The sequence below is a fragment of the Pseudoduganella namucuonensis genome (assembly GCF_900116645.1).
GTDB classification, from domain to species: Bacteria; Pseudomonadota; Gammaproteobacteria; order Burkholderiales; family Burkholderiaceae_D; genus Rugamonas; species Rugamonas namucuonensis.
Genome location: NZ_FPBO01000004.1, coordinates 56,109 through 169,124 on the forward strand (window position 1 = coordinate 56,109; position 113,016 = coordinate 169,124).

At 68.7% G+C, this 113,016-nt stretch carries 100 protein-coding genes and 2 tRNA genes (2 of these 102 running past the window's edge); 42 read left to right on the forward strand and 60 right to left on the reverse strand.

All coding sequences use genetic code 11. The annotated features are described in order from the left end of the window. The 4 genes from BM436_RS05805 to BM436_RS05820 form a co-directional block, all read left to right on the forward strand. On the forward strand, window positions 1-990 hold the end of the coding sequence (locus BM436_RS05805; protein ID WP_093554478.1) for an FtsW/RodA/SpoVE family cell cycle protein. The gene continues 1,482 nt to the left of window position 1, outside the view; the window shows 990 of its 2,472 coding nt (coding positions 1,483-2,472); the start codon falls outside the window, past its left edge; the stop codon is at window positions 988-990. Between the two features lie 13 nt (window positions 991-1,003). Next, window positions 1,004-2,713 carry a hypothetical protein gene (locus BM436_RS05810; protein WP_093554480.1) on the forward strand — a complete coding sequence of 570 codons (1,710 nt, stop codon included), beginning with the start codon at window positions 1,004-1,006 and terminating at the stop codon, window positions 2,711-2,713. 5 nt (window positions 2,714-2,718) lie between these two features. Then, complete coding sequence (locus BM436_RS05815) at window positions 2,719-3,288, forward strand: SH3 domain-containing protein (protein WP_093554482.1); 570 nt, start codon at window positions 2,719-2,721, stop codon at window positions 3,286-3,288. Window positions 3,289-3,508: 220 nt separating this feature from the next. Further along, entirely contained in the window at window positions 3,509-5,008 is a 1,500-nt protein-coding gene (locus BM436_RS05820) for an FHA domain-containing protein (protein ID WP_093554484.1), read from the forward strand. Window positions 5,009-5,022: 14 nt separating this feature from the next. Here BM436_RS05820 and BM436_RS05825 read toward each other — a convergent pair whose 3' ends face one another. Together BM436_RS05825 and BM436_RS05830 are read right to left on the reverse strand one after the other, a co-directional pair. Continuing rightward, a complete protein-coding gene (locus tag BM436_RS05825; RefSeq protein WP_093554486.1) occupies window positions 5,023-5,901 on the reverse strand; it encodes a pirin family protein in 879 nt (292 codons plus the stop codon). A gap of 5 nt (window positions 5,902-5,906) precedes the next feature. Beyond that, on the reverse strand, window positions 5,907-6,305 hold the full coding sequence (locus BM436_RS05830) for an OsmC family protein (RefSeq protein ID WP_093554488.1): 399 nt from the start codon (window positions 6,303-6,305) through the stop codon (window positions 5,907-5,909). A gap of 188 nt (window positions 6,306-6,493) precedes the next feature. Here BM436_RS05830 and BM436_RS05835 point away from each other — a divergent pair, with 188 nt between their 5' ends. The 3 genes from BM436_RS05835 to BM436_RS05845 are packed head-to-tail and all read left to right on the forward strand — an operon-like array spanning window position 6,494 to window position 9,434. Beyond that, a complete protein-coding gene (locus BM436_RS05835) occupies window positions 6,494-8,758 on the forward strand; it encodes a carboxypeptidase-like regulatory domain-containing protein (protein ID WP_143132988.1) in 2,265 nt (754 codons plus the stop codon). A gap of 12 nt (window positions 8,759-8,770) precedes the next feature. After that, on the forward strand, window positions 8,771-9,070 hold the full coding sequence (locus tag BM436_RS05840; RefSeq protein WP_093554492.1) for a hypothetical protein: 300 nt from the start codon (window positions 8,771-8,773) through the stop codon (window positions 9,068-9,070). A gap of 1 nt (window position 9,071) precedes the next feature. Beyond that, on the forward strand, window positions 9,072-9,434 hold the full coding sequence (locus BM436_RS05845; protein ID WP_093554494.1) for a hypothetical protein: 363 nt from the start codon (window positions 9,072-9,074) through the stop codon (window positions 9,432-9,434). A 10-nt stretch (window positions 9,435-9,444) separates the two neighbouring features. On the opposite strand, the gene BM436_RS05850 is transcribed toward BM436_RS05845, so the two are convergent. The 7 genes from BM436_RS05850 to BM436_RS05880 form a co-directional block, all read right to left on the reverse strand. Further along, the gene (locus BM436_RS05850) at window positions 9,445-11,808 is read right to left on the reverse strand and encodes an SUMF1/EgtB/PvdO family nonheme iron enzyme (protein WP_093554496.1); all 2,364 of its coding nucleotides are present in this window, start codon (window positions 11,806-11,808) and stop codon (window positions 9,445-9,447) included. A 2-nt stretch (window positions 11,809-11,810) separates the two neighbouring features. Continuing rightward, complete coding sequence (locus BM436_RS05855) at window positions 11,811-14,048, reverse strand: SPFH domain-containing protein (protein WP_229489189.1); 2,238 nt, start codon at window positions 14,046-14,048, stop codon at window positions 11,811-11,813. A 76-nt stretch (window positions 14,049-14,124) separates the two neighbouring features. Further along, the gene (locus BM436_RS05860) at window positions 14,125-15,204 is read right to left on the reverse strand and encodes a hypothetical protein (protein ID WP_093554498.1); all 1,080 of its coding nucleotides are present in this window, start codon (window positions 15,202-15,204) and stop codon (window positions 14,125-14,127) included. Further along, window positions 15,201-16,718 (reverse strand): hypothetical protein, encoded by a 1,518-nt coding sequence (locus BM436_RS05865; protein WP_143132989.1) that lies wholly within the window; start codon window positions 16,716-16,718, stop codon window positions 15,201-15,203. The genes BM436_RS05860 and BM436_RS05865 overlap by 4 nt, the downstream gene beginning before the upstream one ends. Before the next feature lie 2 nt (window positions 16,719-16,720). Beyond that, window positions 16,721-17,302, reverse strand: coding sequence for a hypothetical protein (locus BM436_RS05870; RefSeq protein WP_093554502.1), 582 nt, complete (start codon window positions 17,300-17,302; stop codon window positions 16,721-16,723). Between the two features lie 11 nt (window positions 17,303-17,313). Next, on the reverse strand, window positions 17,314-18,765 hold the full coding sequence (locus tag BM436_RS05875) for a hypothetical protein (RefSeq protein ID WP_371859624.1): 1,452 nt from the start codon (window positions 18,763-18,765) through the stop codon (window positions 17,314-17,316). 121 nt (window positions 18,766-18,886) lie between these two features. After that, a complete protein-coding gene (locus BM436_RS05880) occupies window positions 18,887-22,132 on the reverse strand; it encodes a penicillin-binding transpeptidase domain-containing protein (protein WP_093554506.1) in 3,246 nt (1,081 codons plus the stop codon). Between the two features lie 202 nt (window positions 22,133-22,334). On the opposite strand from BM436_RS05880, the gene BM436_RS05885 reads away from it, so the two are divergent. From BM436_RS05885 to BM436_RS05895, 3 genes are all read left to right on the forward strand, one after another. Beyond that, window positions 22,335-22,607 carry a hypothetical protein gene (locus BM436_RS05885; RefSeq protein WP_093554508.1) on the forward strand — a complete coding sequence of 91 codons (273 nt, stop codon included), beginning with the start codon at window positions 22,335-22,337 and terminating at the stop codon, window positions 22,605-22,607. A gap of 194 nt (window positions 22,608-22,801) precedes the next feature. Continuing rightward, window positions 22,802-23,356, forward strand: a complete 555-nt coding sequence (locus tag BM436_RS05890) for a YXWGXW repeat-containing protein (RefSeq protein ID WP_093554510.1) — start codon at window positions 22,802-22,804, stop codon at window positions 23,354-23,356. 85 nt (window positions 23,357-23,441) lie between these two features. After that, window positions 23,442-24,161 (forward strand): reverse transcriptase-like protein, encoded by a 720-nt coding sequence (locus BM436_RS05895; protein ID WP_093554512.1) that lies wholly within the window; start codon window positions 23,442-23,444, stop codon window positions 24,159-24,161. Here BM436_RS05895 and BM436_RS05900 read toward each other — a convergent pair. Continuing rightward, window positions 24,158-24,652 carry a chemotaxis protein CheW gene (locus BM436_RS05900; protein WP_093554514.1) on the reverse strand — a complete coding sequence of 165 codons (495 nt, stop codon included), beginning with the start codon at window positions 24,650-24,652 and terminating at the stop codon, window positions 24,158-24,160. The two genes, BM436_RS05895 and BM436_RS05900, sit on opposite strands and share 4 nt — an antisense overlap. A 130-nt stretch (window positions 24,653-24,782) precedes the next feature. Here BM436_RS05900 and BM436_RS05905 point away from each other — a divergent pair, with 130 nt between their 5' ends. Genes BM436_RS05905 through BM436_RS05915 form a run of 3 tightly spaced genes read left to right on the forward strand, consistent with a single transcriptional unit; the run spans window position 24,783 to window position 27,530 of the window. After that, window positions 24,783-25,442, forward strand: coding sequence for an HD domain-containing protein (locus tag BM436_RS05905; protein WP_093554516.1), 660 nt, complete (start codon window positions 24,783-24,785; stop codon window positions 25,440-25,442). A gap of 25 nt (window positions 25,443-25,467) precedes the next feature. Further along, entirely contained in the window at window positions 25,468-26,724 is a 1,257-nt protein-coding gene (locus BM436_RS05910; protein ID WP_093554518.1) for an MFS transporter, read from the forward strand. Then, window positions 26,721-27,530: a substrate-binding periplasmic protein gene (locus BM436_RS05915; protein WP_229489192.1), complete on the forward strand. Its 810-nt coding sequence runs from the start codon at window positions 26,721-26,723 to the stop codon at window positions 27,528-27,530. Before BM436_RS05910 ends, BM436_RS05915 begins: the two co-directional genes overlap by 4 nt. 26 nt (window positions 27,531-27,556) lie before the next feature. On the opposite strand, the gene BM436_RS05920 is transcribed toward BM436_RS05915, so the two are convergent. Continuing rightward, window positions 27,557-29,491 (reverse strand): CocE/NonD family hydrolase, encoded by a 1,935-nt coding sequence (locus tag BM436_RS05920; protein ID WP_093554520.1) that lies wholly within the window; start codon window positions 29,489-29,491, stop codon window positions 27,557-27,559. 145 nt (window positions 29,492-29,636) lie between these two features. On the opposite strand from BM436_RS05920, the gene BM436_RS05925 reads away from it, so the two are divergent. The 3 genes from BM436_RS05925 (at window position 29,637) to BM436_RS37735 (ending at window position 32,045) form a co-directional block, all read left to right on the forward strand. Beyond that, on the forward strand, window positions 29,637-30,128 hold the full coding sequence (locus BM436_RS05925; protein ID WP_093554522.1) for a YXWGXW repeat-containing protein: 492 nt from the start codon (window positions 29,637-29,639) through the stop codon (window positions 30,126-30,128). 216 nt (window positions 30,129-30,344) lie between these two features. Further along, window positions 30,345-31,367 carry a tryptophan--tRNA ligase gene (gene trpS / locus BM436_RS05930; protein WP_177306977.1) on the forward strand — a complete coding sequence of 341 codons (1,023 nt, stop codon included), beginning with the start codon at window positions 30,345-30,347 and terminating at the stop codon, window positions 31,365-31,367. A gap of 33 nt (window positions 31,368-31,400) precedes the next feature. Further along, complete coding sequence (locus tag BM436_RS37735) at window positions 31,401-32,045, forward strand: DUF1294 domain-containing protein (protein WP_143132990.1); 645 nt, start codon at window positions 31,401-31,403, stop codon at window positions 32,043-32,045. 16 nt (window positions 32,046-32,061) lie between these two features. On the opposite strand, the gene BM436_RS05940 is transcribed toward BM436_RS37735, so the two are convergent. Next, on the reverse strand, window positions 32,062-33,405 hold the full coding sequence (locus BM436_RS05940) for an erythromycin esterase family protein (RefSeq protein WP_093554526.1): 1,344 nt from the start codon (window positions 33,403-33,405) through the stop codon (window positions 32,062-32,064). Window positions 33,406-33,536: 131 nt separating this feature from the next. Between BM436_RS05940 and BM436_RS05945 the strand changes: the two genes are divergently transcribed. Beyond that, window positions 33,537-34,490, forward strand: a complete 954-nt coding sequence (locus BM436_RS05945) for a DMT family transporter (RefSeq protein WP_093554528.1) — start codon at window positions 33,537-33,539, stop codon at window positions 34,488-34,490. Here the strand turns inward: BM436_RS05945 and BM436_RS05950 are convergent. The 3 genes from BM436_RS05950 to BM436_RS05960 all read right to left on the reverse strand — a co-directional run bounded on the left by BM436_RS05950 (window position 34,477) and on the right by BM436_RS05960 (window position 36,393). Beyond that, the gene (locus BM436_RS05950; protein ID WP_093554530.1) at window positions 34,477-35,121 is read right to left on the reverse strand and encodes an FMN-binding negative transcriptional regulator; all 645 of its coding nucleotides are present in this window, start codon (window positions 35,119-35,121) and stop codon (window positions 34,477-34,479) included. The genes BM436_RS05945 and BM436_RS05950 overlap by 14 nt on opposite strands. Window positions 35,122-35,214: 93 nt before the next feature. Further along, window positions 35,215-35,829 carry an LON peptidase substrate-binding domain-containing protein gene (locus tag BM436_RS05955; RefSeq protein ID WP_093554532.1) on the reverse strand — a complete coding sequence of 205 codons (615 nt, stop codon included), beginning with the start codon at window positions 35,827-35,829 and terminating at the stop codon, window positions 35,215-35,217. A 270-nt stretch (window positions 35,830-36,099) separates the two neighbouring features. After that, a complete protein-coding gene (locus BM436_RS05960) occupies window positions 36,100-36,393 on the reverse strand; it encodes an H-NS histone family protein (RefSeq protein WP_093554534.1) in 294 nt (97 codons plus the stop codon). A 280-nt stretch (window positions 36,394-36,673) separates the two neighbouring features. On the opposite strand from BM436_RS05960, the gene BM436_RS05965 reads away from it, so the two are divergent. Together BM436_RS05965 and BM436_RS05970 are read left to right on the forward strand one after the other, a co-directional pair. Continuing rightward, on the forward strand, window positions 36,674-37,522 hold the full coding sequence (locus BM436_RS05965) for an aldo/keto reductase (RefSeq protein ID WP_093554536.1): 849 nt from the start codon (window positions 36,674-36,676) through the stop codon (window positions 37,520-37,522). Between the two features lie 134 nt (window positions 37,523-37,656). Beyond that, window positions 37,657-38,361, forward strand: a complete 705-nt coding sequence (locus BM436_RS05970; protein ID WP_093554538.1) for a DUF899 family protein — start codon at window positions 37,657-37,659, stop codon at window positions 38,359-38,361. A gap of 4 nt (window positions 38,362-38,365) precedes the next feature. Here the strand turns inward: BM436_RS05970 and BM436_RS05975 are convergent, their stop codons facing one another. Genes BM436_RS05975 through BM436_RS05985 form a run of 3 tightly spaced genes read right to left on the reverse strand, consistent with a single transcriptional unit; the run spans window position 38,366 to window position 41,975 of the window. Beyond that, window positions 38,366-39,289: a LysR family transcriptional regulator gene (locus BM436_RS05975; RefSeq protein WP_093554540.1), complete on the reverse strand. Its 924-nt coding sequence runs from the start codon at window positions 39,287-39,289 to the stop codon at window positions 38,366-38,368. 5 nt (window positions 39,290-39,294) lie between these two features. Further along, window positions 39,295-41,613: a GAF domain-containing protein gene (locus tag BM436_RS05980; protein WP_177306984.1), complete on the reverse strand. Its 2,319-nt coding sequence runs from the start codon at window positions 41,611-41,613 to the stop codon at window positions 39,295-39,297. After that, window positions 41,610-41,975, reverse strand: coding sequence for a hypothetical protein (locus tag BM436_RS05985; protein WP_229489196.1), 366 nt, complete (start codon window positions 41,973-41,975; stop codon window positions 41,610-41,612). The genes BM436_RS05980 and BM436_RS05985 overlap by 4 nt, the downstream gene beginning before the upstream one ends. Before the next feature lie 210 nt (window positions 41,976-42,185). On the opposite strand from BM436_RS05985, the gene asd reads away from it, so the two are divergent. Beyond that, complete coding sequence (gene asd / locus BM436_RS05990; protein ID WP_093554773.1) at window positions 42,186-43,031, forward strand: archaetidylserine decarboxylase; 846 nt, start codon at window positions 42,186-42,188, stop codon at window positions 43,029-43,031. 170 nt (window positions 43,032-43,201) lie between these two features. Here asd and BM436_RS05995 read toward each other — a convergent pair whose 3' ends face one another. Then, window positions 43,202-43,618: a GNAT family N-acetyltransferase gene (locus BM436_RS05995; protein WP_177306986.1), complete on the reverse strand. Its 417-nt coding sequence runs from the start codon at window positions 43,616-43,618 to the stop codon at window positions 43,202-43,204. Window positions 43,619-43,641: 23 nt separating this feature from the next. Further along, entirely contained in the window at window positions 43,642-44,553 is a 912-nt protein-coding gene (locus BM436_RS06000) for a LysR family transcriptional regulator (RefSeq protein WP_093554546.1), read from the reverse strand. Window positions 44,554-44,677: 124 nt separating this feature from the next. Between BM436_RS06000 and BM436_RS06005 the strand changes: the two genes are divergently transcribed. The 5 genes from BM436_RS06005 (at window position 44,678) to BM436_RS06025 (ending at window position 48,743) form a co-directional block, all read left to right on the forward strand. After that, window positions 44,678-45,277: an FMN-dependent NADH-azoreductase gene (locus BM436_RS06005; protein ID WP_093554548.1), complete on the forward strand. Its 600-nt coding sequence runs from the start codon at window positions 44,678-44,680 to the stop codon at window positions 45,275-45,277. Between the two features lie 51 nt (window positions 45,278-45,328). Further along, window positions 45,329-46,216, forward strand: a complete 888-nt coding sequence (locus BM436_RS06010; protein WP_093554550.1) for a pirin family protein — start codon at window positions 45,329-45,331, stop codon at window positions 46,214-46,216. 86 nt (window positions 46,217-46,302) lie between these two features. After that, on the forward strand, window positions 46,303-46,770 hold the full coding sequence (locus tag BM436_RS06015; RefSeq protein ID WP_093554552.1) for a hypothetical protein: 468 nt from the start codon (window positions 46,303-46,305) through the stop codon (window positions 46,768-46,770). A 149-nt stretch (window positions 46,771-46,919) separates the two neighbouring features. Continuing rightward, the gene (locus BM436_RS06020; RefSeq protein ID WP_093554554.1) at window positions 46,920-47,879 is read left to right on the forward strand and encodes a M14 family metallopeptidase; all 960 of its coding nucleotides are present in this window, start codon (window positions 46,920-46,922) and stop codon (window positions 47,877-47,879) included. Window positions 47,880-47,978: 99 nt separating this feature from the next. Continuing rightward, window positions 47,979-48,743, forward strand: coding sequence for a substrate-binding periplasmic protein (locus BM436_RS06025; protein WP_093554556.1), 765 nt, complete (start codon window positions 47,979-47,981; stop codon window positions 48,741-48,743). A 16-nt stretch (window positions 48,744-48,759) separates the two neighbouring features. Here BM436_RS06025 and sugE read toward each other — a convergent pair whose 3' ends face one another. Next, entirely contained in the window at window positions 48,760-49,080 is a 321-nt protein-coding gene (gene sugE / locus BM436_RS06030) for a quaternary ammonium compound efflux SMR transporter SugE (protein WP_093554558.1), read from the reverse strand. A 120-nt stretch (window positions 49,081-49,200) separates the two neighbouring features. On the opposite strand from sugE, the gene BM436_RS06035 reads away from it, so the two are divergent. From BM436_RS06035 to BM436_RS06045, 3 genes are all read left to right on the forward strand, one after another. Then, a complete protein-coding gene (locus tag BM436_RS06035; protein ID WP_093554560.1) occupies window positions 49,201-49,560 on the forward strand; it encodes a DUF1304 domain-containing protein in 360 nt (119 codons plus the stop codon). 108 nt (window positions 49,561-49,668) lie between these two features. After that, window positions 49,669-49,971, forward strand: coding sequence for an ArsR/SmtB family transcription factor (locus tag BM436_RS06040; RefSeq protein WP_093554562.1), 303 nt, complete (start codon window positions 49,669-49,671; stop codon window positions 49,969-49,971). 24 nt (window positions 49,972-49,995) lie between these two features. Then, window positions 49,996-51,051: an alkene reductase gene (locus tag BM436_RS06045; protein ID WP_093554564.1), complete on the forward strand. Its 1,056-nt coding sequence runs from the start codon at window positions 49,996-49,998 to the stop codon at window positions 51,049-51,051. 85 nt (window positions 51,052-51,136) lie between these two features. Here BM436_RS06045 and BM436_RS06050 read toward each other — a convergent pair whose 3' ends face one another. Continuing rightward, the gene (locus tag BM436_RS06050; protein WP_093554566.1) at window positions 51,137-52,087 is read right to left on the reverse strand and encodes an MBL fold metallo-hydrolase; all 951 of its coding nucleotides are present in this window, start codon (window positions 52,085-52,087) and stop codon (window positions 51,137-51,139) included. Window positions 52,088-52,300: 213 nt separating this feature from the next. On the opposite strand from BM436_RS06050, the gene BM436_RS06055 reads away from it, so the two are divergent. Continuing rightward, window positions 52,301-52,909 carry a 1-acyl-sn-glycerol-3-phosphate acyltransferase gene (locus BM436_RS06055; RefSeq protein WP_093554568.1) on the forward strand — a complete coding sequence of 203 codons (609 nt, stop codon included), beginning with the start codon at window positions 52,301-52,303 and terminating at the stop codon, window positions 52,907-52,909. A 2-nt stretch (window positions 52,910-52,911) separates the two neighbouring features. Here the strand turns inward: BM436_RS06055 and BM436_RS06060 are convergent, their stop codons facing one another. Genes BM436_RS06060 through BM436_RS06095 form a run of 8 tightly spaced genes read right to left on the reverse strand, consistent with a single transcriptional unit; the run spans window position 52,912 to window position 58,604 of the window. Beyond that, window positions 52,912-53,502: a HupE/UreJ family protein gene (locus BM436_RS06060; RefSeq protein WP_093554570.1), complete on the reverse strand. Its 591-nt coding sequence runs from the start codon at window positions 53,500-53,502 to the stop codon at window positions 52,912-52,914. Beyond that, window positions 53,499-54,134, reverse strand: a complete 636-nt coding sequence (gene ureG / locus BM436_RS06065) for an urease accessory protein UreG (protein ID WP_093554572.1) — start codon at window positions 54,132-54,134, stop codon at window positions 53,499-53,501. Before ureG ends, BM436_RS06060 begins: the two co-directional genes overlap by 4 nt. A gap of 13 nt (window positions 54,135-54,147) precedes the next feature. Further along, window positions 54,148-54,828: an urease accessory protein UreF gene (locus BM436_RS06070; protein WP_093554774.1), complete on the reverse strand. Its 681-nt coding sequence runs from the start codon at window positions 54,826-54,828 to the stop codon at window positions 54,148-54,150. Further along, a complete protein-coding gene (gene ureE / locus BM436_RS06075) occupies window positions 54,828-55,346 on the reverse strand; it encodes an urease accessory protein UreE (RefSeq protein ID WP_093554574.1) in 519 nt (172 codons plus the stop codon). Before ureE ends, BM436_RS06070 begins: the two co-directional genes overlap by 1 nt. An 11-nt stretch (window positions 55,347-55,357) precedes the next feature. Next, entirely contained in the window at window positions 55,358-57,058 is a 1,701-nt protein-coding gene (ureC, locus tag BM436_RS06080) for an urease subunit alpha (protein ID WP_093554576.1), read from the reverse strand. 1 nt (window position 57,059) lies between these two features. Then, complete coding sequence (locus BM436_RS06085) at window positions 57,060-57,386, reverse strand: urease subunit beta (protein WP_093554578.1); 327 nt, start codon at window positions 57,384-57,386, stop codon at window positions 57,060-57,062. 34 nt (window positions 57,387-57,420) lie between these two features. Continuing rightward, window positions 57,421-57,723, reverse strand: a complete 303-nt coding sequence (locus tag BM436_RS06090) for an urease subunit gamma (RefSeq protein WP_093554580.1) — start codon at window positions 57,721-57,723, stop codon at window positions 57,421-57,423. A 26-nt stretch (window positions 57,724-57,749) separates the two neighbouring features. Continuing rightward, a complete protein-coding gene (locus BM436_RS06095) occupies window positions 57,750-58,604 on the reverse strand; it encodes an urease accessory protein UreD (RefSeq protein WP_093554582.1) in 855 nt (284 codons plus the stop codon). 188 nt (window positions 58,605-58,792) lie between these two features. On the opposite strand from BM436_RS06095, the gene BM436_RS06100 reads away from it, so the two are divergent. Further along, entirely contained in the window at window positions 58,793-60,103 is a 1,311-nt protein-coding gene (locus tag BM436_RS06100; protein WP_093554584.1) for a cation:proton antiporter, read from the forward strand. Window positions 60,104-60,111: 8 nt separating this feature from the next. On the opposite strand, the gene BM436_RS38445 is transcribed toward BM436_RS06100, so the two are convergent. The 5 genes from BM436_RS38445 to BM436_RS06125 all read right to left on the reverse strand — a co-directional run bounded on the left by BM436_RS38445 (window position 60,112) and on the right by BM436_RS06125 (window position 64,948). After that, window positions 60,112-61,482, reverse strand: a complete 1,371-nt coding sequence (locus BM436_RS38445) for a hypothetical protein (RefSeq protein WP_093554586.1) — start codon at window positions 61,480-61,482, stop codon at window positions 60,112-60,114. Continuing rightward, window positions 61,482-61,904, reverse strand: coding sequence for an ExbD/TolR family protein (locus BM436_RS06110; RefSeq protein WP_093554588.1), 423 nt, complete (start codon window positions 61,902-61,904; stop codon window positions 61,482-61,484). Before BM436_RS06110 ends, BM436_RS38445 begins: the two co-directional genes overlap by 1 nt. Further along, a complete protein-coding gene (locus tag BM436_RS06115; protein WP_093554590.1) occupies window positions 61,894-62,622 on the reverse strand; it encodes a MotA/TolQ/ExbB proton channel family protein in 729 nt (242 codons plus the stop codon). The genes BM436_RS06110 and BM436_RS06115 overlap by 11 nt, the downstream gene beginning before the upstream one ends. Window positions 62,623-62,727: 105 nt before the next feature. After that, window positions 62,728-62,958: a hypothetical protein gene (locus tag BM436_RS36950; RefSeq protein ID WP_093554592.1), complete on the reverse strand. Its 231-nt coding sequence runs from the start codon at window positions 62,956-62,958 to the stop codon at window positions 62,728-62,730. Between the two features lie 208 nt (window positions 62,959-63,166). Beyond that, a complete protein-coding gene (locus BM436_RS06125; RefSeq protein WP_093554594.1) occupies window positions 63,167-64,948 on the reverse strand; it encodes a DUF885 domain-containing protein in 1,782 nt (593 codons plus the stop codon). Between the two features lie 161 nt (window positions 64,949-65,109). Between BM436_RS06125 and BM436_RS06130 the strand changes: the two genes are divergently transcribed. Continuing rightward, window positions 65,110-66,156, forward strand: a complete 1,047-nt coding sequence (locus tag BM436_RS06130) for an RNA-guided endonuclease InsQ/TnpB family protein (protein WP_093554596.1) — start codon at window positions 65,110-65,112, stop codon at window positions 66,154-66,156. Between the two features lie 27 nt (window positions 66,157-66,183). On the opposite strand, the gene BM436_RS06135 is transcribed toward BM436_RS06130, so the two are convergent. From BM436_RS06135 to BM436_RS06180, 9 genes are all read right to left on the reverse strand, one after another. After that, window positions 66,184-68,394, reverse strand: coding sequence for a GGDEF/EAL domain-containing response regulator (locus tag BM436_RS06135; RefSeq protein WP_093554598.1), 2,211 nt, complete (start codon window positions 68,392-68,394; stop codon window positions 66,184-66,186). Window positions 68,395-68,476: 82 nt separating this feature from the next. Beyond that, a complete protein-coding gene (locus BM436_RS06140) occupies window positions 68,477-70,711 on the reverse strand; it encodes a sensor histidine kinase (RefSeq protein WP_229489201.1) in 2,235 nt (744 codons plus the stop codon). Beyond that, the gene (locus tag BM436_RS38450) at window positions 70,708-73,968 is read right to left on the reverse strand and encodes a response regulator (RefSeq protein ID WP_143132991.1); all 3,261 of its coding nucleotides are present in this window, start codon (window positions 73,966-73,968) and stop codon (window positions 70,708-70,710) included. Before BM436_RS38450 ends, BM436_RS06140 begins: the two co-directional genes overlap by 4 nt. Window positions 73,969-74,085: 117 nt before the next feature. Beyond that, window positions 74,086-74,709 (reverse strand): response regulator transcription factor, encoded by a 624-nt coding sequence (locus BM436_RS06155; RefSeq protein ID WP_093554604.1) that lies wholly within the window; start codon window positions 74,707-74,709, stop codon window positions 74,086-74,088. Continuing rightward, window positions 74,706-75,896, reverse strand: coding sequence for a sensor histidine kinase (locus BM436_RS06160; RefSeq protein WP_093554606.1), 1,191 nt, complete (start codon window positions 75,894-75,896; stop codon window positions 74,706-74,708). The genes BM436_RS06155 and BM436_RS06160 overlap by 4 nt, the downstream gene beginning before the upstream one ends. Before the next feature lie 121 nt (window positions 75,897-76,017). Beyond that, complete coding sequence (locus tag BM436_RS38455; protein ID WP_093554608.1) at window positions 76,018-76,551, reverse strand: sugar O-acetyltransferase; 534 nt, start codon at window positions 76,549-76,551, stop codon at window positions 76,018-76,020. A gap of 11 nt (window positions 76,552-76,562) precedes the next feature. Next, window positions 76,563-78,212, reverse strand: a complete 1,650-nt coding sequence (locus tag BM436_RS06170) for a SulP family inorganic anion transporter (protein ID WP_093554610.1) — start codon at window positions 78,210-78,212, stop codon at window positions 76,563-76,565. 253 nt (window positions 78,213-78,465) lie between these two features. Further along, the gene (locus tag BM436_RS06175; protein WP_093554612.1) at window positions 78,466-79,035 is read right to left on the reverse strand and encodes a TetR/AcrR family transcriptional regulator; all 570 of its coding nucleotides are present in this window, start codon (window positions 79,033-79,035) and stop codon (window positions 78,466-78,468) included. A gap of 154 nt (window positions 79,036-79,189) precedes the next feature. Continuing rightward, the gene (locus tag BM436_RS06180; RefSeq protein WP_093554614.1) at window positions 79,190-80,674 is read right to left on the reverse strand and encodes a GGDEF domain-containing protein; all 1,485 of its coding nucleotides are present in this window, start codon (window positions 80,672-80,674) and stop codon (window positions 79,190-79,192) included. 198 nt (window positions 80,675-80,872) lie between these two features. Between BM436_RS06180 and BM436_RS06185 the strand changes: the two genes are divergently transcribed. Together BM436_RS06185 and ku are read left to right on the forward strand one after the other, a co-directional pair. Next, entirely contained in the window at window positions 80,873-81,856 is a 984-nt protein-coding gene (locus tag BM436_RS06185) for an SDR family oxidoreductase (RefSeq protein ID WP_093554616.1), read from the forward strand. A gap of 19 nt (window positions 81,857-81,875) precedes the next feature. After that, window positions 81,876-82,853, forward strand: coding sequence for a non-homologous end joining protein Ku (gene ku, locus BM436_RS06190; RefSeq protein ID WP_093554618.1), 978 nt, complete (start codon window positions 81,876-81,878; stop codon window positions 82,851-82,853). A 115-nt stretch (window positions 82,854-82,968) separates the two neighbouring features. On the opposite strand, the gene ligD is transcribed toward ku, so the two are convergent. From ligD to BM436_RS06230, 8 genes are all read right to left on the reverse strand, one after another. Next, window positions 82,969-85,695, reverse strand: coding sequence for a DNA ligase D (ligD, locus tag BM436_RS06195; RefSeq protein WP_093554620.1), 2,727 nt, complete (start codon window positions 85,693-85,695; stop codon window positions 82,969-82,971). Window positions 85,696-85,752: 57 nt separating this feature from the next. Continuing rightward, complete coding sequence (locus BM436_RS06200) at window positions 85,753-86,229, reverse strand: cache domain-containing protein (RefSeq protein WP_093554622.1); 477 nt, start codon at window positions 86,227-86,229, stop codon at window positions 85,753-85,755. Between the two features lie 126 nt (window positions 86,230-86,355). Next, a complete protein-coding gene (gene bla / locus BM436_RS06205; protein WP_093554624.1) occupies window positions 86,356-87,219 on the reverse strand; it encodes a subclass B3 metallo-beta-lactamase in 864 nt (287 codons plus the stop codon). Between the two features lie 210 nt (window positions 87,220-87,429). Then, entirely contained in the window at window positions 87,430-88,899 is a 1,470-nt protein-coding gene (locus tag BM436_RS06210; protein WP_093554626.1) for an efflux transporter outer membrane subunit, read from the reverse strand. Next, window positions 88,899-92,084, reverse strand: coding sequence for an efflux RND transporter permease subunit (locus BM436_RS06215; RefSeq protein ID WP_093554628.1), 3,186 nt, complete (start codon window positions 92,082-92,084; stop codon window positions 88,899-88,901). The genes BM436_RS06210 and BM436_RS06215 overlap by 1 nt, the downstream gene beginning before the upstream one ends. Window positions 92,085-92,088: 4 nt before the next feature. Continuing rightward, a complete protein-coding gene (locus BM436_RS06220) occupies window positions 92,089-93,330 on the reverse strand; it encodes an efflux RND transporter periplasmic adaptor subunit (protein ID WP_093554776.1) in 1,242 nt (413 codons plus the stop codon). A 144-nt stretch (window positions 93,331-93,474) separates the two neighbouring features. Then, window positions 93,475-94,353 carry an alpha/beta hydrolase gene (locus tag BM436_RS06225; protein ID WP_093554630.1) on the reverse strand — a complete coding sequence of 293 codons (879 nt, stop codon included), beginning with the start codon at window positions 94,351-94,353 and terminating at the stop codon, window positions 93,475-93,477. Continuing rightward, window positions 94,350-94,586 carry a hypothetical protein gene (locus BM436_RS06230; protein WP_093554632.1) on the reverse strand — a complete coding sequence of 79 codons (237 nt, stop codon included), beginning with the start codon at window positions 94,584-94,586 and terminating at the stop codon, window positions 94,350-94,352. Before BM436_RS06230 ends, BM436_RS06225 begins: the two co-directional genes overlap by 4 nt. Before the next feature lie 133 nt (window positions 94,587-94,719). On the opposite strand from BM436_RS06230, the gene BM436_RS06235 reads away from it, so the two are divergent. The 3 genes from BM436_RS06235 to BM436_RS06250 all read left to right on the forward strand — a co-directional run bounded on the left by BM436_RS06235 (window position 94,720) and on the right by BM436_RS06250 (window position 97,887). Continuing rightward, window positions 94,720-95,652, forward strand: coding sequence for a LysR family transcriptional regulator (locus BM436_RS06235; protein WP_093554634.1), 933 nt, complete (start codon window positions 94,720-94,722; stop codon window positions 95,650-95,652). A 3-nt stretch (window positions 95,653-95,655) separates the two neighbouring features. Then, window positions 95,656-96,606: a D-2-hydroxyacid dehydrogenase gene (locus BM436_RS06240; RefSeq protein WP_093554635.1), complete on the forward strand. Its 951-nt coding sequence runs from the start codon at window positions 95,656-95,658 to the stop codon at window positions 96,604-96,606. 96 nt (window positions 96,607-96,702) lie between these two features. Then, on the forward strand, window positions 96,703-97,887 hold the full coding sequence (locus tag BM436_RS06250) for a hypothetical protein (protein ID WP_177306988.1): 1,185 nt from the start codon (window positions 96,703-96,705) through the stop codon (window positions 97,885-97,887). Here BM436_RS06250 and BM436_RS06255 read toward each other — a convergent pair. From BM436_RS06255 to BM436_RS36955, 4 genes are all read right to left on the reverse strand, one after another. Next, the gene (locus tag BM436_RS06255) at window positions 97,884-99,044 is read right to left on the reverse strand and encodes an alpha-hydroxy acid oxidase (RefSeq protein WP_093554638.1); all 1,161 of its coding nucleotides are present in this window, start codon (window positions 99,042-99,044) and stop codon (window positions 97,884-97,886) included. The genes BM436_RS06250 and BM436_RS06255 overlap by 4 nt on opposite strands. 77 nt (window positions 99,045-99,121) lie before the next feature. Then, a tRNA-Arg gene (locus BM436_RS06260) sits at window positions 99,122-99,198 on the reverse strand. Window positions 99,199-99,232: 34 nt separating this feature from the next. Further along, window positions 99,233-99,309, reverse strand: a tRNA-Arg gene (locus BM436_RS06265). Between the two features lie 353 nt (window positions 99,310-99,662). Continuing rightward, window positions 99,663-100,649 carry an alpha/beta hydrolase gene (locus BM436_RS36955; RefSeq protein ID WP_177306989.1) on the reverse strand — a complete coding sequence of 329 codons (987 nt, stop codon included), beginning with the start codon at window positions 100,647-100,649 and terminating at the stop codon, window positions 99,663-99,665. A gap of 120 nt (window positions 100,650-100,769) precedes the next feature. Between BM436_RS36955 and BM436_RS06275 the strand changes: the two genes are divergently transcribed. The 4 genes from BM436_RS06275 to BM436_RS06295 all read left to right on the forward strand — a co-directional run bounded on the left by BM436_RS06275 (window position 100,770) and on the right by BM436_RS06295 (window position 107,010). Continuing rightward, window positions 100,770-101,624: a helix-turn-helix domain-containing protein gene (locus BM436_RS06275; protein ID WP_093554640.1), complete on the forward strand. Its 855-nt coding sequence runs from the start codon at window positions 100,770-100,772 to the stop codon at window positions 101,622-101,624. 367 nt (window positions 101,625-101,991) lie between these two features. Then, window positions 101,992-102,840: a response regulator gene (locus tag BM436_RS06285; RefSeq protein ID WP_093554642.1), complete on the forward strand. Its 849-nt coding sequence runs from the start codon at window positions 101,992-101,994 to the stop codon at window positions 102,838-102,840. A 120-nt stretch (window positions 102,841-102,960) separates the two neighbouring features. Then, complete coding sequence (locus tag BM436_RS06290; RefSeq protein WP_229489387.1) at window positions 102,961-105,801, forward strand: ATP-binding protein; 2,841 nt, start codon at window positions 102,961-102,963, stop codon at window positions 105,799-105,801. A 201-nt stretch (window positions 105,802-106,002) separates the two neighbouring features. Further along, window positions 106,003-107,010, forward strand: a complete 1,008-nt coding sequence (locus BM436_RS06295; protein ID WP_093554643.1) for a diguanylate cyclase domain-containing protein — start codon at window positions 106,003-106,005, stop codon at window positions 107,008-107,010. A gap of 94 nt (window positions 107,011-107,104) precedes the next feature. Here the strand turns inward: BM436_RS06295 and BM436_RS06300 are convergent, their stop codons facing one another. Then, complete coding sequence (locus tag BM436_RS06300; protein ID WP_093554778.1) at window positions 107,105-107,530, reverse strand: hypothetical protein; 426 nt, start codon at window positions 107,528-107,530, stop codon at window positions 107,105-107,107. A gap of 202 nt (window positions 107,531-107,732) precedes the next feature. Between BM436_RS06300 and BM436_RS06305 the strand changes: the two genes are divergently transcribed. Both BM436_RS06305 and BM436_RS06310 read left to right on the forward strand, forming a co-directional pair. Then, window positions 107,733-109,352 carry a response regulator gene (locus tag BM436_RS06305; protein ID WP_093554644.1) on the forward strand — a complete coding sequence of 540 codons (1,620 nt, stop codon included), beginning with the start codon at window positions 107,733-107,735 and terminating at the stop codon, window positions 109,350-109,352. 84 nt (window positions 109,353-109,436) lie between these two features. Then, a complete protein-coding gene (locus BM436_RS06310; protein WP_093554645.1) occupies window positions 109,437-110,156 on the forward strand; it encodes a sensor histidine kinase in 720 nt (239 codons plus the stop codon). A 7-nt stretch (window positions 110,157-110,163) separates the two neighbouring features. On the opposite strand, the gene BM436_RS06315 is transcribed toward BM436_RS06310, so the two are convergent. The 3 genes from BM436_RS06315 to BM436_RS06325 form a co-directional block, all read right to left on the reverse strand. Further along, window positions 110,164-111,468: an NAD(P)/FAD-dependent oxidoreductase gene (locus tag BM436_RS06315; RefSeq protein ID WP_093554646.1), complete on the reverse strand. Its 1,305-nt coding sequence runs from the start codon at window positions 111,466-111,468 to the stop codon at window positions 110,164-110,166. Window positions 111,469-111,504: 36 nt separating this feature from the next. After that, window positions 111,505-111,978, reverse strand: coding sequence for a hypothetical protein (locus BM436_RS06320; protein WP_093554647.1), 474 nt, complete (start codon window positions 111,976-111,978; stop codon window positions 111,505-111,507). 112 nt (window positions 111,979-112,090) lie between these two features. Next, on the reverse strand, window positions 112,091-113,016 hold the 3' portion of the coding sequence (locus BM436_RS06325; protein ID WP_093554648.1) for a hypothetical protein. The gene runs 619 nt beyond the window's last position; 926 of the gene's 1,545 nt are visible here — the last part of the coding sequence; the start codon falls outside the window, past its right edge; the stop codon is at window positions 112,091-112,093.

Sequence of the window (113,016 nt, forward strand, 5' to 3'; positions counted from 1 at the left end):
ACGGTGGAATGGCTGCTGGCCTCCCTCGCCGCCGTCGCGCTGGCGGCCCTGGCCGCGCAGGTGCTGTGGGGCGACGAAACCGGCGTGTTCGACCTTCAGCCGGTGGAACTGGCCAAGCTCGCGTTGACCGCGTTGACCGCCCACTGCCTGGCCCTGCGCCTGGGCTGGCGTTCGCCCAACGATGGCGACAGGGCGGGCGGCGCGCGCTGGCTGCGCCTGATCGGCCCCGCCCTGCTGTTCCTCGCGCTGCTCGGCCTGGCGCTGGTGCAGGTGGACGACTACTCGCCGCTGATCCTGCTGCTGATATGGAGCGCCGCCATGGCCTGCGCCTACGCGCTGGCCACCCGCAAGCACGCGATGACGGCTTGCCTGGCGGCGCTGGCCTTGGGCGCGGGGGCGGCGGTGACGGCGCTGGGCGGCGCCAGCGCAGACACGCTGGCCGGCCTGTCCTCGGGCTTCTACGCCGACCGCTTCCAGGTGTGGCTGGCGCCGTCCGAACACCCGCACACCGGCCAGCAAATGCTGCTGGCGGCGCGCGCCATCGCCGAGGGCGGCTGGTGGGGCGCCGACCACATGCTGGGACTGCGCTCGCTCGGCCAGCCGGCCGGCGCCGCCATCGGCATCCCGGCCGTGCAGGACGACTTCGCGCCATCGTTCTTCATCAACCGCCACGGCCTGCTGGGCGCCTTGCTGCTATGGGCGGCGCAAGCCACGCTGCTGGCGGGCCTGGCGCGCATGGCCGCCGCCTCCCGCGCCGCGGCCGGGGAGGCGCGCGACTACCGGCTGGCCTGGCTGGCCCGCTTCCGCTGCTTCGCGCTGTGCGGCGGCGCGGCCTTCGTGTTCGGCCACCTGCTGCTGTCGTGGGGCACCAACCTCGCCATCTTCCCCGTCATGGGCCAGCCCATGAGTTTTCTGTCCGCCGGCGGCAGCCACCTGCTGTTTTTCCTCTGCCCCCTGCTAGCTTTCAGTACGGTCAGTGCGCAATCTTGAGAGGAGTTCCAACATGCCGATCTATGTCCAACACCAAGTCCTGGGCCGGATTCCCGACGTTTTCAACGCCGAATCGATCTGGCAGGCGCCCGGGCTGGCGCTGTTCTCGCGCCGCCCGCTGCTGCGCGACCTGCTGGAGCGCAGCCCGCGCGAACATCGCGGCCGCGCCGCCACGCGCTGCTTCTCCCACGTGACGCTGATGCTGCCGCAGGAGGAGGTCGACGACGACTACCACCTGACCCGCGGCGCCCGCGCCCGGGAACTGGCGCAGACGCTGGCCGCACTGCACCAGAAGGATTTCGGCGACCTGCTGGGCAACGACCAGGTGCGCTACGACGTGCTGGGCAAGGAGGAACTGGCGCCCGGCGAGGTGGAGGTGCGCTTCGGCCACGCCGTCTACCTGCCCGCACCGGATGAAAAAGCGCTGTTCAATGTGTGCGTGTCGCGCGACGGCGCGGTGTGGAAACCTGTTTGCCCGATCTACCCGAACCAGCGCCTGGCGCTGATCGGCGGCGACGACGGCATGGCGAGCTACGTCGCCAGCGGCTGGCCTTTCGGCGCGGACGGCGCGGTCCTGCTGCTCAACGACGGGCCCGACGCGCAGCCCGTCGTCCACATGCGCCCGAAGGACGCCTTCGATTGCGGCTTCGACGCCAACGCTGGCTGTTATGTCATCAAGTCGCGGCGCGGCGGCGTGGACGCGCAGGGCGCGCCCGCGCGCATGATGTTGAAGATCACCCGTTGCAGCTCGGCCCCGGCGTCGAGCGCGCGGATGGCCACGCACACGCCCGGCGGACGCGACACGGGGGGCATGGGCATCCCGCTGGCGCCGCAACGCGCCGGCGTGGCGCCTTCCGCCGCGCCGGCGGTGTGGCAAGTCCGCCCACGCGACAGCGCGGGGACCGACGACGCGACCGCGGTGCCGCAAGCGGCCAGCCGCGCCCCCGCCACGCGCGGCGGCGAAACGGACGCCACCTACGTTCCGCTGGCGCGCCAGCGCGTCAGCCTGGTGGCGCTCGCCCTGCCCCGCCTGAGCCGCTACCGCGACACCGGCGCCTCGGTGCTGGAGATCCCGTTCAGCCGCACGCTGGCCATTCAGTCCGATCCCGACGCCGCCGGCCACGCGATCAGCTTCGCCGTCAATGCCGCCGATGAACTGAGCGTGCGCACGGAGGCTGGCGAGCAGCGCGTGACCGCGCCGGCCAGCTTCACACCGGTGGACGCGCGCGCCATCCGCGTGCTGCCCGCGCCGCGGCAGATGACGGAACGCTATTGCGCGCTGCTGGCTCTGCCGCTGCCGGTGGCCGCGCCGGCGGGCGGCGCGCGCCAGAGCTTCGGCCGCCGTTCGGCCGCGCTGGCGGCCCTGCGCCTGCTCGATTCGCCGCGATTCCTGCGCTGCGGCGGCTCCGGCGTCCATGGCGGCCTCACTGGCGACGTCAATGGCGGCGTCGATGGCTGCATCAATGGCGGCGTCGATGCCGGCCATGCGAACAAGCCGGCCAGCGCCGACCGCATCGGCCTGTCGCGCGAGGCGTTCAGCTACGAGGCCTCGCCGGAAGGCTTCCGCATCGCGCGCCTCGCACCCACGCAGGCGCTGTACCACCTGGACGATCAGCTGCGCTTCGTGGCCAGCGTCGCCGAGGCCAGCGTGGAGACGCCCTACCTGCTGCCACCCGGCCATCATCTCGTCGCCGGCCACTACGTGCTGCGCTTCGACGTCTGAACGCCATGCACACCGACAGCCTGTACACGGCCGCCGCCTACCTTGCCGGACTGGCCATGACGCTGGCGCTCGCGTCCTGGCTCACGCCGCGCGCCTGGTGGCGCAGGCCGACCGCGCGCGGCCTGGCCATCCTGGCGGGCGGCACATGGGGCGCCGGCAGCCTGCTGCTCGCGCTGGCGCGGCCCACGCCGCCAACGTCGCCAGCGCCGCCGCCGGAGCCGACCGCGCCGTTCGTCGTCGCGCCGATGCCAACGCAGCCCAGGACGCAGCTCCAAGCGCAGCCCAATGCGCGCCCCCACCCTCAAGTTGGCGCCGGAAGCGCCGTTAATAGCGCAGGCAAGGCAGCTAGCGTGGCGATAGTTTCCGAGTTCCGCGTTCACCGCGCCCTGAATCTGCGCGCCGAACCCGGCGTCCACGCGCCTCGGCTCGGCGTGGTGCCGGCGGGCGCCACCGTCACCGCGACCGGCGCGACCGACGGCGACTGGTGGCAGATCCGCACTCAGGCCGGCGGCGCCGAACGCACCGGCTGGGCCAGCAGCCTTTGGCTGCGGCGCGCCGCCGAGGCGCAACATTGATGGAAAGGCAGCGCCGCGTCTGGACGACATGACAAGCATCTGTTGCGCCGATGCAGCGGCCTCGTCGCGCCCGCCCCGGCGGGCCCGCCGGCGCCTCGAATATTGGCGATGGCGGTTGCCACGGATGGCCAAAAGCGCGTAAGCTCTGGGCTATGTCGTCGGTCGAACAGCCATGAAAAAATGCGGTAACACGGAACATCCACATTGCACGTTCTGGGTCATGCCAGGGGAAGACACTTGCTCGGGCGGCCATCCGCAAGCCGCCCCCGCCCCCTCCAGCTATGAGTTGCTCAGTTCCTTGCGCAGCGCCCGTGCCGCCCAGGCGGTCACGGCGCCTTTGCACGTGCCCGCCTCGGCCGTCGCCATCGCCCCGGCGACCGGCTATCCCGGCGCCGCTCCCAAGACCCCGGCGGCCCGCCCGCAACTGCGCATCAGCGGCTTCGACCCGCGCGCCGCGGGCGGACGCCAGACCCTCAAGATGGAACTGCGCGGCATGCCAGACGACTGCGCGCCGCAACTGTCCATCGCGCTCGAATCCGAACTGATCCCGAACGGCGCCTCGCGCCAGCGCTTCGTGCGCGCCGCCGACGGCAGCTGGCGGCCCGTGTTCGTCGAGTTCTCGTCGCGCGACAAGGAGCACGGCCAGTACCAGATCGGCGCCTCGGTGCTCAGTGAACACGCCGGCGTCGCCACGCGCCGCTGGGAATGCATTTTCGTCATCCTGGTGCCGCGCCTGGACGCCACGCTGACCGAGATCCACCGCATCTTCCTCAGCACGCACAAGAACGTGCGCGTGATGGCCGACGACGCCTCCATCGCCCGTATCAACGCGCAGGGCGGCGACCGCCTCGACATCGACGTCACCGCGCGCAACGCCGGCATCGCCCACGTGAACCTGGACGCGCCGCAGGGCAAGATCGACATGGGCTTCTCCACCATCGCGTGGGACGAGGACCTGATCGAAATCGCCATGCCGCGCATGGCCCCGGCCCATCCCCACCCGTCCACCGCGGCCAGCTTCGTCAACGCCGCGCCGGAAGCGGGCGCGCAGCGCCAGATCCGCCTGTTCGCGATGGACGAATGCGTGCTGGGCCGCTTCGAGCTGGTGGACCCGGAGGCCGACGTGCTACTGACCCACTACGGCGAAAACGGCCAGGACACCGGCGGCCTCACGCGGCGCCTGTCCGGCCGCCACGCCGTGATACGCCGCGCCGCGCAGGGCGGTTTTGAAATAGAGGACGTGTCGCGCTACGGCGTGCTGCTGGACGGCGTCTGGCCGGGCAAGCACAAGCCGGTGCGGCTGCGCCTGGGCATGCGCGTGGAACTGAGCGCCAGCATCAAGGGCGTGGTGGTGATGGCGGTGTCGGCCATCATGCCGCACGGCGTGATCCTGCATCGCGTGGACCAGGGCGCGCACGCCGAATGCTTCTTCCTGCTGGCGCCGGACAGCCATCCCGGCTATCCGATGCCGGCCTTCGCCGCCTCGCCGCAGGCGGCCGTGCTGCCGCTGATCGTGCATCACAACGGCGGATTCTGGCACCTGGACCAGTTGACCGGCAAGGAAACCGCGCTGGCGCCGTCGACCACGCTCGATAAACTGAGCCGCGTCCCGCGCCACACGCGCTTCTCGGGCGATCCCTACCCGGAAAGCTGGATCATCCGCACCGGCGCCAACGACATCCACAGCACCGTCGCCGCGTCCGACCTGTTCACCGCGTAGGGCGGCCCCCCCGCTCAGGCGCCGGGCTTCTTCGGCAGCGGAATGCGTTCCGTCTCGCCCGGCACCTGGTCGAAGCGCAGCGCTTCCCAATCGTCGGCCGCCTGAAGCACGCGCTCCTTGCTCGACGAGACGAAATTCCACAGCAGGTAGCGGTGCCCGTCCAGCGCCTCGCCGCCCACCACCACGAACTGCGCGGAAGACCTGGCCAGCACGCGCTGGGAGGTGCGCGTGTCCAGCAGCGCCATGGTGTGCGGCGCCATCGGCGCGCCGTCGATCTCGATCTCGCCGGTGATCGGGTAGATCGCCGCCTCCGCCGGCAGGCCGGCCAGGCCGATCTCCTGGCCCTCGCGCAGCGCCACGTCCAGGTACAGGGTCTGGCTGTAGGTCTTGACCGGCGAGGTCTTGCCGAAGGCGGTGCCGAGCAGCACCCGCACCGACGCGCCATTCACCTGGAACGACGGGATGTCCGCCGCCGGCGTGTGCTCGAAGCACGGCTCGTCCTCCTCGTGCTCCTTCGGCAGCGCGAGCCACAGCTGCAGGCCGTGCGTGCGGTGCGGCTGGTCCACCAAGTCCTTGGGCGTGCGCTCGGAATGGACGATGCCCTTCCCGGCCGTCATCAGGTTGATGGCGCCCGGCTCGATGCGCTGGAAGGTGCCCAGGCTGTCGCGGTGGTCCATCGCGCCCTCGAACAGATAGGTCACCGTGGCCAGCCCGATGTGCGGATGCGGGCGCACGTCGTGGTCCGCGCCCGGCGCCACGTCGATGGGACCGAAGTGGTCGAAGAAGATGAAGGGCCCGACCGCCTGCTTCACCGCCGACGGCAGATAGCGCCGCACGACGAAGCCGCCGCCCAGGTCCTTCTCGTGGCCTTTGAGTACGTTGGAGATGGTCATGGCGCTTATCCCAGCACGGTGGAGATTTCGGTGGTGACGGCCGTCATCAGCTTGTGGATCGGGCATTTCTGCGCCGCCGACAGCAGTTCGGCGCGCTGCGCCTCGGACAGGTCGCCGCTCAGGTGCAGCGTGGCGGCCAGGCGGTACACGCCCTTGCGCTCTTCGCTGTCGTCGCGTTCCGTGGTCACCTCCACATCCTCCAGCGGATAGCCCTTGCGCTTGGCGTACCACACCACGGTGAGCGCCTTGCAGGCGCTGACGGCGGCGTCGTACAGGTCGTGCGGCGAGGGGCCGGCGTCGTCGCCGCCCTCCTCCAGCGAGCCGTCCACGGAGATGAGGTGCTTGCGCACGTGCGCGATGTGGCGCATGGCCAGCGACTGGTCGCGTTTCACTTTGATAGTCATGACATTCCTTCAAGCTTGAGTCTTGGGACCACAATTTACACCGTTTGCCCTTGAAACGCCTACCCCATTTGGAGAACCCATTTCCGGAAATCACTCAATGACCTGGCGCAAACGCCGGCCCCTTACGGCTGGTATTGCGCCCCCCGCTGCTTAAAGTCAAAGCATGCATGCCAACAGGAGGGCGGATCATGAGCGAGATTAGCGGTGCTATCGATTTGAGCGGCGTCCCGGAAGACCAGTTCGATCCAGAGCTGGAATTGCGCGTGGCGGTGGTGCGCGAGAACAAGGTGCTGGGCGCCACCGTCGTGAAGGCGGGATCGGTCCGCGAGAAGCTGCCGTTCTCCGTCCAGTTCGATCCGCCCGTGCAGCCCGGCGGCCGCCTGCCGTGCCCGGTGCGCCTGATCGTCGGCCCCAACGTCAACGACCTCGAACTGATCAGCCTGGAAACGCTGTCCATGGAGGTGGAGCTGGCGCTCAAGGACGACGAGCAGGCCCGCGTCGACATCGGCGCCCTGGTGGTCGCGCCCGAGCTGTACTTCTGCTGGCTGTTCTGCTGCCGCACCTACACGATACGGGGCCGCGTGGTGTGCCGCCAGTGGCACTACGATCCGCAGACCGGCCGCTACAGCTTCTGCGACGCGCCCGTTCCCGGCGCCACGGTGGAGGCCTACGACGTGGACCGCTGGATCATCTGGTACCGGCGCGACCTGATACAGAGCGCCGTCACCGACATCGCCGGCAACTTCGTGATCCGCTTCCGCTGGTGCTGCCTGCGCTGGTGGCCCTGGCTGCTGCGCAGCTGGGCGGTGGACGCCGAACTGTATTCGCGCGTGCAGGCGCTGCTGGCCTCGGCCGGCATCCTGATGCCGCCCACGGCGCCGGGCGACGAGCCCGATCCCATGTTCCTGCAGCAGCTGGCCGCCCGTGCCAGCCAGCTGCCGGGGTCGCGCCGCGCCGGCGCCCTCGCCCTGCCCGCGCCCGGCGTCATCGACGAGCCGCTGTCGCCGGAAGCGCTGCTGTCCGTGCTGCCGGAATCGCCCGAACTGGCCGCGCTGCACGTGTGGCCCTGGTGGGACCGCAACGACTGCGCGCCGGACGTGGTGTTCCGCGTCACGCAGCCGTGCGACGGCCAGGTGCGCGTGATCCACAGCGAGACCAACGCGCAGACGCGCTGGGACATTCCCACCATGCTCAACGTGACGCTGCTGGCCAACCAGCACGCCTGCTGCCTGCCCGTCTGCCGCGACCCCGAATGCCCGGAATGCCTGAAGCTCACCTTCGTCGGCTGCACCACCACCGACCAGATCGGCGCGACGGCGGGCCCGCCCGACCTGCGCGGCTACGCCCACGTCGCGGCCTCGCTGGACCGGCCGTTCCACGGCGCGCTGCAGATGCGCGGCGCGGTCGGCAGCGACGTCGACTACTTCAAGGTGCAGGTGTCGCGCAACGGCGGCCCCTGGACCGACCTGCCGGTGCCCGCCTTCGACGGCTTCTCGCGCAGCTACTGGGACGGCAGCGCGCCGGTGGTGGCGCCCGCCCCGGCCTTCACCCCCATCCTGAAAAACGGCCAGACCGTGATGATCACGCGGCGCCACTACGAGGCGCTGCATCCGGCCATACCGCGCTTCGGCGGCAGCGTGATCTGGTTCGACTACGACACGCTGTTCTACTTCAACACCATCGCCAACCCCGCGCTGACGCCGGACGCGCTGTACCAGCTGCGCTTCGTCGGCTACAACGCGGACGCGGCGGACAACCTGGTGCCGTCGTCCGAGCGCATCCTGCCCACCTGCGGCCAGGCGCGCACCGAGTCCGTGTATCTGCGCATCGACAACCGCGCCATGACGCACGCGCCGTCCGTGCCGCTGCACCCGTGCGGACCGGGCACCGTGCACACCTGCACCAGGGAACCGGACTGCCACATCCGAAGCATCTGCATCAACGAGGGCACGCCCACGGCGCGCTGCATCGCAGCCTGCGACATCGTGCGCCTGGCGGCCAACGACACGCTGACCGTGCACTTCACCGCCACCTGTCCGCCCACGGTGCGGGACGGCCACCTGGGCGGCTACTCGATGCGGGCGGAGTATGGCGTGTCGCTGTTCTTCGATATCGGCACCGGCGCGCACGGCAGCTTCGCCGCCGATCCCACCTTCGAGGTCGGGCCGGACTACGCCGCCGCGCTGATGCAGGGCGCGCCGCGGCCGCACTGGTACGGCGGCGACTACAAGGTGACGCTGAAGGGGGCCGACTTCCCGGTCTGCTGCGCCTACATCCTGCGGCTGCGGGCCTGGAAGCGCACCACCAACGGCTGCGCGGACCCCAGCCTGGTGCACAACAACGAGTTCAAGATCGCCTTCACGATACTGCGCGCGGAGCTATGCCCCGAAATCTGTCCGGAGCGGCCGACGGCGCAACCGGCTCAACTGGCGCAAGCATTGCCGCCGCAGTGACGCGGCGGCGCAATGGAAAGCGCGTGGTATGGACTGCTGCTCGGCGCGCTGGCCGTCTGGCGCGTCAGCCACCTGGTGCACGCGGAGGACGGGCCGTGGGACATGGTTGCGCGCCTGCGCGGCGCCGCCGGCGACGGCATGGCGGGACGGACGATGGACTGCTTCTACTGCCTGAGCCTGTGGATCGCGGCCCCCGTGGCCGCGCCGCTGGCGACGGGGTGGCTGCATTTTTTCTTGCTGTGGCCCGCGCTTTCGGGCGCGGCGATATTGATGGAACGGGCGCACGCCGCGCTCGGGCCGGAGGAGCATTGACATGGGCTGCTGTGGAAGCAAACGTGAACAGGCCGCGCGCAACGCGCAGGCCGCCATGCCGTTCGGGGCCGGCCGGCAAGTGCCCGCAGGCCAGGGCGGAACCGGAACCGGCGGGCAGCCGGGCGGCCAGGCGGGAGGGTACCCGGGAGGATACGCGGGCGGCCTGGGCGGTAGCCCGAGCCCGGGCCCGGGCGCGGCCGGCGTGCCCTTCGTTTACGACGGCCAGGCCACGCTGATCGTGACCGGCAGCGCGACGGGCCGCCGCTACCGCTTCGCCGGACGCGGCGACCGCGTCGCCGTCGATCCGCGCGACGCCCCCGGGCTGATGGCGATGGAAAAGCTGCGCCGCCTGGCGCCGGGCTGACCGGGGAGACTCAAGCCAGCTTGCGCGCCACGCGGAAACCCACGATGTCGTTGGCCAGCATGGCCGAATAGGCGTTGCGCAGCGCCGTGCGCAGGTAGCGCGGCGGGTACAGCCAGGAGCCACCGCGCAGGATGCGCAGCGCGTGGTCGCCGCCCGCCATCCAGGCGCTGCCGTCGATGGGCGCGCCCTCGTAGTTGCGATGCATCACGTCCTGCACCCATTCCCACACGTTGCCGTGCATGTCGTACAGACCCCAGGGGTTGGGCTGGAACGCGCCGACCTTGGTGGTGCCCTTCCTGAATTCGCCCTTCACGCCCTTGTTGTAGGTGAAGTTGCCGTCGTAGTTCGCGTGCTCCGTGCCGATCTCGTCGCCGAAGCTGAACGCCGTGTGCGTGCCTGCGCGGCAGGCGTATTCCCATTCCGCCTCGCTGGGCAGGCGGTACACCTGGCCGGTCTTCCCGGACAGCCAGGCCACGTATTTCTGCGCGTCCTGCCAGCTCACGCCCACCACCGGGTGCTCGTCGGTCTGGGCGAAGCCGGGCGCCTTCCAGTCGGTGTCGGTCAGCGGTTCCCAGCCGGTGGCGCGCACGAACTGGCGCCACTGCCCCACCGTCACCGGATAGCGCCCCAGCGCGAACGGATATTCGATGCCCACCCAGTGCTGCGGCGTCTCGCGGTCCAGCCACTGCCGGCTGGAACCGGACGACATGGCGATGCCGCGCTCGTAGTCCGAAGAACCCATCTGGAAACGGCCGGTGGGTATCAGCACCAGGTCCGGCCCGGCGCCGGTGCCGTCCAGGAAACGGTCGCGCAGCACGCCGTTGGCGTCGGCCACCGGGCTGCCCGGCGTCGGCATCAGCGTGGCCAGCTCGGCGGCGTTGCGGGCGGCCTGCTCCTTGCGGTGGCGTTCCTGCTCGACGCGGTACGCCGCCTCGGCCTTGAGCGCCGCCGCCTTGCGCTGCTGCTCCTCCTGCGCCTGGCGCGCCTGCAGCGCGTCCGCCTCGCGCCGCGCCAGCAGTTGCTCGCGCAGCTTGGCCTTGCGCTCCTTGGCCTCCTGCTCCGCGCGCAGGCGCTGCTGGCGCTCCAGTTCGCGGCGCTGCTGGTCCTGTTTGACCTTTTCGATCGCGGCGGCCTGCGCCTCGGCCTTGCGGCGCGCGGCCAGCTCCACCTGCCGCTTCTGCTCCTCGACGCGGGCCTGCTCGGCGCGCGCGGCCTGCTCCCGTTCGCGTTCCCGCTGTCGCTGGCGCTCTCGTTCACGCTCCCGCTCCGCCTCGGCCGCCTGCGCGGCCAGTTCCTCCTCGGACGGGCCGGAGGCGCGCTGCAAGGCGTCCAGCAATTCACCCACCGATTCGGGGCGCTGGTCCTGCACGTACGCGAAGCCGCGCTGCAGCGCCTGCCATTGCGCGGGATTGAGCGCGGCGGGCGCGGACGGCAGGAATTGCGCGGTGCGCGCGCCGTCGAAGGGCATTTTCCCTTCCAGCATCTGGTAGATCATCACCGCCACCGCGTACACGTCCAGGCGGGGGCTGGGCTGGCGCTGGTTGGTGCCGGCCTCCGGCGCGCGGTAACCGGTGGTGCCGGCGTTCGGCATTTGGATGGCGATGCTGCTGCCCGGATTGCGCGGGCGCGAGGCGATGCCGAAGTCCAGCAGCTTGACGTCGCCGCGCTGCGTGAGGAAGACGTTGCCCGGCTTGAGGTCGCGGTGCACCAGCTTGTACTTGTCCCAGGCGTAGTCCAGCGCGCTGGCGACCGGCCGCAGCAGGCGCTCCACCTGGTCCAGTTCCACCGGGCCGTGGTCGGCCAGCCAGGCGTCCAGGTCCTGGCCCTCCAGGTACTCCATGATGATGAAGTAGCTGGCCGTGGCCGGGTCCTGCGCCCATTCGTAGATGCGCACCACGTTCTCGTGCGCCAGGCGCCGCGCCTGCGTGGCCTCCTCGATCAGCAGCTTGGCCAGCGACGCGCTTTGCGTCAGTTGCGGCGGCAGGATCTTCAGCGCCACCTGGTCACTGTGGCCCAGCTCGGCGTGCGTGGCCAGGTCGGTGGCCTGCCACACCTGCCCCATGCCGCCCATGCCGATCAGGCGCTCCAGCCGGTAGCGCCGGTTCTGCGGGCCGATCTCCTGGCCCGCCATCAATCCCAGCTCGGTGCCCTGGCGCAGTTGCATGGCGCTGGAGGGGCCCGGCTGCCCCGCCGCCTGCCCGCCGCCTTGCGCGGGCGTGCCGGACGGCGTCGCGCCCGGCGCCGCCGTGCCGCCCAGCGGCGAATACTCGGCGTCCAGGATCGCGTTCTTGCGGCGGTCGAACTCTTGCAAGCTCAGCAGTCCATCCTCGTGCAAGGCGCGCAGTTCGCGTATCTTGTCTCTCGCTGTCTGCATGTTCAAGGTGGTAGCGGAACGCCGCACTCGGCGCAGAACTTGGCGTTGGGCCGGTCGGCCGGCACGGGGTGGCCGTTGGCGCAGTGGCGCGCGGCGGGCTGCGCCGGCTGCGCGCTATGCGGTTGCGGCTGCGGAACCTGCTGCGCCCTGCCCTGCGCCACGCCCACGCCCAGCTGCATCTGCGAACTGAGCGCGTTGGCGTGGGTGGCGTTCTGCAGCTTGAGCAGTTCAAGCTGGTGCTGCTTGTCCTTCTGCTCCTGCGCGTCGCGGTGGGCGCGCTCCTCGGCCACGCGCTCCTGCGCCATGCGCATCGCGTCCATGGGGCTCAGGCTGTTCTCGGCGCTCGCCACCTCGGCCATCGCGCGGATCTGCTCGGGGCTCATGCCGGCGCGGACCTGCTCCTTCATCACCTGCGCCAGCGCGGCGGCGTTGGGCGCGGCGGCCATCGCCACCTTGCCCGCGTCGCTCAGGTTGCCGATGACGCCGATGCGTTCGATGTCGATGCGCGCCAGCTCCGCCGCGTGCGTCTGCCGCGCCAGCAGCAGGTCGTACTCGCCCTTCCAGCGCGCGAATTTCTCCTCGCGCTCGTGTTCCATCATCTTCAGCTCGCGCTGCCAGCCCGCCTCCTGCTCGCGCTGTTTCAGCGCCAGGCGCTGCTCCTCCACGGCCAGCTGGTCCAGCATGGCCTGCTTGGCCAGCTCCTGCGCCTGGCGCGCGTGGATGCCGTCGGCCTCGATGGTGCGCAGCAGCTTCTCGTGCTGGGCGATGGCGTCGGCCGACGCGCCGGAGCGGCGCAATTCGTCCAGCTTCACGTTCACCTCGGCCACCCGCACATTGCCGGCCGCGTCCTTCTCGGCCTCGGCGCGCAGCGATTCGCGCTGGTGCGCCAACTGCTGCTGGTCCTCCCACTCGCGCACGCGCTCGGCCTCGCGCTTGCGCGCGGCGTTGGCCAGGGCCACGCCTTGGAAGCGCGCCGTGTGGTGCTCCTCCTCCAGTTCCGCCTCGCGCTTTTGCGCGTCGAGCTCGGCCTGGCGCAGGCGCTGCAGCATGGCGCGGCGGTGGGCCTCGTCCTCGATCGTCATGGCCTGCGCCACCTGGTTCTGGATCTGCTGCAGGTGCAGCTGGTGCGAGAAGCGCTGCTTGGCCAGTTGGCGCTCCTCCAGGCCCTCCTGCTGCGTCAATTCCAGCTCGGTGCGCATCTTGATCTGCGCCAGCTGGCGCACATGCTCCCAAGCCGCGGCCTCGCCCATGCGCGCCGTCTTCTTCCGGGCCAGTTCGTGTTCCAGTTCCGTCAGCGCCGCGCCCGCGCCGCGCTCGAAGGCCTGTTGGCGCGTCTTGGATTCGACGATGCGGGCATAAAGGTCCACATTGCGGGCGCGCACCGCCTGCATGCGCTCGGCCTCGCGCATCGCCAGTTCGGCCTTGTCCACGGCGGCGTCCTGGCGCAGTTCGGCGCGGCGGAAGTCGCTGCGCATCTTCTGTTCCTCGCGCCAGATGGCCTGCCACTCCTCTTCGCTATACAGCTCGTCCAGCTGCTTCACATGCTCGAGCTGCACGTGGCGCTCGTCGGCCACCAGCCACAGGGTGCCGATGCGTTCGCGGTTGCTGTCGTATTTGTCGTGGCGCAGGGCCAGCGTTTCCACCTGGACCACGGCCAGCCCGAATTCGGCGAGGCGCAGCTTCAGCGCCGACTGCAGGCGCTCGTCGAGCTGTGGACGCAGGTCCGGGTTGTTGCTCATGTCGCGCATCGCGCGGCCGCCGATGAACTCCGCCGCCACCTGCCGCACCGAGGGCGCCAGCAGGTCGTGCAGGCGCAGCGTGGTGACGGCGCCGGGGGCGGTCATGAAATGCTGCGCGAAGGCCGGCACGTTTTCCACCTTGACGCCCACCGTGAAGCGCGCCGCCACTTTCAGGTGCTCGGTGGTGTGCAGGTCGCTGAAGCAGAACTCCACCGGCAGCGGCGTGGTGCGGGTGATGAGGATTTCCGCGTGCTGGTCGCGCAGCAGGTTGTTCAGGCGCGTGAAGAAGCCCTCGATCTCGTATTCGCCCTGCGGCACCTCGGTGGCCTTGTCGCCCTGCAGGATGTAGGCGCGCGTGGTGGCCGGGACGCGCAGCGTCTTGGTGAAGATGCCGGACAAGGCGTCCACCCCGAAATACACGGCCAGCTCGTCGTTGGCGGGTATCCAGCGGTTGTCGCGCAGAACCGGTTCCGCGCCACCCAAGCCCAACTTTTGGAACATGTCGTACTCCTCTTCAATCATTCCAGCCGCCTTACCCGATTTTAGCAGGGCGCGCCGCTCGCATGGCCGCGCACGATTAAATCATGCCGATCCGCTCGATGCGGGCCAGGCTGGCGCCCTTGGCCCGCAGGGCGTCGGCATAGGCCGGGTCGGCATCGGGTTCGCCGTCCTTGGGGAGCAGCACGCGGTCGCCCGGCGCTGCTTGCTTAAGTATCAACTCCATCTTGGCCGCGAGGCCCTCCACCGCGTCCACCCGGCCGGCGTGCCAGGCGCTGGAACAGCCGCTGGCGATCACGCGGCCCCGCGGCACGCATTCACGGCCCCGGGCCAGGCGGTCCGCCATCACCAGCGCCAACTCGTAGGACGCGCCCTGGAAGCGCGGCTGCCCGAAGCGCACCACGGTGCGCCAGCGTCCCAGGCCCCTGCCGTCGAAATGGCGGGCGGCGGCCAATACTTGCCGCACCGCCAACTGGGCGGTCAACGCCAGGTCGGAAACGGCGATCGTGTCCTCCTCGTCCGCGCCGGCGTGGTCGGCGGGGTGGACGCTGACCTCGACCCAGCTCAGGCTGTCGTTGATGCCGCCGCTGTGCAGAGGGAACCAGGCGCGCGCGCTGGACACGGCGGCGCGGGGATCGCTGTGGCCGGTGAGCGCGCCGAGGTGGGGCAGCGTCAGGATGTCGTGCGAGACGGCGCGCGCGACGCCGCTCGGCGACGGGTCTTCCCCCAGCACGACGAAGCCGTCGGCCGCCCGCGTCCAGTTCATGGCGGCCAGCACCGGCTCCGGCCGCCCCTGCACGGCGCCGAGCTGCCAGGCGTCGGACCAGCCGTAGGCGAAGACGCCTTGCCTTGGCGGCAGCCATGCGCCGCGCACCGTGCGGTCGGCCAGCACGGCGGCCAGCTCCCAGCCGCGTTCATCCGCCGGCGGCGCGGCGTCCATGCTGAGCACCACCTGGTCGCGGCTGTCGAAGCGGGACTCCGTGTGGCGCGCCAGGCGCACCACCTCTTGCATCCGCGTGCTGAGCGCGGGCGCGCCGGCGACCGCGCATTTCACGTCGGCGCGGTTGGCGCGGGGACGGCGGCTGGCGGTGACGGTCAACACGCGGCCGTCCGGCAGCGGGCAGCGGCATTCGGCGTTGGCGGGTTTGGGGGCGTTCATAGCGTCGGTTCCCGGCGGGCGTCGGCGGCGCTGGCGTGGGCGACGCGGCGCTGGCCGAGATGGAAGTCCAGGTTGGACACCAGCCGGTCGGCGTCGTCCAGCAAGGCGCCCATCTCGCCCTCGCAGCATTGCATCGCGGCGGCGAGCTGCATGCGGGCCAGCAGCGCCCAGGCCTGGTCCAGCGCCTGCGCGGCCAGTTGGGTGTGCAGGGCGCGGCGGGCCTGCTGATCCCTCGCCAGCGGCTGGTCGGGCGCGGCCCAGGCCAGCGAGGGCATGGTGTTGACATCCAGCGCGATCACGGCGATGCGCTGCAGCAGGTTGCGATGCGCGACGAACAGCGGCTGGCCCGGCGGCAGCGGCAGCAGGCGCAGGCCGCTGGACAGGTAAGGCAGCTCCAGGAACAGGCGCCGCAGCGCGCGGGCGTCCGCATGGGCGGTGTCCGTCGGTGCGGACTGCTTCGGCCAAGGCCCGGCCGGCGCGCCGCCCCGGGCGCTGGCCCGGCCAGCATCGGGCCCCGGTGTGGTGTCCGGCGCCGGGGCCCGATGCTGGCCGGTGCCCGATGCGGCGTGGGGCGACACAGCGGCGGGCGGCGCGTCCTGGACCGACGTGACGGTTGGCGATGCGACGTGGGGCGGCGCGGCATCCGGCACCACGTCTTGGACCGAAGCGGCAGTGGGCGACACGACGTGGGACCACGCGGCGGCGGGCAACGCGTCTTGGGTCGACGCGGCGGTGGGCGACGCGGCGGGTGGCGGCGCGGCGGTGGCCAACTTGGCGGTGGCCGGCGCGTGGGCTGGCGAAGCGGCATTAGGCGGCGCGGCATCGGGCGCGAGCGCTTGGTTGGACGCCGTGGGGGAAACCGATTCGACAGCCGCCGGTTCGGCGCTCGCCGTCGCGTCGACGGGCGGCACGGCCGGAGCCGATACGGCGGCGCGCGCGCGCAGCATGGCGGCGTAGTCCACCCGCTCGCCCAGGTCCACGGGGATGCAATCGTCCACGGTCACGCCGAAACGCGTGTAGAGCAGCTGGTTCAGGCCGGCGCGAAACGCGTTCCATTCCTGCAGGGTGGTGCAAGGCGGCAGGTCCAGCGTGCCCTGCGCCAGCGCTTCCCGCACCGCGTCTTCGATCGCGGCGCCCGCTGCGGCGACCGGCAGCGCGTCCTCCACTTCGCTGAACAGGTACAGGTCGAAGCGCTGCTGCGCGACGCGCGGGTCGGCGGCGTCGATGACGAAGCGCAGTTGCAGGCCGAGCTCCGGCGCGCCCTCGTACGGCGCGAACTCGACGGCGTAAGGCCCGGGATGGAAGCAATACGCCCGCTCGTCCGCGCCGGCGCGCGCGGCCGGCACGCGGCGGGCCTGGCCGCCAGCGCTGAACACCACCTCCACGCACCCGGGCGGCGCGCGAAACTCCCCCTCTACCCGCATGGCCACCAGGCCGCGCCCCAGTTCCGCGGCACGCATGTCGCGCTGGATGGAGCCGGCCCTGGCGCGGCGCGCGAAGGAGAACAGTCCCATGATCATCCCCGCACCGGTTCCACGGCGAAGGCGCCGCCGTACAGCTGGAAGTGCGGCATGGGCGCCAGTTCGAAGGGCCATGCGCGTTCGCATTCGCCGTCCGCGTCCAGGCGGCCCTGCAGCAGGATGGCGCCGCCGCCGTCGACCACGCGCAGCATCGGCAACTCCCGCAGCACGCGCGCGGCGAACGGCGCCTCGGCGTCCAGTTTCAGTATCAGTTGCCAGCCGCCGTCCTGGTCGCGCGGCACGAAATGCAGGCTCCAGTGGCCATCGTCGGTCAGCAGCGTGTCCAGCGCGGCCTCGGTGGCGGCGGCGCGCAGCATGCCCCCGCTGCCGCCCCACACGGGATCGTTGGCCGCCACCGGTGCGGCCCGCTCGGCCCCTGCGCGGCGCTCCAGCGACAGCTGGCGGAAGCGGCGCAGCGTCAGCGGCGAGGCTTGCAGGGCCTGGCGTTCGTTCGGCGTCAGCGCTCGCGCGCCATCGAGCGCGGCCAGCAGCGTGGCGTCGGCCAGCACCAGGCGGTCGCCGGGCACGGCGCGCGACAGCAGCAGGCGCGCTTGCAGTTTATGGTCTGGCGTGGTCATGTTCGCTTCCTTCAATTCGTCACTCGGGCGCTGGCCGCCTGCAGCCGCGCGATCGCCTCGTTGCGGCGCTTGCGCAGCGTGGGCATCGAGATGCGGTCCAGCGCCGCCAGTTGCGCCAGCGTCGGCAGCTCGCCCGTCTCGGGGTCCAGCCACGCGTCCGGGTAGCTCTCGTCCTCGGCGCCCAGCAGCTTGTGGTAGACCGCCAGCCGGATGGGCAGCGAATCGTCCTTCAACATGCGTACCAGCCAGCTGCCCGCGTCCTGCGCGGCCGATGCCAATTCCATAAAGCGGGGGGGCAGGGAAAGACCGGCGGCCAGCGCCTCGTCGGCGGCGTTGCCGGCGGCCCGGAGTTCCGCCTTGGGTGCCGCCGCGACGGCCAGCGATCCAGCGTTCGACGCGACGGCGGCCGCAGGCGGCCCCGCCATGCCCGGCGCGGCGTATGCGGGTCCACGCGCAGTCATCGCGCCGGCCTGGTCGCCGCCCTCGCCGTCCTCGCTGGAGTCTGGGTCCTCCCCGCCTGCTTCCTCGACATAGGCAAGGAGCGGCTCCTCGCTGTCCTCGTCGTCATCCTCTTCGTCGGGGGGGAGCGGCTGGAGGATCTGGTCGACCATGTCCGGCGTCGCGGGCTCCTCATCCGCCGCCTCGGACTCGCCGACCACGCGCCAGTAGTCTTCCAGCCAGGCGCCCGCCTCGTCCTCGTCGCCGCGCCAGTCCTCGGCGCCCATGTTGGCCGACAGCGCCTCGTAGTCGCCGATCTCGGCCATCAGCGCGGCGATCCTGTCCGGATTGTTCCTCAGGCTGGAAAAACGCTTGGACCTGGTGTGCAACGGCCCCGGCGAGCCGCTGAAGCGCTCCAGCGTCTCGCTCCACCTGATCACCCACGGCGCCTTGCAGCCGCCTATGGACTTCATCTGCCGCGCCTCGATCGGCACGCCGTCGGCGCCGCGGTCCAGGATGGCGGCCACCTGCGCCGCGTGGTGGCTCCAGTTGGCAAACAGCCGCTCGATCTCGCGGTAGGCGGTGTCCAGCATGCGGTAGGTGTACATCTTGTTGGGCGAGCAGGCGCGCCCCGTGGCCACCTGGTAGTTGTCCGCGTCGACCTTGTCGCGCAGGCCGGCGTACATGTCGTTGACCTTCTTGCGCAGCATGGCGTCGCCCGACGGCGAAAGCCAGAACGCGCCAAGCTTGCCATGCTCCGCCGCGATGGCGGACACCAGGCCGCTCCAGAACGCGGGTTGGGCGCGCAGCTCGAACAGCAAAGCCATGGCCAGTTCGGCCACGCTCTCGCCGTAGCTGTTGCCCGCCGCCTCGCCGCGCGCGCCGCGGCGGCACAGGTCCAGCTCCGCCGCCACCTCGTCCGTGTACAGGTCCAGCAACTCCGCTTCTCGCGCGCGGTCCGGCATGGCGCCCAGGTCCATCCGCCGGAAGGCGGACAACGAGCAGCGTCCCAGGAGCTTGCGCACCTGTTCCCACCCATGTTCCTGATATCGCGTTCCTGGCAGCCGCATGGCATCCCGTCGAAGAAAAACAGACACTTCAAAATCATGCCACGGACGGGCCGCGGGCATATGCCCGGTTACACGGCTATTTACCCCTCTGTTCGACATTCTGCGCGGAAAGAGCGCCCAGCAACGCGGCGATCACGGGCGCGGCGTGCTCGCCGCCGCTGCCTTCCGAATGGCTGACGAAGACCGCCATCGCCAGCCTGCGCGTCTGCCCCGGCAGGCTGCCCGGCTCCAGCCAGCCGGTGAACCACACCGTGGCCGCGCCGTCGGTGACGGGCGCGGTGCCGGTCTTGCCGTACAGGCCGGGGCGCAGCGCCGCCAGCCGCGCGCCGCCGAAGGCGCCGGCCGCCGTGCCGCCGTCGACCACGCCCTTCATGCCGGCGCGGATGCGGTCGAGCCGCGCGTCCAGCCGCGCCGGGGCGGGCGGCGCGGCCGGCTTGCCGTCCAGTTCCAGCAGCAGCCGTGGCGGCACGGTCGCGCCGCCGCCGATGGCGGCCGACACCATGGCCATCTGCAAGGGAGTGGCCTGCATGCGCAGGCCGATGGCCATCTGGCGCACTTCGTGGCGGGTCTGGATGGCGTCCATGCGCGCCGGCGTGGCTTGCAGCGCGTCGTAGGCGGACCAGGCGTAATCCACGGGCAGCAGGCCGCCATCGAGATGCAGCTCCTGGCCGAAGCCCAGGCGGCGCGCGGCGGCGGCGACGGGCCGCACGCCATCCATGCCATCCGCCTCCAGCGCCTGCATCCCCGGCGCGCCGCCATCGGGACGGCCGAACAGGCTGCGGTCACTCATCTCGGCGGTCCAGGCGAACCACGTGTTCAGGCTGTAGGTGAGCGCTTGGGACAGCCCCAGCCTGCCCTCCTGCGCGCGGCGGTCGATGGCCTGCTCGCGGTAGTTGGTGACGTGCGCGCCGTTGCCGGTGGCGGGGTAGGTGGCGGCGCCGGTCTGGAAGGCGTAGCCGCGCTGGCGCGCCACGTCGTTGATGCCGGCCAGCGGCATGCCGCCCAACAGCGCGTCTAGTCGCGGATCGGACTTCGCCGCCAGCTCCAGGCCCAGCGCGCTGACGACCTTGAAGGTGGAGCCGGGACTGCGGTGCGCGCCGCCGTCATGCTGGAACGCGGGCAGGCGCAGCGGACTGCGCGCCGGGTTGGCGCGGTCGAAGTCGCGCGCCTCCTCCCAGTTGGCCGCGCCCACCGGCGCGTTGCCGGCGCCGGCGGCGGCGAGGATGTCGCCGTTCTCCGCGTCCAGCAACACCAGGCCAGCCTGCCGCCCTTGCGGCGCGGGCCTGGCGCCGGCGCAAGCCTTGCCGTCCCAACGGCCGCGATGCATGCCCACGCATTCGAGCACGCGCTGGCTCAGGGCTTGCAGCGGCAGGTCCAGCGACAGTGTACCGGTGACGGCGCCGCCGGACGTGGCGGGCAGCCGCGCCAGCATGCCGGCGATGCCGCTCGCGTGACCGGGGCCGATGCCCAGCATGGGAGCCAGCCCGGCGTCCAGCGCGGCCGGCGCGGGAGCCCCGTCGGCCCACAGCAAGGTGCCGTTGCGGTCACGCAGCAGCACAGACGACGCGGGCCCGCCCCGCCGCGGCGGCGCCAGCGCTTGCGGCGCCAGCGCCTGCCAGGACACGCGGCCGCCGGCGACGCGCAGGTGGCGGTATTGCTGGTCCGCCGGCCCGCCCATCGCGGCCAGGTCCAGCGGAAGCACATCCACCGTGATGGCGGAGGCGCCGCGATGGGGCGCGAGCGACAGCTCGGTCACGTCGTCCGGCGCCGAGCAGCCCCGGCCCGTGCACGCGGCCCGCCGCGACAAGATGTCGGCGCCGGCGACCGCGCCCACCCTGCCCGCGACGAGCAGGCGCAGCGCCGCCCCATCGGCGCGGGCCGCCGCGCCTGCGAAACCCGTTTCGCCGGGGCTGTACGCAAGGGCGAGCCGGACCGCGCCACCGCCGGCGGGCCAGGCGGCGACGCGCGACCAGGGCTGCCAGCCCTGCGGCAGTTCGGCGAACAAACGGGAGGCGGCGCCCGGCATCCGGCCGGTGGCGGGCAGCGGCGCGCCGCTCGCGCTGGCCTGCCACGCGGGGCCAGACGCCACGCGCCATGCCAGCAGCCGGCGCTCGCTGTTGTGGACGTCGATCTGCTGGCGCACATAGGCGCCGTCGGCCTGCTGGTAAAGACGCTTGAGCAGGCGCGCCGCGTCCGCGTCCATCCTCACGTCCGCCCATTCGGCGAGGCCGCTCGCGCGCTGCGCCGAATCGCTCGCGGACCACAGCGGCAGGTCACGCGGCGCGGCGACGACGGCACCGTCGGCTGCCAGCCGCACCAGCCCGCGCGCCTGCAAGGCGGCGAACAGTGCCTGGTCCTCCAGCGCGGCCGGCGCCGCGGCCGGAACCGCGTACACGCCCGCAGGCAACCAGGCTTGCGCGGCCGCGCCGCGCTCTGCGAACGCCGCCACCAGCACGGCGGCGCGCGCGCGGGGATCGCGGCGATGCAACTGCATCACTAGCTCACCCGCTTGCGAGCAAGCGGCGCTTGCGCGCCGCTCGACGCGCAGTGCCGCGTCCTCGCCCCACGCCAGCCAACCCTCGCGCCGGAAGGACACCGCGGCCTCGCGGCCCTCGGTCGTCCTTCCCTGGCTGTCGTCGCCAAGCCAGCGCACCGGCTGGCCGGCCGCGCCGCGCCAGGCCAGACGCAAGGCCTCGCCTTCCGGCCGCGCGAAGTCCGCGCGCGCGTTGCCCGATATGGTCACCTCGGGCATGTCGTCGCTCGCGCCGGACGCCCCGCCCGCCAGCACCACGTTGCGCGGCGCCGCGCCCTGCAACTCCCGCATCCGCTGCACATCGCCATAGCGGTAACCCAGCCGCAGCGGCGCCAGGCGGGCGCCGCCCGGTTCGCGCATCTGGCCGCACAAGTCCACCCGCACCGGCACCATCGCCCGCATGCCGGCCAGCGTGACCACGGCGCCGCCCTTGACTTGCACGTAACGCACGCCTTGCCGGGCCGGAGCTTCGATCACCGCGCCCGGCAGGACGGACTGGAACACATGGGCGGCGCGGCTCGCTCCCGCGCCGCCTTCCGTGGAAAGGGTGGCGGCGCCGAGCTTGCGCGCATGGCCGACGATGACGGCGGCGCCGGCCAGCGCCAGCGCGAGGCCGAGCACGGCGGCCAACGCCGCCGGCCGGAACCTCGCGCCATCGGAACGCGCCGCCGCGCCGCGCGCCCCGCCCGAGCCGCGCGAAGTGCCGCCGCGCCGCAGATTGCGGGCGCGCCGCCATGCCAGCCGCCGCCCGGCCAGGGCCTTGATAAGGTGTGTGAATAAGCTGCCCATCGGCCCCTCGCGCTGGTGTATACGGTCTGCCAGCGCCTAGCCGGGGGAGGTGGAAAGCCTGGCCGTTTTATCCCCGCATTGCGCATCTCGCGCCGCGAATTCCACCGCTCGTCGCAATCCAATGGCGACCCGGAGGCCCGATGGATACAGTGCATACATCGAAACACAAAACACCAGCCACCCACCACCGGAAGGAAACAAAATGAACGTCCTGAAAAACTTCGAAGCCCTGTTTGTCGTGACCCTGGGCCTGGCTTGCGCAGCCAACTATGTGGTTGACACCGACGCCGCCCTCGATAGCCAGCCAACGGCAGTGCGCGCGGCCGCGCCAGCCTACGCCGCCGCGGCCAAGGACATGCAAGTCGTCGTGGTCAGCGCAAAACGCCTGACGGCCGAGGAAAAAGCCCAGTCGCTGCTGGCCGAGCGCAAGGCCGCCAGCGCCTCGATCGCGGCCAACGGCGCGAGCAAGATTTGAGCGCGGTTCGCCGGTTCGCCCGCGCGCGGCACTGTAACGATCAATGATCGCGCCGCGGCGAACCCATCGTCTGTGCGGAGACGCACAATAGTTCTGTTTGATCTGTGTCAGTTGTAAGAAGTTGAATCATGTTTTCTCCCTGTGGAAGTCGCTTGCTATAGTGAATTCAGCGTCACCACAACCGGAGAGATACCATGATCAAGCCTACCCTTTACGCAGCCGCCCTGCTGGCTCTGAGTTCCGCGGCCTTCGCGCCTGCTCAGGCATTGGCGCAAGTGGACTTCAGCGTCGTCATCGGCAATGCCCCTCCCCCGCTCCGTCATGAAGTGATACCTCGTCCGCGCCCCGGCTACGTCTGGAGCCCCGGTTACTGGGATTGGCGCGGCCACCGCCACGTGTGGGTCCCCGGTCATTATCTGCGCGCGCGCCCCGGCTATGTCTACATGCAGCCGCAATGGATAGAACGCGACGGCCAGTGGTACCGCGAGGGCGGACGCTGGGATCGCCAGGAGCGCCACGCGGGCTACCGCCGCGACAGCGACCACGATGGCATCCCGAACCGCTATGACCGCGACCGCGACGGCGACGGCATCCCCAACCGCTACGACCGCAACAACCATTACCGCGACCGCGCCGGCAACGGCGACCAGGACCGCGACGGCGTGCCCAATCGCGTGGACCGCGACCGCGACGGCGACGGCGTACCCAATCGCGTCGACGACAGGCCGAACAATCCGCGCCGCTACTAAAGCCCGTCCCCGGGGGCTCGCCCCCCGGCCCGCCGATCCCGCCTTCTGCTACGATGGCGGGATTTTTCACATTTGGCCACCCCGCATGCACGACCTCCCCGCCCTCGCATCCGCCGCCTTCCATAACGAACGCGTGGCGGCGCGCCGCCTGGCGAAAACCGCCGGCATCACCGAAACGGAAGCGCTGCGCGCCACGCTGGAGCGCGCAGCCGCGCAGGCGGGATGGGCTGACGTGGCGGCGCTGCTGGAAGCGCGCGCCCGGCTACGGCTGGACGAGCTGGCCCGGCGCGCGGACAAGGCCCGCGCCAGGGCCGAAGCCAAGGCGCGGCGGCTGCGGGCGCGAAGCGACGCGGTCCCCGGCGCATGGCGCGCATGGTTCGACGGGTCGGCCACGCCCAATCCCGGCCTGTTGGGCATAGGCGCGCTGCTGTGCGCCCCCGGCGGCGAGCGCGTGGAGATCTCGCGCCGCGCCGGTCACGGCGACAGCAGCGAAGCGGAGTATCTGGCGCTGGAGGCGCTGCTGGAGGCGGCCGTGGCGGCCCGCGTCCCCGCGCTGGCGGTGTACGGGGACAGCCGCGTGGTGATCGACGATGTGAATGCGGCGATAACCGCCACAAGAACGGCGCCGCGCGGCGTCAAAGGCCCGGCCAAGGGCCTGGAAGCGCACCGCGCGCGGGTGCTGGCGTTGATGGCGCGGCTCGACGACGTCACGCTGCGCTGGGTGCCGCGCCACCGCAACGGCGAGGCGGACAGCCTGTCGCAGCGGGCCATACGCGCCGGCGCGGACCGCCAGGGGGAAAGTTAAGCGGCCAGCGGCAGGCTGTCGACCAGGCCCATGTCGGCGCCGGTCATCAGGCGGTCGATGTCCACCAGGATCAGCATGCGGTCGTCGATGGTGCCCAGGCCGACCAGGTATTCGGTGTTCATCGACGAGGCGATGTCCGGCGCGGGCTTGATCTGCTCCGGCGTCAGGATGGTCACGTCGGACACGCTGTCGACCACCATGCCCACCACGCGCGCGCCGATGTTGAGGATGATGACCACGGTGAACTGGTTGTAGGTCGGCGCGCCCAGCCCGAACTTGATGCGCATGTCCACGATCGGCACGATGATGCCGCGCAGGTTGATCACGCCCTTGACGAACTCGGCCGCGCTGGCGATCCGGGTCGGCGTCTCGTAGCTGCGGATCTCGCTCACCTTCTGGATGTCGATGCCGTACTCCTCCTTGCCCAGCGTGAAGGCCAGATATTCGGCGGCGTGGTCTACGTTGGCGCTGGCGATGGCGTCGGTCGTCATATGAGTTCTCCTCGAGAAAGATGGATAATGTTACCGCAGGTCAAGATTTTTCGCATCAAATAAAAACGCCTATGGGAACGCGGCGCGATTCATGCCACAATTGCACAGCAGGATCGACGCTAGGAGAACAATGAATACGCTGTTGAGTAGCTGGCATCCGCGCCTGGTGGCGCTGGCCAGCGGCGCCGCGGGAGACGATGGCGCGCATGACACCAACCATTTGCATCGCGTGTGGCGCAACGCCACCTTGCTGATGGACGACAATCCGGAGGCGGACGCGCTGGTGGTGCTGGCGGCGTGTTATCTGCACGACCTGGTCAACCTGCCCAAGAACCATCCGGAACGCCACCTGGCCTCGCGCCAGGCCGCGCGGCTGGCCAGCCGCCAGCTGGCCGAGCTGGGCTTCCCGTCGGACCGCCTGTCAGCGGTGGCGCACGCCATCGAGACGCACAGCTTCTCGGCCGGCATCCCACCCGAGACCATCGAGGCCAAGATCGTGCAGGACGCCGACCGCCTGGACGCGCTGGGCGCCGTCGGCCTGGCCCGCATGTTCTACACGGCCGGCCGCATGGGCGCCGCCCTGGCCCACGCCGACGACCCGATGGCGCTGCAGCGCGAGCTGGACGACAAGGCCTATTCGCTGGACCACATCGACGTCAAGCTGGCCACGCTGCCGGCCAAGATGCAGACCGCCGCCGGCCGCCGCCTGGGGGAACGCCGCCTGAGGGAACTGGTGGCCTTCCGCGACAGCTTCATCGCCGAATGGGCCGCCAGCCCCGCCACGCCATAAGGCCAGGCCTCCGCTCCGACCGCACATGACCAGTCAAAGCGACACCGCGCCACTCGCCACCGCGTCCAACGGCAACCTCAATTTCGTGCTGGTCTGCATCTTCATCGACATGCTGGGCATCGGCCTGGTGGTGCCGGTGCTGCCCATCCTGGTGGGCGAATTCGTGCAGGCGCGCGACCAGCAGGCGCTGTGGTATGGCCTGATGGGCACCGTGTTCGGCCTGATGCAGTTCATCTTCATGCCCATGCTGGGCGCCATCAGCGACCGCGTGGGGCGCCGTCCCGTGCTGCTGTACTCGATGGCCGGCATGTGCGTCAACTTCCTGTCCACCGCGCTGGCGCCCAACCTGGCCTGCATGTTCATCGGCCGCGTGATCGGCGGCATGTCCTCGGCCAGCATGTCGGTGGCCTCGGCCTACGCCTCCGACATCTCCACCCACGACAACCGCGCCAAGAGCTTCGGCAAGATCGGCGCGGCCTTCGGCCTGGGCTTCATCGCCGGGCCGATGCTGGGCGGGCTGCTGGGCAGCATCAACCTGCACCTGCCCTTCTACGCGGCGGCCGCGCTGTCGGCCGCCAACTTCGTCTACGGCTATTTCTTCGTGCCCGAATCGCTGCCCGAGGCGCAGCGCGCGCCGTTCAAGCTGACCCGCGTCAATCCGCTGGCCGGCCTGCTCAAGCTGGCCGCGCGGGTGGACATCCGCGGCCTGGTGGTGGCCTTCGCGCTGATGACCTGCGCGCAGATGATGCTGCAATCGACCTGGGTGCTGTACACCCACTTCCGCTTCGACTGGACGCCGGGCCAGAACGGCATGGCGCTGTTCTGCGTGGGGCTGGCGGCGGCCGTGGTGCAGGCCGGGCTGCTGGGCGTGCTGATACGGCGCTTCGGCGAGGTGCGCCTGACCCTGCTGGGCCTGGGCTCGGGCTGCGTCACCTACATGCTGTACGGCCTGGCCACGCAGGGCTGGATGATGTACGTCTTCATCTGCTGCAACCTGCTGGCCTTCGCCGCCGGCCCGGCGCTGCAGGGCATCATTTCCAAGTCCACGGCGGCCAACCAGCAGGGCGAACTGATGGGATCGCTGCAATCGATCAGCAGCATCGGCAGCGTGCTGATGCCGCTGGCCGGCAGCGCCATCCTCGGCGAGGTCAGCCACCTGCCGTCCAACGACTGGCGCATCGGCGGCACCTTCTTCGTCTGCGCCGCCATGCAGGCGCTGGCCATCCTGGTGGCCTACCGCTATTTCAGCGCCCGCCGCGCGGCCAGAGGGAGCGCCGTGTGAGGCGCCGCCTGGTCCTCGCCGCGATCGTGCTGGGCGCGCTGTCCTGCGGCGCGGCGCGGGCCGGCTGCTCGCGCGAGATCAACGTGCCGGTTGCGCCGGTCGGCGCCAGCATCATCGTCAACGGCGGCGCGGTGGGCGGCATCTATCCCGAGGTGCTGGACGGCCCGGCGGCGAAGGCCGGTTGCAAGCTGGTCTACACCATCGTGCCGCGCGCGCGCCAGGCGGCGCTGTTCGAGATCGGCAAGGCGGACCTGCTGCTGCCCGCCACGCGCACGCCCGCGCGCGACCGGCACGGCACCTTCGTGCCGCTGATAGGCCACCGCGCCACGCTCATTTCGCTGGCCGGCACGCACGCCCCCATCACCAGCGCGCAAGACCTGCTCGATCGCACCGACCTGCGCGTGGCCGTGGTGCGCGGCTACGATTTCGGCGAGCATTACCAGGCGCTGGTGGCCGAGCTGGCCAAACAGGGCCGTTTGTTCCGGGAGGTCGACACCATCGCCATCGCGCGCCTGATGCAGGCCGGCGCGATCGACGTCACCATCATGGGGCCGACCAACTTCGCCGGCGCGGTGGCGCACGAGCCGCGCCTGGCCGCGCTGGGCGAGCGCCTGCGCATCGAGCCGATACCGGAACTGCCGTGGAACCTCGCCGGCGTCTATGTGTCGCACCGTTCGCTCACGCCGGCGGACCAGGCCATCCTGCGCGAACTGCTGGAGAACCTGGCGCGCTCGCCAGCCGTGATCGAGGCCTTCCAGCGCCACCACCGGCCCGACGTCCTGGCCGAAAGCGTGCGGCCGCGCTAGGCCGCGCCGGCCCGCTTATCGCCCCCCTATCGCCCAACCACGGGCAGTTCGATCGAACTGGGCGCCTCCGGCGCGCGGTACACGCGTTGCGTGGCCTTCCGGTAGTCGGCCGGCCGCGCGTGGAAAATATTGGGCACGTAGGTCTGCGGATTGCGGTCGTACAGCGGGAACCAGCTGCTCTGGATCTGCACCATCACGCGGTGGCCGGGCAGGAACACGTGGTTCACGTTGGGCAGCGCGTAGCGGTAGCGCTCGACCTGGCCGGCCGGTATCGCCGAGGGCTGCGACAGGCTGTGGCGATAGCGCCCGCGGAAGATGTCCATCGAGATGCCCTGCTGGTAGCCGCCCAGCTCCGGCTGGCCGGGCACCTCGTCCGGATGCACGTCGATCAGCTTGACCACCCAGTCCGCGTCGGTGCCGCTGGTGGCCGCGTACAGGTCCACCCGGGGCTGGCCCGCGATGCTCAGCGGCGCCTTGAGCGGCTCGCTCACATAGCTCAGCACGTCGGTGCGGTCGGCCACGAAGCGCTGGTCGGACACCAGCCACGGCTTCCACACCGCCTCGTCGCCCATGCGCACGGGCCGCGGCACGAAAGGCACCGGCTTGGCCGGGTCGGCCACGTACTCGTCGTAGCCCTCGCCCTCCACCGCGGCGGCGGGGGCGGAAAAGCCCAGCGTGAAGCCGGCCCGCAGGTACAGCGATTCCGACCTGGACGGACAGCCCTCGGCGCAGGACCGCGGCCACTGGTCGAAGCGCTGCCAGCGGTTGACGCCGGTCTGGTAGCTCAGCACCGGCGGCGTGTCGGCCTCCGGCGCGCCATCCTTCAGGTACTGGTTCAGGAAGGGCTGCATCACCTCGCGGCGGAACTCCAGCGCGGTGTCGCCGGTGAACTTGAACACGCCCAGGCGCGAACCCTCGTAGTTCACGCCGCTGTGGCGCCACGGCCCGATGGCCAGGAAATTGAGCTTGTTGTCCCGGTCCTGCCGCTCCATGGCGGCGTACGCGGCGTAGGGGCCGTAGATGTCCTCCTGGTCCCACTGGCCCACCACGTGCATGGTGGGCACCGTCAGCTTGCGCGCGCCCAGCAGCAGGTCCAGCGCCTGGTGCCGCCAGTAGTCGTCGTAGGCGGGATGCTCGAACAGCTTCCTGGTGTAGTTCAAGCGGTCCAGCCCGAAGCGGCGCGCGTAGCCGGCGGCGGAACCGGCGCGCAGCATGCCCTCGTAGTCGTCGTAGACGCCGGTGGCCAGCGCCTCGCCGTGGCCGCGCACCGTGGTCTGGCTGGCGATGAAGCCCAGCGAAGGCATGCGGAAGGCGCCGTTGTGGAACCAGTCGTCGCCGCGCCAGCCGTCCACCATGGCGCTCATCGGCACGGCCGCCTTCAGCGCCGGATGCGGCGCGGCCAGCGCCATCATCACCGTGAAGCCCTCGTAGGACGAGCCTATCATGCCGACCTTGCCGTTGGTCTCGGGGACGTGCCTGGTCAGCCACTCGATGGTGTCCCAGGCGTCGGTCGCGTGGTCGGTGCGGGTGTCGTTCAGCGGGCCGCGCAGGGGCCGCGTCATCACGTAGTCGCCCTCCGAGCCGTACTTGCCGCGCACATCCTGGAACACGCGGATATACCCCTCGGCCACCAGCGTCTCGTCGCCCTGCGGCAGCGTGGCCGCCATGCCGGGGCTGGCGTTGCGCTGCGCGCGCCGCGCCGCGTTGTAGGGGGTGCGGGTCATGACGATGGGCGCGCGCCGCGCGCCCTTGGGCAGCACGATCACGGTGTAGAGCTTGACGCCGTCGCGCATCGGTATCATCGCCACCCGCTTCTCGTAGTCCGCGTCCGGCGGCGCGGGCGCCTCGTAGCGCTGGGGTATGTCGGGCGCCATGGGCGGTGTTTGCGCCTGGGCCTGGAATGGAACGGCGCAGGCGCAGGCGTGGAACACGGCCAGGCTGGCGATGGTGCGGACATGCATGGGCGACTCCTCTGATGAGCCCCCATGGTACAGACCGCTTGCATCGAAGGCAACGTTGCAAGCCGATATGCGCGTGGCCGCACATACAACGCGGCCGAGCCGGCTTAAAGTCGGTCACACAAATCAATAACGAGGAGTCACCATCATGAAAAAGCTGCTGATCGCCGCCATGCTGGCAAGTTCGCTGGGCAGCGTCGCCCTGCCCTCCAGCGCCGAAGTCGTCATCGTCCGCACCGCGCCGCCGCCGCCGCGCAGCGAGCGCATCCCCGAGGCGCGCCGCGGCTACACCTGGGTCGCCGGGCATTGGGACTGGAACGGCCGCCGCAACGTCTGGGTGCGCGGCAAATGGGTGCGCGACCGGCCCGGCTACGTCTACCAGCAATCGACCTGGGAACAGCGCGACGGCCGCTGGATGATGGACCGCGGCGGCTGGCGCCGTGGCGACCGTGACGGCGACGGCATCCCCAACCGCTATGACCGCGACCGCGACAATGACGGCGTGCCCAATCGCCTGGACCGCGACCGGGGCCGGGACCGGGACAACGACGGCGTGCCGAACCGCCTGGACCGCGACCGCGACAACGACGGCGTGCCGAACCGCCTCGACAACCGGCCGGACAACCCGAATCGCCAATAAGAGGCGGCAAAACCAGCCGCCGCCTTGACAGGGCGACGGCAAACTGCAACCATACGGCCATGAATTTTTCCCAACCACATCGCTCCTGCCTGAATTGGTGGCCCCGCTGACATAGCGCGGCCACTGCACAGTGATGTGAGTTAAAACAACGCCGCCTTCGCAGGGTGGCGTTTTTTTCTTGGGCGCATCATGCGGGGGCAAGCAAAAGGAACCCGTATGAGCCAGCCAGCACCGTCCCAGCAACCCGCCGTGATCCTCACCGGCGACCGTCCCACCGGTCCGCTGCACCTCGGCCACTACGTCGGCAGCCTGCGCAACCGCGTCGCCTACCAGCACGACTACCAGCAATTCATCATGCTGGCGGACTCCCAGGCGCTGACCGACAACATGGAGGACACCGACAAGGTGCACCGCAACGTGGTGGAGGTGGCGCTGGACTACCTGGCCGTCGGCATCGACCCGGCCAAGTCGACCATCCTGATCCAGTCGCAGATCCCGGAGCTGGCCGAGCTGACCTTCTATTACCTGAACATGGTGACCGTGGCGCGCCTGGAGCGCAACCCGACCGTCAAGCAGGAGATCGTGCTGCGCGGCTTCGAGCGCGACATCCCGGCCGGCTTCCTGACCTACCCCGCCAGCCAGGCCGCAGACATCTCGGCCTTCAAGGCCTCGCTGGTGCCGGTGGGCGAGGACCAGATCCCGATGATCGAGCAGACCAACGAGATCGTACGCAAGTTCAACCGCCTGGCCAACCGCGACATCCTGGTCGAGTGCAAGGCACTGGTGCCGGAAATCGGCCGCCTGCCGGGCATCGACGGCAAGGCCAAGATGAGCAAATCGCTGGGCAACACGATCAACCTGGGCGCGTCCGCCGACGAGATCCGCGCCGCCGTGAAAAAGGTCTACACCGACCCGCTGCACCTGCGCGTGGAGGACCCCGGCCACCTGGAGGGCAACGTCGCCTTCATCTACCTGGACGCGTTCGACACCGAGAAGGCGGCGCTGGAAGAGATGAAGGCGCACTACGTGCGCGGCGGCCTGGGCGACAGCGTCGTCAAGAAACGCCTGGAGGCGGTGCTGCAGGACATGCTGGCGCCGATCCGCGCCCGCCGCGAGGAATTCGCCAAGGACAAGGGCCAGGTCATGCAGATGCTGAAGGAAGGCACGGCCAAGGCGCGCGAAGTGGCCGCGCGCACCACGGACGAAGTGAAGGCCGCGCTCGGCCTGCGCTATTTCTGATCCCCGCGTCGTCCGATACATGAAGTCCGACAAATGAAGTCCGACGCGGCGGCCGCGCGCAAGCCCGGCGCCAAAGGCAAAGCCGGCGCCGGTGACGCCGGCGCGGCGCCGGCGCGCGCCGCGAGTGCCGGCCGCGGCCGCGCGAGCGGCGCTTCCGGCGCCAACCCAGGCCAGCGCACGCTGGATCTGAGCGGCGGCAAAGGCCGCGACCCGGCGGTGGCGGCGCGTGGAGGAGGGAGCCGGGCAGGCACGGGCCGCGGCGGCGGGAAGTCCGGCGGCGGCGCCAAGGCCGCTTCCGGCGCGGCCAACGCCCCGGCGGTCGGCGCCGGCGGCGCGGCGTCCTACCTCGCCATCGGCGCGCTGGCCCTGCTCTACCTGGTGTCCATCCTGCTGTGGAAGCTGCCGGCCTGGCCGGCCGCCGTCTACGGCCTGGCGAGCCTGGTCTGCTTCATCGTCTACGCCATCGACAAATCCGCCGCCCGCGCGGGCCGCTGGCGCACGCCGGAGAGCACGCTGCTGATGCTGGGCTTGTTCTGTGGCTGGCCGGGCGCCATTCTCGCCCAGCAATGGCTGCGCCACAAATCCAGCAAGACCTCGTTCCGCCTGATGTTCTGGGCGACCGTCGCCGTCAACATGGCCGCCTTCGGCTGGCTGGCGCGGCTGCAGGCGCCGGCCTGACAAGCCGGAACAAGCCCTACAGCCCGGACGGATACGTCTCCGGCACCTCGTCCCCATGCCATAGCGCGGAGCGCTCCAGCGGCCGCACCGCGGAACCGCGGTCGACATGGATAAGCGCGTCGAACTGCTGCGCGGCGTCGGCGTGGAAATAGTGGCTGTGGCGTTCCGACTCCGGGCGGTAAATCACGCCTATGGCGCGTTCCAGCCTGCGGTCCGGCAATTGCGCCAACACGCTGTTGTGGCCGCGCAGCGGCAGCAGGAAATTGCCCATGCCGGTCGCGTGCAGCAGGCGTTCGACGCTGTCCGGCCGCGACGGCACCACCGGCTTCAACTCCGCCGGCCCGTCCCACTCGGACGCCGCCGTCACCGTGCCCGTGTGCGTGGTGAATCCCAGCAGGAAGGATTCGCCCAAGGGATATTGCTCCCGCACCAGCTGGCCGAGGTTGAGCTGGCCGCCCTCGCCCATCTCGGTGGCGCGCGCGTCGCCCAAGTGGGAATTGTGGGCCCACACGATGATGCGCGCCGGCGCGCGTTCGTTGCGCTTGCCGAGGTGGACGCGCAGGGCGCGCAGCGTTTCGGCCATGTGGGTGTCGCGCACGTTCCACGAGGCGTCGCCGTGCTGGAACATGGCGCGGTAATAGATTTCCGCGTTCTTCGCCACGCGGGCGTTTTGTTGCGCGTAGAACAGTTCGTCCGGCACGGCGCCGCCGGACTCGGACAGGTGCCGCAGGGCCTGCTGGTTCAGCTCGCGCAACTGGCGCACCGCCTCGTCCTCGCAATCGCGCGCCAGGCCGAAGGTGGTGGCGTAGCCATAGCGCTGCGGGTCCTCCGCCAGGTGGTCCATGCAGGAATAGCGCTCGCGGGCGCGGCGCGCGGCGGCCGGGTCGGCCTGGTCCAGGTAGGCGATCACCGCGTGCATGGAGGCGCGCAGGCTGTACAGGTCCAGCCCGTAAAAGCCGGCGCGCCGGCGCGGATCGGCCACGTGCGCGTTGTGGGCGCGCATCCAGTCGATCAGCTCCACCACCTCGGTGTTGCGCCACATCCATTGGGGGAAGCGCTGGAAACCGGCCAGCGCGGCGTCGGCCGTGCCGTCCGCGCTGGCGTGCTGCACGTAGCGGCTGACCCGCAGGGCGTCGGGCCAGTCGGCCTCGACGGCGATGGCGTCGAAGCCCTTTTCGACGATGAGCCGCTTGCTGATCTCGGCGCGCAGCCGGTAGAACTCGTGGGTGCCGTGCGTGGCCTCGCCCAGCAGCACCAGCGACGCGTCGCCTATGCATTCAAGGAGGTAGTCGAATTGCTCGTCCGACGCGAGCGCCCGCGCTTCATAGCGCAGCGCCGCAATGGTGCCTGGATCGGTCATGGGGCGCGCTCCCGTATAGGTGTCCTCTCCTTTTATCGTACGCCCGCCGCGAGCGCCATGGCGCACGCCATGCCCCGCGACCGCGCCAGCTGTGAGACACTATCGGGCTTGTCATTTGGAAAAACCGAATCATGTGGAATGGTGTGTTGTGCGGCCTGCTGGCCGGAGCGATGTGGGGCATGGTGTTCATCGTGCCGGAGCTGTTGTCGGCCTTTTCGCCGGTTGAGATGGCGGTGGGGCGCTATGTCGCCTACGGCGCCATCGCCTTCGGCCTGATGCTGCCGCGCCTGCGCGGCCTGGTGGCGCGTCTGGACCGCGCGGACCACCACGCGCTGGTGCGCCATGCGCTGGCCGGCAACATCGTCTATTACATGCTGCTGGCCATGGGCGTGAAGCTGGCCGGCGTGGCGCCGACCTCGCTGATCATCGGCGTGCTGCCGATCTCCGTCACCCTGATGGGCCGCAAGGACCACGGCGCCGTGCCGCTGCGGCGGCTGGCGCTGCCGCTGCTGGTGGTGGCGGCCGGCATCGCCTGCATCAACATCGACGTGTTCAGCCACGCCCGGGCGGCCGGCGGCGACCCGTGGCGCACGCTGCTGGGCGTGCTGTGCGCCACCGGCGCCCTGTTCTGCTGGAGCTGGTACACGCTGGACAACGCGCGCTACCTGAAGCGCAACCCGCACTTCACCAGCGCCGAATGGTCGGCCCTGTACGGCCTGTCCAGCGGGCTGATCGCGCTGATGGTGGGCTTGGCCGCGCTCGCCGTCTGGCATGGCGAGGTGACCGGCGCGGCCGGCGCCGCGAGCGGACGCGACTGGACCGTGTTCTGGATCACCAACGCCCTGCTGGCGCTGGGCGCGTCCGTGATCGGCAACCACCTGTGGAACGTCGCCAGCCGCCGCGTGCCGGTCACGCTGTCCGGACAGCTGATCCTGTTTGAAACGCTGTTCGCGCTGCTATACGGCTTCATCTACAAGCAGCAGTGGCCGCGCCCGCTGGAAACCGCCGCCATCGTGCTGCTGACGGCGGGCGTCATGTGGTCGGTGCGGGTGCACGCGCTGGAGGAGGAGGTCACGCCGCCTTGACGGCCGGCGGCAGCGTCGCCTCCACCAGCGCGGCCGCGCCGTCCCGCCCCACCGAGCGCAGGCCGGCGATCACGCCCAGCCGGTCGGCCGCGCCGCGGTTCTGGCTCATCTTCCACTTGCCGGCGATGGACGCCACCGGGATTTCGATGCCGATGATGGCCTGCGCTATCCGCTCCAGGAATTCGGCCGGCGCGTCCGCCACCCGCCAGGGCGCCGGCAGCGCCGCCTCCTGCTTGTCGGTGAGGTCGTCGAGCACGCGGCGCAGCCAGGCGCCGTCGTCCACCACGCGCGGCCGGCCGCGCACCTGCACCATGGCGTAATTCCAGGTCGGCACCACCTTGTGGGTTTCCGCCTTGGTCGCGTACCAGCTGGGACTGACATAGGCGTCCTCGCCCTGGAACACCACCAGCACCTCGCTCCCTTCCCGCAACGCCTCCAGCACCGGATTGCCGCGCGCGACGTGGGCCCGCAGCACGCCGCGCGCGCCCTCCCCCGGATACAGGATGAAGGGGATCAGGTCGGCGGTGACGCCGGCGCCACCGGTGGCGATCAGCGTACCCAATGGATAATCGCGGATCAGGGCGTGCTGGAGGTCCGGGCGGTCTTCCTGGAATGCGGCTTGGGTGTACATGGCGGCTCCATAGGGTTGGGCCGTCCAGTGTAGCGTCCCGCAGGCCCCATGGGCAGGGCCAGCACGCGGGGAAAATATGGAACCACGACCGCTTCAGCTCAGCAGGCCGTTCTCGCTGAGCACGTCCTGCACCAGTTCCAGCCGCAGCACGGGATTGAGCTGCGCCATCAGCAGCTGCTTTTGCGGCACGCCCAGGCGCAGCAATTCGCACCAGCGATTGGCGACCCAGCCGCAATCGTCCAGCTTGTAAGGCGGCAGCAGCGGCATCTGGGCGGGGGGCAATTGGCGTTTCTGCAGCGAGCGGATCACCGCGCCCAGCGCATTGGCCACGTCCTGTTGTTCGGCCGGCACGGACAGCGCCATATCGGGCTCCAGCATTTCCACCTCGCCCATCCATAAACCGTGCTTGAGCTGTTCGGATGAAAGAATGCGGAAGCGGTTGGTGCCCACGCAGGTGATATGCAACAGGCCTGAAACGGGCGCGGACCAGTCGGCGATGCGCGCCATGGTGCCGATCGGCGTCAATACCTCGTGCTGTTCCGGGCGCTGGGTTTCACTACCGGAGGCCAGCGCCACCACGCCAAACTCTTCGGACCTGGCTATGCATTTCTTGATCATGTCCAGATAGCGGACTTCAAACACTTGCAGGGGCAAGTGGCCATCCGGGAATAAGACGGTATTAAGCGGGAATAAGGGAATTGCGGACATCCGCTATCATCGCACGATTGAAGCGTGGCTGAAACGCGAAATACGGGCGGCGGCGGGGAATCGCGCCTCTTTCAACACGAAAGCGACATGGCGGGGCGCGACGGCAGCCCGGCGCGGCGCGCGCGGGGGCGCGGACCGGGGCTATCGGGCGCGGCAAGCGGAGGCCGTTGTTTTAAACAAGGCCGGCTTGCGCGGAAAATAGCCGGCATATCCGCGTGGATATGCCCGATACTTTCCGAAGCGCGCCTTTACTTCGGCACTGCAGGGGCATTACTTAATCAGGAAGGATTCCTTGCTTTTTCCTTCCAGCCATTTCGGAGCGCGGCCACGGCCGGTCCAGGTTTGGCCGGTGGCCTCGTCGCGATATTTCATCGGCACTGGCGCGCGTGGCTTGCTGACTTTAGCGGGCTTGGCGGTGCCAGCCAGGTCCGACAGCGACAGATTGTGTTCCCGCATGATAGCGGCGATCTGTTCTTTCGCTTTGTTCAGTTCTTCGCGGCGGGCGCTTTCGGCCAGGTTTTGCAGTTCGGCGATCTTGGCCTGATATTCCTGATAGGTAGTCATCACAGCTTCCTTAAGTTTAAGTGGGCGAATCTCCCGACTGGCCCATGGTTGCGTGTTGCGATAAAAACCAGTGTGACAATCTGTGAGAATCCAGAAACGCAATTTACCATAAGAATACATGACTATTCTAGTCAATTATGAATTGAAGTGCATATTCCATACATTCTCCGGAAATAAATACCGCGGCGCCCCGGAAAGTGTTTGGATACACGGAATGGCGCTGAATTACAAAATGAGCAACCATGGGGTAAGATTGAAGCCGACAACAAAGGAGTGCGCCATGAAGACAGTGCAACTATCATCCGGCGTCGGCGTTCCGGCGCTGGGCCAGGGAACCTGGAATATGGGCGAGACCGCGGCCGGGCGCCAGCGGGAAATAGCCGCATTGCAGCTGGGCGTGGATTTGGGAATGACGCTGATCGACACGGCCGAAATGTACGCCGAGGGCGGCAGCGAGGAAGTGGTGGGCGCGGCCATCGCCGGCCGGCGCGAACAGATTTACCTGGTGAGCAAGGTGTATCCGCACAACGCCAGCCTGGCCGGCGTGCGGGCCGCCTGCGAGCGCAGCCTGAAAAGGCTGAAAACGGATTGCCTGGACCTGTATCTGCTGCACTGGCGCGGCTCGGTGCCGCTGGAGGAAATGCTGGAAGGCTTCCAGGCGCTGAAACGCGCCGGCAAGATACGCGACTACGGCGTCAGCAACTTCGACCTGGACGACATGCACGAGGCGCGCGCCCTGCCCGGCGGCGACGGCATAGTCGCAAACCAGGTGCTGTACAACCTGGCCAAGCGCGGCATCGAATGGAATCTGCTGCCGTGGTCCCAGCGGAATGACGTGCCCGTCATGGCCTATTCGCCGCTGGAATCGTCGGCCCGCGAACAGCGCGCCATGCTGGGCAATCCCGGCCTGCGCGCCGTGGCCGAACGGCACGGCGCCACGCCGGCGCAAGTGGCCCTCGCCTGGATATTGCGGCAGGACCGGGTGATCGCCATCCCCAAGGCGTCCAGCCCGGAGCACGTGCGGCAAAACCGCGCGGCGCTGGACCTGGCGCTGACGCCGGAGGACTTGGCCGAACTGGACCGCGCCTATCCCCTGCCCCGCCGGAACAGCCCGCTGGAAATGCGCTGATCCGCGCCGCCGCCGGGCGCGGCCCGGGTGCGCTGGCGCACCGTCCGCGCGGCGCGCCTGGCGTAAGGTGCGTGGATCGCGCGGCATCGGCGATGCCATGCGCCATGCGGCAAGCGCCACCACAGGAGGACGCGATGAACGAACTGAAACCCGCCGCCGAGCTTGCCGCGCAGGCGGCCGGCAAACCCTACCCCAACGACAGCGCGGCCTACCGCGCGGCGCGCGTGGCGCTGCTGGCCGAGGAGATCGAACTCAGGCGCCATATCGAACGCGTGGCCGAGCAGCGGCGCGCGCTGCCGCCTGGCGGCGAGGCGCCCGACTACGATTTCAAGGACGAGAACGGCAAAACGGTGAAGCTGGCCGACCTGTTCGGCCAGCACGACACCCTGTGCACCTATTTCTGGATGTACGGGCCGCGGCGCGAGCGGCCGTGCCCCATGTGCACCGCCCTGATCGGCGCGCTGGACACCCCGGCGCGCGACATCGCGCAGCGCATCGCCATCGCCGTCATCGGCCGCTCGCCGGTCGAGCGGCAACTGGCCTTCGCCCGCGAGCGCGGCTGGCGCAACCTCAAGTTCTACGCCACCGTCGGCGACGATTTCGCGCGCGACTACCGCGGCCTGGCGCCGGACGGCAGCGAGTGGCCGGCGCTGGACATCTGGGTCAGGAAGGACGGTGTGGTGCGCCACTTCTGGGCGTCCGAAATGGGCGGCACCCAAGACCCAGGCCAGGACCCGCGCGGCGCGCCCGACCCGACGCCCCTGTGGAACATCCTGGACCTCACGCCGGCGGGGCGGGGAACGGACTGGTATCCGAAGCTGGAATATCCTGGCGCCTAGCGGCTCAGATTTCGGGGCAGCCGCCGCCCCTGGCTTGACAGTGCCGCGCGATCACCGAGCGGATGATGCCGACCAGTTGGCACGCGGCCGGACCGGGCCGCTCGGCGTTGGCGATGATGAGCGACAGCGACAGCTTGCGCTTCTGCCCCACCCGCAGCCGCAGCGGCTTCAACTGCCCCGCCTCCAGGTGCCGCGCGATCTTGTGCTTGGCCATCCAGCCGAAACCCAGCCCGGCGCACACCATCTCGGTGCGCGTGGCGGGACTGGTCACGGTCCAGCGCTGGTTCGTGTTGAGCCAGCCGAAATCGCGCGTGCTGGACACGCCGCCGTCGCGCACCACGATGTGCAGGTGCCGCTCCAGGTCGTCCTCGTTCAAGTCCCGTCCCAGGCCGTGCAGCGGGTGCGAGGGATGGGCCACGGCGACGAACTCGATATCGAGCAGCGCGTCGCCAAGGAAGCCGCTGGGCACGTAATTGGCGATCACCACGTCGGCCCGCTTTTCGCGCAGCACGTCGTCGGACGCCGACAAGATCGTTTCCTCGAGATTCACCCGGGTGTGCCGCGCCAGCGGCTCGAACTCCTGCAGGATCTGGATCAGCAGCTCGCTGGGGAACAGGCTGTCCACCGCGAAGCGCAACTCGGACTCCCAGCCGGCGTTCAGACTCTGCGCCAGCTCCTCCAGCTGGAAGGCGTCGTCCAGCAACTGGCGCGCCTTGCGCAGCAGGGTCTCGCCGTTCTGTGTCAGCCGCGCGCGGCGGCCGTCGATCTCCAGCAACTCCGTGCCCAGCTGCTCCTGCAGCTTGGCCACCATGTAGCTGACCGAAGACTGGCTGCGGTGCAAGGCCTCCGCCGCCTGCGCATAGCCGCCGCAATCGACAATGGCTTGCAGCACCTGCCACTGTTCCAGCGTGCTCTTCGGTATTTTCATCGCGGCTATTTGGTTTGCATCACATACACGCCGTCCCAGTCGGCGTCGGGCGGGTCGGCCGCCAGCCGCTGGCAGCGGTCGATATACATGGCGGCCGCCTTGTCGTTCGGGTTCAGCGCCTTGACCTCTTCAAACAGGTGCTGCGCGGCCGCGAACTTGCGCTTGCGGTAGTTGATGACGGCGTTGCGGAACAGGCCCATGGCGTCGATCAGGTGCGGGTAGCTTTCCTCGGTGTGGTAATCCATCACCTCGTAAATGGAGACCGGCTTGGTCTTGCCCTGCACCACCACAATGTCCAGCTCGCGCGCGCGGTAGGTGCCGCGCAGCGCCCGGTAGGTGAATTCCGAGATCAATATGTGCGCGCCATACTGCTTGCAGGCGGACTCCAGCCGCGCGGCCAGGTTCACGCCGTCGCCGATGATGGTGTAGTCCATCCGCTTCTTCGAGCCGATATTGCCGGACACCACCTGGTCGGAATTCAGGCCGATGCCGATGTCGACCGCCAGCTTGCCATCCTTCACGCGCACCTGGTTCCAGGCGCGCAGCTCGCGCATCATGGCGATCGAGGTGCGCACGGCGCGGTCGGCGTCGTCCTCGTGCGGCACCGGGATGCCGAACGCGGCCATGATGGCGTCGCCGATGAACTTGTCCAGCATGCCCTCTTCGCGCTGGATGCAATCGACCATCATCGTGAAGTACTCGTTCAGCAGCGCCACCGTGCCCTGCGCGCCCAACTGCTCCGTGATGGTCGTGAAACTGCGCACATCGGAGAACAACACCGTGGCCGTCACGTTTTTCCCGCCGAGCATCTCCGCGCCGTTGGCCACCATCTGGTCGGCAATGTTCGGGTCCATATAGCGCGACATCGTGGCTTTTAAACGCTTTTCACTGGAGATATCCTCCAACATCAGCATCCAGCCTATGCGCTTCTTCTCCACCGACAGCAGCGGCTGCACGCTGAAGTTCACCGATATCGTCTCGTCGCCGACGATCAGCGGCGCGTCCATCATGTGCTCGGCGGACTGGTTTTCCTCCACCTGGCGCAGCTTGTCCAGCACCCAGCTGTTCGGGCCGACGAAGAACTCGTTGGCCGGGCGGCCCAGCACTTGCGCCGAGTCCACCCGCAGGATGCGCATGCCTGCCGCGTTGCAGGTGACGATCTTTTCCAGGCTGTCGAGTGTGATGACGCCGTTCGACATCGACTCCAGCATCGCCTCGTTGTAGTTCTTCATCTGCTGCACGTCGGCGAACAGCTTGGCGTTTTCCAGCGCGATCGAGATCTGGGCGGTGAACGCGCGCAGGCGCGACTCATCCTCTCCCGTGAACGGGCCGCCGCGCTTGTTCAGCACCTGGGTCACGCCGATGGTCTTGCCGTTCTTGTTAACGATGGGCACACACAGGATGGAACGGGTGAAATAGCCGGTGCGCTTGTCGAACGCGGGGTTGAAACGCAAGTCCGCGTAGGCGTAGGGAATGTTGATGGTCTTGTTGGACGTGAACACGGCGCCCGCGATGCCGGCGTTGTTCGGCAGCCGGATCTGCATCGATTCCAGTCCCTGCCCCACCTCGGACCACAACTCCCCGGTTTTCTCGTCGTTCAGGAACAAGGTCGAGCGCTCCGCGTTCAGCAAGCGGGTGGCCTCGCCCATCACGCGCTGCAGCAGCGAGCCCAGCTTGATGTCGGCGGTGACCTCGGACACCACGTCGATGAACTCCATCTCTTGCCGGCGCACCTTCTTCATGCTTTCCAGGAAACGCGCGCTTTGCAGCGCCAGCGTGCCCTGGGTGGTCAGCGCCTCCAGCAATTGCAGGTCGTTGCGGGTGAACTTGCCGCGGCGCTTGTTCAGCGTCTGCGACACGCCGATGATCTCGCCCTTGAAAGTCCGGATCGGCACGCAAAGGATGTTGCGGGTGACGAAGCCGGTCTGCTCGTCGATCGCGCGGTTGAAGCGCGTATCGGCGTAGGCGTCCGAGATCAGCAGCGGCTCGCCGGTGGTGAAGACGTGGCCGGCGATACCGGAAGTGTTCAGGAAGCGGATCTCGCGCTGGGTCTCCCCCTGGGCGACGCGGGAAAACAACTCGTTGGTCTCGGCATCGTTCAGGAACAGCGTGCCCCGCTCGGCGCCCAGCTCCTCGGTGGTCACTTCCACCAGGGCGGTGAGGATTTCGTCAAGCGTGTCGTAGGCCGCCATGCGGCGCGAGGTTTCCAGCAACAGCTCCACCTGGCGCAAGCGCCGGCTCTGCGCGCCGGCCGTGGCGGTGGCGGCGGCCGCGCCGTTCGGCTTGGCGCGCGGTTCGGGACCGTTTTTTTCCATGTGATTCATGCGTGGGTATTCGCTTCAAGGGCGTCGCGCAGGACACGTATGGTTTCATGCAACTGCATCACCTCGCTGCGGTGCGATGTCGCGGCCTGCTGCATCGCTTCCGCGTGCTCGCCGGTAATGCGTTCCAATTCGGTGCGCAGCACGGCCACCGTTTCGCGCAGCTGGGCGATTTCCGCCTGCGCGCCGGTGGATGCTGTCTTCAAGGCGGCTTCGCGCTCCAGCTGGGCCTGCTCCAGCGACTCGCGCAGCGTCAACACCGTGGCGCGCACCTGCTGCACCTCGTTGTGGGCGCCGGACAACGCGTCCTGCACCTGCCGCTGGCGTTCGTGGTGCGCGATTTCCAGTTCGGTGCGCAGTGCCATGATAGTACGCTGCAAATGGCGCACCTCGGCCAAGGCCTGGTGCAGCGCATCTGGCGTATCCGCCGTCTCTATCAGTGGCTCGATTTTTTTAGTTTTTGCCATCCTTCAATCATACCATCCACCCCATGCACAGGGCGATGCGGATTTTTTCCCGCGTCACCAGCGCTTCGTTATAATGCGTATTCATCTATATTGATAGGTATGATAACTGTGTCCGACCGCCTAGCCGTACTGCCGCAATACCTGCTCCCCAAGGGCGCGTTGACCAACTTCGCAGGCCGTGTGGCGGGAGCGAAAGGCGGCGCCATGACCACCCGCTTGATCCGCTGGTTCGTCGGTAAATACGATGTGAATATGGGCGAGGCGCTCAATCCTGATATCGCGAGTTATCACAGCTTCAACGAATTCTTCACCCGCGCATTGCGTCCGGACGCCCGTCCTTTGGCGCAGGCCGACTTTATCTGCCCTGTCGATGGACGCATCAGCCAATTCGGCGTCATCGACGACGACCAGATATTCCAGGCCAAGGGGCATAAATTCACCACCACCGCGCTGGTCGGCGGCGATAGGGAATTGGCGGCCAAGTTTCAGCATGGCAGTTTCGCCAACCTGTATTTGAGCCCGCGTGATTACCATCGCATACACATGCCTTGCGATGGCAAACTGACGCGCATGATTTATATTCCGGGCGAGCTGTTTTCGGTTAATCCAACGACGGCGCGCGGCATTCCCGGCCTTTTCGCGCGCAATGAACGCGTGGTCTGCGTATTCGACACGGCCCAGGGTCCATTCGTCATGACACTGGTGGGCGCCACCATCGTGGGCAGTATGGCGACGGTATGGCATGGCGTGGTCAATCCCCCGCGGCAGCCGGATATCAAGGAATGGACTTACGCGGACCAGGATATCGTCTTGAAAAAAGGCGAAGAGCTTGGCCGTTTCCTGCTCGGCTCCACCGTGGTCATGCTGTTCCCCAAAGACGCGCTGCAATTCAATAACGCCTGGCAACCGGCCGCCCCGGTGCGCCTGGGCGAAATGATGGCCAATCTCCAGTAACACCCCACCAGCGTTTAATGCCGCGCGCCATATCGGCGCAACCGGCGAAAACAGGAATGGATAAATTCCATTCCTGAAATCCCCCCGCTCGAAAAACATTCCCCGCCGTCGCACCCAACCGTCTCCGCACGCACGGTTTATGCCCGTTTCTGGCATTATCAAGCCAAATATTAGCTTGAATTCGCCGAGTTTGCCCCTGCGGCGTACTCGAACCACACGTCGCCGTCGCGGCAGGCCACTTGGCGCCAGCCTTTGCACTCGTAAAACACGCGCGCCCTGGTGTCCGCTCCGGTGGAGAGGTTCAAGCTGTCCAGGCCTTGCGCCAACAGGCTTTCGACCATGACATCGTGCAGCCGGCTCCCATATCCACGCCCTTCGTGCGAGGGATCGACAAACAGCGCCCATATATTGCCGGTGAGCTTATTGCCGATCGCAAAAGCCACAATCCCGCCATCCTTTTCGATTACCCAGCCATCGCCCGTTACGGTTATCTCCGGCACGTAGTGCTCTTCCCGTATGAAGGATGAGGTCAAGGGATTCTCGCGCACCGCCAATCGAACCTTATGCATCCCGGGAATGTCGTCCACCACCGCTTTCCGTAATGTCGCCATTAAGCCCCCAATCCTTCCCCATCGTTATTCATCGATTCCAGCATATCCAGGAATACCCTTGTTTTCGCCGGCATCAGTCGCCGGCCTGGAAATACCGCCCAGCCGGTGACGGTGGGCATGGCCCAATCCGGCAATATGCGCACCAAGGCGCCGCTTTTCAGGAAACCGCGCGCGAATAATTCGGTGCTGGCCGCGATGCCTATGCCTGTTGAAGCCATCCGCACCAATAGCTCGGGGGAATTAGCCATCATTTTCACTGGCAAATCCCTTGCCCAGGTTGTTTTACCGCGCAATAAAGTCCAGCGCGTCAATCCGTTTTGCATGCGCGGCAGACTCAATAATGAATGCCGAAACAAGTCATCCGGATGTTCCGGCAGGCCGTGCAACGCCGTATAAGACGGCGACGCATATAAGGCCATGCGGCTGATGGCGACCGGCCGCGCCGCCAAGGACGAATCGTCGGGTAGATTTCCCATGCGAATGGCGAGGTCGAAGTTTTCCGCCACCAGATCGACGCGGCGCGGCGACAAATCCAGTTCCAGCGAAATGGCCGGATACGTTTCCATAAACTTGGCCAATACCCGATCCATGGCGTAATTGGCGAAATCGCCCGGCATCGACACCCGCAATAAGCCGCTGGGCGCCTGCTGGCGATGCTGCGCCAATGCACCGGCGGCCTCCGTCTCTTCCACCACCTTGCGGGCGTGTTCCAGCAGGCTGGTCCCGAACTCGGTGAGTACCAACCGGCGCGTGGTCCGTTGCAGCAGCCGCTCGCCCAGATGCGCCTCCAGCAGCGACAGCCGCCGGGACACGGTGGACTTGGGTAATTGCAGCCGGTCGGCCGCCATGCTGAAGCTGCCGTACTCGACTATGCGGGCAAATAGCAACAAATCTCCGGGATCCAAGGCCATGATTGTTCCATAGGTGGACTAATGTTATCCATTTTAACGGCTTTTTCTTTGATTTTGGAATTGTTAAAGTACATCCATCGCAGCAAACAACCCAACAACGACCCAACAAAGAACGGAGCACACCATGAACATCCTGCAAATCAATTCCAGCGCCCGCAGCACCGGTTCCGAGTCCACCCGCCTGGCCGACTCCATCGTCGCCAAGCTGGCCGCCAGCAACCCCGGCGCTGAAATCGCCCGCCGCGACCTGGCCGCCCAGCCGCACCCGGTCATCGACGAGCCCACCCTGCAGGCGCTGTTCACCCCGGCCGACCAGCGCAGCCCCGAGCAAGCGGCCCGCGTCGCGCTGGACGACGCGCTGATCGCCCAGGTGCAGACGGCCGACGTGATCGTGATCGGCGCGCCGATGTACAACTTCGGCATCACCGTGCAGCTGAAATCGTGGTTCGACGCGATCGCCCGCGCCGGCGTGACCTTCAAATACACCGCCACCGGCCCTGTCGGCCTGTTGAGCGGCAAAAAGGTCTACGTCGCCCTGGCCCGCGGCGGCATGCACCGCGACGCGCCGAGCGACACCCAGTTGCCGCACCTGAAGATGTTCCTGAGCTTCCTGGGCATAACCGACGTGCGGTTCGTCTACTCGGAAGGCCTGGGCATGGGTCCGGACGCCGTCGCCAAGGCGCAGGCCGACGCGGACGCCCAGATCAACGCGGTTCTGGTGTAATGGATTGAGAGGCGGCGCCCGCGGGCGCCGGGGCAAACTTAGGAGAATGGCATGAATCAAGTCAACGCAACATCGGAAAGCGTGCTGCGATCGCGCGGCGTGGAACGCATCATCAACGGCCAGGCCGTGATGGACGGGGCGGGCGTGAAGATCAACCGCGTCCTGACCCAGCCGCTGCAGCGCCGCCTCGACCCGTTTCTGATGCTGGACAACTTCGGCAGCGACGCGGCCAACGACTATATCGCCGGCTTCCCGTCCCATCCGCACCGGGGCTTCGAGACGGTGACCTATATGCTCACCGGCCGCATGCGCCACCGCGACAGCGCCGGCAACGAGGGCCTGCTGAGCAACGGCGGCGTGCAGTGGATGACGGCCGGGCGCGGCGTGATCCACTCCGAGATGCCGGAGCAGGAGGAAGGCCTCATGGAGGGTTTCCAGCTGTGGCTGAACCTGCCAGCCAAGGACAAGATGCGCCAGCCGTGGTACCGCGATTTCAACGCCGAGCAGGTGCCCGCCTTCGCCACCGATGAGGGCGCGCGAGTGAAGGTGATCGCCGGCCACAGCCACGGCGTGCGGGGCGCGGTTCAGCGCGAGGTGACGGAGCCTATTTATATAGACGTGGAACTGCCGGCCGGCGCAAGCTTCGGCCAACGCCTGCCGGCTGGCCACAACGCCTTCATCTTCGCCTATCGCGGCGCGGTGGAGATCGGCGGCAAGCCGGTCGCCAGCGGCCGCATGGCGATCCTGGAAAACACCCCGGATGCGGACGGCGTGCGCATCCAGGCGGCCGAGGACAGCCGCTTCATCCTGGTCGCCGGCCAGCCGCTGAACGAGCCGATCGCGCAATACGGCCCGTTCGTGATGAACACGCAGGCCGAGCTGATGCAGGCGGTCGAGGATTTCCGCGCCGGCAAGCTGGGCGAGGAAGCGCACGCTTAGGTCGTATCAAGGTCACAACCAGTCTCCGGGGGCCGGTCCCCCGGGGCTGTCTACATTTGTCGGGCGCAAACGGCTAGAATGCCGCCATGAACACTCTACTCGCCTGGCTCAAGAACTTGAGCCGACTCTGCGGCTTCGAGACCGCCGACTCCTTCCCGCCGGGACACGCTCACGCGCGCACGCGCTGGGTGGGCGCCTATTTCGACATCGCCTCCGACGTCAAGCCGGAGGAAATGGAACGCCGCATCGCGGACGCCATCGCCAACACGCCGCTGGTGTTCGCCCACATCACCCATCCCACCCCGCGCATGCAGCGCGCCCTGCTGGGAGTGATCGAGGCGCGGCTGCGCCACCGCAACGAGCGCGAGGCGGCGCAACTGGCCGCCCTGCTGATCAAGGCCTACCAGAGCCCGCACACCGCCGAAGCCGTGCCGGGGCTGCGCCACGCCATCGATTCGACGGTGGGCGAAGAGGCGCCCTACCGCGTCCGCAACCTGCTGGCTTTCCTGGCCGACATGCAATCGCCGTTCGACGTCATCGAAATGCGCTCCTGATCCCCCGATCACGCCGCTTGGGGGGGGAGGACCGCCCCAATGTGCTGCTCACGCCGCTTGGGGGTCTGACCCCATGTGCTGCTCACGCCGCTTCCGGGGGGCAATAGCCGCTAGAATAGCGGCCATCGACCAGACCAGGGGAACACAGCATGACCGTAGCAAGCGAACTGCATTTCAAATCCGTCAACTATACCGGCCAGGGCAAGGGACCGCGCCTGATCGTCACCGGCGCCGTCCACGGCAACGAGACCTGCGGCACCAAGGGCATCGCGCGCGTGATGGCGGAACTGGACAGCGGCGCGCTGCGCATCGTCAACGGCAGCGTCACATTCGTCCCCGTCACCAATCCGCTGGCCTACGCCAAGGGCGAACGCTCCGGCGACCGCAACCTGAACCGCAACCTGTTTCCGAACGAGGCGCCCCAGGATTTCGAGGACCGCATCGCCAACTGGCTGTGCCCGCTGCTGGCCCAGCACGACGTGCTGCTGGATTTGCATTCCTTTAACGCCGCCAGCCAGCCTTTCGTGATGGTGGGCCCGCGCGACAACGACGGCGCGCTGCAGCCCTTCCGTCACGAGGAGCGGGAACGCGCCATGGCGCGCCGCCTGGGCGTGCACCGCTTCGTCGACGGCTGGCTGGCGACCTATGGCGACGGCGTGCAGCGCCGCCTGCGCGGCGACTCGCAGCTGGAAACCGTGCTGCGCTACGGCGTCGGCACCACCGAGTACATGCGCTCGACGGGCGGCTACGCGCTGACGCTGGAATGCGGCCAGCACGCCGATCCGCAGGCGCCCGAGGTGGCCTACCGCGCCATCATGAACACGCTCGCCTTCCTGGGCCTGATCGCGGCGCCCGCTCCCGAGCCCGTGAACCCGGAGGAAACCGAATACCTGAGCATGGTGGAAGTGCGCGACCGGCTGGACGCGGGCGACACCTTCAGCCGCGTCTGGTCCAGCTTCGACCGCCTGGCCAAGGGCGACGAGATCGGCCGCCGCGCGGACGGCACGCCGGTGCTGGCCCCGTACGACGCCACCATCCTGTTCCCCGACGTGAACGCCAAGGCCAACGCCGAATGGTTCTACCTGGCGAAAGCCAACGCGGCGTTCTAGCCCCTGCAGGCTCGGGCCGCTGTCGCGGTGGCGCGACAGCGGCCCAAAGGCGGTGCGCGCGGCTTTGCCTGCGGCTACAATGGTTTGCAGGAGATTAACATGCGCATTCCGCCGCTGCCGCTGGCCGCCGCCCTACTGACAAGCCTGGCCCACACCGCGCAGGCGGACACCACCGTGCCGGTCCGCGTGCTGGGCCAGGAGAGCATTCCGCCCAAATGGGTGCTGCGCGACGGCCGCGCCGAGGGCGTGTGTCCGGACATCCTGGCCGCCATGGAAAAGGCCGAACCCAGGCTGAGGTTCACCGGCCTCGACGATTTACGCTCCGTCCCCGTCATCGAGCAAGGCCTGGAAACGGGCCGGGTGGCCGCCGCCTGTGGGCTGCTGGATTCGGAGCGCCGCCGCCGGATCGCGCTCCAGGCGGGCAAGCTGTACGTGGTGCGCCACCGGCTGGCGGCGGCCATCAACGACAAGGTGAGCGTGGAAACGATGGACGACCTGGTGCGCCTGAAGCCGCTGATCGCCACCTCGCGCGGCGCCGCTTATTCCGAGCAGTTGCGCAAGCTGGGCCTGCACGTGGACGACAGCACCGGCGACAACCTGACCAACCTGAAGAAAATCATCGCCGGCCACGGCCGCTTCATGTACATGAACGAGCTGACGCTGGGATGGATCATCCGCCGCCACAAGCTGCAGGACAAGGTGTACATCCTGCCGACGGTGATGAAGGAAGAGCCGATCTATTTCTGGATCAGTAAGAAAACCGATCCCGATACCGCGCGCCTGATGACCCAGGCGCTGCAAAAACTGGCGGCCAAGGGCGAACTGGCCCGCATTTACGAGCGCTGGGCCACCGCCCTTCCCTGACGTCCCTCGGCGTGGCTCAGTGCGGCGACACCAGCTTCAAGCCGAGGATGCCGCAAGTAATCAGCGAAATGCAGAACAGGCGCAGCGCCCCGGACGGTTCGCCCAGCACCAGGATGCCGAACAGCGCCGTGCCCACCGTGCCGATACCGGTCCAGACCGCGTAAGCCGTGCCCAAGGGCAGCTCGCGCAACGCCAGCCCCAGCAAGCCGACGCTGCCGGCCATGGCGCCCAGCGTGGCCACCGATGGCAGCAGCCGGGTAAAGCCTTCCGTGTATTTCAAGCCCACGGCCCAGCCGATTTCCAGCAAACCGGCGATAAATAACAACACCCAGGACATGATTCCCCCTTGCACGGCAAGGTCGTCCCCGCCCCACTGGCCCTTCAGCGCGAGGTCGTCCCCGCAGGCAACGCCGGAAAGTATATCATTGCTGCAATATTTGCATCGTAGAGGACCCTTATGCTGCTGCTTGCCCAAATCGTGACCGGCCTGGTGCTGCTGATCCACGTCTACATCGTGTTGCTGGAAACGGTGCTGTTCCGCACGCGCGGGCGCCGCGTGTTCGGCCTGTCGGCGGAAAAGGCGGAGATCGTGCAGCCGGCCATGTCCAACCAGGGTTGCTACAACGGTTTCCTGGTCGCCGCCCTGGCGGTGGGTTTCCTCCATCCGGATCCGGCGACCGCGCGCGCCTTCACCGTGTTCGGGCTGAGCTGCGTGGCGGTGGCGGGCCTGTGGGGCGCGGCCACCGTGTCGCGCCGCATCCTGTTCGTGCAGACGGTGCCGGCCGCCGTCGCGCTGCTGCTCCTCGGTCTGGCCTGACCGCAAATCAGGACCCAAAAAGGCGCCGCCAGCGGGTTTTCCATTTATATCGTAAGATACCGATATACACATCGAACCAATCCGATGCGTACATCGCTAGAGTCCAATATGAGCATAGACATCGACGCAATCCACAAGGCGCTGGCCAATCCGGTCCGGCGCCAGATCCTGGCCTGGCTGAAGCAGCCGGAAGCCTATTTCGCCGACCAGGCGCACCCGCTGACCTTCGGCGTGTGCGCCAGCCTGATCGACCAGCGCACCGGGCTGTCGCAATCGACCGTGTCGGCGCACCTGGCGACCTTGCAGAAGGCGGGACTGGTGACGGTCCAGCGGGTCGGACAGTGGAACTTTTTCAAGCGCAACGATGAAGTGATCCAGGGCTTTATTGACCATATGAATGAAGGCCTGTAGCGGCCGCACTTTAAGGAACACATCATGGCAAACCTGTTCGAACCGATCAAAATTGGCGACCTGACCCTGAACAACCGCGTCATCATGGCGCCGCTGACGCGTTCGCGCGCGGTGGGCGGCGAGCGCGTGCCCAACGCGCTGATGGCCGAATACTATGTGCAGCGCGCCTCCGCCGGGCTGATCCTGAGCGAGGCCACCGCCGTCACGCCGCAGGGCGTGGGCTACGCCGACACGCCGGGCATCTGGTCCGACGAACAGGTGGCCGGCTGGAAAGTGGTGACCGACGCCGTGCACGCCGCCGGCGGCAAGATCTTCCTGCAGCTGTGGCACGTGGGCCGCGTGTCCGATCCCCATTTCCTGAACGGCGAATTGCCGGTGGCGCCCAGCGCGATCGCGCCCAAGGGCCATGTCAGCCTGCTGCGTCCGCAGCGCGGGTACGTGACGCCGCGCGCGCTGGAAACGGACGAGATCCCCGGCATCGTCGCCGCCTACCGCAAGGGCGCGGAAAACGCCAAGCTGGCCGGCTTCGACGGCGTGGAGGTGCACGGCGCCAACGGTTACCTGCTGGACCAGTTCCTGCAGGACAGCACCAACCTGCGCGCCGACGCCTACGGCGGCCCGGTCGAGAACCGCGCGCGGCTGCTGCTGGAAGTGACGGACGCGTGCATCGAGGTGTGGGGCGCGGGCCGCGTCGGCGTGCACCTGGCGCCGCGCGCCGATTCGCACGACATGGGCGATTCCGACCCGGCCGCCACCTTCGGCTACGTGGCGCGCGAGTTGGGCAAGCGCGGCATCGCCTTCATCTGCGCGCGCGAAGCGGTGGGGGAGGACAGCCTGGGACCGCTGCTGAAGAAGGAGTTCGGCGGCATCTACATCGCCAACGAGAAAATGGACAAGGCGACGGCCGAGGGCATCATCGCCGCCGGCACCGCCGACGCCGTGGCCTGGGGCAAGGACTTCATCGCCAACCCCGACCTGCCGCGCCGCCTGCAGGCCGGCGCCGCGCTGAACCCGGCGCGTCCCGAAACGTTCTATCACTCGGGCGCCGAGGGCTACACGGACTACCCCGCCCTGGCGTAGTCGACGCGGGCCGTGCCCCAAGCGAACTGAGCCCCATTTGGTGACTCGGCGTCCCCGCCATGCCCCAAATGGGGCTCAGTTCGCTTCAGCGCGGCGCGGTGTAGTTGACGGGCACGAAGGTGTAGCCCTTGCCCTGCGCGCGCACGTGGCCGATGCCGGGGAACTGCAGGTGCGAGGCGCCGATCAGGTAGCCTTGCTTGGCGGCCTCGGCGAACGCGGCCTTGCGGTGCGCCAGCGCGGCCTTGCTGTCGACGTCGAAGTCGATCGTCACCGACGGGTCCTCGAACTGCACGGCCTGCACGTGCAGCAGGTCGCCCAGCAGCACCAGCTTCTGGCCCTTGCTTTCAATGACGTAAGTGGTGTGGCCCGGCGTGTGGCCGAAGCTGGTCACCGCCTTCACGCCCGGCACCAGCTCGGTGTTGCCCTCGAACGGGCTCAGCTTGCCCGCCTCGCTGTACGGCGACACCGAATTCATCGCGCCCTGGAAGTAGCCCTTCATCGCGGCGGGCGCCTTCTCCATGTTCACCTTGCTCAGCCAGAAATCCGTGTCGTGCTTCTCCGCGCGCACCACGGCGTTCGGGAACACGGCCTTGCCGTCCGCGGCCAGGCCGCCCACGTGGTCGCTGTGCATGTGGCTGATGTAGATCTCGTCGACCTGCTCCGGCTGGTAGCCGGCCGCCTTCAGGTTGGCCACCAGCTTGCCCAAGGTGGGGCCGAACAGCTTGGCCGCGCCGGTGTCGATCAGCACCAGCTTGCCGCCGGTGTTGACCAGGTAGCCGTTCACCGAGGTCTCCAGCGGCGCCTTCAGGAACGACTGGGCCAGCGCCTTGTTGGTCTTGGCGGCGTCCTGGTGCAGCAGCTTGTCGACCGGCAGGTCCACGGTGCCGTCGTTGAGCGCGGTCACCTCGAAGTCGCCCAGCATCATGCGGTAATAGCCCGGCGCCTGGCTCTTGGCCATGGGCGCGGCGGCCTGGACAGTGGCGCAGGCGGCCGCGATGGCGGCGAACAGGGCGAGGTGGCGTGTCTTCAGGATCATGGTTACCCCTTTTATTTAGTGTTATGCGGAACGATAAGATAGCGTAAAAACCAATACTCTGTTGAGGCGGCTCAAAAACCACAAGCGAACTCGACGGTCTTGCCGCGCGCGGAAGGCGGCGATAGAATGCCGGGCTCGGATTTTTCACGACGTGAAATGCCGTCCTGTCAACACTACTTATTTAGCAAGCGCCGCGCGAGAATGGAGACCGCCATGGAAGATGAACTGAAGCCCGCGGCCCTGCCCCGCCTGGGCCAGCGCGTGGCGCTGCGGATGCTGAACCTATTCGGCTGGCGCATGCTGTGGCGTCCGCTGCCCGGTCCGCGCGGCATCGCGGTGATCTACCCGCACACGTCGAATTGGGACTTCATCATCGGCCTGTTCGGCAAATGGGCGCTGGATCTGCCGTTCCGCTGGCTGGCCAAGGATACTCTGTTCAGGATTCCCGTGCTGGGCAAGTGGTTCCACGCCATGGGCGGCGATCCGGTCGACCGCGGCGCCAAGACCGGCATGATCCAGCGCCAAGCCGACCGCATGAACGCGGCCGACTGGTACTGGGTGGGCATCACACCCGAGGGCACACGCGGCTACCGGCCGAACTGGAAGAGCGGCTTCTACCACCTGGCGCTGGCGGCCAGGGTGCCGCTATGCCTGGTGTACATCGATTACCCCAACAAGGTGCTGGGAGTGCGGGACCATGTGTTCCTCACCGGCGACCAGGACACCGACATGGCGGCGATACGCGCCGGCTTCGCCGGCCACCAGGGACTGCATCCCGGGGACGCCGCCCCCATCGTGCTGCGGGAGCGGCGGCCGGACTAGGTTTACGCGGCCAGCATCAGCATGCCGGTGGCGGCGATGCCGGCGCCGGCGGCGCGCACCATGCCGCCTTCGGCCGCGCGGCCGAACCAGCGTCCCGCCGCCATCAGCAGCGCGCTCGCGGCCAGGAAGCCGGCGGCGCTGGCCACCTGCGGCAGTTCATGGCCGTGCGCGTTGCCGTGCAGGACCGCGAAGGCCGCGACCATCACCGCGCCCGCCATCGCCGGCAGGCGCGCCGCCATCGCGATCAGCGCGCCGATCAACGCGACCGTGGCGGCGATGCCGGTCTCCAGTCCGGGCACCGTCACCCCCGCCACGCCGCCCAGGGCGCCCAGCAGCATCGCGGCCAGGAACACCTTGGGCAGATGCGCGCCTTGCGGCTGGCGCACGCTCCAGATGCCGGCCGCCGTCATGGCCAGCAAGTGGTCGAAGCCCGTGAACGGGTGCGCGAAGCCGGCCAGCGCCTGCTCCCCCAGGCCGGTGGCGGTGGCGGCGATGGCGTGCGCGGCGGACGGGTGGGCCAGCGCGCTCGCGCTGGCGGCGGCGCCGGTGGCGGCGACCAGCGCCAGCAATGCGGTACGAACGGCGGGTTTCATGCGGACTCCTTCTTGTTGGCCGGCCCCAGCAGGCCTTGTTCACGGATAAAGTCGATCACGTCGCCCACCCCTTCCCCGCTGCGCAGGTTGGTGAAGAAGAAGGGACGCGCGCCGCGCATGCGCTTGGCGTCCCGCGCCATGATGTCGAGATTGGCGCCGACGTGCGGCGCGAGGTCGGTCTTGTTGATGATCAGCAGGTCCGAGCGCGTGATGCCCGGGCCTCCCTTGCGCGGGATCTTCTCGCCGCCGGCCACGTCGATCACGTAGATCGTCAGGTCCGACAGTTCCGGGCTGAAGGTGGCGGCCAGGTTGTCGCCGCCGGATTCCACCAGGATCAGGTCCAGGTCGGGAAAATCGGCCTGCATGCGGGCGATCGCCTCCAGGTTGATCGACGCGTCCTCGCGGATCGCCGTGTGCGGGCAGCCGCCGGTCTCCACGCCCATCAGGCGCTCGGCCGGCAAGGCGTCCGCGCGCAGCAGGATCTCCATGTCCTCCTTGGTGTAGATGTCGTTGGTGATGACGGCCATGTCGTAGTGGTCGCGCATGCCCTTGCACAGCATTTCGCACAGCGCGGTCTTGCCGGAGCCGACCGGGCCGCCGATGCCGACGCGCAGCGGGTTGGATGTGTTCATGACGTGTTCCTTTTTATGATCTGTATAGTCGGCTGTACTGTATTTCGTGGCGCATGGACAGCAGCGACAGGCCGGGCGACCAGTTGCTCATGTCCTCGTCGGCGATGGCTTGCGCCACCAGCGCGGCGGCCTCGATCTCGGGCCGCAGCGACAGCAGCATGCGCTGCCCGGCCACCTGCCCCAGCGGCACGGACTTGACGCACACCAGCACCTGGTTCTCGGCCCAGGCGAACAGCATGGCCAGCAGCGCCTCCTGGTGCGGGATGTCGAGCGCGGCGACCGCGCAGGCGTAGGCCACGGGCAGCGCCAGCTCCGCCTCGGGCGGCAACATGGCCGTGATGTCGGCGTCGGCGATGCCCAGTTCGGAGACCAGGCGGGACAGGGAAAAGCCCATCTGCACGGTCTCGGCGCGGAATTCGGCGGTGTCGCGCGAGGCCAGGAAACGCTCGCTCCACTCGGCCACGGCGGCGGCGTCGCGGCGGGTGAAGGCGCGCATCAGGCGCCAGTTGACGGGGGCCTCCCAGGGGGCCATCACTTCGCGCAGGTGGCGGGCGATCCAGGCGCGGGCGGTGTCGGCGTCGCGCACCTCGCCCGCCTCCAGCGCCGCCTCCAGGCCCTGCGAGTAGCTGTAGGCGCCGATCGGCAGCGCGGGGCTGGCGAATTGGAGCAGGTGCAGCAGCGCGGACGCTTGCATCATGCGGACGCGTCCCCCGGGCGGTGGATCTTCTGGCGCAGCGGAATCGGCGCCAGCGGGTGGCCGTGCTCGTGGCCATGGCCGTGGCCCCCGCCGTAGGCGCCGGACTCCGGCTCGAACGCGGCCATCTCCTCGGCCACCGCCGCGCCCAGGCCGTGCAGCATGTCCTTCAGCACCGCGTCCGCGCGGATGCGCAGGAAGCCGTCGCCCACCTGCGCCTGCGTGTGGCGGTTGCCGAGGTGGAAGGCGCAGCGCAGCAGGGTCAGGGCGTCGGCGCAGGTGACCTTGTAGGTCGGCTCGCGCGCGGCGACCACTTGCACCACCACCGACCGGTCCTCGCCGGCCAGCAGGTCGCCGTCGCGCAGCACGGTGCCGCGCGCGGTGAACACGGCCGCCTCCTCGCCGCTGCTGAGGGTGGCGCGCAGGCGGCATTTTTCGCGCAGTTCGTACGGCAGCACCAGTTGCGCCGCGATCTTGCCCGCCTCGGCGGCGGCCAGCTTGGTGTGTAGGGTGAGCATGCGGGGCCTCGTCAGAACAGGAAATAGCGCTGCGCCATCGGCAGCACCAGCGCGGGCTCGCAGACCAGCAACTGGCCGTCGGCGCGCACTTCATAGGTTTCGGGATCGACCTCCATCACCGGCGTGGCGCCGTTGTGGATCATGTCGCGCTTGCGCAGCGTGCGCATATTCCTCACCGCGATGGTCGGCTTGTTCAAGCGCAGTTGATCGCCGATGCCGGCGTCGTACGCGGCCTGCGACACGAAGGTGCAGGACTTGCGCAGGCCGCCGCCGTAGGCGCCGAACATCAGGCGGTAATGCACCGGCTGCGGCGTCGGGATGGAGGCGTTGGGGTCGCCCATCTGCGCGGCGGCGATCATGCCGCCCTTCAGTATCATCGACGGCTTCACGCCGAAGAAGGCCGGCTTCCACAGCACGATGTCGGCCATCTTGCCCACCTCCAGCGAGCCCACCACGTGCGAGACGCCGTGCGTGATGGCGGGGTTGATGGTGTACTTGGCGATGTAGCGCTTGGCGCGGAAGTTGTCGTTGCGCGAGGAGTCCTCGGGCAGCGAGCCGCGCTGCACCTTCATCTTGTGCGCGGTCTGCCAGGTGCGCATGATGACCTCGCCCACGCGGCCCATGGCCTGCGAATCGGACGACATCATCGAGATCGCGCCGATGTCGTGCAGGATGTCCTCGGCGGCGATGGTCTCGCGGCGGATGCGCGATTCGGCGAAGGCCACGTCCTCGGCGATGGCGGGGTCGAGGTGGTGGCACACCATCAGCATGTCCAGGTGCTCGTCCAGCGTGTTGACGGTGTAGGGGCGCGTGGGATTGGTCGACGAGGGCAGCACGTTGCCCTGCCCGACCGCCGCGATGATGTCCGGCGCGTGGCCGCCGCCCGCGCCTTCGGTGTGGAAGGTGTGGATGGTGCGGTCCTTGAACGCGGCCAGCGTGTGCTCCAGGAAGCCGCCCTCGTTCAGCGTGTCGCTGTGGATGGCCACCTGCACGTCCATGCGCTCGGCCACGGACAGGCAGTTGTCGATCGCGGCCGGCGTGGTGCCCCAGTCCTCGTGCAGCTTGAGGCCGATGGCGCCGGCGCGGATCTGCTCCTCCAGCGGCAGCGGCATGCTGACGTTGCCCTTGCCGAGGAAGCCCAGGTTCATGGGGAAGGCGTCGGCCGCCGACAGCATGGCGTGCAAGTGCCAGGGGCCGGGCGTGCAGGTGGTGGCGGCGGTGCCCACCGCCGGGCCGGTGCCGCCGCCCAGCATGGTGGTCACGCCGCTCATCAAGGCTTCCTCGATCTGCTGCGGGCAGATGAAGTGGATGTGCGAGTCGATGCCGCCGGCGGTGACGATCAGGCCCTCGCCGGCGATGATCTCGGTGGCCGCGCCGATGGCCATCGTCACGCCGGGCTGGATGTCCGGGTTGCCGGCCTTGCCGATGGCGGCGATCAGGCCGTTCTTCAGGCCGATGTCGGCCTTGACGATGCCCCAGTGGTCCAGGATCACCGCGTTGGTGATGACGGTGTCCATCACCTCGGCGTGCGGGCGCTGCGACTGGCCCATGCCGTCGCGGATCACCTTGCCGCCGCCGAACTTCACCTCCTCACCGTAGATCGCGTGGTCCCGCTCGATCTCGATGAAGAGCTCGGTGTCGGCCAGGCGGATGCGGTCCCCGGTGGTGGGACCGTACATTTCTGCGTACGCTGCGCGGGGGATGGATGCCATGTCAGGATTTGGGTGGGTTGTCTTGCAGTTTGCCGTTGACGGCGCCGCTGAAGCCGTAGACCTCGCGGTCGCCGCTGAGCTTCACCAGTTCCACGGTGCGCTGCTGGCCGGGCTCGAAGCGCACGGCGGTGCCGGCGGCGATGTTCAGCCGCATGCCGTAGGCCTTCCAGCGCTCGAAGGCGAGCGCGGTGTTCACTTCGAAGAAATGGAAATGCGATCCAACTTGGATGGGACGGTCGCCGCGGTTGGCGACGACGACGGAGACGGTTTCGCGGCCTGTGTTGAGGCCGATTTCGCCTTCCTCGAGCAAGTATTCACCAGGGGTCATGATGTGCTCCTTCTTTCTTGCTGATAAAACGTATTCAGGGTATCGGATGGTGGACGGTCACCAGCTTGCTGCCGTCCGGGAATGTGGCTTCGACCTGGATGTCGGGGATCATTTCGGGCACGCCCTCCATCACGTCGGCGCGGGCCAGGATGCGCGTGCCTTCGGACATCAGCTCGGCCACGGTCTTGCCGTCGCGCGCGCCCTCCATGATGGCGGCGCTGATCAGCGCCACCGCCTCCGGGTAGTTCAGTTTCAGGCCGCGCGCGCGGCGCCGCTCGGCCAGCAGGCCGGCGGTGAATATCAGCAGCTTGTCTTTTTCGCGTGGTGTCAGGTCCATGGTCTTCCTTGTGTCCAGGGGCGCCGTCAGGTGCGCCAGCTTCTCGGTTCGAACGCCGGGCGGCCCAGCAGGTGGGGCCGCACGATGCGCCAGGCCGCCAGCATCAGTTCGCGCGCGGCCTCGCTGTCGTCGCCCAGCAGGCGCACGCACAGCAGTTGCCTCATCTGGGTGGCGCCGAACAGCGGGTCGTCGCTGAGCGCGCGCAGCTCGGCCAGCACGGCCGCCGGCAGCGCGGCGCCGGCCGCGATCAGGGTGGCGCTCACGCTGCGGCCGGCCAGGCCCAGCGGGCTGGCGACGGCCCGCGGGGTCAGCGCGCCCTGCTCCCACCACAACAGCTTGCCGCCGCGGCGGATGCGGGTGCGCTGCGCCACCCGCCCGCCCGTGAACGACTCGCCGGACGCGCGGCGGCCCATGCACAGGATCTCGCAGCCGAGATAGCTGGCGTCGGCGGCCAGCAGCACGTCGTGGTCCAGCTCCACGTGGGCGTTGTCGAAGAAAATGGTCTCCTGCGGCATCCACTCGATGGCCGCGCCCGCGGCGGCCTCCAGCGTCACGCGCTGGCGCGAGACCTTGCCATTGGCCTTGTACCACTTGGCCGCGCCGGGCGTGGTCAGGAAAGCCCGGGCCCGCTCGCCGGCGCGCGCCGTCAACTCCAGCTGGTCGCCGCCGACCACGCCGCCGGGCGGATGGACGACGATGGCGTGGCAGGTTTCCGGTCCCTCCGGATACAGCGGCTTCTGCACCCGCAGCGGACCGGCGTGGCGGCGCTCGACCAGGCGTGTCGTGCCCGCGTCGTCGGCGAAACCGAGGACGAGGCTGGCCTGCCAGGCGCCATGGCCGGAGCTGGCTTGCGGGTCGCGGATGACGGTACAGTCGGGCATGAATGGTGCAAGGAGTAATGATGGGTTTTATCCAGCAAGACGCGTGCCAGCGGCCGCGTGATAATTCGGTCCATTGCGCGCCATGACGCGCACCAAAACGGCGCGGGCGCACCGATGTGGCGCACGACTGGCGGCGCCGACAAATACGGCGCGCTGCCGCCGGCCAACACCGCGTATAGTCCAGCAACATGAGTACATACCATTGGTTCATACTGATCGGTTGCCTGATGCTGGCGCGCGGCCTCGCCGCCACCACGCTGTCGCGGCTGCCCGTCACCTCGGCCATCGTCTACCTGGGCGTCGGCCTGTTCCTGGGGCCCGCCGTGCTGGGCGTGTTTTCCGTCGATCCGCTCAAGCAGGCCAAGCTGCTGGAGGTGATGACCGAGTTGGCCGTGCTGATCTCGCTGTTCTCGGCCGGCGTGAAAATGCCGGTGCCGTTCTCGCTGAAACGCTGGGCGCCGTCGATCCGGCTGGCCTGGCTGTCGATGGCGCTGTCGGTCGGCATCATGGCCGCCTTCGGCTGGCTGGTGCTGGGCCTGCCCGTCGGCGCGGCGATACTGCTGGGCGCCATCCTCGCCCCCACCGACCCGGTGCTGGCCACCGACGTGCAGGTGCGCCACGCGGGCGACAAGGACCAGTTGCGCTTCGGCCTGACCTGCGAGGCCGGCATGAACGACGGCAGCGCCTTCCCGCTGGTGATGCTGGGCCTGGGCCTGCTGGGCCTGCACGAACTGGGCGAATTCGGCTGGCGCTGGGTGCTGGTCGACGTGCTGTGGGCCACGTCCAGCGCGGTGCTGATCGGCATCGCGGGCGGCGCCCTGCTGGCGCGGCTGGGCTGGGCGCTGCGCGGCAAGGACCCGCGCCACGAGGTGCTGGACGACCTCGTCGGGCTGGGCCTGATCGCGGTGGTCTACGGCCTCAGCGCCTCGCTGCATTCCTGGGGCTTCCTGGCGGTGTTCTTCGCCGGCGTGGCGCTGCGGCAGACGGAATTGAAGCTGGCCGGCATGCCCAAGGACAAGCACGGCTTGCGCGAGGCGATACCGCCCAGCGGCGGCGGCGCCAGCGCCGGCACCGCCCGCGCGGAGGACGGCAGCGAGATCCCGCTCACCGTCAGCGGCGAGTCGCTGATCTTCAAGGAACACCTGGAACGGTTGTCGGAACTGACGCTGGTGCTGCTGCTGGGCGCGGCGGTCAACACGCATTCATGGGACTGGCGCGGCTGGGGCACGGCGCTGTTCCTGTTCGTGGTGGCGCGGCCGCTGAGCGTGATGCTGGGCCTGGCCGGCTCGGCCGCGCGGGGCCGCGTGCGCGGCATCACCGCCTGGTTCGGCGTGCGCGGCATCGGCTCCGTGTACTACCTGATGTACGCGGTCAACCACGGCCTGCCGCCCGCGCTGGCGCGCGACCTGATCGACATCACGCTGGTGGTCATCATGCTGTCCATCGTCGTGCACGGCACCAGCGTGAAACCGCTGTTCGACCGCTTCTGGCCGACGTAGGCGGCGGGCTACAGCGGCGTCAGCACCATCGAAAAGAACACCCGGGTCGGGCCGTTGGACAGCTTGAAGAACAATTTGTTGCGGCCCTTCCTGAAACGCACCGGCACCTTGCCTTCGGAAAGGTTGTAGGTCGGCACGAAATTGTTTTGCGTGTCGTAGACCTGGTTGAAAAACCATAGCTTGTTGACGTTGCCGCCCGCCCAGACCTTCTGGTCGTTGACCCATACCTGGACGTCGTCATCGGCGCCTATCCACGCGGCCAGGTCTTGCGCCTCGTCGAACATCAATTCCGTGTAGCCGTAGTAGACGCTGTCCTCCGCCGAATCCGGCGGCACCAGCGGATAGCTTGGCGTCTCCACGTAGCGCCAGCGAAGCACGCGGCCGTCCTTGCCATCATAGGCCGCGTCCAGGATCACGGCCCGCTCCGGCGGATAGCTGTCGGTGGCGAACATGCCTCGTCCATGCTTGCCCTCGAACGGGCCGATGATGTACCAGCTGTTCACAAAGAGGCGGTTGGCGAACTCGCCCCCCGCACCCAGCTTGCGTCCGGCGCCCTTGCGCATGCCGGCCTCGGACACCGCGGACATGTGGCCCACGCCGCGGTCGAACAGTTCCGGGCCGGAGCCGCCGTAGCGGCCGGAGGCATGGTTCCGCGAGGGAAGGTCACGGTTGACGAAAGCGGCGATGCGTTGCCCAATGCCGGACCCGGTGCCCGAACCGCCGCCGTTTCCGGTTCCAGCGCCGGTTCCGGGGGTTCCCGCTCCAGCGGTTCCGCTTCCGTCCCGGCCACCGCCGGCGCCATGCCCGCCCTCGCCCTCGCTTCGCCCGCCATTCACCGGCACGCCCCGCTCCTGCCGCTCAAGCTGGCGCTGGCGCTGCGACAGCACATCGCGCGCGCTTTTTTCGAGGGCGGCGATACGGGCGTCGGCCGTGGCGGCGGCGTCGCCCGGGGCCGGAATCGGCGCCTCCGGCGGTGCCGGCGCCTCAAGCTGTTTCGCGCCGGTCAGCTTCGCGTACTCCTCGGCCTTGAGCTGCCTGCCCATCGCCTCGATTTCCTTCGACAGCGATTCCGCCAGCGCCAGCAGCTCCTTCTTGTCCTCCGGCGCCGACGTCGCGTCGAAGCGCGGTTCCTCGGCGGCGGCGCCTTGTTCCTCTCCCATACTCTGCCGCATCAACTCCTTGATGCGCTCCATGTCCGTCACGCGCTTGCGCATGTTGGCATGGCTGGCCAGTTGATGGCTGGCGTCGACTTGCCGCAGCTCCGCCTGCTGGATCTGGTAAGTGCCGAAGTGGTACAGCAGCGCCAGCAACGCCGCGTGCGCCGCCAGCGAAACGCTCAGATACGGATGCCGCCTCGGAAGGGAAAACAAGGTGCGCATCACTTACGCGTACGCATGGCGATGTTGGTGAAGCCCTCGAACTGGCACAGATCCAGGACGCGCACGATGTGCTGGTATTCGGCCCGCTGGTCGCCATCGATGCGTATGCGCCGCCGCGGATTGGCCGCCGCCTCCTTCTTCAGCCGATCATGGAATGCCTGCACCCCCATCCTGTCGCCGTCGATGTAGATTTTCCCCTTCGCGTCGACACCGATCACCAGCGGCGCGCCGGCGGCGCCATTGATGGCCAGGCTGGCCTGGGCGGTGGGCAGCGTCACCGGCAATTCCTTGTCCTGCTTCTGCTGCTTGTCCTGCTTGAAGGAGGTGGCGATCATGAAGAACATCAGCAGGAAGAAGATGCAGTCGATCAGGGCGATCAGGCCGATCTCCGGCGGCTCCTCATGGCCCAGCTCAATGCGCATGGTTCACCACTTGCAGGTTCTGCGGTCCGGCCACGCGCGGCGGGAACCACGCGTTCAGCAGCTTGTTGGTCTCCTTCTCCAAGGCGAGGCCGAGAAAGGCGGTGCGGTTCCTCAGGAAGTGGTGCATGGCCAGCGCCGGCAGCGCCACGCACAGGCCGGACGCGGTGTTGACCAGCGCCTTGGAAATACCCCCCGCCAGCAGCGCGGGGTTGCCCATGCCCTCGGCGTAGGCGATCACGTGGAAGGCCTCTATCATGCCGACCACGGTGCCCAGCAGGCCGACGATGGGGGCGACCGTCGCCACGATGGACAGCGCGTAGAACTTTTGCTGGTGATGGCGCAACTCCAGCGACGCGATATCCGCCGCGCCGCCGCTGACGCGGGCGAAATCGTGGTGCCGGTGCGCGACGATGAACTGGATCACGCGCGCCAGCGTGCTGTCCTGCTGCTCCAGCGCCCGCTGGATACCCGCGAAGTCGTTGGCCGCCCACATGGGCATGACGGCGTCGGCCAGCCCCTCGGGGACGACGCGCCTGGCGCGGAAATGCACCAGGCGCTCTATCGCCACGGCCAGGAACAGGATGGACAGCGCCAGGATGGCGACCAGGGCCAGGCCGCCCTCCTGGAATTGTTCCATCACATCGAGCTCGGCGGCGAACGCCGCGCCGGGCAGCGCCGCCATCATGGCCAGCGGGACAATCGCGAGTGATTTTTGCATGAGTCGGGGCCGCGTTGCGGCGTGGCTTATCTCATTGCAATTCTGACACCCGAGAGGCCGGCCCAAGCAATAATTTTTTCCGCAAGCGCGATATCCAAAACGACATCACCCCTCGCCGAACTCGGCGGCGGCCTTGGCGGCCCAGATGGCCTGGTCGCGGCTGGGGAAGGCCTCGTCGTAGCCGTCCACCTCGCCGTTCTCGCCGACGAAGTAGGTCCACCAGCCCGACGCGTCCTGGCGGATCGCGATGTCGTGCGGCTTGCAGTGTTCCAGCATCAGGTCGCCGTCGGCCAGCGTCACGATGGCCACGCCCCGGTGCACTATCTTGTCAGACATTTTCCATTCTCCGAAAATTCACGCCATGACGGCTAGTGTACCGGAAGCGCCGCGTCCGCTCCCGCCAGCGCCGGCAATGACGCGCGGACACGATCCGAAAAGATGTTCAGGACAATTCAGGCCGCCCTGCGCCGCCAGCCCGGCCACGCCACTGGCGCCGAACACGAAATGAGGCGGCGCGAGGCCGGTCCTGTTCTCAGTTCTCTTCTCAGTCCTCTTTCGGATAGGGGCTCTTGCCCCCTTCCGCGATGAAGTCGTCGATGCGCGTCCGCAGCACCGGCAGCGGCACCGAGCCCAGGTTCAGCACCGTGTCGTGGAAGGCGCGGATGTCGAACCTGGCGCCCAGCGCGGCCTCGGCCCGCTTGCGCGCCTCGACGATGGCCATCTCGCCCAGGTAGTAGGACAGCGCCTGGCCCGGCCAGGAGATGTAGCGGTCCACCTCCGTTTCGATCTCGTGCGCGGACAGGGCGGTGTTGTCGTGCAGGTAGGCCTGCGCCCGCTCGCGGGTCCAGCCCTTGGCGTGCACGCCGGTGTCGACCACCAGCCGCGACGCGCGCCACGCCTGGTAGCTCAGCATGCCGAACACCTCGTACGGCGTCTCGTACATGCCCATCTCCGCGCCCAGCCGCTCCGTGTACAGCGCCCAGCCCTCGCCGTAGGCGGAGATGTAGGCCTTGCGGAACGCCGGCCTACCCTTTTGCTCCAGCGCGATAGGCATCTGGAAGGCGTGGCCGGGCGCCGATTCGTGCAAGGTCAGCGCGGGCAGGCTGTAGAGCGCGCGCGCCGGCAGGTTGTAGGTGTTGACCAGGTAGACGCCGGGGCCGCCGCGGCCCGAGGTGTAGAACGGCGCCTGCTCCGGCGGCACCGGGATGATGGCGAAGCGCTTGCGCGGCAAGTAGCCGAAGTAGTCGCCGACCTTGCCGTCGAAGCGCTTGGCGATGTGGGCGGCGCGCATCAGCAGCTCTTCCGGCGTCTTGGCGTAGAAGCGCGGGTCGGTGCGCAGGAACTGGAGGAAGGCCGGCAGGTCGCCCTCGAATTTCACCTGCCGCATCACGTCCAGCATCTCGGCGCGGATCTTGGCCATCTCGGCCAAGCCGGTCTGGTGGATCTGCTCCGCGCTCATCGCGGTGGTGGTGAATTCGGCGATCTTGGACTGGTAGTAGGCCTTCCCGTCCGGCAGGCTCTCGGCGGCCAGCGCCTCGGTGGCGCCGGGGATGTATTCGGCGCGCATGAACTCGAGCAGTTCCTCGTGCGCGGGCACCACGGCCTCGCGGATGGCCTTCAGCGCCGCCTCGCGCAAGCGCGCCTGTTCGTCGGCGGGGATGGAGGCCGGCATCTCGCGGAAGGGTTTGTAGAAGACCAGCTTTTGCGGATCCTTTTCCCCGGTGACGGCGGCGATCGAGCCGTCGCGCCCGGCCAGCGTGACCCTGGGCGGCGTGAAGCCGCGCTTCAAGCCCGCCCGCATGTTGGCGATCTCGTCGCGGAAGTAGCGCGGCACGTCGTTCAGCTGCGCCACGTAGGCGCCGTATTCGGCGGCCGTGCGGAAGGTCTTGCGCGCGTCGCCGGCCATGTTGGACCAGAACGCGGAATCGGCGTTGAGCGGTTTTTCGTATTCGCGGAAGCGCTGGTTGTCGATCAGCGCGGCGATTTGCGCGCGGTAGACGGCGTAGTTGATGCGCTCCCCGGCGGACAGGCTGGCCGGCGCGATCGCGTCCAGCCGCCTCATGACGTTGCGCCAGTAGTCCAGACGCGCCTGCTGGGTGGCGGGGTCCACCCGCGGCAGGCTGGGACGGATGCCGTTGCCATGGACGTCGTCCTCCTCGTCCTCCATGCGCTGCCTCAGGCGCCAGGCCCATTCCTCGGTGTACAGGGATTTGAAGCGGGCTTCGGCCCTGGTGGCGGCCTTGGCGGCGGCCGGGGCGGCGTGGGATGGAACGGCCGCGGCAAAGATGATGCACGCGCCTGCGATGGCAGCGCTGGATTTCTTCATCTGATTTTGCTCCGAGAAACCTCGTCCTTCAGGACGGGGAGTGAAAGGAGCCGACGGCGAATTGCATGGCAATTCGGGCCCTGTGGAAAGTCATGCCGGGAGCCGCCGAACTCGCATAGATTAAAATGGGAACCAGTTCCAGCTCTGCTGGTCAAACAAGCATGAAACTGGTCTACCGTTATCGTGTGAAGTCGTTGGCCGGCCTGCTGAACCAGCAGGCGCGGGCGGTCAACTTCGTTTGGAACTACTGCAACGAAAGGCAGAAGGACGCGCTGCGCTTCAACCGCCGCTGGCACTCCGGCTTCGACCTGATCAAACTGACCACCGGCTGCAGCAATGAGCTTGGACTGCATTCCGGCACGGTCAACGACGTGTGCCAGCAGTACGCCAAGTCGCGCAGCCAGTCGCATCGTCCCTACCTGCGCTTCCGGAGCCGGAAATCGCTGGGTTGGGTGCCGCTCAAGGGCCGCGAGTTGAAGCGGGAAGGCAATGCCTTCCGCTTCGCCGGCGACACCTTCCGCGTGTTTTACTCGCGACCGCTGCCGGAAGGGAAAATCCTGGACGGCACCAACTTTTCCCGCGACCGCCGTGGCAACTGGTTTCTGAACATCGTGCTGGAAGTCGCGGAGCCGCCCGCAAGGACGCCGGTGCGTGGGGTTGGCATCGATCTGGGCCTGAAGGAATTGGCCACACTGTCCAATGGCGAAAAAATCGAAGCGCCACGGATTTACCGCGAAGCCGAAGCGGCGCTGGCGGTGGCGCAGCGCGCCCGCAAGCGGCGGCGGGTAACCGCCATCCACGCCAAGATCGCCAATCGCCGGCGCGATTTCCTTCACAAGTGTTCCACCCGCATGGTGCGCGACTTCGACTACATCGTGGTCGGCAATGTCCAGGCCGCCGCGCTGGCCAAAACCCGCATGGCGAAGTCGGTGCTGGACGCGGGCTGGTCGTCCTTCCGTAATCAACTGGCGTACAAGGCCGTTAGGCATGGCGCCTGGTTCGAGGAAGTGGACGAACGTTTCACCACCCAGGTTTGCTCGAACTGCGGCACGTTGCCGGAGTCCAGGCCGAGAGGTATCGCGGACCTTGGAGTAAGGGAATGGCGATGCAGCGATTGCGGTGCCGAACATGATCGTGATCTCAATGCCGCGTTAAACATTCTCCGTCGCGGACGTGCGACGCTAGCTGTAGGAATCTCCGCCCTTTAGGGCGGAGAGGACGTCAAGACTCTCCTTTTAGGTGTCGGACAGCTGCAAGGGGCGCTTGTGGCGCAGCAGCGTGGTGAAAGCGGCCGCCTCCAGGGGGCGGCTGTAGTAATAACCCTGCATCTCGTCGCAGCCGTGCGCCGCGAGGAAGTCGACTTGCTCGCGCGTTTCCACGCCCTCGGCGATGACGCGCATGTTCAGGTTGTGGGCCAGCGAGATCACCGACAGCGCGATGGCCGCGTCGCTGGCCTTGGCGGTCACGTCGTCCACGAAGGACTTGTCGATCTTCAGCACGTCGATCGGGAAGCGCTTCAGATAGGCCAGCGACGAATAGCCGGTGCCGAAGTCGTCCAGCGAAATGGCGACGCCGATGTCCTTCAGCCGCCGCAGCGCCTCCACCGCCTTGTCAGGGTCGCCCATCACCGTGCCCTCGGTGATTTCCAGCCCCAGGCTGGCGGCGGCGATGCCGTGCCGGCGCAGCAGGCCCTCCACCACGGGCACCGTGCTGTCGTGCGCGAACTGGCTCCCGGACAGGTTGACCGCCACCTTCACCTGGCCCAGGCCCTCGTCCCGCCACTGCCGGATCTGCGCGCACACCGTCTCCAGCACCCACACGCCGATGGCGTTGGTCAGGCCGTATTCCTCGGCCAGCGGGATGAAGCGGTTGGGCGGCACCTTGCCCAGCACCGGATTGTCCCAGCGCAGCAGCGCCTCCGCGCCCAGCATGGCGCCGGTGCGCAGGCACACCTGCGGCTGGTAGTGGACCGCGAATTCGCCGCGCCCAGGGTGCAGGATGGCGCCGCGCAGCTGCGCCTGCATGGCCAGCTTGCCGCGCAGGTCGGCGTCCATGCGCTCGGTGAAAAAGGCGTAGCTGTCGCGCCCCGTCTCCTTGGCGCGGTACAGCGCCGTGTCGGCGTGGCGCAGCAGTTCGTCCAGCGTGTCGCCGTCGCCGGGGCTGACGGCGATGCCGATGCTGGTGCTCAGCGAGATGGTCTGCCCCTCGATCTGCAGCCCGTCGCGCAGGCCGCCCAGGATGGCGTCGGCGATGGCGATGGTGGCGCTGCAGCGGGCGTCGTCCGGCACGATGACCAGGAACTCGTCGCCGCCCTGGCGCGACACCACGTCGCCCTCGCGCACGCAGCCGCGCAGGAAGCGCGCCACCGCCTTCAGCGCCTGGTCCGCCACCAGCGGGCCGTAGGAGTCGTTGACGCTCTTGAAGCGGTCCAGGTCCAGGCACAGCACCGCCACGCACTGGCCGTCGCGGCGCGCCGCCAGCGCCTCGCCGAAGTCCCGGCGCGCCTGCTCGCGGTTGGGCAGGCCGGTCAGCGCGTCGTAATAGGACAGGAAGTCGATCAGGTGCTGCTCGGCCTTGCGCTCGGTGATGTCCATGATCACCACGATGTAGTTCTCCACCACGCCGCCGGCGCCCGCCACGGACGACACGCTGAGCAGGCCGGGATAGGTGGCGCCGTTCCTGCGCACCGCCAGCAGCTCGCCGGACCAGTGGCCGTGCGAGGCCAGGCTGCGCATCATGCCCTCGTAGACGGCCGCGTTGCGCTGCACGGTGTGCAGCGACGTCACGTGCCGGCCCGCCACTTCCTCGCCGGCGTAGCCGGAGATGGTGCTGAAGGCGGGGTTGGTGGCGACGATGTTGCCGGCGGCGTCGGTGATGACGATGCCGTCCTGCGCGGCGCTGAACACCTGGCTGGCCAGGCGCAGCGCGTCCTCGTTGGCGCGGCGGCGCTCCACCTCGGCCTCCAGCGACACGGCCAGCGACGCCAGTTCGGCGGTGCGCTCGGCCACGCGCCGCTCCAGCGACTCGCGTTCGGCGGCCAGCGCCTGCTGCGCGCGGCCCAGCCGCACCTGGGCGTCGGTGCGGGCCAGGATCTCCTCGGCCTGGAAGGGCTTGGCGATGAAGTCGACCCCGCCCAGGGCGAAGCCGCGCACCTTGTCGTCGGTGTCGTGCTGGGCGGACAGGAAGATCACGGGAACGTGGCGCAGGTCGGGCGACGCCTTCAGGCGGCGGCACACCTCGAAGCCGTCGATGCCGGGCATGCGCACGTCCAGCAGGATCAGCTCGGGCGGACGCGATTGCGCGGTCCACAGCGCCAGCTCGCCGTTCGGGGCCTGGCGCACGTGGTAGCCCGCCTCCGTCAGCAGGTCGCTCAACAGTTTCAGCGAGGCCGGCGTGTCCTCCACGATCAGCACTTCCCCCTTGCTTGCTTGGTCCGCCCGCATCATGTCCTTTCCGCCCACTGGCAATCCCGCCACGCTACCATATATTCGACGCCGCCCCAAGGGCCGGGACGCGCCGCCATCCGGCTCATGCCTGCTCCTTCACGTTGCGGCCCCGCTCCTGCAGCAGCGCGCACAATTGCGGATAGGCGTGCTGCGCCAGCATCGCCTCGATGCCGGCCACCACGTCGGCCAGCTCCGGCGGCAGCGCCGCCAGCAGCGCGGCCACTTGGGCCAGGTTCAACTGGCGCACGGCCTCGTGCAAGGGGACGCGCAGCGCGGCCGGCAGCCGTTCCAGCTGCGCGGCCGTCAGCGGCGGTGGCGGCGCGCCGCCATGCGCGGCGCCGCCCGCCGGCGCGGCCCGGGACGCGTGCGCCTCCCGGTCCGCCGCCAGCGGCCGGGCCGGCACGGTGAAGCGGAACGCCGCGCCCTCGCCCGGCGCGGACTCCACCGTCAAGGTTCCGCCCATCAGCTGCACGAACTCGCGCGAGATGGCCAGCCCCAGGCCGGTGCCCTCGCGCGCGCCGCTGTGGGGGTCGGCGCCGGCCTGCACGAAGGGCTCGAAAATGCGTTGCTGGTCGGCCGGGGCGATGCCCGGCCCGGTGTCGATGACCGCGAACGCCAGCCGCCAGCCGCCGGGGCCACCTCCATCGCCATCGCCGTGGACATGCTCGGCGCGCGCCCGCAGCGTGACCAGCCCGTCGCTGCTGAACTTGACCGCGTTCGACATCAGGTTCAACAGCACCTGGCGCAGCTTGGTGCCGTCGATCAGCACCCGGGCCGGCAGGTCCTGGCAGTCCAGCCGCAGCGCCAGGCCGGCCTGGCGCGCGCGGATGCTGACCATGTCCACCACCTCCTGCAGCATTTCCGGCAACGGCAGCGGCTCGGGCTGCAGCCGCGAGCGGCCGGCCTCGATGCGCGACAGCTCCAGGATGTCGTTGATCAGCGCCAGCAGGTGCTGGCCGGAGCCGTGGATGATGCCCAGGTTGCGGCGCTCCTCGGGCAGCATATGCCCGGCGTCGGCCATCAGGCGCGAGAAGCCGATCACCGAATGCAGCGGCGTGCGCAGCTCGTGGCTCATATTGGCCAGGAACACGCTCTTGGCGCGGTTGGCCGCCTGCGCCTGCGTCACCGCCACCGACAGGGCCTCGGTGCGGTCGGCCACCAGGTCCTCCAGGTGGTGGCGGTGGCGCCGCAGTTCCTGCTGCGCCAGTTTGTGCGCGGTGATGTCGTAGTTCACGCCCACCATGCGCGCCGGCTGGCCGGCGGCGTCGCGGAACAGCATGGCGTCGACCTGGATATGGTGCACCGAGCCGTCCGGCCACACGATGCGGAACTCGTCGGCCATGTCGCCCGCGCCCTCCAGCGCGCGCCGCAGCGAGGCCTGGGCGCGCTCGGCGTCCTCGGGATGCAGCTGGTCCAGCCACAGCTGGAGCGGCGAGGCCACGCCGGCGCGCGTGGCGCCGTACAGGCGGAACATCTGGTCGTCCCATTCGGCCACGCCGGTCTGGATGTTCCAGTCCCAGATGCCGATGCCGGCCGCGCGGGTGGCGATCCGCAGCCGCTGCTCGTTGGCCTGGATGGCCTGGTAGCGCTGGTCCAGCAGCGCCACCATCTCGCGGATGGTGGCGTACAGCCGTTTCAGCTCGCCGAAGAACCAGGCGCGCGGCGGCTGCGCGCCCGGGTTCAGGCCCGCCTCCACGTCGGCGGCGTAGCGGCCGATGGCCTGCACCGGTTTCAGCATCAGGTGCCACAGCACCGCGTACAGGCCCGCCACCAGCACCAGGTCCAGCACCACGATCATGCCGACGATGCCGGTCGCGCGCTGGCGCAATTCGCCCAGCAGGGCCTCGGGCGAGGCGTACAGCGTGATGCTGCCGATGCGCTGGCCCTCGACCATCATCTGGCGCCGCTCGACCAGCAGGCCGGCGTCCTGCGGCGCCACCGGGCTGCCGACCAGCAGGCCCTCCTCGTTGCGCAGCAGGATGTAGGGATGGGCGCCGCCCACCGGCGTGACCATGCTGGCGTGCAGGCGCCGGTTGCTCAAGCCGCTCTTCATGATGGTGACGATCTGCGCCTCGTCGAAATTCCACACCGACAGCGAGACGGCGGCCGCCAGCTCGTCCGCGCTGGCGGCCAGGCCGCGCCGCAGCTCGTCCCAGCGCTGCGCCTTTTCGCTCTGATAGAAGTACACCGCGAACGCGGCCAGCACCGCCGTGACCACGGCCGTCAGCGCCACGCTGACCAGCAGCGCGATCGAGACCTCGCCGCGCGCGCGGCGCGGGGGCACGTGGCTGGAGGGCGGCGCGGCGCGGCGCCTCACGGGCCGCTCCCGGCGTCCGCCTCGGGCGCCAGCTCGGCCCCGGCGGCGGCGTCCGCATCCCCCGGCGCCACCGCCTGCAGCTGCTCCCACAGCCGCAGGTACTCGTGGCGCTCCAGCATGCCGGCCAGGCCGGCGGCCAGCTCGGGCTGGCGCGGCGCCAGGTCGGCCAGCAGCCCGCAGGCCCGCTTGACGTCCAGCTCGCGCACCGCCAGCATCAGCGCCCGCCGCGCGGCGGCCGGCAGCCGCGCCAGCTGGGCGGCAGACGGCGGCGGCGCGGGCGGCGGCGCCTCGTCGCAGGCGTGCGAAATGAAATGCAGCGACAGCTGCCCGGCCAGCATGTCCACCAGCTTGTCCTGCTCGACCGGCTTGCGCAGGAAGCCGTCGGCGCCCGCCGCCAGCGCCTCGCGCCGATCCTCCTCGAAGGCGGACGCGGTCAGCATCACGATGCGCGGCTGGTTCAGTTCCGGCTGGCTCCGCGTCCAGCGCGTCAGCGCCAGGCCGTCCATGCCCGGCATGCGCCAGTCCATCAGCACCAGGTCCGGCTCCAGGCTGGCGATGGCCGCCAGCGCGGCCGCGCCGTCGCAGGCCTCGGCCAGCAGGAAGCCCAGCGGCTCGAGCAGGCCGCGCAGCAGCGCGCGGCAATCGGCGTGGTCGTCCACCACCAGGATCAGGCGGCCCCGCTCCTCCGGCGGCAGGCCCGCCACGCGGCGCCGCGCTGGCGCGGGCGACGCCGGCGTGCCAGCTTCCGCCGTCGCCGCCGCGACGGCGATGCCGAAGCTGAAGCAGGACCCCTGGCCCGGCGCCGACACCACCCGCAGTTCGCCTCCCATCAGGCGCACGAATTCGCGCGAGATGGCCAGCCCCAGGCCGGTGCCGCCATGCCCCCCATACAGGCCGCCGCCGGCGCCGCCGTGTGCCTGCACGAAGGGTTCGAAGATGCGCCGCTGGTCCTCCGGCGCGATGCCCACGCCGGTGTCGCGCACGGCGAACGCCAGCCGCGTCCCGCCATCGGCCAGCGGCTCGCCTTGCAGCGACAGCGTGATGCTGCCGCGCTCGACGAACTTGACCGCGTTCGACAAGAGGTTGAGCAGCACCTGCCGCAGCTTGGCGCCATCGGCCAGCACCAGCGGCGGCACGCCGCCCGACTCCAGCCGCAGCGCCACGCCGGCCTGCTCGCTGCGCACCCGCACCATTTCCAGCACCTCCAGCAGCAGCGGCGCCAGCGCCAGCGGCCCCGGTTGCAGCTGCACCCGGCCCGCCTCGATCTTGGACAGTTCGAGGATGTCGTTGATCAGCGTGAGCAGGTGGTGGCCGGAGCGGTTGATGATGGCCAGGTGGCTTTTTTCCTGGTCGACGATGGTGGTGGAATCGGCCAGCATCTGCGAGAAGCCGATCACGGAATTGAGCGGCGTGCGCAGCTCGTGGCTCATATTGGCCAGGAACACGCTCTTGGCGCGGTTGGCCGCCTGCGCGTCCGTCACGGCCACCGACAGCGCCGCCGTGCGCTGCTGCACCAGTTCCTCCAGGTGGTTGCGGTGCCGCAGCAGCTCCCGCTGCGCGCGTTTGCGCTCGCTGATGTCGACATAGCCGACCCGCACCAGGCGCCGTCCCGCCGTCGGCAGGCTGGCCAGGCTGACCTCGCACGGGAAGACGCGGCCGGCCGCGTCGCGCACGGTGCGCTCGAACACCAGGTCCTCGCCGGCGCAGGCGCGCTCGCCGTTGGCGTGGATGGCGTGTTCCGGCGTGACGCCGTCGAACTGCTCGGGCGGATACAGCGCCACCGGCCCGGACGCCATCAGCGCCGCGCGGCTGTAATGGAACAGGCGCTCGGCCTTGCTGTTGGCGTCCACGAAGCGGCGCAGGTCCAGGTCGTACACCATGATGGCCTCCGGCGCGTGCTCCACCAGCACCCGGAAGCGCGCCTCGCTTTCGCGGCTGCGCTGCTCGCTGCGCGCCAGGCGGCGCCGCTGCAGCAGCAGCGCGGCCAGCATCGCGGTCAGCAGCACGAAGGCGGCGCCGGTCAGCAGCATCTCGCCGCGGTACTGCTGCCACGGCGACGGCGGCCGGTTGATCAGCAGCGCCTCCGGCGCCACCCGCGCCGGGTCGATGCGCCAGCGCCGCAGTTGCTGCCAGTCGTACATCAGCACCGGGGCCGACGGCAGCGCCGTCACCGGCCGCGCCAGGGCCAGGCTGCCGTCCAGCAGCGCCGCCGAATACGCGGCCAGGCGCTCCGCCTCGCGCCCCAGGTGGCGCACCGAGCCGCCCAGCATGCCGAGGCCGACGCCGGTGTCGTACAGCGCGAACACGGGCACGCTGGAGGCGGCCGTCAGCGCCAGCGCGAACTCGTAGTTGGAGACGGCGGCGCCGTCCACGTCGCGGTTGGTGGTGCCGTGCACCAGCACCGTGCCGGCCGGCAGGCGCGCCACGTAGCCGCGCATGGCGGCGAAGCTCATGCCGTCCGTGTATTCGATCGCCAGCCGGTCCCGCCACGGCGCCAGCGCCAGTTGCGCGGCGCGCTTGAAGGCCTGGTCCGCGCCGCCCACGCCCACCGCGATCACCACGCGGCGCGTGGCCGGCAGCAGCCGCAGCGCCTGCGCCATGGTGCCCGGCAGGTCCGGCGCCATCAGCTGGATCGCCACCCGGCGCTGGCCGGCCTGGCGCGCGGGGATGGGCGCCTGCTCGTCCGACAGCACGGGCGCGCCCGGCGCCATGCCCCGCAGCTCGTCCAGCGCGTAGTTGAGCGTGGGCTCCTGCAGCGCCACGATCAGGTCCGGCGGCTGGGCGCCGTACTGCAGCTCCAGCAGTTCGCGGCGGCGGCGCTGGGCGTCCGGGCCGCTGTTGCGGTTCAGGTTCAGGTATTCCACCATCAGGTTTTCCGCGCCGACGCCGCGCGCCGTCATCGCCGAGGCGTAGCTCCGGATGGCCGCGTCCACGCCGGGACGCCCGTAGCCGTAGGAATTGAGCAGCAGGATGCGCTTGCCCGCGAGGGCGGGGTTGCCGACGGTGGCGGTGGCGGTGGTGGCGATGGTGGCTGCGGGGGCGGGGGGGACTGGATGGACTGGGGTGGAGGGGCTGGGTGTCGCGGAGGCAGGAATGGAAGCCATGATGGGGGCCATGAGCGGGGCCGCGATGGGCGCCGCCCGCGCGCCCCCCGGCGGCGGCGAGGCGGCGGCCAGCGCCAGCGCGCAGGCCGCCAGCAGGCGCGCGCCCGGAGCGCGCGCCGCGGCGCCGGATGCTGTCGTTGTCGCTGTAGCCATGTCCATGCCGATGAGATTAGCGGGGGGGAGCGCGGCGCCGCCAAGTCCGCGCCACTAGCAGATGATAAGTTTAACCCGGGGGCAAGTCCAACCATTTGTCGCGCCCGCGCCACCGTACTATTGGACGGCGCCGTGGCCGGGATCGGAAACGCCCAGGCGGTTGGCCATCTGCACCAATTCGGCCAGCGAGCCGGCGCCCAGCTTTTCCATCAGGCTGCGGCGGTGCGCCTTGACGGTGCGCTCCGTGTTGCCAAGCTCGAAGGCGATCTGCTTGTTCAACAGCCCCCGTACCACCAGCGCGAACACTTCCCGCTCGCGCGCGGTGAGCATGGCGGCGCGCCCGCGCAAGTCGCTCAGGAGGCTGTCGCGCGCGGCGGCCGTCTCGTAGCGCCGCATGGCGCGGCCGATGGCGTCCAGCAGCGCCTCCTTGCCCACGGGTTTGGACAGGAAGTCCTCGGCGCCGGCCTTGATGGCGCGCACGCTCATGGCGATGCTGCCGTTCCCGGTCAGGAACACGATGGGCAGGATGCTGCCGCTGGCGCGCAGCCGGTCCTGCAGTTCCAGCCCGCCCAGGCCCGGCATGTCCACGTCGAGCAGGATGCAACCGGCCTCGCCGCCTGTCCCGGCGCGCAGGAAGGCCTCCGCCGAGGCGTGGACGTCGACCCGGTAGCCGCAGGCGCCCAGCAGGCGCGCCAGCGCCGTGCGCAGGGCGTCGTCGTCCTCGATGATGTGGATTCTCACGCCCCCTCCCCGAGCGCCGGCAGCGAGAAGCCGACCGTGGCGCCGCCGCCGGGATTGTCGCTTGCCCAGATGCGCCCGCCGTGCGCCTGCACGATGGCCGAGGCGATCGACAGGCCCAGGCCCATGCCCTGCGGCTTGGTGGTGAAGAACGATTCGAACAGGCGCTCCCGGTCGCCGCCGAAGCCGCAGCCGGTGTCGTTCACCAGCACCTCGGCCATGCCGTCGCCGCGCCGCCGCGCGCGCAGCGCGACGGCGCGGGGGGCCGCCGCGTCCACCGCCTCGGTGGCGTCCAGCGCGTTCAGCACCAGGTTGACCAGCACCTGCTGCAGCTGCACCGGGTCGGCCGACACCGGCAGCGCCGCCGGCGCCGTCTCGGCCTCCAGCGCCACGCGGCGCATGCGCGCCTCGCCCGCCAGCAGCGCGCGCACCTGGGACACGGCCTCGTTCAAGTCCACCCGCTGCGCCACCGGGTCGGACTTCCTCAACAGCTCGCGCATGCGCCGTATCAGTTCACTGGCGCGGCGGTCGTCGCGCTTGATGTCGCCCAGGATCTCCTCGACGTCGCCCAGCGCCGGCGGGTCCATCCGCATGAACAGCTCGGCCGCCTCGGCGTTGCTCATGATGGCCGCCAGCGGCTGGTTCAACTCGTGCACCAGCGCCGCGCAGTACACGGTGGCGCCGGCGTTGCGGTTCATGTGGGCGATTTCGGCCAGGCGCTGGCGCGACTCGCGCCGCAGCTGGTCGTTGTGCTCGGCCAGCTGGCGCTGCAGGCGGCGGATCTTCAGGTGCGCCATCACGCGCGCGTTCACCTCCTCGAACTGGAAGGGCTTGGAGATGAAATCGACGCCGCCCACTTCGAAGCCGCGCAGCTTGTCGTCCATGTCGCTGTGGGCGGACAGGAAGATCACCGGCACCTCGTCCAGGCCGGGCATGCGCTTGAGGCGGCCGCACACCTCGTAGCCGTCGATGCCGGGCATGCGAATGTCGAGCAGCACCAGGTCGGGCGCCTGCGCCTGCGCGCTCCACAGCGCCAGCTCGCCGCTGGGCGCCTCGCGCACGCGGTAGCCGGCGTCGGTCAGCAGTTTGGAGAGCAGCCGCAGCGAGGCGGGCGTGTCTTCGACAACGAGGATTTCGCCGCGCGGGCACTCCTCCGGGGCGGCGATGGGGATGGCGGCGTGAGCCCGCATGGCGATGGCGATCCTGGTGAACGCGGTTGTACGGTCCAGACACTGGCGCACGGACGGCGCGCCGCGTCGCGGCGCGTGCCCTTGCTTAATCGTAATGGCTTGACCAGGGCCCGTCAACCTTTCAGCGCGACGGCCCTATCGTCCGCACCACGCGGCAAGGATTGCCCACCGCGAGGCTGTTGGCCGGCACGTCCCTGGCCACCACGCTGCCCGCGCCGATGGTGCAGTTGTCGCCGATGGTCACGCCGTGCAGGATGGTGACGTTGGCCCCTATCCACACGTTGCTGCCGATGGTGATGGGCAGCGCCTCGAACACGCCGGCGTTGCGCGCCACCGGATCGACCGGGTGGCTGGCCGCCGAGATCACCGTGTTCGGGCCGATCAGCACGTTGTCGCCCAGCGTCACCGGCGCGCAGTCCAGGATCACCAGGTTGTGGTTGGCGAAGCAGTTGTCGCCGACGTGGATGTTGTGGCCATAGTCGCAAAAGAACGGCGGCTCGAAATGCGCGTTGTGCGGACGGCCCATCAGCTTCGCCAGGATCTCGGCGCGCTTGGCGGTGTCGTCCTCGCGGTTGTAGGCCGCGCACAGCAGCTTGGCCTGGCGGCGCTCGACGCCGCCGGGCGAATCGGCCGGGCGGTAGGGCTGGTCTTGCATGTTCTGCTCCTTCAAGGTCGCCCGGGCGCGGCGGCGTGCAGGGCGTCGCACGCCATCGCCGCGCTCAGGAAAATCGGCCCGCCCAATTGGCGCAGCAGGTCGCTCTGTTTCAATCGGTCCAGCACCGGCCCCTTCACCTCGGCCAGGTGCAGCGTCACGCCGCGCCGGCCCAGGCTCAGGTTCCACTCCTCCAGCGCGAACAGCGCCGACGTGTCGATCGAGCTGACGGCCGTCATCACCAGCACCAGGTGGCGCGCGCCGGGATGGGTGCGCACCTCGTCCTCGATGCGTTCGCCCACCGCCTCCACGTTCCCGAAGAACAGGTTGGCGTCGATGCGCAGCATCAGCATGTCCGGCTGCGTCTCGGCCGGATAGCGCTCGATGTTGCGGAAATGCTCGCTGCCCGGTATCCGCCCCAGCACGGCGATGTGGGGACGGCTGGCGCGCCAGATCAGGGTGCCCATGGACAGCGCCACCCCCACCACCACGCCGGCCTCCACGCCCAGCGCCAGCACGCCGGCGCCGGTGGCCAACCAGGCGGCGGCGTCGCCGCGGTCGTAGCGCCAGGCGGTGCGCAGCGTGTCCAGCTCCAGCATGCCCAGCACCGCCACGATGATGGTCGCCGCCAGCGTCGGCAAGGGCAGCAGCGCCAGCCAGCCGGTGGGGGCCGTCAGCGACAGCGCCAGCAGCGCCGCCGCGATCACGCTCGCCAGCGGCGTCCGCGCCCCGGCCGCGAAATTCACCGCCGAGCGCGACATGCTGCCCGTGACGGGGAAGCCGCCCGACACCATGCTGGCCACGTTCGCCGCCCCCAGGCCGATCAGTTCATGGTTGCTGACCAGCTTCTCGTTGCGCTTGAGCGCCAGCGCCTGCGCCGAGGACATGCTCATCAGGAACACCACGAAGCCGATCAGCAGGCCCGGCTGCAAGAGCGCGCGCCAATGCGCGGAGGACGTGGCCAGGTTCAGGTGCGGCAGGCCGGACGGCACGTCGCCGGTGGTGCGCACGCCCATCGCCTCCAGGCCGAGCAGCGGCACCAGCGCCGTCGCCGCCAGCACCACCAGCATGGGCGCCAGGCGCGCGGCGACGTCGGCGGCGGACGGCCGCATGCCGCAGCGCCGCAGCAGTCCCGCCAGGTGGCGTTTCGCCAGCACCAGGGCCAGCAGGGAGGCGCCGCCGAGCAGCGCGCTGGGCAGGTGAAAATGGGGAAACGGGGCCCCGAGCAGCGTGCGCACCTGTCCCGCAGCGATGACGATGGCCGCGCCGACGGTGAAGCCGCTCATGACCGGGCGCGAAAAGAAGTTCGCCAAAAAGCCCATGCGCAGCAAGCCGCACAGCAGCAAGACCAGTCCCGCCACCAGCGCCAGCTGGGCCGCCAGCACCGAATACAGGCCCGAGCCGGCCGGCGCCAGCGGCGCGATCACCGCGGCCGTCATCAGCGACACGATGGCCATGGGCCCCACCGACTGCGTCATGCTGCTGCCGAACAGCGCGTACACCACGGGCGGCAGGATGCTCGCGTAAATCCCCACGACGGGCGGCAGTCCCGCGACCAGCGCGTACGCCATCCCCTGCGGAATCATCATCATGGCCACGACGACGCCGGCCGCCACATCGCCAGGCAACATCGCGCGCCGGTACCGCCTGAGCCAATGCAGCATGCCCCACCCAATCCGCTTCGTGACAAAAGCGAAGCCTACCACGCCCACCCCGCGCATAACAGACAGCAATAAGCGCCCAGGGCTCTTTTTTCCCGCCCGCAAAAAGCGCCCAGGGCCATTTTCGCCGCGTGGCAACTTTCCGGCCCCGCCCGCACGCGCCCCCCTCCGGGGCGCGCCGGATCGTGGTTGCCTGGCGGCTAAATACGCCCAGGGCGCTTTTCGAAAATGGCCCTGGGCGGTTTATTGGCGGCGCTTACTTTTCGGTGAGGGCGGCGGTGACGGCGGCGAGGATTTCGTCGGAGCGCGCGGGGTCGGTGGCGATGCGCGCGAGGACGATGCCGCCCACCATCGCGGCGTAGTCGGCGATCGCCCGGCGGCGGCGCTCGGCGTCCGTCTCGCCCGGTTCCAGCCGGGACAGGATGGCCAACTGCTGTTCAACGCCGTTCGACAACGCCCGCCGCGCCGCCTCGCCCGCCCGCGCCACGTCCGCGCCCAGGGCGGTGACGGCGCAGCCGGCGCCCGGCCGGTCGCGGTGCCGCCCCGTCAGGTAGGCTTCGGCGATGGCCTCCCGCGGCCGGCCGGGCGCGCGCGCGGCCACGTTCGTCCAGCGCTCGGCGGATTTTTCCAGCGCCTTGCCGCAGGCCTCGGCCAGCAAATCCTCTTTCGACCCGAAATGGCCGTAGAAGCCGCCGTGCGTCAACCCGGCCGCCTTCATCAGGTCCGCCACGCCGATGCCGTCGTAGCCCTTTTCCCGAAACAGCCTGGCCGCCGTCTCGACGATGCGCTCGCGGTTCAGCGCCGCCTGCTCCCTGCTTACCTTCATCGCACACCTCCATCGTCAACGTCCATTCGCCACTATACATTATGAGCATAATATATGGCGCGTTGATGATGATGGCGGTTTAAAAACCCGAGGAAAGACTTTTAGCCGCCGGGCGCGCGACGCGAGACCGCCGCCGCCTCGGCGGCGGGCCGCTTCAGGAAGCCATCGCCAGTTCGACGCAGTTGCGCCCGGCGCGCTTGGCGCGGTGCAGGGCCGCGTCCAGGCGTTCCAGCAGGGTGCTGGCGCCCTCCTCCGGGCCGGCCTGGGCCACGCCCAGGCTGATGGTCACCGCGTCGCATCCCGGCAACTCGGTGCTGGCGATGGTCTCGCGCAGCTTTTCGGCCAGTTTCAGCGCGTCGATCGCCGAGGTGTGGGTGGCGATGATCAGGAACTCCTCGCCGCGCATGCGCACCAGCGTGTCCGACGTGCGCAGACGGCTCTGCACCGTGTGCGCCACCGTGCGCAGGGCCTGGTCGCCGCAGGGATAGCCGTAGATGTCGTTGACCGAACGGAAGTTGTCGATGTCGAAGGAAATCACGCCCAGCGGAATGCCGTAGCGGCGCGCGCGGCGGATCTCGTTGTCCAGCGCGTTCTCGCCGTGGCGACGGTTGACCGCCCCCGTCAGCGCGTCGGTCGTGGTGATCTGGGTCAGCTGGCCGGCCAGCGCGTCGTTCTGGTGCTTCAGCTCGCTCATCGCCAGGCCGAAGCTGATGAACTGCGCCAGGCTGCCGAAGCAGGAGAACTGCTCGCGCGAGAACTGCAGCGGACGGTCGAACATCATGCTGACCGCGCCCAGCACCGGACCGCCCGGCTCGCTGCGCAGCGGCATCGCCAGCACCATGCGCACGCCGCAATCGTGCAGACCCATCGCCAGCATCGGATCGCCGCCCTTCTCGGGCGCGTCCAGCAGCACCAGGTCGCCGGAACTGACCGCCAGCAGCGGCGGGAAGGCGTCGTGCTGCGGCGTTTGCAGCAGATTGTCGCCGCGGCCGAGCAGCTGCACCAGGTCCAGGTGGTTGCGCGATTCCTGCGCCTCCAGCCGCAGGTTGCCGCGCTCCTTCATATGGAACAGCGCCGTGTGGCGCACGCCGGGGAAGCTGCACAGCGCCACGCAGATCTGGCTGGCCATCAGCTGCAACTCGTCCATGCCGGTCAGCGCGCGCTGCACGCTGCGCTGCACCGTCAGCAGGTCGCGCAACTCCTTTTCCTTGTCCAGCAACTGCTGCTGGGCATTCGCGGCGGCGTCCAGCGGCACGGCCAGGGCCGCGCCCACCGCCTGCTGCAGCTCGTCGCTGAGGATGGGGCTGATACGATAGCTCAGCGGGCCGGCGCCCATCAGTTCGGGCAACCACGACGTCTTGCTGTAGGGACACAGAACCAGCACGGGCGCGCCGTGGCGGGCGCGCACCAGGTTGGCGGCCGACAGCAGGTCGCCGTGGTCCTCGTGGCCTTCCAGATCGAGCACCAGCAGGTCGACGGTCTCGCGGGCCAGCATGCCCTGCGCGCCGTCGAACGTTTCGGCCAGCAGCAGGCGATTGAAGAGCTCGCCGCAGGCGCTTTGGAATTCGCCCCGCCGCTCGCCGGCGAGGTTCAGAAACAAGCCCACACGTCGCGCGTGGCTGTCGATGTCAGGCACCATGAGATATCCCCAGACCTATTATAAGAATCGTATCCAGCCAGTTTGCCATAAAGTTAAAAAAATGCAATATTATTTGCCCTAAAAACCACAAAATCTATCGCCGCGCCGACGAAATAAGCGCCGCCTATGTGAGGAAGCGCACCGTCAGCGGCGTCCGCCTTCCGAATACTGTCCTTCTGTAGATAGAAGGAGGGCATCATGACGAATTCGGAAAACAAGGCCGGATCGGCCGGCAACATGCAGCGCGCGATCCAGCGGGAGCAGGACCAGCGCGACCGCCAGAAAGGTCCGCAGAGCGAGAGCAAGGAGGCGGTGCAGACCGGCCACAGCGACCAGCCCGCCCCGCCGCTGCCCGACCAGCACCTGGAAAAGCCGGGCATGGAGGCGGACATGGAGCTGAGGCCGCGCTTCCTCGCGCCCGACTACTGCGGCAGCGGCAAGCTGGCCGGCATGACCGCCATCATCACCGGCGGGGATTCCGGCATCGGCCGCGCGGTGGCCGTGCTGTACGCGCGCGAGGGCGCGGACGTGGCCATCGTCTACCTCAACGAACACGAGGACGCGGCCGAGACCCGCCGCTTCGTCGAGGCCGAGGGCCAGAGCTGCCTGCTGCTGCCCGGCGACTTGCGCGACCCGGAATTCTGCAAGGGCGCGGTGGCGCAGACCCTGGCCAAGTTCGGCCGCCTGGACATCCTGGTCAACAACGCCGCCTTCCAGGAGCACGCCGGCTCGCTGGCCGAGCTGTCCGAGGAGCGCTTCGACCTGACCATGAAGACCAACATCTACGGCTACTTCCACATGGCCAAGGCGGCCGAGCCGCACCTGAAGCGCGGCGGCTCGATCATCAATTCCGGCTCCGTGGTGGGGCTCAGGGGCTCCAAGCACCTGCTGGACTACTCCACCACCAAGGGCGCGATCCACGCCTTCACGATGTCGCTGGCCTCCAACCTGCTGGAAAAGGGCATCCGCGTGAACGCGGTGGCGCCCGGGCCGGTGTGGACGCCGCTCAACCCGGCCGACCAGTCGCCCGACAAGATCAAGGAGTTCGGCGCCAGCACGGACATGAAGCGCCCCGCCCAGCCGGAGGAACTGTCGCCCGCCTACGTGTTCCTGGCGGCGCCCTGCTGCTCCAGCTACATCTCGGGCATCGTGCTGCCGGTGACCGGCAGCGTCGGCGACTAACCATCAAGGAGATGACGCCATGGCACGCTCATTGTGGAAAGGCGCCATCAGCTTCGGCCTGGTGCACATACCGGTGGAAATGCACACGGCCGTGCAAAGCCACGACCTGGACCTGACGATGCTCGACAAGCGGGACTTCTCGCCGATCGGCTTCAAGCGCTACAACAAGAACACCAGCAAGGAAGTCAGCTGGGACAACATCATCAAGGGCTACGAGTACCAGGACGGCGAATACGTGGTGCTGTCGGACGAGGACCTGAAGCAGGCCAACGTCAAGGCCACGCAGACCATCGACATCCTCGCCTTCGTGAACGCGGCCGACGTGCCGCTGACCTACTACGAGACGCCCTACTACCTCGCGCCCGGCAAAGGCGGCGACAAGGTGTACGCGCTGCTGCGCGAGACGCTGCGCAAGGCCGACCGCATCGCCATCGCCACGGTGGTGATACGGGTGCGGCAACACCTGTGCGCGCTGGTGTGCGTGGACGACAGCATCATCCTCAACACCTTGCGCTTCGCCGAGGAGATCCGCAGCGCCGAGGACCTCAAGCTGCCGCCCAAGTCGATCAAGTCGGCCGGCATCTCGGACAAGGAGATCAAGATGGCGCTGTCGCTGGTGGACGGTATGACGGAGGAATGGAATCCCGAGCAATACCACGACACCTACAAGAACGACGTGCTGGCGCTGGTGCAAAAGAAGATCAAGGCCAAGCAGACCAAATCGATCACGGTGGCCGCGCCGGAGAAGAAGGCGCCCGCGTCGAGCAATGTGGTCGACCTGGTGGCCCTGCTCAAGCAGAGCCTGGGCGCCAAGGGCAAGGGACGCGCAGCCAACGACGAGGAAGAGGACGAGGAGGAAGCCGTGGAAGAGGAAGCGCCGGCGCCGCGTCCCCGCAAGGCGGCCGCCAAGAAGCCCGCGGCGAAGCCCGCCGCCAAGCGCGCCACGGCCAGCAAGACCGCCTCCAAACCCGCCCCTCCCCGCCGCAAAGCCGCCTGAAAGTTATCACATTTACATCGGTGTCAGGCGCGACATTCGGACATTGACGCCTGGTCATTTGGGCGAACCGTCGAGCCCGTGTCCGAATGTCGCGCCTGACACCGATGTGTTTTTATCAAGGTTTGAAGCCGAGCTGCTTCATGGCGGCGGTGGGGCTTTTGGCGCTGTCGGCGTAGTCGGACCAGGGGGCGTTGCCTTGGTCGAGGCGGGTGTGGACGGTGTCCACCGTCCAGTGGTCGCCGCCCTTCAGCGCCGGCAGCTCGTCCCAGCGCACCGGCATGGAGATGCCCAGCCCGGGCCGCGTGCGGGGCGACCAGGCGCACACCGTGGTGGCGCCCCGGCCGTTGCGCAGGTAGTCGATGTAGATCTTGCCCACCCGGTTCTTCGGCCCGCTCTTGAACGCGAACCGGTCAGGCAGGGTGTGCGCCATGTGCTCGACGATGGTTTGCGAGAAGGATTTGACGGTGTCCCAGTCGTATTGCGGCTTGAGCGGCACCACCACGTGCAGGCCTTTGCCACCGCTGGTCTTGAGGAAGGCGGGCAGCCCGAGTTCTTCCAGAAAGGCGCGCATCAGTTCCGCCGCCTCCTGGATCGCGGGCCAGTCGACGCCTTGGCCGGGGTCGAGGTCGAAGATCATGCGGTTGGGCTTTTCGTAGCTGCGCGAGGTGGCGTTTTGCGTGTGGATTTCAACCACGTTCCATTGCGCCGTCGATAGCAGCCCTTCCTTCGCGGCCACCGCCAGCATCGGCGGGTGGTCGGGGTCCAGCTCCTGGGCGAGATGTTTCAATCCCGGCATCTTGGCGACGTCGGCGTGCTTCTGGAAGAACAGCTCGCCCCCGACGCCGGCCGGCGCGCGCACCAGCGAGACGGGACGGTCCTTCAAATGTTCCATCATCAGCTCGCCCACCAGCGCGTAGTAGCGCACCAGCGCGATTTTGGTCGTGCCGCTGGCGGCGTCGATCACGCGGTCGGGATTGGTGACCTTGAGCGTGTCGGGCAAATTGCCCTGGGGCGCGCTGGCGGCGCCGCCCTTGCCGTCGCGGCCGGACGCCGCTGGCGCCTTGCCGGCGCCTGTCGTCCTTGCCCGCCCGGAGGATGATGGCGCGGCCGCTTTGTCCTCGGCTTTGTCCGCCGCTTTGTCCGCCGCCTCGTGCGCGATGTCCTCCATGTGCGCGGGCTGTTCGCGCACGATGTGCCGCGCGGGCTTGTCGCTGCGCAGTCCCTGGAACACGGAGTGCCGTATCGATCCGCTGCGCGTCCATTCGCCGAAGCTCACTTCGGCCACCAGCGTGGGCTTGACCCAGTGCGCCTTCTTGTCGATGGCCTTGGCGGGGGCGAACGGGCTTTCGTCCGCCGCCAGCTTGTCCAGCTTGGCCTTCAGCGAGCGCAGGCCCTCGTCGTTGAAGCCGCTGCCCACGTTGCCGGCGTAGTGCAGCTTGCCGTCCTTGTCCTGCACGCCCAGCAGCAGCGAGCCTATGCCTTGCCGCGATCCCTTGGGGTCGGTGTAGCCGCCGATGATGAATTCCTGGCGCTGCCCGCATTTGAGCTTGATCCAGTCGCCGGAGCGGCGCGACGCGTACGGGGAGTCGCGCCGCTTGCCGATGATGCCTTCCAGCCCCATCTTGCACGCCGCCGCCACCATCTCGGCCGGCGGCGCGTCCAGCGTGGCGCTGTAGCGCACCGTCTCCGACCCGGCCTTGTCCATCACCTGTTCCAGCAGTTCGCGGCGCTGGAACAGCGGCACCTGGCGCAGGTCGTAGCCGTCGAGGTAGGGCGCGTCGAAGACGAAGAAGACGATGCTGTTGGTTTTTTCGCCGTCGAACGCTTGCTGCAGCAGGCCGAAGTCGGGCCGCCCGTTCTCGTCGTGGACGACGATCTCGCCGTCGTACCAGCCCCGGGGCAGTTTCATCTTCGCCAGCGCGGCGTGCAGCGGCTTGAGCTTGTGCGTCCAGTCGTTGCCGTTGCGGGTGAACAGCTGGATGTCCGCGCCGTCCACCCGCGCCAGGATGCGGTAGCCGTCGTACTTGACTTCGAACATCCAGTTTTCGGGATCGGGCGGCGGCGCGTCCACCAGCGTCGCCAGCTCGGGCGTCAGCGTGGCGGGGAGCTCGGCCTTCTCGGGCGCGGGCGCCGCGTCGTCGTCGGCGGCGTCCCCGGTCGGGGCGCCCTTGGCCTTGCGCGCCTTGGCCGCGGGCGCCTTGACCGCGGCCGCCCTGGCGGCGGACTCGCCACCGGCGGGCTCGCCGCCGGACGACTTGGCGCGCCCCGCGGCGGCGCACTTGGCCGCCTTCGGCATGCCCAGCTTCTTCACGCTGTCCGGCATCTCGTCCACCACGCTGAACTCCCCGGCCGGCCTGGCGTAATCGTCCTTTTCCTTGATGAGCAGCCAGGGCTCCTGCCTCTCGCCCTTGCCCTTCATCCGCACCAGCACCCACTTGCCGTGCATCTTGTGGCCGCGCAGCTCGAACTTGAGGTTGCCCGCCTGGTAGCCTTTGCGCGGATCCTCCAGCGGATGCCAGGTGCCCTTGTCCCAGATGATGACCTTGCCCGCGCCGTACTGCTTCTCGGGGATAGTGCCCTCGAAGGTGTTGTAGGAAATGGGATGGTCTTCCACGTGCACGGCCATGCGCTTGTCGTGCGTGTCGTAGCTGGGCCCCTTGGGCACGGCCCAGCTTTTCATGGCGCCGTCCAGCTCCAGGCGGAAGTCGTAGTGCAGGCGCGAGGCCCAGTGTTTCTGGATGACGAAGGAACGGTTTTCGCCGCCCTCCTCGCCCCCTTCGGCGGGTTCGGGCGTGACGGCGAAATCGCGCTTGGCTTTGTAGGTTTTGAGGGTATCGCTCATACCGGCGATGCTACGCCGGCATGGGCGGCGCCACGGTTAGCCAGCTAACAGAGCCGGCTACTTGGGCTTGTAGATGCCGCAGGCGATGTAGATGTCGTCGACCCGCTCGAGATAGGTGCTCTTCTGTTCTATCTGGCCCGTCTGCGCGTTCGGCCATTTGTAGTCTACCCAGCCCTTGCCCTCCTTGCTGTTGACCACTTCGCGGAACTTTTGCACGAAGGGCACGCCGTCCACGTCCTTCAGCTCGCCGAGCGACTTGCCGACCATCTTGGCGTTGGCGCCGTGGGCGATCAGGGCGCCGGCGTTGGCGATCGGCGAGAGGAACAGGTACAGGTCCTTTTCGCGGAACTGAGGGCTGCGGCCATTGATCTCGGCCGCCAGTTTCTCGCGGCCGTTGGCCTTGTAATAGGCGATGGCCTTCTTCACCAGCGCCACCGCCTCGTCCGCCTTGCCGCGCTCCTCGTCCGCCGCCCCGGCCACCGCGCTGGCGCCGATCAGCAATGCCATCAACATGGTCTGCAGGAATCTCTTCATCGCGGTCTCCGTATGGCTTGCGTTATGGTTGGCCTTGTCCCTTCCGGCCCAACCATGCTATGCCCGGCGGCCGGCCTCGGCAAGCGGCATTTGCGGCGGCGTTCCTTCTCCGCAACAAACTTCCAGCTAGCCGCGTTCGGCCGCCAGCCGCTTGGCGAAGTTGGCGCGGGCCCTGGCGGCGTAGGCGCGGCAGGCGCCCGGATCGACCATGGCGGCATTGCCCAGCTCCTTTTGCCTGGCCTGCCGGGTCCACAGGTCCGACGCTTCCGGATGCGCGGACAGCATCACGTCGCACGGCAGCGATTCGACCTTCGCGAAGCTGCGCTCGAAATCGGCCATCACAGACGGGTGGGCGCTGAACTTGTAGTTGTTGAACGGGATGGCGGAGAGGCTGTCGGCGAAGACCATGTTGGCGCACTTGTCGCCTTCGCACGATTTCCAGCTCCAGCTGGCGCCGCCGGGGGCGTGGCCGGGCGTGTAATGGGCGGTCACCTCCAGGCCGGGCAGCTTGACGGTTTCGCCGTCGGCCAGGGTGCGCACGTCGGCCACCACGGCCACGTCGGACAGGTCGCCGAACTGCGCGTCCTGCGGCAGCGCCTTGCCGGTCCGCAGCACCTGGGCGCCCAGCGGCGGCGCCAGCACCCTGGCGCCGCTCAGGCGCTGCAGTTCGGCGATGCCGCCCGCGTGGTCGAAGTGGGCGTGCGAATTCAGGATGTATTTCACGTCCTGGATGCGGAAGCCGAGCCGGCGGATGTTGTCGACGATCAGGGGCGCCGACTCGGGCAGCGCGCCGTCGATCAGCACGTGGCCGGACGGGCCGGTGATCAGCACGGCGGACAGGCCGCGCACGCCGACGTAATAGCTATTGCCGTACAGGGAGAACGGCGCTTGTGGCGCGTTCCATTCCTCGCACATGGTGCAGTTGTCGTGCGCCAGGACGGCGGTGGGCGCCAGCGCCATGATGAGGGCGGCGGAGAGTGCTCGTAGCATGTGGTCGCTTTCTATGGGGTGGATGGAGGCGGCATGATAAACCTTCCGTCCCCCCTTGGGCGCGCGGCGGAAAAAAAAACGGCGGACCCGTTTCCGGGCCCGCCGCAAGGGCAATCATCGCGCGTGAAAAAAGGGGGCAGGTTCGATATTAAAAATACGAACCTGACCCCTTTTTAAAAATACGAACCTGACCCCTTTTTGAAGCGGCGTTTATTTCTGCGCCACCTTGTCCACCGTGGCGCCGCCCCAGCCGCCGCCCAGCGAGCGGATCAGCGCGACCGTGGTCACGGCGCGGCTGCCGCGCAGTTGCACGGCGCTGCGTTCGACCGCCGCCAGGTTGCGCTGCGCGTCCAGCAGGTCCAGGTAGCTGGAGCGGCCGGCCGCGTACAGCTTCTGCGCCAGGTCGGCCGAGCGGCGCGCGGAGACCAGCGCGTCCTCGATCTGCGCGGTCTGGCCGGACAGGATGCGCAGGCCGGCCAAGTTGTCCTCCACCTCGGCGAACGCGGTCAGCACGCTTTGGCGGTAGCCGGCCACCGATTCCTCCAGCGCGGCCTCGCTGCGCGTGACGTTGTTCTTGTTGCGGCCACCGTCGATCAGCGGCACCGACATCAGCGCGCCCAGCACCCACGAGCGGCTGCTCCACTTGAACACGTCCGCGAAGGCGCCGGCCGCGCCGCCGCCCGAGGCGCTCAGGTTCAGCGACGGGAACATGGCGGCGCGCGCCACGCCGATGCGGGCGTTGGACGCCTCCATCGCGCGCTGCGCGGCGGCGATGTCGGGCCGGCGCTCCAGCAAGGTGGACGGCATGCCCGCCGGGATGGCCGGCAGCAGCGAGGCGTCCAGCAGCGGGCTGACGCCGGCCGTGAAGTCGGCGGCCGGCCTGCCCAGCAGCACCGCCAGCGCGTGCTCGGTGGTGACGCGCTGGCGCTGCAGGCCGATGGCCTCGGCGCGCGTGGTGGCCAACTCGGTCTTGGCGCGCGACAGGTCGAACTCGCCGATGTCGCCCAGGTCGAAGCGGCGCTGGTTGACCTTGACGTTCTCCTCGCGCAGGCGCACGGTCTGCTCCAGCGTGGCCAGTTCGGCGTCGGTGGCGCGCAGGCGGAAATAGGTCTGCGCCACGTCGGCCTGCAGCGCCAGCAGCACGGAGCGGTAGTTCGCCTCCACCGCCGCCGCGTCGCTGTTGGCCGCGGCCACCTCGGACGACACGCGGCCGAACAGGTCGACCTCGTAGCTGGCCGTCAGGCTGGCGCTGTAGCTGGTCTGCGGCGACACGGCCGAGCCTTGCGGCAGGCCCAGCGAAATCGCCGACGCGCGGTTGCGCTGGGCGCCGGCGCCCACGCCCACCTGCGGCGCGCGGTCCGCCTCGGCGATGCCGGCGATGGCGCGCGCCTGCTTGACGCGGGCGGCCGCCACGGCCAGGTTGGCGTTGGCCTTGGTGGCGTCGGCGACCAGCTGGTTCAGGGCCGGGTCGTTGAAGGCCAACCACCATTCGCCGCGCGGCTGCTGCTCGGCGGGCTGCGCCTGCTTCCAGCGCGTGCCGTCGGCGGCCGTCACCACCGCCTGGTTTTCCTTGAACGCCGCCGGGACGGCGATCTCCGGCTGTTTGAACGCGGGCGCGGCGCAGGCGGTCAGCAGCAAGGCCGCGACCAGGGGCGCGACGCCCTTGGCTATCATATTCATTAGTGGGTCCCTTCCAGTTTCACCGCCGCCGCTGGCGCGGGGGCGTGGGTTTTCTTTTCAATGCGCTGGGCCAGGGTGCGCAACAGGACGTAGAACACCGGCGTCAGGAACAGGCCGAAGAAGGTCACGCCCAGCATGCCGGCGAACACCGCCACACCCATGGCGTGGCGCATCTCCGAACCCGCGCCGCTGGAGAACACCAGTGGCACCACGCCCATGATGAAGGCGATCGACGTCATCAGGATGGGACGCAGGCGCAGGCGGCAAGCCTCCAGCGCGGCCTGCAGCACGGTGCGGCCGTGGTCTTCCAGTTCGCGGGCGAATTCCACGATCAGGATCGCGTTCTTCGACGCCAGGCCGACCAGCACGAACAGCGCGATCTGCGTGAAGATGTTGTTGTCGCCGCCGGTCAGCTTCACGCCGATCAGCGCGCACAGGATGGACATCGGCACGATCAGGATCACCGCCAGCGGCAGGGTCCAGCTTTCATACTGCGCGGCCAGCACCAGGAACACCAGCAGCACGCACAGCGGGAACACGTAGATCATCGTGTTGCCGGACAGGATCTCCTGGAACGTCAGGTCGGTCCACTCGTAGGTCACGCCCTTGGGCAGCGTCTCCTTGGCGATCTGCTCGAAGATGGCCTGCGCGGTGCCGGACGACACGCCGGGCGCGGGGCCGCCGTTCATGTCGGCCGACACGTAGGCGTTGTAGCGCTGCACGCGGTCCGGGCCGTAGCTGTCCTTGACGCGCATCAGCGACGACAGCGGGATCATCTCGCCCTTGTCGTTGCGCACCTTCAGCTGCGCGATCTGCTCGGCCTGCGAACGGAACGGCGCGTCGGCCTGCACGCGCACCTGGTAGGTGCGGCCGAACTGGTTGAAGTCGTTCACGTACAGCGAGCCCAGGTTGATCTGCAGGGTCTGGTAGACGGTGGCCAGCGGCACGCCCAGCTGCTTGGCCTTGGTGCGGTCGACGTCGGCGAACAGCTGCGGCACGTTGATCTGGAAGCTGGAGAACACGCCCTGCAGCTGCGGGTTCTGCCACGCCTTGGCCTGCATCGCCTGGCTGGCCTTGTACAGTTCGTCGTAGCCGACGTTGCCGCGGTCCTCCAGCATCATCTTGAAGCCGCCGATGGTGCCCAGGCCGTTGACCGGCGGCGGCGGGAACACCATCACGAACGCGTCCTGCACGGCGCCCATGCGCTTGTTGATCTCGGCGGCGATGGCCTCGGCCGACATGCTCTTGTCCTTGCGCTCGTGGAAGGGCTTGAGCGAGGTGAACACGATGCCGGCGTTGGGCGCGTTGGTGAAGCCGTTGATCGACAGGCCGGGGAAGGCGATGCTGGCCTCCACGCCGGGGATTTCCTGGGCGATGGCGGACATCTTCTTGATCACGGCGTCGGTGCGGTCCAGCGAGGCGGCGTCCGGCAGCTGGGCGAAGCCCACCAGGTACTGCTTGTCCTGCGACGGCACGAAGCCCGACGGCACCACCTTGAACATGAACACGGCGGCCACCACCAGCGCGCCGTACACGGCCAGCGTGGCGGTCTTGCGGCGCATCACGCCCTTCACGCCCAGCTCGTACTTGTCCGAGGCGCGGCCGAAGAAGCGGTTGAACCAGGCGAAGAAGCGGCCGAACACCTTGTCCATGCCGCGGGTGAGCGCGTCCTTGGGCGCGTCGTGCGGTTTGAGCAGCGCGGCCGACAGGGCCGGCGCCAGGGTCAGCGAGCTGAAGGCCGAGATCACGGTGGAGATCGCGATGGTCAGCGCGAACTGGCGGTAGAACTGGCCGGTGAGGCCGGACACGAAGGCGATCGGCACGAACACGGCGCACAGCACCAGGGCGATGGCGATGATGGGACCACTCACCTCCTTCATGGCCTGGATGGTGGCGTCGCGCGGCGACAGGCCGTTGGCGATGTTGCGCTCGACGTTCTCCACCACCACGATGGCGTCGTCGACCACGATGCCGATCGCCAGCACGAGGCCGAACAGCGACAGCGTGTTGATGGAGAAGCCGAAGCCTATCATCACGGCGAAGGTGCCCACCACCGACACCGGCACCGCCAGCAGCGGGATGACGGAGGCGCGCCAGGTTTGCAGGAAGATGATGACCACCAGCGCCACCAGCACGATCGCCTCGATCAGCGTGTGGATCACGGCGTCGATCGACTCCCGCACGAATTGGGTCGGGTCGTATACAACGCTGTACTCGACGCCTTCCGGAAAATCTTTCTTCAGTTCGGCCATCTTGGCGCGCACGTCGGCCGACAACTGCAGCGCGTTGGCGTTGGGGGCCTCGAAGATGGGGATGGCCACCGCCGATTTATTGTTCAGCAGCGAACGCAGGGAGTAGGAGCTGGCGCCCATCTCCAGGCGCGCCACGTCCTTGAGCAGCGTGACCGCGCCCTCGGCGTTGGACTTGACGATGATGTTGCCGAACTCCTCCACCGACTGCAATCGGCCCTGGGTGTTGACGGTGAGCTGGAAGTCCGCGTCCTTGGACGGGCCGGCGCCGATCACGCCGGCGGCGACCTGCACGTTCTGCTCGCGGATGGCGGCCACCACGTCGCCGGCGGTCAGGTTGCGGGCCGCGACCTTTTGCGGGTCGAGCCAGACGCGCATGGCGTAGTCGCCCGAACCGAACAGCTGGACCTCGCCCATGCCCTGGATGCGGGCCAGCTGGTCCTTCACGTTCAGCACCGCGTAGTTGCGCAGGTACAGGTCGTCGTAGCGGCCGTCCGGGGACGACAGGTGGACCACCATGGTCAGGTTGGGCGACGACTTCACGGTCGTCACGCCGATCTGGCGCACCTCCTCCGGCAGCCGCGGCAGCGCGCGCTGCACGCGGTTCTGCACCTGGGACTCGGCCTGCTCGACGTTGGTGCCGATCTTGAACGTCACGGTCAGCGCCAGTGAGCCGTCCGAGGTGTTCTGCGACGACATGTAGAGCATGTTCTCGACGCCGTTGATCTGCTCCTCCAGCGGCGCGGCCACGGTTTCGGCGATGATCTTCGGATTGGCGCCGGGGTATTGCGCGCGCACCACCACCGACGGCGGCACCACGTCCGGGTACTCGGAGATCGGCAGCTTGAAGATGGAAATCAGGCCGCCGACGAAGATGATGATCGATAGCACCGCCGCGAAGATCGGCTTATCGACGAAAAATCGTGAAAAGTTCATATTCTTATTCCTTGGAAGTGGCGCCGGCCTTGTCCAGGGCGGCGACCTTTTCATCTTTCTTCGGTTCGGCCTTGACCGGCGCCGGCGCCAGCGGATCGAAATCCATCCGCACCATCTGCGCCGTCACCGGCGCGCCGGGACGCACGCGCTGCAGGCCGTTGACGACGATCCTCTCGCCCTGCTTCAGGCCCTCGCGCACCACGCGCAGGCCGTCGCTTTGCGGGCCCAGCACCACCGGGCGGTATTCGGCCTTGCTGTCGGCGCCCACCACGTAGACGAACTTGCGGTTCTGGTCGGTGCCCACGGCGCGGTCGTTGATCAGCAGCGCGGGCTTGCCGCCGGCGGCGCCGGACAGTTGCACGCGGGCGAACAGGCCGGGCACCAGCGCCTTGTCGGCGTTGGTGAAGGTGGCGCGCATGCGCACCGAGCCGGTCTGCGGGTCGAGCTGGTTGTCGACGAATTCCAGCTTGCCCTCGTGCGGGAAGCCGGTCTCGTTGGCCAGGCCCACCTTGACCGTCACCGGCTGGCCCTTGTGCGACAGCGAGCCGACGCGCAGGTAGGTGTCCTCGTCGCCGTCGAAGCTGGCGTAGATGCGGTCGGTGGAGACCACCGAGGTCAGGATGGCGGAGGCGTCCACCAGGTTGCCCAGGGTGATCTCGGCCTTGGAGACGCGGCCGTTGATCGGCGAGTGCACCTGGGTGTAGGCCAGGTTCAGGCGGGCCGCCTCGGCCTGGGCTTGGGCGGCGCGGGCGTTGGCGTCCAGCTCTTTCAGGCCGGAGGCCTTCTCGTCGTATTCGCGCTGCGCGATGGCCTTGTCGGCCAGCAGCTTCTCGGCGCGCGCCAGTTCCAGCTTGGCCAGGTCGGCCTTGGCGCGCGCCGAGTTGGCGGCGGCCTCGGCCCGGTTCAGTTCGGCCTGGTAGGGACGCTGGTCGATCTGGAACAGCACGTCGCCCTTCTTGACCTCGCTGCCCGGCTTGAAGTTCACGGCGGTGATGAAGCCGCTCACGCGGGAACGGATCTCCACGCGCTCGATGGCCTCCAGGCGGCCGGAGAATTCCTGGGTCTCGGTGACGGACTTTTCCACCACGGCGGCGGCCGAGATAGGCGGGCCGCCGGCGGCGGGCGCCTCGGCGGTCTTGCCGTTAGCGGTATCACAGCCCACCAGGGTGGCGGCCGCCAGCCCCGCGACCGCCAGGGCGGCGGCCAGCGGCCGCAGCAGGGAGGTCAGATCAGTCGAAGTTTTCATCGGGTTTTTCATAATTTTTCCTTTTTGTATGAAAATCTTTAATAGTCGTGGCGATACGGCCTGCCTGTGACAAAACGTGGGAAAAGACGGCCCCGCCGCGCTCAAGGCGCAGAAAATCGCTCTCCCGGGTGTCTCTGTAGTTGTTTAGACTGGAGGGATCTCCGCCCCGTCCAGGCCGGCGACAAAGCCGGCGATCTCACTCAACGCGAACGCCTTGCACGCGCATTCGTTGCGCGCCTCGACATCCGGCAGCGGCGTCGGCGGCAAGCGCCGGACCGTGGTCTTGACGCCGCAGGAAATCAGCTTGGCGCCGTATTGTTCGGCCTCGTCGCGCAGCGGATCGTCCTCGGCGGACAGGATCAGCGCCGGCGCCAGGTTCTTCAGCCTGCTCGACTGCAGGGGTGACGCGTAAGGGTGGGTACGGTCGGCCGCGTTGGGCAGATAGCCGCGGTAGCCGGCGGCGCACACGTCGGCCGCCTGGGCCTTGTAACTGCAATTGGGCATTTCGCGCATGGAGCCGGTGGACAGGCCGGGGTCCAGCATGGGCATGATCAGGATCTGGCCGGCCAGCGTGGGGCCGCCGCGGTCGCGCGCCATCAGCGAGCAGACGGCGGCCAGGTTGGCGCCGGCCTCGATGCCGGCCACCAGCATGCGCTTGCCGCTCCAGCCCAGCTTGGACTTGTTCTTCTTCGCCCACATCAACACGGCGTGGGCGTCCTCCACCGCCGCCGGGAAGGGGCTGGCGGTGGCCAGCGTGTAGGTGCTGGCCAGCACCACGTGGCGCTGGTCGCAGCTCACCAGGCTGCGCAGGAACTCGTCGCCCTCCTCCAGGTCGCCGCTGACGAAACCGCCGCCGTGGAAGAAAACGATCAGCGAATCGCGCTTGGCGGCCGGGGCACCCTCGGCCGCCGCGTAGATACGGGCGGCGAGCGGGCCGCTGGCGCCGCTCACTTCGATATCGCGCGTCTTCAGCTTGACGTTCGTCTTCGCTTCCAGCGGCGCGGCGGCCTGGGAGGTCGTCATTGCTGCACCGCCACAGACGCGGACGCGGTCAGCACGCCGTTCATCCGGGCCGCCTGGCGCGCGGGGCCGGCGTCGGCCACCAGCTCGCCGCTCATTTCACGCGCCAGCGCCTTGTAGCCCTTGGCCTCGGCGCGCGCCGCGTTCGAATAGGCGTCCGTGTTCACCAGCACGGCCAGGGCCAACGAACCCAGCACGATGGCGAGCGTTGCGATAATTCCATCCCGACGTGTCATGACAAACTCCTCTTCGCTTCTCAGATGAGCAGCTTTTATGCTGCAGTACGTTAACTATAAACTTGAACTAGAATCTGTTAAATATGGCAATGACGAATTGATTGTTCAGGATTTCGAACAATAGAGGACGGATATGAATAAACTGCAGGCGATGGAAGTCTTTGTGCAAGTGGTGGACGCCGGCGGGTTCACGCGCGCGGCCGACAACATGAAGCTGCCCAAGGCCACCGTCTCCAACCTGATCCAGGGGCTGGAAACGGCGCTGGCGGTCAAGCTGCTGCACCGCACGACGCGCCAGATCAGCGTGACGGCCGACGGCGCGGCCTATTACGAGCGCTGCCTGCGCATCCTGTCGGACGTGCGCGAGGCCGAGGAATCGCTGTCGCGCACCAAGCTCAGCCCGAGCGGACGGCTGCGGGTGGACGCGCCCACCGGCCTGGCGCGGCAGATGCTGATCCCGGCCCTGCCCGACTTTTTCGAGCGCTACCCGGACATCACGCTGGAGCTGGGCTGCAGCGACCGCCCGGTGGACCTGATCGAGGAAAACGTCGATTGCGCGGTGCGCGGCGGCGAGCTGGGCGACTCGGCCCTGATCGCGCGCCGCATCGGCGTGCTCGGCTTCGTCACCTGCGCCGCGCCGGACTACATCGCCCGCTACGGCACGCCGCTGCACCCGCGCGAGCTGGAGCGCCACCGCTGCATCAACTATTTCTCGTCCAAGACCGGCAAAGTCTACGATTGGGACTTCAGCCGCGACGGCGAGCGCATCCAGCTGCCGCTGCCCGGCCTGATCGCGCTGAACGATTCGGACGCCTACGTGACGGCCGGCCTGGCCGGCCTGGGCGTGGTGCAGATGACCGATTTCGCGCTGACCGACTACCTGCGCGACGGCCAACTGGTGCAGCTGCTGGCCGACTGGACCTCCGACCCCGTTCCCATCCACGTGGTCTACCCGCAGAACCGGCACCTGTCGGCCAAGGTGCGCGTGTTCGTCGAATGGGTGTCCGACCTGTTCGCCAAGCATCCCGGCATGCGTGGCGCCCCCCCCACCACTTCCACAGGCTAGGCCATGACACACAACATCGTATTCCTCGACCGCGACAGCCTGATCGCCAACGTGCGCCGGCCGTCCTTCCCGCACAGCTGGACCGAGTACGCGGCCAGCAGCGGCGCCGAGGCGGCCCAGCGCCTGCACGGCGCCACCATCGCCATCACCAACAAGGTGCCGCTGCGCGCGGACACGCTGGAGCGGTTGCCGGACCTGCGCCTGATCGCCGTGGCCGCCACCGGCACCGACATCGTGGACCTGGCGGCGGCGCGCGCGCGCGGCATCGTGGTGTCCAACATCCGCGACTACGCCCACGCGACCGTGCCGGAGCACACGTTCGCGCTGATCCTCGCGCTGCGCCGCAACCTGCTGGCCTACCGGCTGGACGTGGAGGCCGGCAAATGGCAAAAGTCCGAACGCTTCTGCCTGTTCGACCATCCGATCACCGACCTGAACGGCAGCCGCCTGGGCCTGCTGGGCTATGGCGCGCTGGGGCGGGCGGTGGCCAGGTTGGGCCGCGCCTTCGGCATGGAGGTGATGGTGCACAAGCGCACGCCGGTCGACGATCCGGACGTGCGCAACGTGTCGTGGGACGAGCTGCTGGAGACGTCGGACGTGCTGAGCCTGCACGCGCCGCTGACCGGGCAGACGCGCGACATCATCGGCGCCGCCGAACTGGAGCGCATGAAGCGCTCGGCGCTGCTGATCAACACCGCGCGCGGCGGCCTGGTCGACGAGGCGGCGCTGGCCGCCGCGCTGACCACCGGCGTGATCGCCGGCGCCGGCTTCGACGTGCTGGCCAAGGAACCGCCGCCGGAGGACAACGTGCTGCTCAATCTGCGCCTGCCCAACTTCATCCTCACGCCGCACATGGCCTGGGCCAGCACCCAGGCCATGCAGGGGCTGGCCGACCAGTTGATCGACAACATCGAGGCCTACGCGGCGAACAAGCCGGTGAACGTGGTCGGCTAGCAATGCCTCGAAGGCGGCGATGCCGGCGCGCAAGCGCGCACCCTTGCCGTTTTAGATACGCTAGTATCGTCAGCCTCGAGGACGCAAACATATCGTATGAAATCGCAGCTGCTCCAGGATATCGGCGAGAGCCACGTCTCGCCTCCACCACCCAATGGCGCCGCCGGGCCCGCCGACGCCCCGCCCCCTCGTCCACCGCTCGAAGCGGGCGCTGAAACCGGCTTCGAACCGCCCCCCGAGGCCCTGGCCGCGCCCAGGCGCGAAGCCAGGCAGGAGCCCACGCTGGAACCTTTGCCGCCGGCCGGCGTGGAGTCCGCATCCGAGCCTCCGCCCGGGACGCAGTCCGAGCCGCTTTTTCCGCCATTTTCCGAACCGCTGTTTCCGCCGTCGTCCGATCAACCGTTCACGCAGCCTTGGCAATCCGAGGCGGAGGCCGCTTTCGCCGGCGGAGACACCGCTCCCGTTGGCTGGATCGACCGCTGGGGGCGGAAGGCGGCGCTGGGAGGCGCGAGCCTGACGCTGGCCGCGCTGCTGGCGGGCGCCGGCATGTGGTTCCATAGCGAGAACAAACTCAATAGCAACCTGGCGCTGGTGGCGAAAACATCGATTCCAGCGCAAAGCGACGCGCGGCAGGCCATGCCTGGGGCCACGTCCGCGATGGCGGCGAGCCCGTCCGCACCAGCAAGGTCGTCCGCCCTTCCGCCCATGCCTGGCTCGGCAACGGCGGTGTCCGGCCAGGGCGGCCAGGGGCTGAGCCAGGATCTGGGCAATGGCCGCGGTCAGAGCGCGGGTCTGCGCGACGGCCAGGGCAACGGCCAAGACCTGATCAACGACCAAGGTCAGGGTCCGGGCAACGGCCAGAGCCCGAGCCAGGCCCAAACGCAGACCCAAGATCGGGTCCCATCCCGACCTGGAACTCCGGCGTTGGCGCCAGACCAGCGTCCGGCTCAAGACTTGGTTCCCGCCACCAGTTCCTCGGCCCGCCGGGCCGACGCCGCCATGTCGCGCCGGGAAGCGCTGGCGCAAAGGGCTGGCCAGGCGCAAAAGCCATCGGCCCGCGCCACCAGGGCCGCCACTCGCGAAGCGGCCAGGTCCACCCAGAGGACCGCCGCGCGCGCGGCCACGGCTAGTCAACGGCCCGCCGCGAAAAGTTCGCGCGCGCTGGCCGACACGCTGCGGCTATGCCGCGCCGCCGGCTACCACGCCACCAAATGCATGCAGCTCGGCTGCGCGGCGACCAAATACGGACTCACCTGCAAGGATCCCGCCATCCGCCGCTAAAGGGTGGCGACCGGATAACTGCCCGGCAGCAGGATGTCGCGCTCCACTTGCCGCACGTCGCGCAGGCCGCAGAACGCCATCGTCAAATCCAGTTCGTTGCGGATGATGTCCAGGCAGGCGCTCACGCCGGGGCCGCCCATCGCGCCCAGCCCGTACAGGAAGGCGCGGCCGATGTGGACGCCTTGCGCGCCCAGCGCCAACGCCTTCAGCACGTCCTGCCCGGACCGGATGCCGCCATCCATCTGCACCTCGATCCGCTTGCCCACCGCTTCCACGATGGCCGGCAGCGCGGCGATCGACGACTGCGCGCCGTCGAGCTGGCGGCCGCCGTGGTTGGACACGATCAGCGCGTCCGCGCCCGCCTCCACGCAAAGGCGCGCGTCCTCCGCGTCCATAATGCCCTTGATGATCAGCTTGCCGCCCCAGCGCCGCTTGATCCACTCCACGTCCTTCCACGACAGGCCGGGGTCGAACTGCTGGCTGGTCCACGCCGACAGCGAGGACAGGTCCGACACCGACTTCGCGTGCCCGACGATGTTGCCGAACGAGCGCCGCCGCGTGCCCAGCATGCCCAGGCACCAGCGCGGCCTGGTCGCCAGGTGCAGCAGGTTGGCCAGCGTGGGCTTGGGCGGCGCCGACAGGCCGTTGCGGATGTCCTTGTGGCGCTGGCCCAGCACTTGCAAATCCAGCGTCAGCACCAGCGCCGAGCAGCCAGCCGCCTTGGCGCGGTCGATCAGGCGGTCGATGAAATCGCGGTCCCGCATCACGTACAGCTGGAACCAGAACGGCCGCGTGGTGTGCGCCGCCACGTCCTCGATCGAGCAGATGCTCATGGTCGACAGCGTGAACGGCACGCCGAAGCGCTCGGCGGCCTGCGCGGCGAGGATTTCGCCGTCCGGATGCTGCATGCCGGTCAGGCCGGTGGGCGCCAGCGCGACCGGCATGGCGACGGCCTGGCCTGTCATGGTGCTGGCCAGCGACCGGTTTTCGAGGTTGACCGCCACCCGCTGGCGGAATTTGATGGGGGCGAAGTCGCCGCTGTTGGCGCGGTAGGTGGACTCGGTCCAGGAACCGGCGTCCGCGTAGTCGTAGAACATGCGCGGCACGCGCCGCTGCGCGAGGATGCGCAAGTCTTCAATGCAGGTGATGACGGCCATGCGCGCTCCCGGAGTCGGTGAGCACGTAGTGTAGAACGAAAAAAGGGACCAGATCTTCCGATCTGGTCCCCGAATTCTGGTGCGGCTGGCAGGAATCGAACCCACGACCCCTTGGTTCGTAGCCAAGTACTCTATCCAGCTGAGCTACAGCCGCAAAAAACTTCATCACATCCGAACAACGGTAAAACTGGTGCGGCTGGCAGGAATCGAACCCACGACCCCTTGGTTCGTAGCCAAGTACTCTATCCAGCTGAGCTACAGCCGCCTCGTTTTGCTTTTCCTCGACAGCGTGCCGTCGAAGGAAGCAAGATTATAGGGATAACTTTTACGCTTGTCCAGAGGGAAAGCGCGCGGGGTTTCGTTTCGTAACTGAACGATACTATTGAGAAATAGTTTATTCATGAAACTGATAATGGACATCACCAATAAAAATTGGCTTTGTTAGCGCAAACACGGCATCATGGCACCTGTCTCCTCTATTCCCTCAACGGAAATAGATTCAGCCCGCTCCTTGTAGCGGGCTTTTTTTTGCCCGCCGCCCGTAAATACCCCAGGGGTATTTACTACCCCAGGGGTATTTACTACCCCAGGGGTATTTACGCGGCGGCGCGTGAAGGCTCAGGCCGGCTTGAGCAGGAACTCCAGCGGTATCGCCAGCCGCGCGCGCCACACGGTCTCGTTGTGCGCCGTGCCCGGGAAGGGCCGCGTGATCCAGTCCACGCCCTGGCGGTAGCCCTTCTCCCTCAGCAACTCGTCGACCTTGGCCTGGAACGGCGGGTACAGGCTGTCCAGCTCCACCGTGCCGTGATCGAAGTACAGCTTGTGGCCGCCCGCCGCCGGCAGGTTTTTCGCCAGCCATGCACGGTAGGCCTGCGCGATCTGGTCGACTTTCGGGTCCAGGGATGGCTGCATCAGCTTGCCGTTGGTGGTCATCGGCCAGTGGGTGGACACGCAGCCGGCGCCGCCGAACACCTCCGGGTAGCTCGCCAGCGCGTAGAGTGAGATCAGCCCGCCCATGCTGGCGCCCATCACGAAGGTGTCCGCGCGGCCGCTCCGGGTGCGGAAGTTGGCGTCGACGAAGGGCTTGAGCTCCTTGACCAGGAAGCGCAGGTAGGCGTCCGACAGGGGCGCGCTGGCGCCGTCCGGATTCGGCGCGGCCACCTCGCCGCGCCATTCCGCCGGCAGCGACATCACGGGCGCCTGGGGCAGATATTCGCGGCCCCGGTTCTCGCGCAAGTTCCAGACGCCCACCACGATGGTCGGACGCACCTTGTTCTGGCGCGCCAGTTCGACCAGGTGGCGGTCCACGTCCCAGGCGCCCCATTGCACCGAGTCGGCGGGATCGAACAGGTTCTGGCCGTCGTGCATATAGAGTACGGCGTAGCGCTCCTTGCCGGCGTCGTAGCCGGGCGGCAGCCATACGCGCACCCTGCGCGGGGCCGCCTCGGTGGCGGCGAACGGTTCGTAGTCGACAAAGCGGCCGCCCGCCTTGGGTTGCGCGGCCGGGGTGGCCGGCGTGGCGGCGAAGGCGGCGGGCGCGCAGCCGGCGGCCAGCGAGGTCACCGCGACGGTTTTCAGGAAGTTGCGGCGCTGCGTGATAAGCATCTGGTGGTCTCCTTGGAAATAATGAATTGCCTGCGTATTTTCGGGCATACGGACGCCGCGATTGACTGCGGACCGTCTGGAACCGATACTATTCTTACCCCTAATTAAGACTATTCGTCCATGAAGGTCACCAACGAGCACGTCACCCATCCGGACCAGGCGTTTCGCTACATCCGCTTCACCTGCGATCCGCTGCCCGGAAAGTGGCACCGCCACCGGCAATTGGAACTGACCTGGATAGAGAACGGCAGCGGCATCCGCTACGTCGGCGACGACGCCTCCCCCTACGCGGACGGCGACCTGGCGCTGATCGGCGCGAACCTGCCGCATATCTGGGACGTGGACCAGCCGGACGTGTACGCCATCGAGGTGACGGTGATCCAGTTCGCCCCGGAGTTGCTGGAGCTGGCGGCCCTGCCCGAACTGGGCGCGCTGCGCGCGGTGATCGACGGCGCCCAGCTCGGCCTGCGGATAGACGGGCGCTGCCGGGGCGAGGTGACGCGTTTGCTCGCCGGCATGCGGGAGCTGAATCCGCTGATGCGCCTGTCCGCCTTCATCGCGCTGCTGGCGGCGCTGGCCGAGCACGCGGCCGACCTGCATCCGATCGCCGCCAGCCCGGTGCGCGACGCGGCGCGGCCGGAGCGGGACCGGCGCGTGGAGCGCGTGGTGGAATGGATACACACGCACCTGGGCGGTCCGCTGCGGGTGGAGGACGCCGCCGCGCTGGCCTGCGTGACGCCGGCCGCCTTCAGCCGCTTCTTCCGGCGCGAGACGGGCAAACCCTTCAGCCGCTATGTCAGCGACGTCCGCTGCAGCGCGGCCTGCCTGCGACTGACGCGCGGCGCCGCGCCGGTGGCGCTGATCGCAGAACAGTGCGGCTACGCCACGCTGTCCAACTTCAACCGCCAGTTCCTGGCCCGCATGGGGATGACGCCCAGGGCGTTCCGGCGGCAGCACAAGCATCCAGGCTTATAACTAAAATCGGCACGCCAAGGCGATAGCGCCTTTCGGAGCCCGACACAGGAGAAGCGGCCATGGACACTGCAATAGGGAGTCGCAGGTCGTCACTTGATAACCTCACTCTCCCCACCTAAAGTGACACCATCATGACTCGTGCGTCCCACCCGGAGTAGCGGAAACTCATCGAAGCTGGAACCAGGGCATGCTCGATGTGGCCGCGACCGCTAGGCAAATAAACCTGGCCAGGCACTCCGGCCAGCTCGAGCCAGCCACCCTGAGTGAAGGCCAGGCCTTGCTGGCCTCGCCGCGCCCGGGACATCCCCTCCCCCATGCCGTTTTAGTGTACGATTTCCCCACCTTGGCACTCGCAAAGCGGAATGGGATGACACAGCAACAAAGCACAAGCCTGCACACTTTGCCAGCGGTCGACTGGTCCCGCGGCGCGCTGGGCGCGCCGGCGCAATGGCCGCACAGCCTGCGCCTGACGGTCGACATCATGCTGAACTGTCCGCTGCCGATGGCGCTGGAATGGGGGCCGGAACAGATCCTCTTCTACAACCACGCCTACGCGGCGCTGGCCGGACTGCGGCCGGACACCGTGCCCGGTTGCCGCGTGCCGCCCATGCAGCCGCCCGTGTTCGGCTGGAACCGCGCCGCGCTGGCGTCCGCCTGGGACGGCGCCGCCCTGGCCTTCTCGGCCGAGCAGTTGCCGCTGTGGCGCCAGGGTTCGCCCGCCACCCAGTGGCTGGACCTGCACTACACGCCCGTGCGCGACGAAAGCGGCGCCGTGGGCGGCGTGCTGTGCGCGCTGCGCCTGGCCGAGGCGCCGCCGCCGGCCAGGTTCGCCGCCCCCGCCTCCCCGGCCGGCCAGGCCGACGACGGCGGGCGCCGCATCCTGGTGGTGGAGGACAACGCCGACGCCCGCTACCTGGTGTGCGAAATGCTGCGCGCGCTCGGCCACGAGGTGGACGCGGCGGCCGACGGCGAGGACGCGCTGGCCATGCTGGCCCAGCGGCCCTACGGCATCCTGTTCAGCGACGTCAGCCTGCCCGGCATGTCCGGCGTGGAACTGGCGCGCGCGGCGCACGGCCGGTATCCGGACCTGCGCGTGATTTTCGCCTCCGGCTACAGCAACGCGCTGACCAGCCACCTGGACTTCCCCGCCACGGCCATGCAAAAACCCTACGACCTGGAACAATTGCAGCGGGCGTTGGCCGGCCCGGCCGCCTGAAATGGCGGCCGCGCAATGGTGCGGTTGGAAACACGGCGCAGGCGGTACAATCAGCGCACGGCCCGCTTGGGCCTTGACCAATCCATGATGCTCCTAACCGACCCCTCAGCCAGCCCGCGCATGAGCGCAGTCCTTGAAAGCATCACCGATGGCTTTCTGGTGGTGGACCCCGACTGGTCCATCAGCTATATCAATCCGCAGGCGGCCGACCTGCTCCATCCAAGCGATGGCGGCGCCGTGACGCCCGGACAGGACCTGTGGTCGGCGTTGCCGGAGTTGTGCGGCACGGTGCTCGAGGCGCAGTTCCGGCGCGCGATGGAGCTGCAGCAGCCGGCCGGCTTCGAGCTGTACCACCTGCCGCGCAAGCTGTGGCTGGACGTGCGGGCCTGGCCGTCGGCCGCCGGCCTGGCCGCCAGCGTCCAGAACATCAGCAAGCGCAAGGCCGAGGAGCGCGCGCTGCGCGAGAGCGCCAACCGGCTGCAGGTGGCGCTGGCCGCCGGCAAGCTGGGCGACTGGGTGTGGGACGCCGGCACCAGCCAGGTCACCCTGAGCCGCCGCGCGGCCGAACTGCTGGAGCTGCCGGGCGAGTGCGTGGTCAACTGGGACGCGCTGGCCGAGCGCCTGCCCGAGCCGGACCGCGAGCACGCCGCCGCCGCCTTCGCGCGCACGCTGGAAAAACGCGGCGACTTCAATATCGAGTGCCGCATCGTGCGCCCCAACGGCGCGCTGTGCTGGCTGGCCGTGGTCGGCCACGGCAATTACGACGACGACGGCGCCCTGCTCGGCCTGACCGGCATGGTGCAGGACATCTCCGACCGCAAGCTGGCCGAGGGCGCGCTGCGCCAGAGCCAGGAGGAATTGCAGGCGATGGCCAATTCCATCCCGCAGTTGGCCTGGATCGCCCGCCACGACGGCGCCATGGTCTGGTACAACGAGCGCTGGTACGAGTACACCGGCCTGAGCCGCGACACCGCGCCGGCCGGCGCCTGGGACGAGGTGTACGACCAGGAGTGCGTGCCGGCCATCCGCCAGCGCTGGCGGGAGTCGCTGCAGAACGGCGAACCGTTCGAGATGGAATTCCCCATCCGCGGCGCCGACGGCCAGTTCCGCTGGTTCCTGTCGCGCGCCAACCCGGTGCGCGACAGCGCCGGCCACCTGCTGCGCTGGTTCGGCACCAGCACCGACGTCGACCAGGTCAAGCGCGTGCAGGAGGCGCTGCGCGACGAGACCAACGTGCTGGAATTGCTCAACAGCACAGGCAACGCGATGACCAGCCAGCGCGACCTGCGCTCGCTGCTGCAGGAGGTGACGGACGCCTGCACCCGCATCAGCGGCGCGCGCTTCGGCGCCTTCTTCTACAACAGCACCGGCGGCGGCGGCGACGCGCTGGTGCTGTACACCCTGTCCGGCCTGCCGCAGGACCCGTTCGCCCACTTCCCGCATCCGCGCGCCACGGCCATCTTCGGCCCCAGCATGCGCGGCGAGGGCATCGTGCGCATCGACGACCTGCTGCAAGACCCGCGCTATGGCAAGAATCCGCCCTACCAGGGCATCCCGCCCGGCCACCCGAAAGTGCGCAGCTACCTGGCGGTGCCGGTGATCTCGCGCTCGGGCGAGGTGATCGGCAGCCTGTTCTTCGGCCACCCGGAACCGGAGATGTTCAACGAGCGCACCGAGCGCATCATCGGCGGCATCGCCGCCCAGGCCGGCATCGCGATCGACAACGCGCGCCTGTACGAGGCGGCGCAGAAGGCGGCCGAGGAGCGCAAGGTGCTGCTCGACAGCGAACGCAGCGCGCGCGCCGAGGCCGAGCGCACCAGCCAGATGAAGGACGAGTTCCTGGCCACGCTGTCGCACGAGCTGCGCACGCCGCTGACGGCCATCCTGGGCTGGGCCCAGGTGCTGCGCCGCGGCAGCCGCGACGAGGCCGACCTGCACCGCGGCCTGCAGACCATCGAGCGCAACGCGCGCGCCCAGGCCCAGCTGATCGAGGACTTGCTGGACATGAGCCGCATCACCTCCGGCAAGGTGCTGCTGGACATGCAGATCCTGTCGCCGCTGACGGTGGTGGACGCCGCCGTGGAGACCGTGCGCCCGGCGGCCGACGCCAAGAACATCACGATTTCGCGCGACTACGGCGCCGGCGGCCTGGTGGCGGCCGACCCGAGCCGGCTGCAGCAGGTGATCTGGAACCTGCTGTCGAACGCCATCAAGTTCACGCCCAAGGACGGCGCCGTGCGCATCACGGTGGGCGCCGGCGAGGGCCACATCACCATCGCCATCGCCGACACCGGCATCGGCATCCGGCCGGAGTTCCTGGCCCACGTGTTCGAGCGCTTCCGCCAGGCCGACTCCAGCACCACCCGGCGCCACGGCGGCCTGGGCCTGGGCCTGTCCATCGTCAAGCACCTGGTCGAGCAGCACGGCGGCACGGTGGCCGCGTCCAGCGCCGGCGAGGGCCAGGGCGCCAGCTTCACGGTGCACCTGCCGCTGGCGACCAATCCGCCGGAGTGGCCGCGCCAGCCGCGGCCGGCCGCGCCGCCGCCGCCGGCCGCCCCGCGCGACGCCGCCCTGCCCGACCTGGCCGGGCTGCGCGTGCTGGTGGTGGACGACGAGGCCGACGCGCGCGAGCTGATCAAGCGCATCCTGGGCGATTGCCACGCCAGCGTGAGCACCGCCGCCAGCGCGGCCGAGGCGCTGGCGCTGGTCGAAAGCCTGCGCCCGGCGTTGCTGGTGAGCGACATCGGCATGCCCGAGGTGGACGGCTTCGAACTGCTGGCCAAGGTGCGCGCGCTGGGCCCGGAACGGGGCGGCGCCGTGCCCGCCATCGCCCTGACCGCCTTCGCCCGCGCCGAGGACCGGCTGCGCGCGCTCGAGACCGGCTTTAGCGACCACGTGTCCAAGCCGGTCGAACCGGCCGAATTGCTCGACGCGGTGGCCCGCGCCGCCCGAAATCGGTAGATTCTTTATGGAAACATAAGTTTCTGTGTGGCATAACTTCCACTCCTACCCGCAGACGCGGCGCTGTCCTACAAGTAACTTCGCGAAGCTTTGCTAGACTTCAGTTGTTGGAAGGCACGCCGCGCGTTGCATTTTTAACACGTGCGCCGCGAATCCGCAGAGCACGCTAAACTTAATAAGATCTGTTTTGACGAGACCATTATGCCCAGCCCGGATGAAATTCTGAACGCCAAGATTCTTGTGGTGGACGATTGCGCCGACAATATCGACCTCATGCTTGAAATCCTGCGCGACGCCGGCTACGCCAACGTCTCGTCCACCATGCTGCCCGGTATGGTCTGCGGCCTGCACCGACAGCATTGCTACGACCTGATCCTGCTGGACCTGCAGATGCCGGAACTGAACGGCTTCCAGGTCATGAAGGGCCTGAAGGAGATCGAGCAGGACGGCTATCTGCCGGTGCTCGCGCTGACGGCCCAGCCCAGCTTCAAGATCGCCGCGCTGGAGGCGGGCGCGCGCGACTTCATCAGCAAGCCCTTCGACCTGCTGGAGGTGCACAAGCGCATCCACAACATGCTGGAGGTGCGCCTGCTCTACAAGGAGCTGGCGCAATACAGCAAGCAGCAGCAGGAACTGGCGCTGCACGACCCGCTGACCGGCCTGCCCAACCGCCGCCTGCTGGAGGACCGCATCGCCACCACGCTGCAGCACGCCGCCCGCCACATGCGCAAGGCGGCCGTCATGTATCTGGACCTGGACGGCTTCAAGGCCATCAACGACACCCACGGCCACGCCTGCGGCGACGAGATCCTGAGGCAGGTGGCGGCGCGCCTGGTGGGCTCCTCGCGCAAGGAGGACACCGTGGCGCGCGTGGGCGGCGACGAGTTCGTCATCGTGCTGGGCGAGGTGGGCGGCCTGGCCGACGCGCAGGAGCCGGCGTCCAAGCTGATCGAGGTGGTGTCCGAGCCCTACAAGGTGGGCGATCTGACGCTGCACTTGTCGACCAGCATCGGCATCGCCCTGTATCCCGACCACGCCGACAGCGTCAACCCGCTGATCCAGAAGGCCGACCAGGCGCTGTACGACGCCAAGCGCAGCGGCAAGAACCGCCATTGCGCGGCGCAGCCCGCCGCGGGCATGGACGGCGCCGCGCCGGACGTGGCGCCGGCGGCCAGCCCGCAGCGCCAGGGCGTGTCCGCCACCGCCTGAGCCCATGCCGCCCCGCCCGCCGTCCGCCCCTTGCGCGGTGGACGCGAAAAAGGCCGCGCGGTCACCCGCGCGGCCTTTGCCCTTGCGTCCCGGATCAGTGCGCGGCGGCCTCCGCCTCGCGCGCGGCGCCCTCCTCCGTCGACGCCTCCACCTTGGCGGCGTGCTGGTGGTCGGTGTGCGCGTCCACCTTGTCCGGCGCCACCTCGATGCGGGTGATGCCGGCGTCGACCGAGATCGGGTCGCTGGCCGGGAAGGTCATTTCCACCGCGTCGTCCAGCAGCGTTTCCTTGGCCACCTCGTGCGGCAGCGGCTGCTCATGGTCGGCCAGCACCGCGATGGCCTGCGCCCACTTGACGAAGTCCAGCTCGGCCAGCTCGCGCACCGTGTGCACATTGAAGGCCTTGGCCAGCGCCTTGGCGTCGTTGTTGCTCACGCCGCGCAGCGCGCTCACCGGCGCGTCGGCCAGTTCGCGGAAGCATTTGCCCAGGTACTCCTTGTCTACTACCGTGTCGATATTCATCATGCGTCCTTTCCATGGGTGGGTATTCCTGGTTTCACTATGGCATGCGCTTGCCCCGCTGTATGTGCGCCGGCGTACCTTGGCGCCGCAATGCGGGACGCGTGTTCCGTAGCCGCGCGCGCTTTTGACTTTCACTTGTCTCGTTGTTATGATCAATCAATAGTTTGTCTGACGTAACTACGTCACACTCAGCAAAATACCTGTGCCTAAAATAGACAAACCCAAAATCCTGGTGGTCAACGACGACGCCAACAGCCTGTTCGCGTTGACGAGCCTGCTGGCGCAATGGTCGGACCAGGAATCCTACGAGGTCATCGCGGCCCGCTCCGGCGAGGAGGGTCTGCGCCAGGTGTTGATGCACGACTTCGCCGTGATCCTGCTGGACGTGAACATGCCCGGCATGGACGGTTTCGAGACCGCCGAGGCGATCCACCAGCGCGCGCGCTCGGCCGACATCCCCATCATCTTCATCACCGCCTTCGTGGCCGACGAGCTGGACCGCCTGAAGGCCTACCAGCGCGGCGCCGTCGATTTCCTGTTCACGCCGGTGATCCCGCAGATCCTGCACGCCAAGATCTCGGTGTTCGTGGCGCTGGCGATGAAGAACGAGGAGTTGAAGAAGCAGGCCCGCCAGCTGAGCCAGCGCACCACCGAGCTGACCGCCACCAACAAGCGGCTGACGCGCGAGATCGAGGAGCGCCAGGTGGCCGAGCGGCAAAACCACGCCAAGGACGAGTTCCTGGCCATGCTGGGCCACGAGCTGCGCAACCCGCTCAGCGCCATCAGCAGCGCCGCCTCGCTGATCGCGCTGCCCGGCGTGTCGGCCGACGGCGTGGCGCGCTCCAAGCAGATCATCCAGCGCCAGAGCCGGCACCTGGGCCGCATCGTCGACGACCTGCTCGACCTGAGCCGCGCCATGTCCGGCAAGATCCTGCTGAACCGCGCGCCGCTGGACGTGGCCGGCCTGCTGGCCACCAGCCTGGAGACCTACCGCACCACCGGCCGCACCGCCGGCTATTCGGTGACCCTGGACGCCGAGCCGGGCTGGGTGGACGGCGACGTCACCCGGCTCGAGCAGATCGTCAGCAACCTGCTCGACAACGCGCTCAAGTACACGCCGCCGGGCGGCGCGATCCACGTCAGCTGCGACGTGGACGACAAGGAGGTGACGCTGGCGGTGGAGGACAATGGCGTCGGCATCACCGCCGAGCTGTTGCCGCAGGTATTCGATGTCTTCGTGCAGGGCACCAGCACGCTGGACCGCGCGCAGGGCGGGCTGGGCATCGGCCTGTCGCTGGTGCGGCGGCTGGCCGAGCTGCACGGCGGCACCGTCAGCGCGCACAGCGACGGCCCCGGCGAGGGCAGTATTTTCACCATCCGGCTGCCGCGCGTCGCGCGCCCGGCCGACAAGAGGCAACCCATCATGGAAACAACGGACACCGGCAAGCCCACCGTGCTGCTGATTGAAGACAACGACGACGGACGCGAAATGATGTCCATGATGCTCAGCTGCTACGGCTACGAGGTGCGGCACGCGGCGGACGGCCTGCAGGGGCTGGAAGTGGCGGCCAACTTCCTGCCCGACCTGGCGCTGGTCGACATCGGCCTGCCCGGCATCGACGGCTACGAGGTGGCGCGCCGCCTGCGCGCCAACGAGAGCACGCGCGGCATGAAACTGATCGCGCTGACCGGCTACGGCCTGGCGGAGGACCAGCGCCGGGTGCTGGAGGCGGGCTTCGACCTGCACCTGGTGAAGCCGGTGGACATCGACCACTTGATGAAGGCCATCGGCAGTTGCTCCCCGGCCACCGTCAAGCCCTGATGCGTTTGCGTCCGTGCGACAACTATTTGCCGGCTCGGGTAAGATCGCGCCATAAAAACCAGCTCCCACCAGACTGAGAAGACCATGTCCGCCGCCGCCCCCGCCGCCCCCCTCGACGCCTCGCGCGTCGCCGACCTGAGCGAACTGCTCGGCCACACCAACGCGTGCTGGGACAACGAGCGGCGCCAGCTGTCGCGCCAGCTGCACGACAGCATGGGCTCGTCGCTGACGGCGCTGACCATGCACCTGGGCCTGCTGATGCAGAAGATGCCGCCCGACCCGGCGCTGCAGGAACGCGCCACGCAGATGAAGAACCTGCTGCACAACATCATCGAGTCCAACCGCCAGATGCAGCACAAGCTGTGGAACGACAAGCTGGAGTTCCTCGGCGTGCGCGTCGCGCTGGGCGAGCTGGTGGCGCAGTTCGGCGCCGAGCAGGGCCTGGCGGCGCGCTGCAGTCTGCCCGAGGAGGAGCCGCGCGCGCCGCGCGCGCACAGCGTGGTGCTGCTGCGCGCGGCGGAGGAAGCCTTGCGCAACGTCAGCCTGCACGCGCGCGCCACCGAGGTCGAGGTGGTGGTCGACGACAACGACGACGAGATCATGCTGACGGTGAAGGACAACGGCGTGGGTCCGCCGCGGCCTAACGGCCACGGCGGGGGCGGCGTCAACGGCCTGGCCGAGGGCAAGCACGGCCTGCGCGTGCTGCGCGAACGGGCCGCCTACCTGGGCGGCACCTTGACCCTGCTGCCGGGCGCCGCCGGCGGCGCCACCTTGACGGTGGTGCTGCCGAAACCGGCGCCCTGACGGTCCGTCAATGTAGTTTGACCAGCGGCGTGGTGCGCTTGATCAGGAAGCGCGCCAGCGCCAGCGCGGCGGTGCGCACCGTGCCCATCACCGCCTGGTGGTGCATCAGGTGCAAACTGGTGTACATGAGCCGGGCGACGAAGCCGTCCACGAACCAGTTCAGCCCCTTCAGCGATCCCATCAGGCTGCCGACCGACGAGGTCTGCCCGAACGACACCAGCGAACCGTAATCGCGGTACACATAGGGTTGCTCTGGGGGCGGCTTGCCGGCCGCCCGCAGCAGGAAGGCCCGCGCCAGGTAGTCGGCCTGCTGGTGCGCGGCCTGCGCGCGCGGCGGCACCGGCTTGCCGTCGGCGCCCAGGCACAGCGCGCAATCGCCCAGCGCGTAGATGCCGGGATGGCCCTTGACGGCCAGTTGGCCGTCGACCTCGATCTGGCCGCCCTTGGCGGTGGGCAGGCCCAGCGTCGCCAGCAGTTCCGGCGCGCGGATGCCGGCCGCCCACACGACGATGTCGGCCGGATAGCGCCGCCCCTCCTCGGTGCCGACATGGTCGGCGTCGATGGCGGTCACGCGGGTCGAGGTCGCCACCTCGATGGCGCGCTCGCCCAGCAGCTTGAGGGCGGCGGCGGAAACCCGCTCGGGCAGCGGCGCCAGGATGCGCGGCGCCCCTTCCAGCAGCGTGATGCGCACGTCGCGCATGGGCTCCAGGTGGCCGAAGCCGTAGGCGGCGTACACGCCGCTGGCCTCGCGCAGTTCGGCCGCCAACTCCACGCCGGTGGCGCCGCCGCCGATGATGACGATGTCCACGCCCTCGGCGGCGGCCGCGTCCCGCCCCTTCTTCAGCGAGGCCTTGGTCAGCAGCTTGAGCAGGGTGAGGCGGAAGCGTTCCGCGTCCTCGGTGGCGTTCAGGGAAATGGTGTGTTCCTTGGCGCCGGGGACGCCGAAGTAATTGGAGGTGCTGCCGATGGCCAGCACCAGCGATTCGCATTCGATGACGCGCTCGGGCAGCACTTCCTCGTGCCCGTCGGTCTCGATGGCCGCCACCGTCAGGCGGCGGGCCGGCGCGTCCAGCGCCGTCAGGGCGCCGTAGACATAGGTGAAGCCGTTGTCGTGCGCCAGCATCTGGTAGGACAGGCCCTCCTGGTGGATGTCCAGCGTGCCGGCCGCCACCTCGTGCAGCGAGGGCTTCCAGATGTGGTACAGGCGGCTGTCGACCAGCATTACTTGTTTCGGGCCCAGCTTGCGGCCCAGTTTGCAGGCCAGTTCCAGGCCGCCCGCACCGCCACCCACGATCACTATGTTGCTACGCAAATGAACCTCCCGTCGGGGGCTTGGCGCGGCGGCGCGTCAATCCTTGCCGTGACCCTTGCCGTGCCCGTTGCCATGGTGTTTGTCTTCATGCTTGTCGTGCTTGCGCTCGTGCTTGTCGCGATGGTCGTCGCGGCGGTCGTCGTGGCGCATCTCGTGGCGCACCTCCTGGCGGCCGCGGTGGTGCTCGGCGCGGTAGCGCGGCGCGTAGTCGTTCTGGTACCAGTCGTCGCGCACGAAATACACCTTGCGGCCGCAGGCGTTGTAGGCGCCGCAGTGCTTGGACCATTTCTTCGCGTGGCCGGGCGGGACCCGCAGGTACAGCGGGGCCTCGACGAAGCGGGCGGGACGGCGCACCAGCACCGGTTCGGTGTAGATCACCGGCGGCGGCGCCATGTTGCCGATGTCGATGCGTCCATAGAAGCCGGGCTGGCCGACGCTGATGGACACGTTCTGGGCGCTGGCGGCTACGCAGGCCGCCAGCAGGCTGGCTGCGATCAGGAACTTTTTCATTTTTGGACTCTTTGTTGTGTTGAGGTACTTGCTACCAGGAACCAATTGTACGGCCTTTGAGCCCGGCCGTATGTTCGGCAGCGTACAGAGTGACGCGAACGCGCCACGCCGGCTACTCGGCCCTGGCCAGATGCTGCTCCAGTTGGCGCACCGCGGACTGCGACTGGGTGATCACCTTGTCGGCGATGCGCTGGCGCATGCCCTGCACCCGCCCGGCCGCCTCCGCCTCCAGCAGCACGGGGGTGAGCATCTGCCGGGCCGATTCGTGGAAGCCCAGCGCCACCTGCTCCAGCTGGCTGGTGAACGACAGCTCGGCCTCCTTGAGCCGCTTGCGCAGTTCATCCTCGAAGGCGCGGCGCTTGTCGCGGATCTCGGAGCGCTTGCGCTTGCCGCCATCGGTCAGCCATTTGAAGGCGCCGGCCAGCAGCACCGCCCCGCCCACGAAGGGCGCCACCGGCGCGATCACCGGCATCACCACGGCCACGCCGAACAGGTAGGCGGCGGTGCCGGTGCCGGCCGCCGCCACGGCGCTGCTCATCAGGGTGAGGTTGGCGGCGGTGTCCACCTTGTTGACCAGCCGCGTGCCCACGCGCAAGCGCGGCATCAGCCTGGCCAGCGCGGCGTGGTGCTCGCGCTGGAACACGCTGGCCTGCGACAGGCGCATGTCGGCCTGGAACAGGCGCAGGTCGTGGTTCAGCAGGGTCAGCGCCTCCTCCTTGCGCCGCACGACGCGGTCCAGGCGGCGCTCCATCTCCTGGCCGAACTGGTTGCGGCCGATGCTGGCCCACACGTCCTCGTCCTTCCATTCGTCGGTGTTGAGGCGGTCCGTGATGGCCAGTTCGATGGCGTTGCCGGCGTCGTGCACGGCGTCGTCGATGTCCTGCCACAGCGCGCTGCGCTCGTAGGCGATGCGCGCGTCCACCAGCGCCAGCCGCTGCTGCACCTGGCGCTGCAGTTCCTGCGCCGAGGCCAGCATGCTGGCCGCGCCCGCCTCGGCCACGGCCAGCGTGGCGGCGCGCTCCTGGTAGGCGGCGATGC

Coding starts and splice junctions, on each gene's coding strand:
- BM436_RS05920 (WP_093554520.1), bottom strand. CDS start 29,491: ATGCATGTCCGCACCATCGCCAGCCTGGCCGTGTTCCACGCCTGCGCC.
- BM436_RS05855 (WP_229489189.1), bottom strand. CDS start 14,048: ATGTTCCAAAAGTTGGGCTTGGGTGGCGCGGAACCGGTTCTGCGCGAC.
- BM436_RS05845 (WP_093554494.1), top strand. CDS start 9,072: ATGGGCTGCTGTGGAAGCAAACGTGAACAGGCCGCGCGCAACGCGCAG.
- BM436_RS05820 (WP_093554484.1), top strand. CDS start 3,509: ATGCCAGGGGAAGACACTTGCTCGGGCGGCCATCCGCAAGCCGCCCCC.
- BM436_RS06115 (WP_093554590.1), bottom strand. CDS start 62,622: ATGCAAAAATCACTCGCGATTGTCCCGCTGGCCATGATGGCGGCGCTG.
- BM436_RS06255 (WP_093554638.1), bottom strand. CDS start 99,044: ATGGCCGTCATCACCTGCATTGAAGACTTGCGCATCCTCGCGCAGCGG.
- ligD (WP_093554620.1), bottom strand. CDS start 85,695: ATGAGCGATACCCTCAAAACCTACAAAGCCAAGCGCGATTTCGCCGTC.
- BM436_RS05850 (WP_093554496.1), bottom strand. CDS start 11,808: ATGCAGACAGCGAGAGACAAGATACGCGAACTGCGCGCCTTGCACGAG.
- BM436_RS36950 (WP_093554592.1), bottom strand. CDS start 62,958: ATGTCTGACAAGATAGTGCACCGGGGCGTGGCCATCGTGACGCTGGCC.
- BM436_RS05865 (WP_143132989.1), bottom strand. CDS start 16,718: ATGGGACTGTTCTCCTTCGCGCGCCGCGCCAGGGCCGGCTCCATCCAG.
- BM436_RS06250 (WP_177306988.1), top strand. CDS start 96,703: ATGAAATCGCAGCTGCTCCAGGATATCGGCGAGAGCCACGTCTCGCCT.
- BM436_RS06180 (WP_093554614.1), bottom strand. CDS start 80,674: ATGGTGCCTGACATCGACAGCCACGCGCGACGTGTGGGCTTGTTTCTG.
- BM436_RS05945 (WP_093554528.1), top strand. CDS start 33,537: ATGTGGAATGGTGTGTTGTGCGGCCTGCTGGCCGGAGCGATGTGGGGC.
- BM436_RS05815 (WP_093554482.1), top strand. CDS start 2,719: ATGCACACCGACAGCCTGTACACGGCCGCCGCCTACCTTGCCGGACTG.
- BM436_RS06025 (WP_093554556.1), top strand. CDS start 47,979: ATGCGCATTCCGCCGCTGCCGCTGGCCGCCGCCCTACTGACAAGCCTG.
- BM436_RS06275 (WP_093554640.1), top strand. CDS start 100,770: ATGAAGGTCACCAACGAGCACGTCACCCATCCGGACCAGGCGTTTCGC.
- BM436_RS05810 (WP_093554480.1), top strand. CDS start 1,004: ATGCCGATCTATGTCCAACACCAAGTCCTGGGCCGGATTCCCGACGTT.
- BM436_RS06110 (WP_093554588.1), bottom strand. CDS start 61,904: ATGCGCATTGAGCTGGGCCATGAGGAGCCGCCGGAGATCGGCCTGATC.
- BM436_RS06295 (WP_093554643.1), top strand. CDS start 106,003: ATGCCCAGCCCGGATGAAATTCTGAACGCCAAGATTCTTGTGGTGGAC.
- BM436_RS06200 (WP_093554622.1), bottom strand. CDS start 86,229: ATGAAGAGATTCCTGCAGACCATGTTGATGGCATTGCTGATCGGCGCC.
- ureC (WP_093554576.1), bottom strand. CDS start 57,058: ATGGCATCCATCCCCCGCGCAGCGTACGCAGAAATGTACGGTCCCACC.
- BM436_RS06130 (WP_093554596.1), top strand. CDS start 65,110: ATGAAACTGGTCTACCGTTATCGTGTGAAGTCGTTGGCCGGCCTGCTG.
- bla (WP_093554624.1), bottom strand. CDS start 87,219: ATGCTACGAGCACTCTCCGCCGCCCTCATCATGGCGCTGGCGCCCACC.
- BM436_RS06230 (WP_093554632.1), bottom strand. CDS start 94,586: ATGACACGTCGGGATGGAATTATCGCAACGCTCGCCATCGTGCTGGGT.
- BM436_RS05980 (WP_177306984.1), bottom strand. CDS start 41,613: ATGAATCACATGGAAAAAAACGGTCCCGAACCGCGCGCCAAGCCGAAC.
- BM436_RS06220 (WP_093554776.1), bottom strand. CDS start 93,330: ATGAAAACTTCGACTGATCTGACCTCCCTGCTGCGGCCGCTGGCCGCC.
- BM436_RS05825 (WP_093554486.1), bottom strand. CDS start 5,901: ATGACCATCTCCAACGTACTCAAAGGCCACGAGAAGGACCTGGGCGGC.
- BM436_RS06050 (WP_093554566.1), bottom strand. CDS start 52,087: ATGATCCTGAAGACACGCCACCTCGCCCTGTTCGCCGCCATCGCGGCC.
- BM436_RS06085 (WP_093554578.1), bottom strand. CDS start 57,386: ATGACCCCTGGTGAATACTTGCTCGAGGAAGGCGAAATCGGCCTCAAC.
- BM436_RS05975 (WP_093554540.1), bottom strand. CDS start 39,289: ATGAAAATACCGAAGAGCACGCTGGAACAGTGGCAGGTGCTGCAAGCC.
- BM436_RS05870 (WP_093554502.1), bottom strand. CDS start 17,302: ATGACCACGCCAGACCATAAACTGCAAGCGCGCCTGCTGCTGTCGCGC.
- BM436_RS05960 (WP_093554534.1), bottom strand. CDS start 36,393: ATGACTACCTATCAGGAATATCAGGCCAAGATCGCCGAACTGCAAAAC.
- BM436_RS05955 (WP_093554532.1), bottom strand. CDS start 35,829: ATGTCCGCAATTCCCTTATTCCCGCTTAATACCGTCTTATTCCCGGAT.
- BM436_RS05880 (WP_093554506.1), bottom strand. CDS start 22,132: ATGGGCAGCTTATTCACACACCTTATCAAGGCCCTGGCCGGGCGGCGG.
- BM436_RS06175 (WP_093554612.1), bottom strand. CDS start 79,035: ATGAAGGTAAGCAGGGAGCAGGCGGCGCTGAACCGCGAGCGCATCGTC.
- trpS (WP_177306977.1), top strand. CDS start 30,345: ATGAGCCAGCCAGCACCGTCCCAGCAACCCGCCGTGATCCTCACCGGC.
- BM436_RS05985 (WP_229489196.1), bottom strand. CDS start 41,975: ATGGCACTGCGCACCGAACTGGAAATCGCGCACCACGAACGCCAGCGG.
- BM436_RS05910 (WP_093554518.1), top strand. CDS start 25,468: ATGACCAGTCAAAGCGACACCGCGCCACTCGCCACCGCGTCCAACGGC.
- BM436_RS05925 (WP_093554522.1), top strand. CDS start 29,637: ATGAAAAAGCTGCTGATCGCCGCCATGCTGGCAAGTTCGCTGGGCAGC.
- BM436_RS06300 (WP_093554778.1), bottom strand. CDS start 107,530: ATGAATATCGACACGGTAGTAGACAAGGAGTACCTGGGCAAATGCTTC.
- BM436_RS05965 (WP_093554536.1), top strand. CDS start 36,674: ATGAAGACAGTGCAACTATCATCCGGCGTCGGCGTTCCGGCGCTGGGC.
- BM436_RS06210 (WP_093554626.1), bottom strand. CDS start 88,899: ATGAATATGATAGCCAAGGGCGTCGCGCCCCTGGTCGCGGCCTTGCTG.
- BM436_RS06215 (WP_093554628.1), bottom strand. CDS start 92,084: ATGAACTTTTCACGATTTTTCGTCGATAAGCCGATCTTCGCGGCGGTG.
- ureE (WP_093554574.1), bottom strand. CDS start 55,346: ATGCTCACCCTACACACCAAGCTGGCCGCCGCCGAGGCGGGCAAGATC.
- BM436_RS06285 (WP_093554642.1), top strand. CDS start 101,992: ATGACACAGCAACAAAGCACAAGCCTGCACACTTTGCCAGCGGTCGAC.
- BM436_RS06290 (WP_229489387.1), top strand. CDS start 102,961: ATGAGCGCAGTCCTTGAAAGCATCACCGATGGCTTTCTGGTGGTGGAC.
- BM436_RS06125 (WP_093554594.1), bottom strand. CDS start 64,948: ATGAAGAAATCCAGCGCTGCCATCGCAGGCGCGTGCATCATCTTTGCC.
- BM436_RS05940 (WP_093554526.1), bottom strand. CDS start 33,405: ATGACCGATCCAGGCACCATTGCGGCGCTGCGCTATGAAGCGCGGGCG.
- BM436_RS06235 (WP_093554634.1), top strand. CDS start 94,720: ATGAATAAACTGCAGGCGATGGAAGTCTTTGTGCAAGTGGTGGACGCC.
- BM436_RS06035 (WP_093554560.1), top strand. CDS start 49,201: ATGCTGCTGCTTGCCCAAATCGTGACCGGCCTGGTGCTGCTGATCCAC.
- BM436_RS06225 (WP_093554630.1), bottom strand. CDS start 94,353: ATGACGACCTCCCAGGCCGCCGCGCCGCTGGAAGCGAAGACGAACGTC.
- BM436_RS06005 (WP_093554548.1), top strand. CDS start 44,678: ATGAACATCCTGCAAATCAATTCCAGCGCCCGCAGCACCGGTTCCGAG.
- ureG (WP_093554572.1), bottom strand. CDS start 54,134: ATGAACACATCCAACCCGCTGCGCGTCGGCATCGGCGGCCCGGTCGGC.
- BM436_RS06310 (WP_093554645.1), top strand. CDS start 109,437: ATGTCCGCCGCCGCCCCCGCCGCCCCCCTCGACGCCTCGCGCGTCGCC.
- BM436_RS06010 (WP_093554550.1), top strand. CDS start 45,329: ATGAATCAAGTCAACGCAACATCGGAAAGCGTGCTGCGATCGCGCGGC.
- BM436_RS05895 (WP_093554512.1), top strand. CDS start 23,442: ATGCACGACCTCCCCGCCCTCGCATCCGCCGCCTTCCATAACGAACGC.
- BM436_RS06240 (WP_093554635.1), top strand. CDS start 95,656: ATGACACACAACATCGTATTCCTCGACCGCGACAGCCTGATCGCCAAC.
- BM436_RS05830 (WP_093554488.1), bottom strand. CDS start 6,305: ATGACTATCAAAGTGAAACGCGACCAGTCGCTGGCCATGCGCCACATC.
- BM436_RS05970 (WP_093554538.1), top strand. CDS start 37,657: ATGAACGAACTGAAACCCGCCGCCGAGCTTGCCGCGCAGGCGGCCGGC.
- BM436_RS06160 (WP_093554606.1), bottom strand. CDS start 75,896: ATGCGGGCTCACGCCGCCATCCCCATCGCCGCCCCGGAGGAGTGCCCG.
- BM436_RS06320 (WP_093554647.1), bottom strand. CDS start 111,978: ATGAAAAAGTTCCTGATCGCAGCCAGCCTGCTGGCGGCCTGCGTAGCC.
- BM436_RS06015 (WP_093554552.1), top strand. CDS start 46,303: ATGAACACTCTACTCGCCTGGCTCAAGAACTTGAGCCGACTCTGCGGC.
- BM436_RS06060 (WP_093554570.1), bottom strand. CDS start 53,502: ATGAAACCCGCCGTTCGTACCGCATTGCTGGCGCTGGTCGCCGCCACC.
- BM436_RS05840 (WP_093554492.1), top strand. CDS start 8,771: ATGGAAAGCGCGTGGTATGGACTGCTGCTCGGCGCGCTGGCCGTCTGG.
- BM436_RS38455 (WP_093554608.1), bottom strand. CDS start 76,551: ATGCAAGACCAGCCCTACCGCCCGGCCGATTCGCCCGGCGGCGTCGAG.
- BM436_RS36955 (WP_177306989.1), bottom strand. CDS start 100,649: ATGCTTATCACGCAGCGCCGCAACTTCCTGAAAACCGTCGCGGTGACC.
- BM436_RS05860 (WP_093554498.1), bottom strand. CDS start 15,204: ATGAACGCCCCCAAACCCGCCAACGCCGAATGCCGCTGCCCGCTGCCG.
- BM436_RS38450 (WP_143132991.1), bottom strand. CDS start 73,968: ATGGCTACAGCGACAACGACAGCATCCGGCGCCGCGGCGCGCGCTCCG.
- sugE (WP_093554558.1), bottom strand. CDS start 49,080: ATGTCCTGGGTGTTGTTATTTATCGCCGGTTTGCTGGAAATCGGCTGG.
- BM436_RS05950 (WP_093554530.1), bottom strand. CDS start 35,121: ATGTACACCCAAGCCGCATTCCAGGAAGACCGCCCGGACCTCCAGCAC.
- BM436_RS06000 (WP_093554546.1), bottom strand. CDS start 44,553: ATGGCCTTGGATCCCGGAGATTTGTTGCTATTTGCCCGCATAGTCGAG.
- ku (WP_093554618.1), top strand. CDS start 81,876: ATGGCACGCTCATTGTGGAAAGGCGCCATCAGCTTCGGCCTGGTGCAC.
- BM436_RS06040 (WP_093554562.1), top strand. CDS start 49,669: ATGAGCATAGACATCGACGCAATCCACAAGGCGCTGGCCAATCCGGTC.
- BM436_RS06135 (WP_093554598.1), bottom strand. CDS start 68,394: ATGATGCGGGCGGACCAAGCAAGCAAGGGGGAAGTGCTGATCGTGGAG.
- BM436_RS06100 (WP_093554584.1), top strand. CDS start 58,793: ATGAGTACATACCATTGGTTCATACTGATCGGTTGCCTGATGCTGGCG.
- BM436_RS37735 (WP_143132990.1), top strand. CDS start 31,401: ATGAAGTCCGACGCGGCGGCCGCGCGCAAGCCCGGCGCCAAAGGCAAA.
- BM436_RS06170 (WP_093554610.1), bottom strand. CDS start 78,212: ATGCTGCATTGGCTCAGGCGGTACCGGCGCGCGATGTTGCCTGGCGAT.
- BM436_RS06095 (WP_093554582.1), bottom strand. CDS start 58,604: ATGCCCGACTGTACCGTCATCCGCGACCCGCAAGCCAGCTCCGGCCAT.
- BM436_RS38445 (WP_093554586.1), bottom strand. CDS start 61,482: ATGCGCACCTTGTTTTCCCTTCCGAGGCGGCATCCGTATCTGAGCGTT.
- BM436_RS05835 (WP_143132988.1), top strand. CDS start 6,494: ATGAGCGAGATTAGCGGTGCTATCGATTTGAGCGGCGTCCCGGAAGAC.
- BM436_RS05885 (WP_093554508.1), top strand. CDS start 22,335: ATGAACGTCCTGAAAAACTTCGAAGCCCTGTTTGTCGTGACCCTGGGC.
- BM436_RS06090 (WP_093554580.1), bottom strand. CDS start 57,723: ATGGACCTGACACCACGCGAAAAAGACAAGCTGCTGATATTCACCGCC.
- BM436_RS06185 (WP_093554616.1), top strand. CDS start 80,873: ATGACGAATTCGGAAAACAAGGCCGGATCGGCCGGCAACATGCAGCGC.
- BM436_RS05905 (WP_093554516.1), top strand. CDS start 24,783: ATGAATACGCTGTTGAGTAGCTGGCATCCGCGCCTGGTGGCGCTGGCC.
- BM436_RS06020 (WP_093554554.1), top strand. CDS start 46,920: ATGACCGTAGCAAGCGAACTGCATTTCAAATCCGTCAACTATACCGGC.
- BM436_RS06045 (WP_093554564.1), top strand. CDS start 49,996: ATGGCAAACCTGTTCGAACCGATCAAAATTGGCGACCTGACCCTGAAC.
- BM436_RS06055 (WP_093554568.1), top strand. CDS start 52,301: ATGGAAGATGAACTGAAGCCCGCGGCCCTGCCCCGCCTGGGCCAGCGC.
- BM436_RS05890 (WP_093554510.1), top strand. CDS start 22,802: ATGATCAAGCCTACCCTTTACGCAGCCGCCCTGCTGGCTCTGAGTTCC.
- BM436_RS06070 (WP_093554774.1), bottom strand. CDS start 54,828: ATGCAAGCGTCCGCGCTGCTGCACCTGCTCCAATTCGCCAGCCCCGCG.
- BM436_RS05900 (WP_093554514.1), bottom strand. CDS start 24,652: ATGACGACCGACGCCATCGCCAGCGCCAACGTAGACCACGCCGCCGAA.